Annotated in this window: 114 protein-coding genes, 3 tRNA genes and 1 other RNA gene (1 of these 118 running past the window's edge); 21 read left to right on the forward strand and 97 right to left on the reverse strand. The window is 38.5% G+C overall.

What is annotated here, in order from left to right:
- Window positions 1-123 precede the first annotated feature (123 nt).
- The gene (locus BN53_RS07720) at window positions 124-1,281 is read right to left on the reverse strand and encodes a tyrosine-type recombinase/integrase (RefSeq protein ID WP_009560020.1); all 1,158 of its coding nucleotides are present in this window, start codon (window positions 1,279-1,281) and stop codon (window positions 124-126) included.
- Between the two features lie 74 nt (window positions 1,282-1,355).
- Window positions 1,356-2,090, reverse strand: coding sequence for a helix-turn-helix domain-containing protein (locus tag BN53_RS09295; protein ID WP_009560021.1), 735 nt, complete (start codon window positions 2,088-2,090; stop codon window positions 1,356-1,358).
- A gap of 122 nt (window positions 2,091-2,212) precedes the next feature.
- Between BN53_RS09295 and BN53_RS07730 the strand changes: the two genes are divergently transcribed.
- The 5 genes from BN53_RS07730 (at window position 2,213) to BN53_RS07750 (ending at window position 4,610) form a co-directional block, all read left to right on the forward strand.
- On the forward strand, window positions 2,213-2,431 hold the full coding sequence (locus BN53_RS07730) for a GntR family transcriptional regulator (protein WP_009560022.1): 219 nt from the start codon (window positions 2,213-2,215) through the stop codon (window positions 2,429-2,431).
- Window positions 2,432-2,872: a hypothetical protein gene (locus BN53_RS07735; protein ID WP_009560023.1), complete on the forward strand. Its 441-nt coding sequence runs from the start codon at window positions 2,432-2,434 to the stop codon at window positions 2,870-2,872.
- Window positions 2,873-3,008: 136 nt separating this feature from the next.
- Complete coding sequence (locus tag BN53_RS07740; protein ID WP_009560024.1) at window positions 3,009-3,326, forward strand: hypothetical protein; 318 nt, start codon at window positions 3,009-3,011, stop codon at window positions 3,324-3,326.
- Entirely contained in the window at window positions 3,326-3,595 is a 270-nt protein-coding gene (locus BN53_RS07745) for a helix-turn-helix transcriptional regulator (protein WP_009560025.1), read from the forward strand. The genes BN53_RS07740 and BN53_RS07745 overlap by 1 nt, the downstream gene beginning before the upstream one ends.
- Before the next feature lie 85 nt (window positions 3,596-3,680).
- A complete protein-coding gene (locus BN53_RS07750; RefSeq protein ID WP_009560026.1) occupies window positions 3,681-4,610 on the forward strand; it encodes a replication initiation protein in 930 nt (309 codons plus the stop codon).
- 609 nt (window positions 4,611-5,219) lie between these two features.
- On the opposite strand, the gene BN53_RS07755 is transcribed toward BN53_RS07750, so the two are convergent.
- From BN53_RS07755 to BN53_RS07765, 3 genes are all read right to left on the reverse strand, one after another.
- Window positions 5,220-5,672, reverse strand: a complete 453-nt coding sequence (locus BN53_RS07755; RefSeq protein WP_009560027.1) for a hypothetical protein — start codon at window positions 5,670-5,672, stop codon at window positions 5,220-5,222.
- 318 nt (window positions 5,673-5,990) lie between these two features.
- Window positions 5,991-6,063, reverse strand: a tRNA-Gln gene (locus BN53_RS07760).
- A gap of 5 nt (window positions 6,064-6,068) precedes the next feature.
- Window positions 6,069-6,140 (reverse strand) — tRNA-Glu (locus tag BN53_RS07765).
- Between the two features lie 87 nt (window positions 6,141-6,227).
- Here BN53_RS07765 and BN53_RS07770 point away from each other — a divergent pair.
- Window positions 6,228-7,244, forward strand: coding sequence for a serine hydrolase domain-containing protein (locus tag BN53_RS07770; RefSeq protein ID WP_009560405.1), 1,017 nt, complete (start codon window positions 6,228-6,230; stop codon window positions 7,242-7,244).
- Between the two features lie 67 nt (window positions 7,245-7,311).
- On the opposite strand, the gene BN53_RS07775 is transcribed toward BN53_RS07770, so the two are convergent.
- The 4 genes from BN53_RS07775 to BN53_RS07790 all read right to left on the reverse strand — a co-directional run bounded on the left by BN53_RS07775 (window position 7,312) and on the right by BN53_RS07790 (window position 11,260).
- The gene (locus BN53_RS07775; protein WP_009560406.1) at window positions 7,312-7,506 is read right to left on the reverse strand and encodes a hypothetical protein; all 195 of its coding nucleotides are present in this window, start codon (window positions 7,504-7,506) and stop codon (window positions 7,312-7,314) included.
- Window positions 7,507-7,671: 165 nt separating this feature from the next.
- Window positions 7,672-9,063 carry a DHA2 family efflux MFS transporter permease subunit gene (locus tag BN53_RS07780; protein ID WP_009560407.1) on the reverse strand — a complete coding sequence of 464 codons (1,392 nt, stop codon included), beginning with the start codon at window positions 9,061-9,063 and terminating at the stop codon, window positions 7,672-7,674.
- 132 nt (window positions 9,064-9,195) lie between these two features.
- On the reverse strand, window positions 9,196-10,533 hold the full coding sequence (locus BN53_RS07785) for a glucose-6-phosphate isomerase (protein ID WP_009560408.1): 1,338 nt from the start codon (window positions 10,531-10,533) through the stop codon (window positions 9,196-9,198).
- 112 nt (window positions 10,534-10,645) lie between these two features.
- Complete coding sequence (locus BN53_RS07790; protein WP_009560409.1) at window positions 10,646-11,260, reverse strand: VanZ family protein; 615 nt, start codon at window positions 11,258-11,260, stop codon at window positions 10,646-10,648.
- A 146-nt stretch (window positions 11,261-11,406) separates the two neighbouring features.
- On the opposite strand from BN53_RS07790, the gene BN53_RS07795 reads away from it, so the two are divergent.
- Window positions 11,407-13,587 (forward strand): LTA synthase family protein, encoded by a 2,181-nt coding sequence (locus BN53_RS07795; RefSeq protein WP_009560410.1) that lies wholly within the window; start codon window positions 11,407-11,409, stop codon window positions 13,585-13,587.
- Between the two features lie 51 nt (window positions 13,588-13,638).
- On the opposite strand, the gene BN53_RS07800 is transcribed toward BN53_RS07795, so the two are convergent.
- From BN53_RS07800 to BN53_RS07875, 17 genes are all read right to left on the reverse strand, one after another.
- A complete protein-coding gene (locus BN53_RS07800; protein ID WP_009560411.1) occupies window positions 13,639-15,090 on the reverse strand; it encodes a sensor histidine kinase in 1,452 nt (483 codons plus the stop codon).
- Window positions 15,090-15,821 (reverse strand): response regulator transcription factor, encoded by a 732-nt coding sequence (locus BN53_RS07805; protein WP_009560412.1) that lies wholly within the window; start codon window positions 15,819-15,821, stop codon window positions 15,090-15,092. The genes BN53_RS07800 and BN53_RS07805 overlap by 1 nt, the downstream gene beginning before the upstream one ends.
- Window positions 15,821-16,213 carry an SdpI family protein gene (locus BN53_RS07810; RefSeq protein WP_009560413.1) on the reverse strand — a complete coding sequence of 131 codons (393 nt, stop codon included), beginning with the start codon at window positions 16,211-16,213 and terminating at the stop codon, window positions 15,821-15,823. The genes BN53_RS07805 and BN53_RS07810 overlap by 1 nt, the downstream gene beginning before the upstream one ends.
- A gap of 30 nt (window positions 16,214-16,243) precedes the next feature.
- Complete coding sequence (manA, locus tag BN53_RS07815) at window positions 16,244-17,209, reverse strand: mannose-6-phosphate isomerase, class I (protein ID WP_009560414.1); 966 nt, start codon at window positions 17,207-17,209, stop codon at window positions 16,244-16,246.
- Between the two features lie 56 nt (window positions 17,210-17,265).
- On the reverse strand, window positions 17,266-18,426 hold the full coding sequence (locus tag BN53_RS07820) for a MalY/PatB family protein (protein WP_009560415.1): 1,161 nt from the start codon (window positions 18,424-18,426) through the stop codon (window positions 17,266-17,268).
- The gene (locus BN53_RS07825) at window positions 18,416-19,318 is read right to left on the reverse strand and encodes a DUF3737 family protein (RefSeq protein ID WP_009560416.1); all 903 of its coding nucleotides are present in this window, start codon (window positions 19,316-19,318) and stop codon (window positions 18,416-18,418) included. The genes BN53_RS07820 and BN53_RS07825 overlap by 11 nt, the downstream gene beginning before the upstream one ends.
- 218 nt (window positions 19,319-19,536) lie before the next feature.
- Window positions 19,537-19,901, reverse strand: a transfer-messenger RNA (tmRNA) gene (gene ssrA, locus BN53_RS09510).
- Window positions 19,902-19,952: 51 nt separating this feature from the next.
- Window positions 19,953-21,140 carry an acetate/propionate family kinase gene (locus BN53_RS07830; RefSeq protein ID WP_009560417.1) on the reverse strand — a complete coding sequence of 396 codons (1,188 nt, stop codon included), beginning with the start codon at window positions 21,138-21,140 and terminating at the stop codon, window positions 19,953-19,955.
- A 37-nt stretch (window positions 21,141-21,177) separates the two neighbouring features.
- Window positions 21,178-22,179, reverse strand: a complete 1,002-nt coding sequence (locus tag BN53_RS07835; RefSeq protein ID WP_009560418.1) for a class I SAM-dependent methyltransferase — start codon at window positions 22,177-22,179, stop codon at window positions 21,178-21,180.
- 173 nt (window positions 22,180-22,352) lie between these two features.
- The gene (locus tag BN53_RS09300; protein ID WP_009560419.1) at window positions 22,353-22,892 is read right to left on the reverse strand and encodes a ComGF family competence protein; all 540 of its coding nucleotides are present in this window, start codon (window positions 22,890-22,892) and stop codon (window positions 22,353-22,355) included.
- Window positions 22,870-23,085 carry a hypothetical protein gene (locus BN53_RS07845; protein ID WP_009560420.1) on the reverse strand — a complete coding sequence of 72 codons (216 nt, stop codon included), beginning with the start codon at window positions 23,083-23,085 and terminating at the stop codon, window positions 22,870-22,872. Before BN53_RS07845 ends, BN53_RS09300 begins: the two co-directional genes overlap by 23 nt.
- Window positions 23,072-23,500, reverse strand: coding sequence for a prepilin-type cleavage/methylation protein (locus BN53_RS07850; protein ID WP_009560421.1), 429 nt, complete (start codon window positions 23,498-23,500; stop codon window positions 23,072-23,074). Before BN53_RS07850 ends, BN53_RS07845 begins: the two co-directional genes overlap by 14 nt.
- Window positions 23,487-23,849 (reverse strand): competence type IV pilus major pilin ComGC, encoded by a 363-nt coding sequence (gene comGC / locus BN53_RS07855; protein ID WP_009560422.1) that lies wholly within the window; start codon window positions 23,847-23,849, stop codon window positions 23,487-23,489. Before comGC ends, BN53_RS07850 begins: the two co-directional genes overlap by 14 nt.
- A 13-nt stretch (window positions 23,850-23,862) precedes the next feature.
- Window positions 23,863-24,867, reverse strand: a complete 1,005-nt coding sequence (locus tag BN53_RS07860; RefSeq protein WP_009560423.1) for a type II secretion system F family protein — start codon at window positions 24,865-24,867, stop codon at window positions 23,863-23,865.
- Complete coding sequence (gene comGA, locus BN53_RS07865; RefSeq protein WP_009560424.1) at window positions 24,833-25,810, reverse strand: competence type IV pilus ATPase ComGA; 978 nt, start codon at window positions 25,808-25,810, stop codon at window positions 24,833-24,835. The genes BN53_RS07860 and comGA overlap by 35 nt, the downstream gene beginning before the upstream one ends.
- Before the next feature lie 146 nt (window positions 25,811-25,956).
- Window positions 25,957-26,685, reverse strand: a complete 729-nt coding sequence (locus BN53_RS07870; RefSeq protein WP_009560425.1) for a YebC/PmpR family DNA-binding transcriptional regulator — start codon at window positions 26,683-26,685, stop codon at window positions 25,957-25,959.
- Between the two features lie 85 nt (window positions 26,686-26,770).
- A complete protein-coding gene (locus tag BN53_RS07875; RefSeq protein ID WP_009560426.1) occupies window positions 26,771-27,289 on the reverse strand; it encodes a VanZ family protein in 519 nt (172 codons plus the stop codon).
- Between the two features lie 377 nt (window positions 27,290-27,666).
- Between BN53_RS07875 and BN53_RS07880 the strand changes: the two genes are divergently transcribed.
- On the forward strand, window positions 27,667-29,292 hold the full coding sequence (locus BN53_RS07880) for an APC family permease (protein WP_009560428.1): 1,626 nt from the start codon (window positions 27,667-27,669) through the stop codon (window positions 29,290-29,292).
- Window positions 29,293-29,337: 45 nt separating this feature from the next.
- Here BN53_RS07880 and BN53_RS07885 read toward each other — a convergent pair whose 3' ends face one another.
- The 19 genes from BN53_RS07885 to murB form a co-directional block, all read right to left on the reverse strand.
- On the reverse strand, window positions 29,338-29,793 hold the full coding sequence (locus tag BN53_RS07885; RefSeq protein WP_009560429.1) for a DUF441 domain-containing protein: 456 nt from the start codon (window positions 29,791-29,793) through the stop codon (window positions 29,338-29,340).
- Between the two features lie 18 nt (window positions 29,794-29,811).
- Complete coding sequence (locus BN53_RS07890) at window positions 29,812-30,795, reverse strand: asparaginase (protein WP_009560430.1); 984 nt, start codon at window positions 30,793-30,795, stop codon at window positions 29,812-29,814.
- A gap of 12 nt (window positions 30,796-30,807) precedes the next feature.
- Complete coding sequence (locus BN53_RS07895) at window positions 30,808-31,260, reverse strand: low molecular weight protein-tyrosine-phosphatase (RefSeq protein ID WP_040537393.1); 453 nt, start codon at window positions 31,258-31,260, stop codon at window positions 30,808-30,810.
- An 80-nt stretch (window positions 31,261-31,340) separates the two neighbouring features.
- Entirely contained in the window at window positions 31,341-31,706 is a 366-nt protein-coding gene (gene crcB, locus BN53_RS07900; RefSeq protein ID WP_009560432.1) for a fluoride efflux transporter CrcB, read from the reverse strand.
- Window positions 31,706-32,086 carry a fluoride efflux transporter FluC gene (locus BN53_RS07905; protein WP_009560433.1) on the reverse strand — a complete coding sequence of 127 codons (381 nt, stop codon included), beginning with the start codon at window positions 32,084-32,086 and terminating at the stop codon, window positions 31,706-31,708. The genes crcB and BN53_RS07905 overlap by 1 nt, the downstream gene beginning before the upstream one ends.
- A 25-nt stretch (window positions 32,087-32,111) precedes the next feature.
- Window positions 32,112-32,927 (reverse strand): Cof-type HAD-IIB family hydrolase, encoded by an 816-nt coding sequence (locus BN53_RS07910; RefSeq protein ID WP_009560434.1) that lies wholly within the window; start codon window positions 32,925-32,927, stop codon window positions 32,112-32,114.
- Window positions 32,928-33,063: 136 nt separating this feature from the next.
- A complete protein-coding gene (locus tag BN53_RS07915; protein WP_009560435.1) occupies window positions 33,064-34,218 on the reverse strand; it encodes a mannitol-1-phosphate 5-dehydrogenase in 1,155 nt (384 codons plus the stop codon).
- Window position 34,219: 1 nt separating this feature from the next.
- Window positions 34,220-34,666 carry a PTS mannitol transporter subunit IIA gene (locus BN53_RS07920; protein ID WP_009560436.1) on the reverse strand — a complete coding sequence of 149 codons (447 nt, stop codon included), beginning with the start codon at window positions 34,664-34,666 and terminating at the stop codon, window positions 34,220-34,222.
- Between the two features lie 13 nt (window positions 34,667-34,679).
- Window positions 34,680-36,461 (reverse strand): PTS mannitol transporter subunit IIBC, encoded by a 1,782-nt coding sequence (locus BN53_RS07925; RefSeq protein WP_009560437.1) that lies wholly within the window; start codon window positions 36,459-36,461, stop codon window positions 34,680-34,682.
- A 127-nt stretch (window positions 36,462-36,588) separates the two neighbouring features.
- Window positions 36,589-38,640, reverse strand: coding sequence for a BglG family transcription antiterminator (locus BN53_RS07930; protein ID WP_009560438.1), 2,052 nt, complete (start codon window positions 38,638-38,640; stop codon window positions 36,589-36,591).
- Between the two features lie 85 nt (window positions 38,641-38,725).
- On the reverse strand, window positions 38,726-40,537 hold the full coding sequence (glmS, locus tag BN53_RS07935; RefSeq protein WP_009560439.1) for a glutamine--fructose-6-phosphate transaminase (isomerizing): 1,812 nt from the start codon (window positions 40,535-40,537) through the stop codon (window positions 38,726-38,728).
- A 199-nt stretch (window positions 40,538-40,736) separates the two neighbouring features.
- Complete coding sequence (glmM, locus tag BN53_RS07940; protein ID WP_009560440.1) at window positions 40,737-42,089, reverse strand: phosphoglucosamine mutase; 1,353 nt, start codon at window positions 42,087-42,089, stop codon at window positions 40,737-40,739.
- 29 nt (window positions 42,090-42,118) lie between these two features.
- On the reverse strand, window positions 42,119-43,102 hold the full coding sequence (locus BN53_RS07945; protein ID WP_009560441.1) for a CdaR family protein: 984 nt from the start codon (window positions 43,100-43,102) through the stop codon (window positions 42,119-42,121).
- Window positions 43,099-43,941, reverse strand: a complete 843-nt coding sequence (cdaA, locus tag BN53_RS07950) for a diadenylate cyclase CdaA (RefSeq protein WP_009560442.1) — start codon at window positions 43,939-43,941, stop codon at window positions 43,099-43,101. The genes BN53_RS07945 and cdaA overlap by 4 nt, the downstream gene beginning before the upstream one ends.
- Window positions 43,942-43,977: 36 nt before the next feature.
- A complete protein-coding gene (locus BN53_RS07955; RefSeq protein ID WP_009560443.1) occupies window positions 43,978-45,051 on the reverse strand; it encodes an ABC transporter substrate-binding protein in 1,074 nt (357 codons plus the stop codon).
- Entirely contained in the window at window positions 45,048-45,860 is an 813-nt protein-coding gene (locus BN53_RS07960; RefSeq protein ID WP_040537394.1) for an ABC transporter permease, read from the reverse strand. The genes BN53_RS07955 and BN53_RS07960 overlap by 4 nt, the downstream gene beginning before the upstream one ends.
- Complete coding sequence (locus BN53_RS07965) at window positions 45,857-46,672, reverse strand: ABC transporter permease (RefSeq protein WP_009560445.1); 816 nt, start codon at window positions 46,670-46,672, stop codon at window positions 45,857-45,859. The genes BN53_RS07960 and BN53_RS07965 overlap by 4 nt, the downstream gene beginning before the upstream one ends.
- A complete protein-coding gene (locus BN53_RS07970) occupies window positions 46,665-47,759 on the reverse strand; it encodes an ABC transporter ATP-binding protein (RefSeq protein WP_009560446.1) in 1,095 nt (364 codons plus the stop codon). The genes BN53_RS07965 and BN53_RS07970 overlap by 8 nt, the downstream gene beginning before the upstream one ends.
- Window positions 47,760-47,812: 53 nt before the next feature.
- A complete protein-coding gene (gene murB / locus BN53_RS07975; protein ID WP_009560447.1) occupies window positions 47,813-48,706 on the reverse strand; it encodes a UDP-N-acetylmuramate dehydrogenase in 894 nt (297 codons plus the stop codon).
- 146 nt (window positions 48,707-48,852) lie between these two features.
- Between murB and BN53_RS07980 the strand changes: the two genes are divergently transcribed.
- On the forward strand, window positions 48,853-49,386 hold the full coding sequence (locus BN53_RS07980; protein ID WP_009560448.1) for a 3'-5' exonuclease: 534 nt from the start codon (window positions 48,853-48,855) through the stop codon (window positions 49,384-49,386).
- Window positions 49,387-49,415: 29 nt separating this feature from the next.
- On the opposite strand, the gene tsaE is transcribed toward BN53_RS07980, so the two are convergent.
- From tsaE to BN53_RS07995, 3 genes are read right to left on the reverse strand one after another with little or no spacing between them, the layout of a single operon-like run.
- Window positions 49,416-49,889 (reverse strand): tRNA (adenosine(37)-N6)-threonylcarbamoyltransferase complex ATPase subunit type 1 TsaE, encoded by a 474-nt coding sequence (gene tsaE / locus BN53_RS07985; protein WP_009560449.1) that lies wholly within the window; start codon window positions 49,887-49,889, stop codon window positions 49,416-49,418.
- Window position 49,890: 1 nt separating this feature from the next.
- The gene (gene pta, locus BN53_RS07990; RefSeq protein WP_009560450.1) at window positions 49,891-50,868 is read right to left on the reverse strand and encodes a phosphate acetyltransferase; all 978 of its coding nucleotides are present in this window, start codon (window positions 50,866-50,868) and stop codon (window positions 49,891-49,893) included.
- 16 nt (window positions 50,869-50,884) lie between these two features.
- Window positions 50,885-51,571, reverse strand: coding sequence for a uracil-DNA glycosylase (locus BN53_RS07995; protein WP_009560451.1), 687 nt, complete (start codon window positions 51,569-51,571; stop codon window positions 50,885-50,887).
- An 85-nt stretch (window positions 51,572-51,656) separates the two neighbouring features.
- On the opposite strand from BN53_RS07995, the gene BN53_RS08000 reads away from it, so the two are divergent.
- Together BN53_RS08000 and BN53_RS08005 are read left to right on the forward strand one after the other, a co-directional pair.
- Window positions 51,657-52,535 carry a Cof-type HAD-IIB family hydrolase gene (locus BN53_RS08000; RefSeq protein WP_009560452.1) on the forward strand — a complete coding sequence of 293 codons (879 nt, stop codon included), beginning with the start codon at window positions 51,657-51,659 and terminating at the stop codon, window positions 52,533-52,535.
- A 4-nt stretch (window positions 52,536-52,539) separates the two neighbouring features.
- Complete coding sequence (locus tag BN53_RS08005; RefSeq protein WP_009560454.1) at window positions 52,540-53,061, forward strand: LURP-one-related/scramblase family protein; 522 nt, start codon at window positions 52,540-52,542, stop codon at window positions 53,059-53,061.
- Here the strand turns inward: BN53_RS08005 and BN53_RS08010 are convergent.
- The 5 genes from BN53_RS08010 to BN53_RS08030 all read right to left on the reverse strand — a co-directional run bounded on the left by BN53_RS08010 (window position 53,058) and on the right by BN53_RS08030 (window position 57,913).
- On the reverse strand, window positions 53,058-53,624 hold the full coding sequence (locus tag BN53_RS08010; protein WP_009560455.1) for a GNAT family N-acetyltransferase: 567 nt from the start codon (window positions 53,622-53,624) through the stop codon (window positions 53,058-53,060). The genes BN53_RS08005 and BN53_RS08010 overlap by 4 nt on opposite strands.
- Before the next feature lie 94 nt (window positions 53,625-53,718).
- On the reverse strand, window positions 53,719-54,474 hold the full coding sequence (gene tpiA, locus BN53_RS08015) for a triose-phosphate isomerase (protein ID WP_009560456.1): 756 nt from the start codon (window positions 54,472-54,474) through the stop codon (window positions 53,719-53,721).
- A gap of 18 nt (window positions 54,475-54,492) precedes the next feature.
- Window positions 54,493-55,704 carry a phosphoglycerate kinase gene (locus BN53_RS08020; protein ID WP_009560457.1) on the reverse strand — a complete coding sequence of 404 codons (1,212 nt, stop codon included), beginning with the start codon at window positions 55,702-55,704 and terminating at the stop codon, window positions 54,493-54,495.
- Between the two features lie 107 nt (window positions 55,705-55,811).
- Entirely contained in the window at window positions 55,812-56,828 is a 1,017-nt protein-coding gene (gap, locus tag BN53_RS08025; RefSeq protein ID WP_009560458.1) for a type I glyceraldehyde-3-phosphate dehydrogenase, read from the reverse strand.
- Between the two features lie 53 nt (window positions 56,829-56,881).
- On the reverse strand, window positions 56,882-57,913 hold the full coding sequence (locus BN53_RS08030) for a sugar-binding transcriptional regulator (RefSeq protein WP_009560459.1): 1,032 nt from the start codon (window positions 57,911-57,913) through the stop codon (window positions 56,882-56,884).
- 237 nt (window positions 57,914-58,150) lie between these two features.
- On the opposite strand from BN53_RS08030, the gene BN53_RS08035 reads away from it, so the two are divergent.
- Window positions 58,151-58,222, forward strand: a tRNA-Arg gene (locus tag BN53_RS08035).
- 43 nt (window positions 58,223-58,265) lie between these two features.
- Here the strand turns inward: BN53_RS08035 and BN53_RS08040 are convergent.
- From BN53_RS08040 to BN53_RS08050, 3 genes are all read right to left on the reverse strand, one after another.
- A complete protein-coding gene (locus BN53_RS08040) occupies window positions 58,266-59,195 on the reverse strand; it encodes a glycosyltransferase family 2 protein (protein ID WP_009560460.1) in 930 nt (309 codons plus the stop codon).
- A gap of 21 nt (window positions 59,196-59,216) precedes the next feature.
- Window positions 59,217-59,633 carry a GtrA family protein gene (locus tag BN53_RS08045; protein ID WP_040537395.1) on the reverse strand — a complete coding sequence of 139 codons (417 nt, stop codon included), beginning with the start codon at window positions 59,631-59,633 and terminating at the stop codon, window positions 59,217-59,219.
- Window positions 59,634-59,753: 120 nt separating this feature from the next.
- Window positions 59,754-61,250, reverse strand: a complete 1,497-nt coding sequence (locus tag BN53_RS08050; RefSeq protein WP_009560462.1) for an LBA0864 family S-layer associated protein — start codon at window positions 61,248-61,250, stop codon at window positions 59,754-59,756.
- A 175-nt stretch (window positions 61,251-61,425) separates the two neighbouring features.
- On the opposite strand from BN53_RS08050, the gene BN53_RS08055 reads away from it, so the two are divergent.
- Both BN53_RS08055 and BN53_RS08060 read left to right on the forward strand, forming a co-directional pair.
- A complete protein-coding gene (locus BN53_RS08055; RefSeq protein WP_009560463.1) occupies window positions 61,426-62,856 on the forward strand; it encodes an APC family permease in 1,431 nt (476 codons plus the stop codon).
- An 87-nt stretch (window positions 62,857-62,943) separates the two neighbouring features.
- Entirely contained in the window at window positions 62,944-63,387 is a 444-nt protein-coding gene (locus tag BN53_RS08060; RefSeq protein ID WP_009560464.1) for a Fur family transcriptional regulator, read from the forward strand.
- Window positions 63,388-63,414: 27 nt separating this feature from the next.
- On the opposite strand, the gene BN53_RS08065 is transcribed toward BN53_RS08060, so the two are convergent.
- The gene (locus BN53_RS08065; RefSeq protein WP_009560465.1) at window positions 63,415-65,025 is read right to left on the reverse strand and encodes an SH3-like domain-containing protein; all 1,611 of its coding nucleotides are present in this window, start codon (window positions 65,023-65,025) and stop codon (window positions 63,415-63,417) included.
- A gap of 163 nt (window positions 65,026-65,188) precedes the next feature.
- On the opposite strand from BN53_RS08065, the gene clpP reads away from it, so the two are divergent.
- Both clpP and gndA read left to right on the forward strand, forming a co-directional pair.
- Window positions 65,189-65,773 (forward strand): ATP-dependent Clp endopeptidase proteolytic subunit ClpP, encoded by a 585-nt coding sequence (gene clpP / locus BN53_RS08070; RefSeq protein WP_009560466.1) that lies wholly within the window; start codon window positions 65,189-65,191, stop codon window positions 65,771-65,773.
- Window positions 65,774-65,925: 152 nt separating this feature from the next.
- Window positions 65,926-67,359 carry an NADP-dependent phosphogluconate dehydrogenase gene (gene gndA / locus BN53_RS08075; protein ID WP_009560467.1) on the forward strand — a complete coding sequence of 478 codons (1,434 nt, stop codon included), beginning with the start codon at window positions 65,926-65,928 and terminating at the stop codon, window positions 67,357-67,359.
- A gap of 100 nt (window positions 67,360-67,459) precedes the next feature.
- Here the strand turns inward: gndA and BN53_RS08080 are convergent, their stop codons facing one another.
- The 18 genes from BN53_RS08080 to BN53_RS08165 all read right to left on the reverse strand — a co-directional run bounded on the left by BN53_RS08080 (window position 67,460) and on the right by BN53_RS08165 (window position 88,890).
- Window positions 67,460-67,822 (reverse strand): hypothetical protein, encoded by a 363-nt coding sequence (locus BN53_RS08080; RefSeq protein WP_009560468.1) that lies wholly within the window; start codon window positions 67,820-67,822, stop codon window positions 67,460-67,462.
- 167 nt (window positions 67,823-67,989) lie between these two features.
- Window positions 67,990-68,931 carry a DNA-binding protein WhiA gene (gene whiA / locus BN53_RS08085; RefSeq protein ID WP_009560469.1) on the reverse strand — a complete coding sequence of 314 codons (942 nt, stop codon included), beginning with the start codon at window positions 68,929-68,931 and terminating at the stop codon, window positions 67,990-67,992.
- The gene (locus BN53_RS08090) at window positions 68,931-69,968 is read right to left on the reverse strand and encodes a gluconeogenesis factor YvcK family protein (RefSeq protein WP_009560470.1); all 1,038 of its coding nucleotides are present in this window, start codon (window positions 69,966-69,968) and stop codon (window positions 68,931-68,933) included. The genes whiA and BN53_RS08090 overlap by 1 nt, the downstream gene beginning before the upstream one ends.
- 10 nt (window positions 69,969-69,978) lie before the next feature.
- Window positions 69,979-70,854: an RNase adapter RapZ gene (rapZ, locus tag BN53_RS08095; protein WP_009560471.1), complete on the reverse strand. Its 876-nt coding sequence runs from the start codon at window positions 70,852-70,854 to the stop codon at window positions 69,979-69,981.
- A gap of 115 nt (window positions 70,855-70,969) precedes the next feature.
- Window positions 70,970-71,512 (reverse strand): HdeD family acid-resistance protein, encoded by a 543-nt coding sequence (locus BN53_RS08100; protein WP_009560472.1) that lies wholly within the window; start codon window positions 71,510-71,512, stop codon window positions 70,970-70,972.
- Between the two features lie 18 nt (window positions 71,513-71,530).
- Window positions 71,531-74,380 (reverse strand): excinuclease ABC subunit UvrA, encoded by a 2,850-nt coding sequence (gene uvrA, locus BN53_RS08105; RefSeq protein WP_009560473.1) that lies wholly within the window; start codon window positions 74,378-74,380, stop codon window positions 71,531-71,533.
- Window positions 74,380-76,419: an excinuclease ABC subunit UvrB gene (uvrB, locus tag BN53_RS08110; protein ID WP_009560474.1), complete on the reverse strand. Its 2,040-nt coding sequence runs from the start codon at window positions 76,417-76,419 to the stop codon at window positions 74,380-74,382. The genes uvrA and uvrB overlap by 1 nt, the downstream gene beginning before the upstream one ends.
- 113 nt (window positions 76,420-76,532) lie before the next feature.
- Window positions 76,533-78,254, reverse strand: coding sequence for a phospho-sugar mutase (locus BN53_RS08115; protein WP_009560475.1), 1,722 nt, complete (start codon window positions 78,252-78,254; stop codon window positions 76,533-76,535).
- 131 nt (window positions 78,255-78,385) lie between these two features.
- Window positions 78,386-79,318 carry a thioredoxin-disulfide reductase gene (trxB, locus tag BN53_RS08120; RefSeq protein WP_009560476.1) on the reverse strand — a complete coding sequence of 311 codons (933 nt, stop codon included), beginning with the start codon at window positions 79,316-79,318 and terminating at the stop codon, window positions 78,386-78,388.
- Window positions 79,319-79,396: 78 nt separating this feature from the next.
- Window positions 79,397-80,416 carry an NAD(P)H-dependent glycerol-3-phosphate dehydrogenase gene (locus BN53_RS08125; protein ID WP_009560477.1) on the reverse strand — a complete coding sequence of 340 codons (1,020 nt, stop codon included), beginning with the start codon at window positions 80,414-80,416 and terminating at the stop codon, window positions 79,397-79,399.
- Between the two features lie 33 nt (window positions 80,417-80,449).
- A complete protein-coding gene (lgt, locus tag BN53_RS08130) occupies window positions 80,450-81,286 on the reverse strand; it encodes a prolipoprotein diacylglyceryl transferase (protein WP_009560478.1) in 837 nt (278 codons plus the stop codon).
- Between the two features lie 4 nt (window positions 81,287-81,290).
- The gene (gene hprK, locus BN53_RS08135; protein ID WP_009560479.1) at window positions 81,291-82,250 is read right to left on the reverse strand and encodes an HPr(Ser) kinase/phosphatase; all 960 of its coding nucleotides are present in this window, start codon (window positions 82,248-82,250) and stop codon (window positions 81,291-81,293) included.
- A gap of 17 nt (window positions 82,251-82,267) precedes the next feature.
- Window positions 82,268-82,552, reverse strand: coding sequence for a hypothetical protein (locus BN53_RS08140; protein WP_009560480.1), 285 nt, complete (start codon window positions 82,550-82,552; stop codon window positions 82,268-82,270).
- Between the two features lie 9 nt (window positions 82,553-82,561).
- Window positions 82,562-83,678 (reverse strand): peptide chain release factor 2 gene (gene prfB, locus BN53_RS08145; RefSeq protein WP_133286420.1). Its coding sequence is split into 2 segments (ribosomal slippage): window positions 82,562-83,605 and window positions 83,607-83,678, totalling 1,116 coding nucleotides; the frame shifts between segments, so codons are not numbered across the junction.
- Between the two features lie 68 nt (window positions 83,679-83,746).
- On the reverse strand, window positions 83,747-86,146 hold the full coding sequence (gene secA, locus BN53_RS08150; RefSeq protein WP_009560482.1) for a preprotein translocase subunit SecA: 2,400 nt from the start codon (window positions 86,144-86,146) through the stop codon (window positions 83,747-83,749).
- 133 nt (window positions 86,147-86,279) lie between these two features.
- Complete coding sequence (gene hpf / locus BN53_RS08155; RefSeq protein WP_009560483.1) at window positions 86,280-86,825, reverse strand: ribosome hibernation-promoting factor, HPF/YfiA family; 546 nt, start codon at window positions 86,823-86,825, stop codon at window positions 86,280-86,282.
- An 80-nt stretch (window positions 86,826-86,905) separates the two neighbouring features.
- Window positions 86,906-87,610, reverse strand: coding sequence for a ComF family protein (locus BN53_RS08160; RefSeq protein ID WP_009560484.1), 705 nt, complete (start codon window positions 87,608-87,610; stop codon window positions 86,906-86,908).
- Entirely contained in the window at window positions 87,607-88,890 is a 1,284-nt protein-coding gene (locus tag BN53_RS08165; RefSeq protein WP_009560485.1) for a DEAD/DEAH box helicase family protein, read from the reverse strand. Before BN53_RS08165 ends, BN53_RS08160 begins: the two co-directional genes overlap by 4 nt.
- Before the next feature lie 46 nt (window positions 88,891-88,936).
- On the opposite strand from BN53_RS08165, the gene BN53_RS08170 reads away from it, so the two are divergent.
- Window positions 88,937-89,599 carry a YigZ family protein gene (locus BN53_RS08170; RefSeq protein ID WP_009560486.1) on the forward strand — a complete coding sequence of 221 codons (663 nt, stop codon included), beginning with the start codon at window positions 88,937-88,939 and terminating at the stop codon, window positions 89,597-89,599.
- 24 nt (window positions 89,600-89,623) lie between these two features.
- Here the strand turns inward: BN53_RS08170 and BN53_RS08175 are convergent, their stop codons facing one another.
- From BN53_RS08175 to BN53_RS08235, 13 genes are all read right to left on the reverse strand, one after another.
- Window positions 89,624-90,781 (reverse strand): glycosyltransferase family 4 protein, encoded by a 1,158-nt coding sequence (locus BN53_RS08175; protein ID WP_009560487.1) that lies wholly within the window; start codon window positions 90,779-90,781, stop codon window positions 89,624-89,626.
- A 106-nt stretch (window positions 90,782-90,887) separates the two neighbouring features.
- Window positions 90,888-92,519 carry a ribonuclease Y gene (gene rny, locus BN53_RS08180; protein ID WP_040537396.1) on the reverse strand — a complete coding sequence of 544 codons (1,632 nt, stop codon included), beginning with the start codon at window positions 92,517-92,519 and terminating at the stop codon, window positions 90,888-90,890.
- 129 nt (window positions 92,520-92,648) lie between these two features.
- The gene (gene recA, locus BN53_RS08185) at window positions 92,649-93,725 is read right to left on the reverse strand and encodes a recombinase RecA (protein WP_040537401.1); all 1,077 of its coding nucleotides are present in this window, start codon (window positions 93,723-93,725) and stop codon (window positions 92,649-92,651) included.
- 175 nt (window positions 93,726-93,900) lie between these two features.
- Window positions 93,901-94,464: a CDP-diacylglycerol--glycerol-3-phosphate 3-phosphatidyltransferase gene (gene pgsA / locus BN53_RS08190; protein ID WP_009560490.1), complete on the reverse strand. Its 564-nt coding sequence runs from the start codon at window positions 94,462-94,464 to the stop codon at window positions 93,901-93,903.
- Window positions 94,465-94,498: 34 nt separating this feature from the next.
- Window positions 94,499-95,521, reverse strand: a complete 1,023-nt coding sequence (locus BN53_RS08195) for a helix-turn-helix domain-containing protein (protein WP_009560491.1) — start codon at window positions 95,519-95,521, stop codon at window positions 94,499-94,501.
- Window positions 95,522-95,589: 68 nt separating this feature from the next.
- Window positions 95,590-96,318, reverse strand: a complete 729-nt coding sequence (gene ymfI / locus BN53_RS08200) for an elongation factor P 5-aminopentanone reductase (protein ID WP_009560492.1) — start codon at window positions 96,316-96,318, stop codon at window positions 95,590-95,592.
- 3 nt (window positions 96,319-96,321) lie between these two features.
- Complete coding sequence (locus BN53_RS08205; protein WP_009560494.1) at window positions 96,322-97,563, reverse strand: M16 family metallopeptidase; 1,242 nt, start codon at window positions 97,561-97,563, stop codon at window positions 96,322-96,324.
- The gene (locus BN53_RS08210; RefSeq protein WP_009560495.1) at window positions 97,560-98,774 is read right to left on the reverse strand and encodes a M16 family metallopeptidase; all 1,215 of its coding nucleotides are present in this window, start codon (window positions 98,772-98,774) and stop codon (window positions 97,560-97,562) included. Before BN53_RS08210 ends, BN53_RS08205 begins: the two co-directional genes overlap by 4 nt.
- Entirely contained in the window at window positions 98,761-101,226 is a 2,466-nt protein-coding gene (locus BN53_RS08215) for an FtsK/SpoIIIE family DNA translocase (protein ID WP_009560496.1), read from the reverse strand. The genes BN53_RS08210 and BN53_RS08215 overlap by 14 nt, the downstream gene beginning before the upstream one ends.
- A 19-nt stretch (window positions 101,227-101,245) precedes the next feature.
- A complete protein-coding gene (locus BN53_RS08220) occupies window positions 101,246-101,638 on the reverse strand; it encodes a DUF1149 family protein (protein ID WP_009560497.1) in 393 nt (130 codons plus the stop codon).
- Complete coding sequence (gene trmL / locus BN53_RS08225) at window positions 101,638-102,195, reverse strand: tRNA (uridine(34)/cytosine(34)/5-carboxymethylaminomethyluridine(34)-2'-O)-methyltransferase TrmL (protein WP_009560498.1); 558 nt, start codon at window positions 102,193-102,195, stop codon at window positions 101,638-101,640. Before trmL ends, BN53_RS08220 begins: the two co-directional genes overlap by 1 nt.
- 51 nt (window positions 102,196-102,246) lie before the next feature.
- Window positions 102,247-103,446, reverse strand: a complete 1,200-nt coding sequence (locus tag BN53_RS08230; RefSeq protein ID WP_009560499.1) for an AI-2E family transporter — start codon at window positions 103,444-103,446, stop codon at window positions 102,247-102,249.
- A gap of 13 nt (window positions 103,447-103,459) precedes the next feature.
- Window positions 103,460-103,837, reverse strand: a complete 378-nt coding sequence (locus tag BN53_RS08235; protein WP_009560500.1) for a PTS glucitol/sorbitol transporter subunit IIA — start codon at window positions 103,835-103,837, stop codon at window positions 103,460-103,462.
- Between the two features lie 144 nt (window positions 103,838-103,981).
- Between BN53_RS08235 and BN53_RS08240 the strand changes: the two genes are divergently transcribed.
- Window positions 103,982-105,010: a lactonase family protein gene (locus BN53_RS08240; protein WP_009560501.1), complete on the forward strand. Its 1,029-nt coding sequence runs from the start codon at window positions 103,982-103,984 to the stop codon at window positions 105,008-105,010.
- 67 nt (window positions 105,011-105,077) lie between these two features.
- On the opposite strand, the gene BN53_RS08245 is transcribed toward BN53_RS08240, so the two are convergent.
- On the reverse strand, window positions 105,078-105,467 hold the full coding sequence (locus BN53_RS08245) for a hypothetical protein (protein WP_009560503.1): 390 nt from the start codon (window positions 105,465-105,467) through the stop codon (window positions 105,078-105,080).
- 298 nt (window positions 105,468-105,765) lie between these two features.
- On the opposite strand from BN53_RS08245, the gene BN53_RS08250 reads away from it, so the two are divergent.
- Window positions 105,766-106,410: a phosphatase PAP2 family protein gene (locus BN53_RS08250; RefSeq protein WP_009560504.1), complete on the forward strand. Its 645-nt coding sequence runs from the start codon at window positions 105,766-105,768 to the stop codon at window positions 106,408-106,410.
- 80 nt (window positions 106,411-106,490) lie between these two features.
- Here BN53_RS08250 and BN53_RS08255 read toward each other — a convergent pair whose 3' ends face one another.
- The 4 genes from BN53_RS08255 to yjbM form a co-directional block, all read right to left on the reverse strand.
- Complete coding sequence (locus BN53_RS08255; RefSeq protein WP_009560505.1) at window positions 106,491-108,266, reverse strand: oleate hydratase; 1,776 nt, start codon at window positions 108,264-108,266, stop codon at window positions 106,491-106,493.
- Between the two features lie 99 nt (window positions 108,267-108,365).
- Entirely contained in the window at window positions 108,366-109,262 is an 897-nt protein-coding gene (locus BN53_RS08260; RefSeq protein WP_009560506.1) for an RluA family pseudouridine synthase, read from the reverse strand.
- The gene (locus BN53_RS08265) at window positions 109,249-110,052 is read right to left on the reverse strand and encodes an NAD kinase (RefSeq protein WP_009560507.1); all 804 of its coding nucleotides are present in this window, start codon (window positions 110,050-110,052) and stop codon (window positions 109,249-109,251) included. Before BN53_RS08265 ends, BN53_RS08260 begins: the two co-directional genes overlap by 14 nt.
- Window positions 110,049-110,681, reverse strand: a complete 633-nt coding sequence (yjbM, locus tag BN53_RS08270) for a GTP diphosphokinase (protein WP_009560509.1) — start codon at window positions 110,679-110,681, stop codon at window positions 110,049-110,051. Before yjbM ends, BN53_RS08265 begins: the two co-directional genes overlap by 4 nt.
- Before the next feature lie 86 nt (window positions 110,682-110,767).
- On the opposite strand from yjbM, the gene BN53_RS08275 reads away from it, so the two are divergent.
- Window positions 110,768-111,391: a CYTH domain-containing protein gene (locus tag BN53_RS08275; RefSeq protein ID WP_009560510.1), complete on the forward strand. Its 624-nt coding sequence runs from the start codon at window positions 110,768-110,770 to the stop codon at window positions 111,389-111,391.
- A gap of 73 nt (window positions 111,392-111,464) precedes the next feature.
- Complete coding sequence (locus BN53_RS08280) at window positions 111,465-112,091, forward strand: DsbA family protein (RefSeq protein WP_009560511.1); 627 nt, start codon at window positions 111,465-111,467, stop codon at window positions 112,089-112,091.
- On the opposite strand, the gene BN53_RS08285 is transcribed toward BN53_RS08280, so the two are convergent.
- The 4 genes from BN53_RS08285 to ptsP all read right to left on the reverse strand — a co-directional run.
- The gene (locus tag BN53_RS08285) at window positions 112,088-112,957 is read right to left on the reverse strand and encodes a competence protein CoiA (protein WP_009560512.1); all 870 of its coding nucleotides are present in this window, start codon (window positions 112,955-112,957) and stop codon (window positions 112,088-112,090) included. The two genes, BN53_RS08280 and BN53_RS08285, sit on opposite strands and share 4 nt — an antisense overlap.
- A 76-nt stretch (window positions 112,958-113,033) precedes the next feature.
- Window positions 113,034-113,711 (reverse strand): adaptor protein MecA, encoded by a 678-nt coding sequence (locus tag BN53_RS08290; protein WP_009560513.1) that lies wholly within the window; start codon window positions 113,709-113,711, stop codon window positions 113,034-113,036.
- Window positions 113,712-113,802: 91 nt separating this feature from the next.
- Window positions 113,803-114,207: a transcriptional regulator Spx gene (gene spx, locus BN53_RS08295; protein WP_009560514.1), complete on the reverse strand. Its 405-nt coding sequence runs from the start codon at window positions 114,205-114,207 to the stop codon at window positions 113,803-113,805.
- A 221-nt stretch (window positions 114,208-114,428) separates the two neighbouring features.
- Window positions 114,429-115,343: the 3' portion of a phosphoenolpyruvate--protein phosphotransferase gene (gene ptsP / locus BN53_RS08300; protein ID WP_009560515.1), read on the reverse strand. Its footprint extends 819 nt past the window's final position; the window shows 915 of its 1,734 coding nt (coding positions 820-1,734); its start codon lies beyond the right edge, outside the window — the gene reads right to left on this strand; it ends in the stop codon at window positions 114,429-114,431.

The following is a 115,343-nucleotide window of genomic DNA, read 5'->3' on the forward strand; positions in this document are numbered from 1 at the left end:
CATTACGGCAAATTACTATAATTGGGATATTGGGAATCATACCAAGCCCCCTTAAATCGTTGTTATATCAAGGTTTAAAGAGTTAAATTAAAAATTTGGTCCCCGAATTTGGACCCCTTGACCCTAAAAACCCACATATTCAGCAAACTTTTCAGCTGTTTCACCCTTTTTGTCTTTTGTAACGTGGGTATAAATATTTAAAGTTGTTGCGGTGTCTGCGTGTCCTAGCCGTTCGCTAACTTCTTTTATTGTCCTACCAGCTTCAAAAAGTAATGAAGCGTGCGTATGCCTGAACCCGTGTATTTTAATTCTTCTAAGATTGTAAGCCTTACATATTGCACGGTTCCATTGGTCGGGCTTTGAAACTTGTGTAATACCATTGTTAGTATTAGCAAAAATAAAATTATTCTTGCTTAAAAAATTATATCCCAGCTGTAACATTTGTTTTTGCTGAATAGTCCGCCACTCTTTCAAGTAGTTCATTGTCTGCGTGTCCATGTCTATTAGTCTAATACTGCTTGCTGTTTTACCGTCTGATAAGTAAAGTCGGTTCTTTTCGCCAGTAGTAACCGACTTAGTAATATTGATAGTATTACTTTTAAAACTAATATCTGACCATTTGAGGGCTAGGCACTCACCTTTTCGCATCCCAGAAAATGCCAAAAGCCTAAAAAATACAAAGTATTTAAAATTATAGCTCTTAGCACATTCTAGAAACTTCTTTAATTCATCCTTTGAGTAAAAGTCATGAAAAGAATTTATGTTTTTAGGCGTTTTAGGTCTAACAACTTTACTCATTGGATTTTTTTCGATTACTTCTATATCTATTCCATAATTTAGCACATTGGATGCATACCGCAAAAAACGCTTATAAGTTCTAGGAGCTTCAATAAACCATTCATTAACTGCTTGTTGACACTTTAAAACGGTTAACTTATCAAGAAACACATTGCCCAGCTGTTTTAAAATGTGATCGTTGAAATATCTAACAGTTGTTACGTATGTGCTCTCTTTTACCGTGTTCTTATAGTTTTTAAGCCACATTGCGTAAAGGTCTTTGAATTGCATATTTTTGCTTCTTACTGGTTCATATTCACCCTTTACCACTTGCAATTTTAAGGCTAATAAACTTTCAAGCGCTTCTTGCTCTGTCAAAAAGCCAGTTTTTTTAATTCTAATAGACTCCCCCGTCTTATCATCTTTACCAACGTAAAGACGAAACATAAAACGTTGTTTTCCTTTACCTGTCTTATAAGGAACTATTTTTGTTTCATCTTTCATAATTAAAAGCCCTTCTAATAGCCCACACACCTTAAAATGGCTAGAAAAAACTTTTTACTATGAGGGATGCATTACTAATCTAAATACTTTTCAACCTTTTCAGCGTCAATATTTGGGTTATCTGGTAGCCCTTCAAGTGATTTAGAAAAGCTATTAATGGTATCAACTAACTTATTATTGAACTCCAAAACCTGCTTCTTAGTTCCATAAGTTGTAATTAAATCTGCTACATTCAAACATTGCTTAATATCTGGTTTAACTTCTGTGTTAAATCGCATATTAATTAGGGATGCATTACTATTTTTTTCAATTTCCTTACTAATCTTAATCATGAATTCAAATGTAAGCTTATAACGGCTAATAGTATCAAAATCAATTGTAAAATTTTCAGGGTGTTCGACCCCGAAAGCCTTTTTATAATTAGCATCAAAGATAAAACCAAAATATTTAAGCCAGTAATCTTTTACGCTGTCTGTTAATTCTTCTAATTGCTCAGCTGTAAATAATTGTTCTGGTTTAATTGCATTGATAAAGTCTAAATAATAAATGATTTTAGGTCTTAGCATTGAATTCTTATCCAAGTAGGAATTATTAAACACAGTTAGTAATTCTTTTTTGCTGTATGTGTTACCTTTTAAATAATCTATACTAGAATCAAGTATTTTAGATAATTTGGAATAAGAATTTTCATTTGGTTCCCGTTTGTCGTTCTCATATAAGCTTATAGCTTGTTGAGTTGTCCCTATTAACTCAGCGAGCTTTTTTTGGCTTATTTTTTTTGCTTTTCTAGCTTCTTTTATTCTATTCATGTTTTCACCACCTTTATTAAAAATATCGTATCATAGTTTCTAGCAAAAAGTTACACCTTTGCTGTTGTTTTTGCTGAAAATGTGTTCTATAATGTAAAAAACATCTAACGGAGGTGTAAAAAATGAAACTTAGCAATAAACAAGCAATTGCATTAAGACGTTTACGAGGTGAAAAGAATTTAACTATAACCGAATTAGCAAAAGAACTAGGCGTTAATGTCTATACTGCTAAAAAGGCGCTTGTAACTGATAATGCTAACTTTAACCCGACAACGGTTAATAAAATTACTAATTGGATTATTGACCAATACACACCAATTACAGTAAGCGAGGTGAAATAAATGAAGGCAGAACACAAGGAACAAAAAGAAAAAATTCAAATGGAATTTGATTTTCTAGCTCCTACCCCTATCAGTTTTAGGGATGAAATAACAAAGCTCACTAAATCAGAAAAGGCGCTTTATAAAATCATCCCTACGGGAAAAAAGAACGCTGTAAATACTAAGCAATTAGCAAAAACAATAGGCGTTGAATATAGGCGCATAACTGCGCTAATTCAACAAATAAGGCGCAAAAATATTGCTATTTGTTCAAGTCAAGAACCTAATTACAGTGGTATTTATAAGCCGGCTAATATTGTAGAGTTTGCGGAGTTCTTTAATCGTTACCAACGGGCAAACCGTGAGAGAAACAAAACGGAGACCGCTCTTAAATATTCCGAATATGGAATTAAACTTTTAACGTGTGGAACGACAAAAAAGCCACCTGATAAAAGCAATTGAATTGCTACAAGCACTAAAAAAGCCCGTTACACGGCTAATGTAACGAGCTTTAAACAATAATATTTATAAATTTTTTACAGTTACGATTATAGCCCACACACCTTAAAATGGCTATCAGAAAAAAGGACTTTTAACAATGGTAGAAAAGACAGAAAAGGAATTTATTATTTTCGATAAGTACGGAAATGTGCATTATACAAGCAATTTAAAAATTAAGAAAAGCGTTTCAAAGCCTTTAAACTCTTATATTTTGAAGTGTGATGCATCCCTATTCTTGGATTTAACGGAGGTGTTTTGTCTCTTTGTTCATGATTTAGATTTACATAAGTTTTATTCATGGTATGAGATAGATAATTCATTTGTCGAATCAGAGGACGGAACAAGTTTTTATAGAATGGCAAACATAGCTGTTAAACGCTATATAAAACATGAAGGATTGAAGGAGCTTAAATAATGCTATTTCAACTAGACAAAAACGAAGAAACAGAATTAAAAAAGTACGTTCTAACAATTGTAAAAGATGCTATTAAAAGCGGTATTGAAAACAATAAACCTTATCTAACTAGAAAAGAGGTAGCAAAGTTTTTGGGCGTTGCTGAATCAACTGTTACAAATTGGGTATCATTAGGGATGCCAGTTGCAATTATTGACGGGCGCAAACTTTACGGCAAACAAAGCATTTTAGAATGGCTTAAAAGTCATGAAGTAAGTTCTAAGCAATAGAAAAGCATCCCTAAAAGGGATGCTTATTTGTTTACGAACATGTGCAAGTTTATTAAAAGTATTCAAGTATAGGATAGTTCAAAAAATGGAAAAAAACAAGTTTATTATTTCCAGCTGGAATAGTAACAACCCAGTTAAAGGGTCAAAATTTGACCCCCACCAAAAAAGCCTTGAAGAAATTTGCTATATTTCCATTGATTGGATCACAATAACAGGGCTATTTTTAAAAAGCTCAGCAAAACAGGAATTAACTTCTATTGGTTGGGTTATTGCTAAGTCAGTAAATAGAGAGGTATTTAATTTAGAGTTGCAAGAAAAGAAAATCAATCATATTACTAACAAAGTCGATATAAATGTAAAAGCACGCATACAACCTAATGAGTATAGAGACACTTGGAGTCTAAGAACGTCTAATCATATCACTAAATCAGATAAAGAAAAGATTTTAAAAGCTGTCTCCTACTTCATAAAGCCTAAAATTACTAGAATCGATTTAGCATTTGACTTCATTAATTTCAATGATGCAGGGATGCATTATAGATTTTATAAGACAGGCACGAAGACAACAACAATAACTAATACCAGTGGTAAGGTTGAAACTATTTATTGCGGGTCGTCTAAATCTAATAGACAATACAGGTATTACAACAAATTGAGAGAACGCACGAACAATAAAGCGGAGGACATACCAAAAAGCTATTACAGTTGGGAACGGCTAGAATTAACCACCAAAAACAGGGATTTAGACCATGAAGTAAAAAGAATGTTAACATGTTTCAAGCGTCCTAAATATGCTAGCAATAATTTAAAAGGTACTGCGAAAATAGCATTTATAGGATTGTCGGAGCATCCCGAACTAATAAGCGTGCTATCTAAGAACACAAAGAAAAAATACAAGGAATATTTAGAAAAGTATCAAGGATATGATGCCAATTATTCCGAACTAGCTTTAAAGGTATTCAATGCAAACAAAACAGAGATAGTAAAAGAGATTGAATCATTTATCAAGGAATAGAAATGTTTTTTAAGTAGGGTCAAATATTTGAGCGTTTAACTGTCCCCACCAAAAGTATTTATTATGATAATAATAAATACAGAGATATAAACGGTCGGGCAAAAATAAAAAGCGTTTTTTCGCATCATGGCTGTAATTTATTGTTGGAGGGTCGGGCACTGGTTAACCCTATCAACTAATACAAATGGCTTTATATCAAGCTTTATTTAAAGCGACTAGGAATTATAATTCACTACCCACACGAAATACAGTTCATGGGATGCAATAATATTAGGGATATGAGGGCTAAAAGCCCTTTTTGTTTTACTTCAAGTTAAAAAACCAATCGAAGAAAATCGAATATAGGCGAAAATGCTATAATACAGGCGTTTTTTAAAGCTTGTAATAGTTATGTGCTTACAAATTGAACACATTAAAAAAGAAAATGTTTGCTTTATCCGGACAAATTGGACACATTAAAAAGAAAATACTTGCTTTATCCGGACAAATTGGACACCCTAAAAAAGAAAATGTTTGCTTTATCCGGACAAATTGGACACATTAAAAAGAAAATACTTGCTTTATCCGGACAAATTGGACACCCTAAAAAAGAAAATGTAAAGATATATGCTAATTTTCTTCTAAAAGGTCTGGTAACTCTGACACATTCCGTTTAATCCGCCAGTAATTCAAACGTTCAGCAAATTCAATGCATCCCTGATTTAATTGTTGTCTTAGCTTGTAATTTGAAAAGCTTAATTTAATTGCTGTTTGTTCCTGCGTCAATTGCTGAATGTACAAACTATATAAAATAGTCTTTCTTTTCTGATATTCAAAGTCGGAACAATCGTACAAGGCTAAAAGAATTGTAATTGCTATATATTGGGCTCTGTCTGCCTTATCGAGCGTGTTTATTACGTTTTCTTCTAACCCGTTTACATTGCTTGTATTGGTAGCTATTGCATCAAAATTAGCGCTTTTAAGCGTTGTCGGACGTATTCCGCCTAATTGGATATAATGCCAAAAGTCCCCCGTTAAAAATGATTTTACATTTGAAATAGTATTCTTTTCGTTTACTGTCATGATAATTATTCCCCCCTGCTAACATTATACAGGACGCAAAAAAGCACCCCTGTTAGGGATGCTTTAAGGTAGTACAATAAAATGTACTAAGTAAAGTAAAATGCTTTATCTAACCATTTTAAGGCGCTTTAAGGCTATAATAAATAATACAGTATACCAATTTTATAAAATTATTGATAACTAACAAATTTAAAAATTTGGTCCCCGAATTTGGACCCCTAAAAACAAATTTTCAGCTAATTCCACGTAATCGCAAAAAACAAAAATGCCGTAATGTCGGGCTTTTAAGCTATCCCACATTACGGCAAATTACTATAATTGGGATATTGGGGCTCGAACCCAAACATCCAGGAACCAGAATCCTGTGCCTTACCAATTTGGCTATATCCCAATAAATCACCCGTACGAGAATCGAACTCGCAATTCCACCTTGAGAGGGTAGCGTCTTAACCATTTGACCAACGGGCAAATTCAACATTAATTATTATGATAGTATTTCATAGCCTTGTCAAGTGTTTTCGACTATAATGAGTATCATTGAAAGGATTGGAAAATATGATTGATTATCTTGAGACACAACATCTAATAGACTCTCTGGTTACTGAAAGAGTAGTACCTGGTGTGAACTACGCTTTCATTCATGGCGACCAAATTTTCTCTTCAACTGTCGGCTTTGCCAGCATCTATCCTGAAATCACTCAACTAAGTCCTTTTGCACAATATGATTTAGCCAGCTTGACCAAGGTAATTGCAACTGAAAATGTCTTATTGAAGCTCTATGATCAAGGAAAACTCAATTTCACCGAAAAGCTTTCAGACTTTATTCCTAGTTTTGCCAATACGCCTATTCGTCTATCCCACCTTCTCACCCACTCCAGTGGTATTCGTGGCTGGATTCCTCACAGAAACGAATTAAATCACGATGAGCTAATCGATGCAATCGTGCATCTTCCAGTTACTGATGAGTTCGAGCACAAAATGCGCTATGCAGATACGAATTTTATTCTGCTAGGACTAGTTATCAAAAAAATATTTGGTCAGCCTGTACAAGATGTAGCGATGCGAGAAGTTATCAAGCCAATGAACTTGGCTAATACTACTTTTCATCCCCAACCAGAAAAATGCATTCCAACTGCCTTATTAAATGATCAAGTCTTACAAGGCCTAGCCCATGATCCAAAGGCCAGACAATTAGGTAGCGACTGCGGTTCAGCTGGTCTGTTTTCAACACTTGAAGATCTCATCAAAGTCAGCCGCGGATTTTTAGGCCTAGACAAAGATATTCTCCCCTTTAGCCAAGAAACCGTTAGTCTATTGTTTGATAACAAGCTAGGCCAAGATCTCAAGCCACGCTCTTGGGGATGGGATTTAAGATTCGATCCTAATCTGCACTATCCAATCATTCTACATACTGGCTTTACTGGAACTTTAATTATTCTAGACCGACATCGCCAATCTGGTTTAATTTTATTGACTAACCGAGTACATCCTACAGGTATCAATACAATTTTCCTAACAATGCGCGAAAAAATCATTCAATCATTTCTTAAAGAAAACTCCTATAAATGGTAAAAAGACGATTGGTGTTCAATCGTCTTTTTTCTCACATTCATTCATCCAATGACTATTATAATCTACCTTACATCCGATTTTCCATAGATTTTTTTGATCCTGATGAAATTAAGCTTACTACCAAGTCAATAACAGATTGCAAGAACATGCCACCTGCCATCCAGTACATCGCTAACATCATCTGTCCAGTAAAAGTATAGTAGGCAGTAAAGCTATAAATTACTACCCACAAGAACTTCAAGAACAAATTATCTACCATCATAATAAAATACCCCCGCTTCTTTATCTAAAGCTATTATAACGCTTTTTATTAATCGTGAAAGCGTTTTCCTGAAGTTATTTATTGACACGATGTCAAGAATTGAATCAAGCTTTATTTATCAGTTTTCGTTATTTTTATAAATAAGCAAAAAATTTTTCCAAACTACTATTTAGTATGATTTTTTTCTTTCTTGTAATTAAACAATTTGAAGTAGCAGAAAATTATGATCACAACCAAAATAGCTGTCATTATGAAAGCCATTTGACTTCCCTTAGCCGTTGCAAGTTGGTAATTATTAGCACCTGCTTGATGGATACTGATAATCGCTGCCAAAATTGCAGTACCTAATGATCCTGCTAATTGCTGGGCTGTTTGGCCAACAGCAGTTGCATCTGATTTGAGCGAATTGCTTTGTCTTTTCAGCATTTCTGCCATGGTATTGCTGAAAGCCATCTTATGCCCAAATGACACAAAAGTATAATAGATGACAATTATCACAACAGTTAATTTTGAACCAAGTACTGAAAAACATGCTGTCCCTATCAGCATCAATGTAGCACCGCCAAACAGTGGCAACTTGCCGCCAAACCTGTCATATAACATACCAAAGACTGGATTTAAAAGAGCTGATGCAATGCTTCCAGGCAATAATGCTAGTCCACTAACTAGTGAAGTTTGCTTGTCGACAATTTGAATATAGTTAGGCAAAACAAAACTAATCCCGATGTTGATAAACTGCAACAAGAAGTAGGCCATCAGTCCATAGTTAAAAGCTTTATTTGAAAAAACACTCAAATTAATCAAAGGAGAGTCAATTTTTGCTTCGTATTTGACAAAAGTAATGAAAGAAGCGATGGAAATAATAACAAAAAGCCACAATTGCCAGTCTTCAAATCCATTGCTAATTTGATTTGCCGCTAAAGTTAAGGTAATGAATGCTAGACTCAAAACAACAAATCCGAGCCAATCGAATCTTACTTTTTCTGCTGGTCGGTAATTTTCCAGAACTAACAGGCCGCAGACCAAAACAATTATTGCAAAAAGCGATGCAATCAGAAAAATAGATCTCCAGTTAAGATAATAACTAACAAAACCACCAAAGGTTGGTCCTAAAGTTGGCGCTAGTGCAATTACCAAACCTGCAATCCCCATGTAGCTTCCCCACTTATTCTGAGGCATAATCTCTACAATCAAGTTAAACATCAATGGCGTCGAAATACCTGCACCAGTTGCCGATAGAATTCTACCTAAAAGAACTAGGCTAAAGCTTGGGGCAAATGCACTAATCAACGATCCAATCAGAAATCCCAAAGCAGAAATTATGAATAGCTTTCTTGTCTCAATTCTTCGATTCAAAAATGATGACGTAACCATTACTATCGCAATAGTCAATAAATAGCCAGTGGTCGTCCATTGCACGGTATTTAGATCTATCTTGAATTGTTTCATCAAAGCTGGATAAGTTACATTCAAGCTAGTTTCCGTCAAGATTCCAACAAATGACATCATCGAAGCAGAAATTATTGCCAGAGTATGTTTTGCATTTTCTTTTTGCATCAAATTCCTCCATTTATTTTGAAATAAAAAAGTAGAAGCGGTAAAAATGCCGTTTCTACTCTTTCTTTAGTTATTGCTAACTATATTAGGATGTATAAGAGTCATTCCTTATACTGAGTATGATTTGTTTTATTATAAACGACTTACTAAGTCATCGTGTAAGTCTTCGTAACCTGGCTTGTTCAAAAGACCAAACATGTTACGCTTGTATGCTTCAACACCTGGTTGGTTGAATGGGTTAATACCGTTAAGGTAGCCTGAAATAGCAATTGCTAATTCGAAGAAGTAAATCATGTAACCCAAAGTGTGTTCAGTTTGATCTGGAATGTTAACAGTCATAACTGGTACGCCACCATCAGTGTGGGCCAAAACTACACCTTCGTATGCACGGTCGTTTACGTAGTTCAAGCTCTTGCCTTCCAAAAAGTTCAATTGATCCAAGTTCTTTTCATCACCTGGGATAGTTACATCGTGACGTGGGTTTTCAACGCGGATAACTGTTTCGAACAAGTTACGCAAACCTTCTTGGATGTATTGACCCAATGAGTGCAAGTCAGTAGTGAAGTTTGCACTTGATGGGTAGATACCCTTTTGGTCCTTACCTTCTGATTCACCCATCAATTGCTTGCACCATTCGCTAAACATTCTAAGGCTTGGTTCGTAGTTTTCAACAATTTCAGTAGTGTAACCCTTACGGTATAAGATATTTCTCAAAGCAGCGTATTGGAATGGTGATTGCTTAGACAAGTCAGTGTCTTGGTAATCTGCGCGAGCGTCAGCAGCACCCTTCATCAAAGCGTCGATATCTGCACCTGAAGCAGCGATTGGCAACAAACCAACAGCTGAAAGAACGCTGAAACGACCACCAACATCATCAGGAACAACGAATTCTTCGTAACCTTCAGCATCAGCTTCAGTCTTCAAAGCACCCTTTTGACGGTCAGTAGTTGCGTAAATTCTCTTAGCAGCTTCTTCCTTACCGTACTTCTTGATCAACTTGTCCTTGAAGATACGGAATGCTACTGATGGTTCAGTAGTAGTACCTGACTTAGAAATAACGTTGATACTGAAGTCGCGGTCGCCTACCCATTCGATCAAGTCGTACAAGTATGAACCTGAAAGTGAGTTACCACAGAAAACAACAAATGGCATGTCAGTCTTTTCCTTGCCGTAGAAGTTGCTGTTTAAGAATTCAATAGCTGCTTGTGCACCAAGGTACGAACCACCAATACCAATACAAATCAAAACTTCTGAATCGCTTTGAATCTTCTTGGCAGCTGCCTTAATTCTTGCAAATTCTTCTTTGTCGTAATCAACTGGCAAATTCAACCAACCACGGAAATCGCTACCTGCACCAGTGCCATCTTGCAATTCGGCGTTAGCAGCGTTAACCATAGCTTGCATTTCGCTTAATTCATTTTCGTGAACAAATGCGTCTAATTTACTACTATCAAAATTAATTAAACTCATATATCTGCTTCCTAACTAGATAAAAATTATTAATTTCACAAGACTATTTTAGCAATCTTACCTGATAAATTCTAGTGCACATAAATAAAAAAACAAAGAAACTGTAATTTGTTTAGCTTCTTTGCTTCTTTCTTGTAAAAATCCAAAAAATAAAATATCCCAGCAACATCCCACAGGTATTGAAGAAAACATCATCTATATCTGTGACCCCTGTTAGCAAAACAAATTGAAAGGCTTCAATCGTGATTGAGATTAACATCCCTGCCAAAACGACTCTCAATAAAGTCTGCTGCTTTGAAAAAACTATCGGCGTCAATATTCCCAGCGGAATAAAGCATAAGATATTGCCAAACAAATTGTAAATAAAATCGACGCTGCTTTGAGCATAGATCATTTTCCAAGTTTCCTTGAAGAAAATCAGATTAATATCGCTCAGTGGCCGATCCCAATAAAAAGTTAGCTGCCAAGGGAAGTATGATTTTCTAAAAGTCGTAAACATAAAGAGAAAGATCAAATAAAATGTCCATAGCCATACGCTGGCTTCGGATTTTACCGTTCTACGATGTCTAATGCATAACAGCCAAATCAGCCTAATAACTGCAAAAATCAAAAAATAAAATATTGTCTTGTCTAAAGCTAACATCCCCAGCTTGATCAAGGCGAAGTGGTTAATACTGGTGGCATATTTCCTAGCGAGGATGGTGTAAATTGGACCTAAAAATAGCATTGAAGCAGTTTCCTTTACTACATGATAATTACTATTATACCCATTTTGTATGCTACAAATTTATAAGAAATTGCTAACTCTCCAAATTTAATTGTTTTACTTGATCATAACCTTTAAAATTATCTTATCAAAGGAGAAAAACAATCTTGAAAAGACAAAAACTAATTGCCTTTATCCAAACTAGACCGGGCTTTTTCACCCTTTTAGTTTTGCTATATTGGCTCAAATATTTGATGGTGGCTTATTTTGACTTCAATCTTGGACTTAGCGATCCATATCAGCACATCATCATGTGGACCAGTCCATTTGGAGCATCCATCATTTTATTAAGCATTGGCTATTATTTCCCTAAGCCTGTGGTTTCTTATATTGTTACCCTTGTGCTAGATTTTGCCAATACTGCCTTGTTATTTGCTAATGTACTCTATTATCGCCAATTTTCTGATTTTTTGACGATTAAGACTATGACTAATGTAAGCAAGGTAGCGCCAGGCCTTGGAAAAAGTTCCGTTGCCTTGCTTCATCCAACAGATTTATTCATTTGGCTGGATCTAATTGTCATAGTAGCTTTACTGCTGGCTAAAAAAATCAAAATCGATCAAAAATCTTACGGAATCTCTAACTCTTTTGCCGTAACTTCGATTGGGGCATTTTTGCTAGGATTAAATATGTTTTTGACAGAATCATCCCGTCCGCGGCTATTGAGAAATACTTTTGATCGATCTTACGTGGTCAAATATCTCGGGCTTAACACCTATACCGTCTACGATGGCATCAAGAGTGCGCAGACAGTTGAAGTTAGTCGCAACGCCAATTCTTCTGACTTAAACAAGATATTGACCTACGTCAAAGAAAATCACGCTCCAGCTAATCCTCGCTACTTTGGCATTGAAAAGAACAAAAATGTGATCATTATCCACCTGGAAAGTTTTCAACAATTCTTGATCAATCTAAAGGTTAACGGCAAAGAAGTTACCCCATTTTTGAATTCAATCTATAAGAACAAACACACTCTAGCCCTTTCTAACTTCTATCATCAAGTTGGTTTAGGTCGAACTAGTGATGCAGAAAACATGTTAGAAACCAGTACTTATGGTATTTTTGACGGTTCTTTATTCACTTCTTTGGGATCTGAAAATACCTTCCAAGCGGCTCCGCAAATTCTAAAACAGGATGGCTACACATCAGCAGTCTTTCACGGCAATGTTGGTACTTTTTGGAATCGAAATGAAGTCTACAAGAATATGGGCTACAACTATTTCTTTGATAAGAATTACTTCTCTAATCAGAATAAAGATGCAATTGGCTATGGCCTAAAAGATAAGCTGCTATTTTCAGAAAGTATTAAATATTTGGAGCAAATGCAGCAGCCATTTTATGCAAAATACATCACGGTTACCAACCATATTCCATTTGACATGGATAAAGAAGATCTTGATCCAAGTTTTAAGACGACCAATACTAGCGATCAGACCATCAATAATTATTTCCAAACCGCCCATTATCTCGATCAAGCTATCAAAGAATTCTTCACTTATCTAAAGAAATCTGGCCTATATAAAAACAGTATGATAGTGATCTATGGTGACCACTACGGCTTAAGCAATTCCGAATACCAGGCTTTAGCACCCGTTATTGGCGAACGAGCTGATACTTGGGACAACTACAACAATATCCAAATGCAGCGCGTTCCATTTATGATCCACTCAGCCAATTTAAAGGGTGGCATCAAGCAGGAAGTTGCTGGCGAAATCGATGTCTTGCCTACCCTTTTGCACCTACTTGGCATTCACAATAAGAACTATGTTCAATTCGGCAATGACTTATTATCGCCAAAATATAAAAAATGGGTCGTCTTTAGAAATGGAACTATTGTCAGCCAAAAATACGTAATCGTTGGTAATAAGGGCATTAAAGGAACTGTCTATAACCGTGAAAATGGTCGACAAATCGTCAATTATACTCAAGAAGAAAAAGTCGAGATAGCTCAACTAACTAAATTAGCCCAACTATCTTTGAAGTACTCTGATTTGCTCAATAATCATAATTTGCTTCGCTTCTACACTCCGGCAGGATTCATCCCTGTTGATCCAACTCAGTATGATTACATGTCAAACTACCAACAAATGGTTGAACTGCGCAAGCAATTAGGCAAGGCTTCAAGCTCCTTATATAGCCATAATCACAACCGAACTACTACTAATTTGTACAAGACGGATGCACCTGAATTAATTAATCACCAAGATGAAATAACTCAGATTCCGTCATCTGTTTTAGAAAATAAATTAAATACCAAGTCATCTACTGATAAAAGCAGTAGTAAGTAATTAACATAAAAAGGGATCTGGCCCAAATCGGCCAGGTCCTCTTTTTATGTTTTATTTAGTCTTTTTTTCGTGTCCTTCATCATAAAGGATAATTGTAAAAGTAGATCCCTTCTGCGGAATCGAATCAACATAAATTTCGCCGCCATGCTGCGTAACAAGTGAAGATACAATTGCTAACCCTAAACCTGATTCACCTGTACCAGATTTGGTTCTTGATGGATCGGCCTTGAAGAAGCGTTCAAAAATGTACTTTGACTCTTCCTCAGTCATTCCAATTCCAGTATCCTCAACTTGGAACTTAGCACCGTGAGATACTCGTTTAGCTCGAATGGTAATTTCGCCATCATGGGTGAATTGAATCGCATTTTGGATCAAATTTACCATCATTTGCGTGAAGCGATCTGGATCAGCATAAACGAAAATGCTCTTAGGAATCTCTAGCTTCAACTGATCATTGGCCTTGCTGGCATTTTGTTGCATTTGATCTTTAACATTGATCAATAGATCTCTAGCATCAAACTTAGTCTTGATCAATTTTACGCTATTGCTACGAATTCGCTCGTAATCCAGATTTTCATTAACTAAGCGAATAAGTCTCTTAGTCTCTTTATTCATCAACTCAATCGACTTAGGCTTAGAATCTTCAGGAATTGCATCATATTGCAATCCCTCTAAGATTCCATTAATTGTAGTCAGTGGAGTACGCATTTCATGTGCAACGTCAGCCATAAACTTATCGCGGCGTTTTTCCTGCGCCTTGATCTCTTCGCTTGATTGCTTAAGCTTTTGAACCATATAGTTGAAGTTGCTGGCTAATTGATCAATTTCATCATGATTCTTGTGATCAATCTGAACATCAAAATCGCCTCGAGCAACCTTTTGCGTAGCTCGTGACAATTTTTTGATCTTGGTTGTTGAGTAATATGCCAAAATCAAACTCAAAATAACCCCAACAATCAAGCTGACTAACAAGGCATTGATCAAGTTCTTCTTGGCCATTTGAATTGGCTTTTCAACATTTCTAACAGTCGAACCAATCCAAACAACGCCAACTAGCTTTTTGCCATGGAACCAAGGAAAGAGTACACCTGTATAAGCATTTTTGGTTGTACCAATATAGGAAGTCTCTGTATTGTTGTTCTTAATTCTAATTTCCTTGCCTTTTTTCAGAATTTTGAATACTGATGGTGCGAGTTTAATTTTCTCACCATTGGTATTGGGATAAATCTGAACTGAGTTTGCATCAAAAATTTGAATATGAACTTCATCGTCTCGCAAAACATATTGCAATTGATTCAAAAATTGATTGTTTAGCAGTGCTGTCCCATCTTGAGAATTGCTAGCTGCTAGTGACCCTAGCGATTGAGCATAGCCTTCCATTCGATGGAAATTCTGCATGTAAGCTTGATTGCGGGCATAATCCAGTTCGGCATAGCCGATGATTGATACCGTTGAAACAATAATTAAAAATAGCCCTAAAAGATGTTGATATATTAGTTTCATTATTTTCCTACTTGTGAATCATCAAATTTATATCCAACACCCCAAACAGTCTGAATAACTTGTGGCCCAACTTTTTCAAGTTTTTGGCGCAATTTTTTGATGTGAGCATCTACGGTTCTTTCTTCACCATAATACTCATAACCCCAAATAAGTTCAAGCAATTGTTCTCTAGAAAAAACTTGCTTCGGCTTTTGACTCATTGTATATAACAATTCAAATTCCTTTGGTGTCAATGTATTAACATTATGACCATCGAATAAGACTTCTCTTCTTGATTTAGAAATCTTAATATGTGCTGTTACGACATCATAATCTTCATTTTGACTTTCTTGATCAGTCTTAAAGCTGCTCTCCTCCATCATAACGCGACGGTGGAGTGCTTTAATCCGCGCAATCAAGGCAATCGGACTAAATGGCTTTGATACATAGTCATCAGCACCTACTTCTAATCCTAAAACCTGATCAGATTCACTACCGCGCGCCGTTAACATGATAATTGGAACAGTTGGCGTTATTTGTCTAATTTCTTTGGCAACCTGAATCCCATCTTTTTTGGGTAAATTCAAGTCTAAAGTAATGATGTCATATTTGGTTGGGTTTTGTCTAAAAATTTCAACAGCTTGCTCACCATCAGTGGCAATATCTTGTTCCCAATTTTCTTTTCTGAAAAACATCCCCATCATTTCAGCAACAGAAGTGTCATCTTCTACCATTAAAATCTTTAGTGTCATTATTTATCCCTAAATCCCTTTGTTCTAGTTTTCTTTACTTTATCCGGTTCAACATAGTCGGGTGGCAAATTGCCACGCTTTTCCAAAAATACCTTGAGTTTCTTTTCGGTTGCAATTATGGGAAAAATAATAAAAAGATAGAACGTCAACAGCCAAACTAAGAAGTAGCGATCCCAGTTCAAAAAATGAATTATTAATCCTAAAACAAACTGAATCCCGCCAAACAATATGTTGTAATACGATGCCCACTTCTGAGCAAACTTAAAACTATCTTGATTGACTTGAGCTAGATAAGATAAATATCCATATATTCTATTAGGGGTTTTGGCTGGAGAAATCAGCCATAGCAAACCCACTACCATTAACAATCCACCGCAAGCAACGAAGATCACTAAATTCCACTTCTCTCTAAAATAAATTAATTATTCTTCACCAGGTGCAGAAATAACTAATCTCATTTTACCAGTGAAAGTAAAATTCTTCATCTCATTTGGAATAATCAAATTGCTGCCTAACTTAAGATCCCATTCTTGGCCTTCAGACTTCAACTTTCCTTCCCCCTTGATTACCGAAACCAAAAGATAAGGATGTCCATTTAAACTACTATCCCATTGTCCATCTAGATCAATTTGCCATAGATAAAAATGTGGCGATACAGGTGGCTCAACCAAGGTTTTGATTTGTGCATCTTGATCGCGGTGAATTTGAACATTCAACTTTGGATCAACATGCGGAACTGTCGTTACATCGATTGACTTTTGCGTATGAAGTTCACGCTTTTGGCCGGTCTTTGAATCAACGCGGTCATAATCATATAAACGATAAGTAACGTCACTTGATTGCTGAGTTTCAATAACTAAACTACCCTTGGTCAAGGCATGGATTGTTCCTGCTGGAACGTAGAAGAAGTCACCTTCCTTGATTGGAACTTTGCGCAATAACTTATCCCAATCTCCTTCTTCAATCATCTTAGCTAATTCTTCGCGGCTATGAGCGTTGTGACCATAGATCAAGTAAGCACCCGGATCAGCTTGTAAAACATACCAGCTTTCAGTCTTGCCTGAATCATGTTCAACCTTAGCAGCATAGTCGTCATCTGGATGCACTTGAACTGACAAGTTATCATTGGCATCCAAGAACTTCACCAAAAGTGGAAATTCCTTGGCCTTAGGATTGCCAAACAATTCTGGCTGTTGATGATACAAGTCTCTTAATGACAAGCCGGCAAATTCGCCATTTGTCACTACAGATGCATCGTCTTTATAGCCTGAAATAATCCAAGCTTCGCCTACCTTACCTCCAGGTATATCATAATTAAAAATTGTATTTAATTTTCTACCACCCCAAATTTTGGGTCTAAAATATGGCTTTAAAAAAATTGGTTCCATTAAAATCACCTCATTTAAACTATATACTTTTTTAGTGATCAAATGAAACCCCTTTTTTATTTGTTAACAAATTTATTTACACCTTTTGCTAAACGGTTCATCCCATCTTTAACCAAAGATAGTGGACAAGCTAAATTGATACGAATAAATTCAGGTCCATTGCCACGATAAACCTCTCCAGCTGAAACTATCAAGCCGGTTTCTTTACGCAAAAATTCTGCCAAAGTAGCCGAATCGGTATTTAACTTACTAATATCAATCCACATCAGATAAGTAGCTGTGCCAGGGACAACTTTTAAGATCGGCAATTCATCAGCAATAAATGAACTAGCGTAATCAAAATTGATATTCAGCTGTTCTATCAACTCATCTCTCCAAGTCTTGCCCTGAGTGTAAGCGGCAATTGTTCCAGGAATTGCCAACAAGTTAGGTTCAGCTAACTCATCGCTATTAAGTCCGCGGCTAACGGATTGACGCAAATTCTTATCAGGAATAATCACCGTAGCAGCATGCAAAGCGGCAACGTTGAAAGTTTTGCTTGGCGATACTAAAGAAATTGTCTGCTTATGATGCTTTAGCGCAAAAGCTGGCGTGTAGTCGACCCCATGGCGAATTAAGTCACCATGAATTTCATCAGATACCAAAATTACATGATGCTTTTCGCAAAGAGCGCTGATTTTTTCAAGCTCATCTTTTGTCCAGACCTTGCCAACAGGATTATGCGGATTGCACAAAATCATCATTGTAGTCAGTGGCAAGGACAACTTTTCTTCTAAATCATTCCAATCAATTGAATAGCTGTGGCCATCATAGTGCAAATCGCTAGAAATGACATGACGGCCAGCATTTTCGATTGAATTATAGAAAATGTTGTAAACAGGTGCTTGAACCAAAACGTTATCAGCTACATGCGAAACTCTTCGCACAATTGATGATAAAGCAGGGATAACTCCTGTCGCAAAAATCATCCAGTCCGCTTCTAGATGGGCATTATGCACTTGCTCATACCACTGGATAACTGCATCGAAATATTCTCGATCAGCTTCTTCATAGCCAAAAGCTTGCAGAGCCAATTTTTCCTTCATAGCTTGAATGATCTCTGGGCAAACTTTGAAATCCATGTCTGCTATCCACATTGGCAACTCACTTGCTTCAACATCCCATTTAATTGAATTAGTGTTGCGCCGATCGACTATTGTTTCAAAATCATATTTCATATTCTTTCACCTTAGGAGTTTGATTTAAATCTGAACTATCCATTCTCTTCAAAATGTTATTGCAGATAACTTGCGTCTTATCTGGATCAACTTTCGTCTGATCCAAAATTAGCGTTCCAATTTCAGGAGCAACAATTCTACCTGAAATTGGATTTTTCACACTAACTAGAGCATTATCTACTTCTATGTCAATCCTACTACAATATTCAAATAGCAACTCAGAATTTAAAATTTTACTATGCTTGATAGTCAAATTGTCGATATAGTTCAATCCTTGACTGCTAGTAATTTGACAATTGATCAAAGTAATATTCTTGGTATTCCAAGCCAGGTATTCGCCATCGATAACTGAGTCATAGATTTTGACATTTTCGCAATTCCAGAAGGCATCCTTAGAAATAAAGGTCGAATTATGGACCTCAATATTTTTTGCTCCATCAAAAACATAGTTGCCAATCACTGACACATGATCTAGGAAAATGTCTTGACTATCCTTGCCAAAGTAATCTCCATTGATAGTCGAATCTGTTATCCTAATTTGCTTGCAGGACCACATAGTCTCTTCAGCATTGGCAAAATGAACATGCTCTAAGTCAATTTGGCTGCAACGGCGGAACAATTTAGGCGCTTGCAGGGCTGAACTACTGATTTTAATATCATCAGTATACCAAATGCCACTTCTAGCCATAGTTTCAAACGTAGTATTGTCGACTTTAATATGTTGGTCGTACCAAAGAGGATATTTCCAAGTAAAAAAAGAGTCCTTGATTTCTAAATTGCGAGCTTCTTTAAGTGGCGACTCCCCTTTGCCAAAAGTAACTCCCTCAAGTTTTGCATCTTTTAAACCGTATAAAATTCTTTCCCCAGTAAAATATTTGTTTGTAATTTGCACAATAATCACCTCACGTTACTATTTATTTTAATTCTTTGATGTAGATAGTCTAATAGTTATTGCTATCGATTATCTATAACTAAAAGTTATTTTTAAATTGTTGAAGGCAAAATATGAAGCCTAAAAGGGCAAATTTGGGAAAATTTTAAAACGAGGAAAATAAAAAAATGCCTTAATATCAACGTTTATAACGTATTGATATTAAGACATTTACCCTGTGATGGAGATGAGGGGAATTGAACCCCTGTCCAAACGCATCCCGTCACTGACCTCTACAATCATAGTTATATTATTTGAGCTTCACTAGTCCAAAACGCCATATAACAGGGCTAGAATGAACTAGCTAACCTGTTAGACTCTTTTTAACTATTCAGGTGAGGTAGTTAAACGTAACTCGCTAATGTTGATACTTATAACTGGCCACGAGTAAGCTAATTATAAGCAACACATGCGCTAATTAAGCAGCTAATGCGTAAGAATTACTGTTTTTTGCAGTTAAATTTTAAGTAACGTTTTTACGTAGACGTAACCTACGAATCGCAGTCAATGCGGATCTACGCCTGTCGAATCCCAAAACATCCCCTTGAGACTCTACTATTTTAACATAATCCGCATCAAAATGCGACTAAGAGACTTACTTGTCTAACTTAGCCAATCTAACTACGTCGCGTTCAATCATTAATTCTTCATCAGTTGGCACAATCAAGGCTTGAATCTTTGATTCTGGCTTAGAAATTATCTTTTCGCCATTAGTTTTGTTAGCTTCGTAGTCTCCTACTAAGCCCATGAATTCTAAGTCCTTCATCACGCCTTCACGAATACCTGAGTCATGTTCACCAATACCAGCAGTAAAGGTAATTGCATCAACACCGTGCATTTCTGCAATGTAGCTACCTACATAAGAAATTACTCGACTGATAAAAATCTTTCTAGCAAGATCAGCAGTTGGCTTGTCACTCTTGATCAAGTCTCTCATGTCTGGTGAAACGCCAGATATACCTAGCAAACCAGACTTCTTGTTCAAGATTTCAATCATTTCATCCATTGAGTAGTGTTCTTTTTCCATAATAAATTGCAAGGCTGAAGCATCAACATCACCAGATCTAGTTGCCATTGTAATACCAGCAAGTGGTGAAAAGCCCATCGAAGTATCAAATGACTTGCCATCTTTTACTGCTGTGATTGAAGCACCTGAACCTAGGTGCAAAACGATCAACTTCAAATCCTTAACGTCTTTGTCCAACAATTCTGCAGTACGGTTAGCAACATAACGAACTGAAGTACCATGAGCGCCGTACTTACGAACCTTATACTTGTCGTAGTATTCATATGGCAATGAGTACAAGTAATGAACAGGATCCAGAGTTTGGTGGAATGATGTATCAAATACACCAACTTGTGGTACACCTGGAAGTAACTTCATGAACGCTTCAATACCACGACCTTCTGCTGGGTTATGCAATGGAGCATATTCCTTCAAGTCGTAGATCTTCTTTAATTGTTCTTCATCAATTAAGGCAGAATCCTTAAAGTATTCTCCACCAGCCACAATTCTGTGACCAACACCAGCTATTTCTGCGAAATCTTCAACAACGTGGTACTTCTTTAAACTATCAAGCAAAAGCTTAACTGCAACTTCTTGATCTGGAACTGCAACTTCTTCAAAATGTTTTGTACCATCAGGTAACTTGATCTCAAATGTAGAATCAGCTAATCCAACACGATCAGCAATACCTTCTGCCAAAACTGATTCATCTTCTAAAGAGAACAATTTATATTTAAAAGTTGAACTTCCTGAGTTAATTGCTAAAACTTTCTTCATGAAAAAACCTCCAAAATCACCAATAGTAATTCACAAACTAATCATTAGTTTCAGTATACCACTCATTTAGCTTAACATTAAGCTTAAACAATGCCTCTTCTTGCTTGAGAGAGTCCAACTTTGTGAGCAAAACCCTACTAGAATAAGCGCTTTCACCATGATTTTGGAAAATTAAAATTGTTTTTTGATTTGAATTATTTTGAAACATTTTATCTGGCAAATCTATAATTGCCTTCAAATATACTTTATTGGAAAGCCAAGGCATGAAATCTGCTCCTGTTTTTCCAGATAAAATTGACTTAGGTACAACTAACATTGCGTAGCCAGATTCTTTCAAGTTTTTGATAATTTGTTCAATGTACAATAAATGTGCAAATGAATGGCCTTTATCGCTCTTTGTCGCGAAGTTTTCGGCATTTTCGTCAATTGGGTAATAACCTACTGGCAAGTCGCTGACAATTAAATCTGGATCCTTAATCATCCAAGGAAGCAAAGCGTCTTGGTGATATAGCTCAATTGGCAATTTATTCAAGTGGGCTGCAATATCAGCTAGATCCAACATCTCCTCATCATTATCTATCCCATAAAGCTCAAAGTTGTCCTTAGAGTGGTTCTCAGCTTTCAATTGCTTTGCCACGGTATATAATAAATTGCCTGAACCAATAGCTGGATCAACAATTTTCAACTTTTGATTTGGCAATAGCTTTTGAATAAACAAAGCAAGCACTGTTGCAATAATTGGTGGAGTTGGCATTTGATTAAAGTCTCGACCATCTTCATTAACAGCCTTTAAAGTAAGAAAAGTAAATAATTGTGATTTAATTTTGGGGCTGAGATTGTCATAATCGAGTTCTTGATAAAGTTGACCAAGCTTAGCAACCGTCTCTTGGTCTGGTGCTCCCATTTCAACCTTAATTCGGTCATTTTCCAAATTATCAAAAGTTTCAGTCAACGCTTCACCGAAGGAAACATTTAAGGCTTCCTGCAATGTGACTACGCTTTGAACGAATTGATTGAATAAATTTTCAAGATTTTCCATAAACTACCTACTTTCTATTCCTTTACATTTTAAATAAAGGGAAAAATAGGTGCAAGTAAAGTCAATTGGATTCCAAAAATTCGATAATCAATTGACTACTTTTCATACTGTCTAGGTAAAGTTCGCTATAAAATTGCAAAAACAATAAGCAAGTAGTTAAAACCAGTATGCTACTAAGTAGGGCGCTGGCTTTTACCTTTTTTGTCTTCTTTGTCATGATCTTTTTCTTTGTCCTTATCTTTGTCATCTTCTTGGTCTAGCTTGAAGTATAAGTAGGATACGCGACCATCTTTTTCTGTCAATATGATTCGAATTCTATCTTTATTGGTTGAAAAACTTGTACTAGTACCCTTAATATTAAGCAACAATGGCATATGCCCACCTTTTGAGCCTCTAACTCTGATCATATTGCCATATTGTTCAATGTAATAAATCTTTTCGTCTGTAGCTTTTTTAATTTTAAAAGAAGCTATTTTAAAGCTTGAACCTTGAAGATTAGCCACAACCTTCTCGACATCATCATCATGAATAAAACGGTAAAATTGCGTATATGCATAAGCAACATCTGTCTGATGAACAGATTGCCTATGAGCATCACGCAAGCTCTGCAGAAGCATTTGCAAAGTAATTATAACAACTGTAGTAATTAAGATCGCTAGCATTGCTTCTCCAAGCAAGAAGCCTTTAGCTTTAACGGGTGTATTCTCTGTCATGAATTATCACCCGATCTAGATCTTTATTTTCTTTTAGCATGTGTTTAGCTAGAGCTTGATCCTCTCGTTTTTCCATTTTAAGTTCGTTTTTCTTGAAGTTAACAATTGTCATAGAAAAAATCGAAACGCCAATCACTGTAATCAAAAGTGCTACGATTGCTTCAAGCAGTAAAAAGCCTTTAACCTTTTGCATCGATTACCCGCCCCCACGTCATTTGAAAATTGAGTTTTATACTTTTTCCGTTTTCAGCTTGCAATGAAATAGAGGTTGGCGGAGTATTGCCATTTTTAGAGATTTTAACCCCACCTCTTGTCAGTAGTTTAACTGAATCTGGTAAAAATAGCTGTTTATCATAGCCACCAGTAAATGTTATTTTCCTAGAAGCTGGATAATATACAACTGAGCTGCCTTCTTCCTGAAGCAAGCTATATTTAGCCGCCTGAGCCATCGTAACCTTAACTTCTCTAACCGCACTTTCAAAAACTAGCTGCTGTTGATATTTCTGCAAATTCAGCGTTCCAATCGTTGTCAACATCACTACTATCAGCAAGACAATAATCGTCTCCACCAACGAAAAAGCTGCTAGATAAGGCCTACGATTTTCCATTCTTATCGACTATCTTTCCAGAGTCCTGATATTCATAGCCATATTTGCCAAACTTCTCAACTTGATCCTTAGTGAGCATCCCTTCATTAACCAATTCCGACAAGCCCTTTGGCGTTTCATTGTGCTCTACTCGATACAATTCGACTTGAGTTTCAACAGTTTGCTTAAGTGCAACCTTGCTCTTGTTTTCAGCTGTTTCGCGCTGCTTAGCTAAATTAGGCGCAACAATAATCAATAAGATTACAATGATCGCAATCACAACCACCATTTCAATCAAAGTAAAGCCTTTTTTCTTGCTTTGCTTCATTTGCTTCAAACGGTTAAACAATTTCTTTTGTAGTTTTTTCATTTTTTACCTCACGTTAAATTCCTTGCATCATCGAGTACATCGGCAATAATAGCTTCAAGTACACACCAATTACGCATATTCCAATCAAGATAAAGCACAGTGGTTGAACGTTAACCACCAGTTTTTCAATTCTACAAGTCAGATCAATAAATAGTCCCTTACCAAGTACTAAAAATTGCTGACTAAGAGTCTGCCTCTGTGATCCTGTCTTAAGGAGCAAAATCAAATTATCTGGCAAAAATGGCTCATCTTTAATCACTTCAGTCAGTGCCTTACCGGAATTGAGCTGCTGACTGATTTTTTGGCCAATTGCTTGTTGCAAAGATCCAGGCTCTTGGCTAGAAGCGTAAGAACACATTTTCTGCAGCGAAAAGCCACTTGATAAAAGCAAGCCGATATCATACACCAACAGATAATTGACATAGATTTTGATAACTTCACCAATCAATGGATACTTAATCAAAGTTAGCATCGACTTATAATCCTGCCTTTTTAATAAACTAAGGATATGCACTAACATAGCTACTAAGGCCCCAATGAGACCAAATAGGCCAATAATCAAGACATCTCCGCTATTATCTGAGCCTCCGTTTAATTTATCCATAACAAAATTTTGCATAAAAGCTAGCAAAAATAGCATCATCCCTGCTAAAACAAACGGATATGATAACTCTGCCTTTAGCATTTTGAACTGCTCATTTTTTAGTCTTTCTAAAATTGTCACCTGCTCCAAACACTCGACTAGGTTTCCTTGTTGCATCGCCATATTGATTTGGGTTGCAATAGTCTTAGAAAAGCCTAGGCGTAGTAACTCGCTAGAAAGCCTCGCTCCCTGTTTCATTGCCTGATCAAGTCTTTTCATCATTTGGGCTTTCTGAGGCCAAAAGACGATCATCAATTCAATGCTGCTATTTAGCGAAAAGCCATTTTTCAAACTGTTTTGCAAATAGTCCAAAAAGACCAACTGCTCTTCTTGATTCAGCTTAACCCTTCTTAAATTGGTCAAAGATATGGTCATCAATTCTTCCCTCCTCTCTGAGCTGTTTCAAGTTCTCCTGCCAATTGACAAAGTCTGCCCTCTGACTGCAGAGAATCTGTTCTTTGAGATAGTCACCGCTAGCAATGTCCATCAAGCAAGAAAAATTGCCGGCCAAATCTGGCAAAAGCCGTTGATAGCTAACTGCGGTCAAACAATTTAGTAGCTCTGAGCGACTGATATTCAGCCCCTCCAATCTAGAGATTGTCTGCAGCGTGCTTTTGGCATGCAATGTGGCTAGCACCAAGTGACCACTTAAAGCAGCATCGACTGCTAGTCTAGCTGTTCCAGGATCGCGAATTTCCCCGATAATTAAAATATCAGGACGGTGCCTTAGGGCTGCTTTTAACAATGAAAAATAATCAATTCCGGCTTCATTGTTAACCTGCGTTTGCAAAAAGCTCCCTTCATGCACTTCAACTGGATCTTCGATGGTCATGACAACACTATCTCTGCCGACATTTTTGGCTAATTCATACATGGTTGTCGTCTTGCCTGATCCTGTTGGTCCACTAGTTAAGATCAAACCTCGGCTAAATGACAGTTCTGCAAGCTCAGTCAACTGCTTTGGAAAGAAGTAGCTACTGTGATCAATCTGATAAATGATCCGGATAACTAACGACTCAGCATCATTAAAATCGCCCAAACTAGATAAACGCAGATAGTAGCTATCATTTTGATAAAGATAGGTCATCGCACCAACTTGCGGTCTTCGGTGTTCCGAAATATCCATCTGGGCAATATACTTAAAATAATTTATTGCCTCCATTCCCTCACTCAAGGAAAACTTGCGCAAGTTAGACAAACTATCTCCTGATCGAATATCGATGTGATAGCAGTCATCTTTAGGCAAAATAAAGATGTCGCTGGCATGTGCATCGATTGACTCTTGAATTATCTGATCGATAATTTCTCTGATTTCCAAAAAATCACCTCCATATATTAAATACGCAAAAAATCGCAAAAAATTTTTTTAAATTTTATTTTTTTGCATTTTTTACAAAAAAGAAGAAAAAAGGGCACAAAAAAACACTTAGTCGTCTGACTAAGTGTCTTATTGATTAAATATGATTAATCTTCATCTGCTGCAGCAGTGTAAACATTTTGAACATCGTCGTCGTCTTCTAAGGCGTCAACCAAATGTTGGAATTGTTCCTTCTTGTCTTCTGGAACTGGAGTAGTGTTTTGTGGAATCATAGTCAATTCAGCAGCTGCTAACTTATAACCAGTCTTAATCAAAGCGTCACGAACTTGTGCGAATTGCTTTGGATCAGTATAAATTTCGTATGCTTCATCGCTAGTTTGCAAGTCGTCACCACCAGCATCCATAACATCAAGTAAAACTTGATCTTCGTCAGCATCAGTAGTTGAACGATCAATTACAATGTAGCCCTTGCGATCAAACATGTAAGCAACTGAACCAGTAGCTCCCATAGTACCACCGTTACGAGTAAAGGCTACACGCACAGCTGAAGCAGTTCTATTCTTGTTATCTGTCAAAGCTTCAACGAAAACAGCTACACCACCTGGTGCATAACCTTCGTAAGTAATTTCGTCGTAATGTTCTTCTGAGTTACCTTCAGCCTTCTTGATAGCACGTTCGATATTGTCCTTAGGCATGTTGTTTGAACGAGCCTTATCAATAACTAAACGCAATGCAGGATTCCCTGAAGGGTCAGGACCACCACTCTTTGCAGCCATGTAAATTTCACGAGATAACTTTTGGAAAATCTTACCTCTCTTAGCGTCTTGCGCATTCTTGCGGCCTTGAATATTGTGCCATTTTGAATGTCCTGACATAAAGGATCCTTCTTTCTGTATTATAAAATCATTAACGATAATAATCTTAACTCACTGGCTGTTAAAATTCAATAAAGATCGGCAGTTAAGCTTGTTTTTTAGCAAATTTTTTTATTAGCCAAATAATTATTATCGCTATAACTATTGCACACAGTCCCCCAAAGCCATCTAACATTACATCGTGAATGCTAGGCGTGCGATCTCCAGTCAAATATTGATGATATTCGTCTAGAGCCGCAAAAGCCAGCACGATCATCCATGAAATAATTGGTGCTACAGCTTTGATTTTAAAAATTCGCCTGATTCCCAAAAAGCCAAATAAGCCTAAGCAAAAATAGCTGCTAAAATGAGCAAGCTTACGCAAAACAAATTGCGTCATCCCAGCCTGTCCGCCATCTAAAGCGGCATTATGCCAGCGACCACCATAATAGATATTCCAATTTCCTACAATATTTTCGAGCAGACCAAACTTTTGATTGATAAATCCCGGACTCATCTTCTGCTGATGATAAGTCATTGAACTTGAAATAAATAGCGTTAAAAGCACAAAAAAAGCCAACAAGAGATAGACTTTTTCTTTGCGAGTAAATGTAAATTTTTCCATTTAAAACCCTCAATAAAAATAATTAAGTCTATCTTACCATTGTTGGCTAAAAATTATTAACGATGTCTTCTAACTTCTTGTGGAACCGGCGTTTGTTTTCCAGCAGTTAAAGAAAATAAAGTGATCACGATAATACCGATTGCGAATAATTGTGCTGTCATAATTTACCTCCATTTAAAATTCATATCTAGCTATCTGCTTACTTTTTGTAACCATTATACGCTCTTATTTTTTGTAAGTAAAGCCAAAAATCAAAAAATAACCCTCGAAAGCGTTTACTACTCGCGATTTTTGAAAAAAATTGTAGAATAAACTTATTAACTATTTTTAAAGAATTTGGTTAATAAGTTATAAATAGAAAAGGATGCATACAAAAAGTGGATGAGTTAAATGAATTAAATCCTGCCAAAAAGTATATTTCTTGGCAGACTCTCTTCTTGATGGCGCTATGTACTGTTATCGGTTTAGATGACATTATGTACAACTTCCAAAACCAAGGAATGTCCGTCATCTTTTCATGGATCGTCATGGTTATCTTCTATGTCTTCCCTTATTCATTAATGGTTGGACAATTAGGATCAGTCTTCAACAAAGAAGGCGGCGGTCTTTCTTCTTGGGTTAGAGGTACTGACGGTGAATTCTTAGGATACTTCACCGCTTGGACTTACTGGGCTGCTTCAATTCCTTACGCAGTTGACTCAGCTAACGAAATTATTGTTGATATTGGTTGGGCCTTAACTGGATCTGAAAAGTTCCAAGATAAGATTCCTAACTCTTTATTTGCAATTTTGACTTTTGTAACATTTATCGTCTTCATCATCGTTGAACACCATTTCTCAAATTCAATGGAATTCCTGTCAACTATCGGTGGTGGATTGATGGTGTTAATGACCATCCTATTCGTAGTCTTGGCCTTTTGTGGTTTGGCTAAAAGTGGTGGTCACATGGCAACTACAAACTTTACTTGGAAATCTATCTTCCCTAAGTTTGACTGGCACTACTTCTCAACAATAGCAATGCTGATCTATGCCATGAACGGATGTGAGCTGGTCGGTCCTTACGTAACCAAGATGAAGAAGCCTAAGGATGACTTCCCTAAGGCTATGGTTACTTTGGCAATTATGACCGCCTTCTTAACAATCTTCGGTTCATTTGCTTTGGGTATTTACTTCAATGCAAACCACATGCCTAACGACTTGAAGATGAACGGTGCTTACTACGCCTTCAAGATGATTGGTCACCAATACGGCATCGGCGACTTCTTACTTTACTTCTGGGCTTGGACTTCTGTCTTCTTCAACTGTGCGCTTTTAGCTGTTTTACTTGATGCGATGACTAGAATGTTGATCTCTGATACTGGTGACCGCTACATGCCAGAATTCTTGCGTAAGAAGGACAAGAACGGCTTGCCAATCAATGGTTACGTTTTGACTGTTTCATTAGCTGCCTTCATCATGATCTTGGGTATCTTCTTGCCTGACATGAACGACATCTTTAACTGGCTATTGAACTTAAACGGTATTGTTTCTCCAGGTGTTACTTGCTGGATCTTCTACTCATTTATGAGAATTAGAAAGAACTCCAAGAAGTACCCTTCAGAATATGTCTTCATCAAGAATGACAAAGTTGCTTACGGCGTTGGATTTGCCTTATTAATCGTGACTGCAGCTGCTACAATCATGGGTGTTACTCCTCAAGACGTAGCACAAGGTAGTTCGATTTGGTGGTACGAATTGATTATCAACATCGTATCTGTTGTAGTATTGATCGGTCTTGGTGCTATCTTGCCAGGTATCCGTAAGCGTGAATTGGAATACGGTATTGCCTTTACCAAGAATCAATGGATCTGGATGGGTATCTTGATCATTGGTTCTATCATCTTAGACATCTACATTGGTGGCTTGAAGCACTTGCCATTAAGAGGAGCTTACATTGCAGTTGAAGCAACAATTGCTCTAATCATTACTTGGCTAATTGGTAGACGCAAACCTGTTCAAAACTAAAATAATCAAAAAAACTATCGCGATTATGCGATAGTCTTTTTTTGCTTAAAAATGTATATTAAACAAACTTATCACTATGTAAGTCATTCCACTAGCAATTACCGGTCCAGCTGCTACACCTTTAAAAGCAACAACGCCAATGATTGTGCCTAATACCAGCATGACGGTAACTTGTGGAACGCTGGCAAGCTGATCTACGCCATATTTTGATAGAATCGCTACAGCAATACCAGCTGAGATAGCAACCCAACCTGCAGGAGTTTTGAAGGCATTGAATAAATCATCAAAGCCAATCTGACCTCGAGCGATCGGTACCAAAATTGCAATTGAAATAATCGTTACTCCCCAATTGATTCCTTTGGCTTGAATAATTGGAAACCATTTTGACGCAACTGGTAGCAGCTTGATAATCATAACAACGATCGAGGCAATAATCAACGAAGTGTTTTTAGCTAAAACTGCCACTAGTAATATTAATCCTAAAAAAAGCCAACTCTGCATATCCCACCTCTTGATCGATTAGATAGTAATTTCACCGACAATATCTTGTTCAAAAAAGCCCTTTACTTCTTCTAAATTCATCCCTTGACCTAATGCCCACATCAACTTCGTAATTGCACTCTCTGTCGTCATATCGCGGGCACTGATAGCCCCTTCAAGCAAGGCCAGTCTTCCTACTTCATAGCGTGTCAAGTCGCTTCTTTCGTATAAGCATTGGCTGCTGGCAATTACCGGAATGCCCCGACGAATCAATTCTCCAATTGCCGCTACCATATTTCTGCGGATATAGTTCATTCCGCCAAGACCGTAGCCTTCAATGACAATCCCCTTACAGCCACTATCTGCCATGGCAAAAAGTAATTTAGGATCAAAGCCAGGAAAAAGCTTAACCACTGCAACATGCGGATCAATCTTAGTATTTAATTGGCACTTTCCTTGCTTAAGTTCAGGATCGTGGATATATTCAATTCCATCAGAAGTTACTTCTGCAATCGGTGGAACATTGACGCTTTCAAAGGCATCAAAGTTAGTCGTTCTAACCTTAACTGTTCGACAGCCTAGCATCACTTTTCGATTGAAGGCCAAATAAATTCCCGGCTTACAAGTAGCAGCGGCAGCAAAAGCCAAGCGCAAATTATCTGGTGCGTCACTCAAAACCACATCCATTGGCACCTGACTTCCAGTTAGAACTACCGGAATTTCAATTTTTTGCAACATAAAAGACAACATTGAAGCCGTATAAGCCATCGTATCTGTCCCATGCGACAAAACTATGCCATCGTAATCCGTCCGATATTTATATATCTTTTCTGCAATAAACTTCCATTCTTCAGGCTGAATATTTGAAGAATCTAATTGCAAAATGTCATCTGTATCAATCTCATAAGGCAATTTTCCAATCATAGCGATCAAATCCTTGCCTTTATCTTGCGGAATCAACCCATTATTTGAAGCTCTAGAAGCAATTGTTCCACCAGTTGATAATAATAGTAATTTTTTCATTTAAGTCCTACCTTACTTGGTCAATTCCTTCAATAAGCCTTCACATCCTCTTTTGATATCTGCAAAAGCAGCATCAAAATCATGAGTGTACCAAGGATCATCGATATCATTATAGCTTCCGGCAAAATGCAATAACTTATATTCTTTGCGGTCTGGATCGCCCGAAGTAATTCGGTTCATATCCATAAAGTTTTCCTCATCCATGCAGATTAAGTAATCATAAGTCTGATAGTCTTCTGCCGTCATCTGACTAGCAACATGGCCTGAATATCTTATCCCCTGCTTATCAAGTTCGCGCTTAGTTCGCGGATCCATCCCATAGCCGACTGCATCCTGAGTTGCAGCTTTAGAGTCAATTTGAAATTCATCTTCTAAGCCGGCTTTTTTAACTAGATCTTTCATCACAAATTCTGCCATTGGGGACCGACAAATATTTCCGTGACATACAAATAAAATTTTCTTCAATGTTTTCTCCCTTCCCAACCAATATGCTTAATTTTATAACAAATTTTGCTCAAGAAAAAAGCTAAATGCCTTAATCGCATCTAGCCCAAAATATTTCCAAGACAAACTCCTAGATATAGCAAGATAAAGCCAGCAACATAAGTCAAAGCCAAGTACCATATCAAGGTTAAATTTTGTTTATTTTTTACTAAAGCATAAAGCTCCGTATTTAAAGTTGAAAAAGTAGTATAGCCGCCCATCATCCCTGTTCCAAGGAACAAATACGCAAAAGTATTTAATTTCAATGCATAAAAAAGGCCCAATAAAAAGGCGCCTGTCAAGTTGATAATTAAGGTTGCAATTGGAAGAGCAAATTTATTTTGCCAGTGCTTTTTACCATAGTTAGTAAGAAAGTAGCGCGAAATTGCCCCAAGCGAAGCTCCAAATCCTGTCAGCAAAATCTCCATTAAACTCTCCCCCATTCTTTTCTACCTAGCTTAATTCCCAAATTAGCGCCAATTGCAGCACAGAGAAAACCAATTAAGATGGTTCCTATAAAATATAATCCTGCTGCCGGCGCACTAGTTTGTAAGAGCTTAAAGCTATCCAAATTAAAGGTCGAGAAAGTGGTAAATGCGCCAACAAAACCCGTTCCTAAGCCAGTTACTAGCCAAGAAGGCAAACTCTTGAATTCTAGAGAAAAGTAGGTCAAAAAGGCTAGCAAAAAGCAACCTAACACATTTCCTAAAAAAGTACCTAAAAAACTAAACTGACTATTCAGCAACATGCGCGCTATTCCACCAAAAAAAGCGAAAAAAGCGACGCTTAGATATTTCCAAAATTTCAACCTGCCATTACTCCCATTCTAATTTTTAAAGCACAAGTTTCTTCAATGCTTTAGCAATTCCGTTATGATCATTGTCATCAGTCACATAGTCTGCTCGATCTTTAATATCTTCGATTGCGTTACCCATTGCGACTTTATAAAAGCCTGGATTTTCAAACATGGACAAGTCATTGCCTTGATCGCCAAAGATCATTACTTCGTTTGCCCGAAGATTCAACCGACTAGCTAAATTCATCAAAGCATTGCCCTTAGATGCACCAATAGCATTTAATTCGATGCAATTATCAAGGGACCTTACTATGTCATAAGATTGAAAGGCCCAATCAGGAATAGTTTGCCACAACTTTTCAATTTGATCGCTAGATCTGTCACAAGTAAAGCCTACTTTGTTGAAAGTAAAGTCTTGTGGTATTTCTTTGCGATCGCGCACGCGTAATTCGTTGTTGGTTAAGGCCGCATTGATTTGCATTTGCACAGATAGATCTCGGTCCAAAGTCCAAAAACATTCAGTTGTCTCAAAGTGCAAGTTAACGTGACTCAATCTTTGCAAACGGAGCATCAAATTAAAGTCGCGGTAATCCATTTCTTGACTCATCAAAACATCGCCGTTAATGGCCTGAATAACTGCTCCATTGAAAACAACAGCATATTGGTCTGCTCCATCTAAACCTAATTGCTTTGCATAGTCTACTACTCCAGATAAGGGTCTGCCTGAAGCTAAGACGATTTTTATCCCTTTATTGCTAGCTTCTTGTAAAGTCTTTTGTGTTTCTGAAGAAATATAGTTGCCTGAGGTCAATAATGTACCGTCTAGGTCAACTGCCACCATTTTTATAGCCATAATTTTCCCTCCTGTAAATCTTACAATGTTAATTATAAAGTAAAAATAAAACACCTGAAAGATTTATCTATCCTTCAGGTGTTTTCACTATCCGAGTATTTTATCTAGAATTGGATTTAACTATGTTTGAATAAAATTATTTTTCTGCTGCCTCGTAAGACGATTCGATCTCCTTGATTAAAGATTCATCCTTTAAGCCGGTCGTCTCCACAATAACTTGCTTCAAAGGTTCGCTCTTTAACATTTCTTGTAATTTGACGCTTTCGCTATCATTTGGTTCATCAAAGTGATAGATCTTGCCAACAGTTTCCATTAAAGCTTGGTAGCCTAAGTTTCTTTCCTTCAATTCACGAATTGGACGAATGAATCTTTCGTCATAACCCAACTTACGAATTGGGGTTCTACCTACACGAGCAATATCATCTGAGATATATGGGTTTTGGAATCTGTTAACGATCTTTTCATGGTAAGCTTCAAGTTCTGCCTCATCGAATTCCTTACCCCACTTGTTAAGGATCAATGATCTAGTTTCACTTAATACACGCTTAACTTGCTTTAAGACTGCCTCGTCTTTAATAGCATCTCCAATAGTTGAGTAGCCTAAGCTCTTGCCAGTATAAGCTACTGTTGCGTGACCGGTGTTAACTGAGAATAATTTTCTTTCAATGTAAGGCTCTAGATCTGGAGCATAGTGTACGCCCTTCAAATGAATATCCGTATTCTTCATTTGACTTTCGTCAATTACCCATTCCTTGAAGTCTTCAACTGAAACAAACAATGGATCTTCGTTGTGTTGAATTGGGACAATTCTGTCTACAGCTGCGTTAGGGAAGCCAATGTATTGATCAACTTCTGGCTTAACGTCATCTGCTAAGTGCTTGTAAACTTCTTCTTTAAGATGTTCTGATCCACCAATCATGTTTTCACAAGCAATAACATCTAATGGTTGGTGGTTGCCAGCAGCTAGTCTTGCAGTTAAGCCTTCAGCGATTAAAGGTGCGATTAGAGCTAAAATCTTTGGACCAATTGCAGTAGTTACAATGTCAGTGTTCTTAATTGCTTCAACTACCTTTTCAGGATTCTTAGCATTGTTAATACCATCAACATTTGTGACATGAATTTGCTTCTTGCCTGGTGCTGCTAGTTCAATATCATATTCTCCACGCTTGTTCAATTCATCAATAATTGTTTCGTTAACATCAACAAAATCGATGCCAAAGCCGTTGTCAGCTAAAGTTTCACCAATAAATCCACGACCAATGTTTCCTGCGCCAAAATGTACTGCTCTCATTTTACTTTCCGACCTCTTTTAATAAATCTATGACTTCTTGTTCTGTTTGGGCATCTGCTAGTTTAGCCACATTTGAAACATCACTACAGAAGATAGCGATTTGTGACAAAAGATTAAGGTGCTCATTGTTCAAACCAGCAATACCAAAGACAACTGTTACTAGCTGTTCAGTATCGTCATCTGGGTTACTAAAATCTACACCCATAGGAATTTGTACAACAGAAATACCTGTTTTCTTAATATGCTTCTTGCCTTCATCAGTGCCGTGAGGAATGGCAATGAAGTTACCCATATAGGTTGAAACATCATTGTTTCTAGCGATCATTGACTCGATATATTCTGGTTCAACACATCCACCATCAACCAGCAATTGTCCAGCCATTCTGATTGCTTGATCACGCGTTGGCACGTCTTGATTAAGCTTGATCATATTCTTTTGTAGTTCCATATCCTCATCCCCTTTACTGCAACTTAGCAATTACATCCTGTAACTTCTTATCTTGAAGCAAGTCATCTACTACTACGACTTGAACATCACTGTAGCGGACAACTAGGTTCTTCTTAGCTTGAGGAGTTACAATAACCAAATTAGTAGCTTCATCTGGCAATTCATTAATCTTGACTGCTGAAACACCGACATGCTTATCTGCTTTCTTGACTGCATTAGCGAACAAGTTAGTTGCCATTGTTGCTGTACCAACATGTTGATCGTGTCTGATGAAGTAAACATTCTTGATCTTGCTAAAGTCAATGTCATCGACTACGCCTTTTGACTTAGGTTTTTCAGTTTCTTTTGGCTTTTCTTGGACTTGGGATAAAGCCTTAAGGTTAGCAACAATACTGTCGTATTTTGGACTGTTCAAGAAGTTGCCTACTGCAACTCTCATCGCACTTGGAGCCTTTTCAGCAGCTCTATCTGCTAATTCTTCTTGAGTAACTACCAATAAGCCATCTTCGTCTTTTAAGTTTCTAACTGCAATGTTAGTTACAGGAATATCAATTTTTGCTTTCTTAAATTTATCACGTAGAAGTGATGCACCCATTGCTGATGATCCCATTCCGGCATCACAAGCAAAGATAACTTTCTTAACATCTGCGTATGAATTTACTGAATCGCTAGCAAGTTGTTCTGAAGGCATTGCTTGACCCTTTGATTCAGCCTTCATAGCTTGCATTTGCTTAGTCTTTTCTTCTAAGTCATCATCAGTTGACTTGTCGCGCTTCAAAATTACTGCAGCAACCAAGAATGAAACGATTGCTGAACCAAGAATACCGATGATGTTGCCAAAATATGCATCCTTTGCTGAAACTAACAAAACAGCAATAATTGAACCTGGTGAAGCAGCAGCCTTAAGACCACCACCAAGCATACTGAACAACGCTGTACCTGTAACACCACCAGCCATAGCTGCGATAATCAAAGCAGGCTTCATCAATACGTATGGGAAGTAAATTTCGTGAACACCACCCAAGAATTGGACGATAATTGCACCAGGTGCTGAACTCTTTGAGCTACCTTTGCCAAAGAATACAAAGGCAAGCAAGATACCAAGACCAGGACCAGGATTTGATTCCATCAAGAACAAGACTGACTTACCCACTTGAGCAGCTTGTTGAATACCTAATGGAACCAAAATACCATTACCGATCGCATTGTTTAAGAACAAAACCTTAGCTGGTTCAATAATGATGTTGGCAAGTGGCAACAAGTGAACCTTGATAATTGCATCTACTCCTGCACTAGCCCAGTTGCTACCAGTAACCATAACTGGGTTAATTACGAAGTAAGCAAAGATTGCCAAGATCATTCCTAAGATACCAAGTGAGAAGTTGTTGTAGATCATTTCGAAACCAGTCTTGATCTTACTTTGGAACTTGTCATCAAGTTTCTTAAGCAACCAACCACTCAAAGGTCCCATAATCATTGCTCCTAGGAACATTGGTTGTTTTGAACCTACGATAACACCAATTGTACCTACAGCACCAATTACGGCTCCTCTATCATCGTGGACCATCTTACCACCAGTGTAACCAATCAAAAGTGGCAATAGATAAGTCAACATAGGACTAACTAAATTATTGATTTGTTTGTTAGGGATCCAGCCGTTAGGACTCATAAAGATGGCTGTTAAAAGTCCCCACGCAATTACGGCACCAATGTTTGGCATGATCATACCAGACAAAGCTGTACCGAATTTTTGAATCTTTACTTTAAGTGAAGATTTATTATTTTCCTGTGCCATGAGAATTTTCCTTTCCGCTTTTCAACTTACATCTTTATCCTAAGATATATGGTAAGCGTTTACAAGAAAAGGAAAATAGAACTGTGTCACAGATAATCGTGCCAAACTTTATTAAATATTTCACAAGTCACAAACTAGCCTTTAAATCGCTTAAATACTGGTTTGCGATCGCATCCTTGATCATATCTTGTGATCCTAAATTGAAGAGTTTTAGATTGTTGTCATTCATTACAATCATGCTAGAGACCATACTCATTACAGCTTGTTCATCTTCAGATAATCTTTCAGGCCCAAGCATTAGCAGCATCCGAGTTACCGTTATTTGATTATGATCCATAGCCTCCATTTCTATCCCCTGCTCCAAATCAAATGCCAAAAACATGCAACGTTTGATTTGACTACCACTTGTGTGCAAGAGCGCCATATTAGAATTAGGCAAGCCAATTGGAGCTAATTTAATTCTAGAGATAATCTTCTGCGCAATCTGTTCCTTATCCTTAACCAAACTGCTATCGATGCGGTCTAAGATTACTCTGATTAACACTTCGAGGTCTGTCGAATTCTTCAAAATTTGTTTTACTTTGATGCCATTGACTAATTCTAGGCAGAAAAGATTGGCAATAGAAATTTTTGAAAGTTTTTCTGCGTCATACTTCTTTTCAACATTATGCGTATCTGCTGCTTGAACATACTTGTGCTCATATGAGCGCAAATCCAACTTAATACGGTCGATCTCATCTTGCAATAATAAGGGACTGACTAATTCGTAGTCGCGTGAAAAGCCGTTCAATTCTAAAGTTGAAACAATCAATTCGTATTGATCAATATCAATATTTGGTAGATCAGAAACTTTCGAAAGTTTAATTTGTTTGATCTCAGGAAATTCCTGCTTCAAGCGATTGCTTAAAATTGCGGAAGTACCAATTCCATTTTCGCAAATAACTAAAACATTGAGCTTTTGCACATTTTGTCTGCTGGTGTATTCGTTAGCAAAATAAAGCAAGAGCAGCTGAAGCTCTGAGGTAGTCAGATTTTCCTCAGGGAATTTAACCTGCCAAATCTCTTTGATCACTTCAAACAATTGATTGAACCTCTTGCTTAATTCATCAAGACTCTCAATTTTCGTATTTGGCAAAGGACTGACATGATGACTTAATAAAGCTAAAACATGCTGAGTTAGGCGATTGACAAAGCTAGGATTTTTCTGAAAATCCCAATTCATCTGATCCGAAACTTGACGGATAAAGTTTTTGACCTTGAGCGAAATATTAAGTTCATAATCGTTATCATAATAAAGCTGCTGTTCAGGTTTATCACTGGCAAGCAGTTTACTAGCCAAATAAGAAACATCTCCCGGCAAAACTTTAACCGCTTCTTTTTTGGTGTAGACAGATAAAAAGCTATAGATCAAGCCTTGATACTTAAGCAGACTTGAGGCCTTATTTTCATTTTTGATATTTTGATTTTTCTTAATTCGCATTAAGCTAATAGCAAATGTCAAAATCAATTCTGTTATTCGCCGATCTGAATCGGGCTGGATTTTTTCGAAAATAGTTTGATCAAGACAAGTTTTGATCCAATTTAATTCAGCTAAATCAAAAATATTCAAGAAGAAGTCGTTTATTTCTTCTTTTCCATGCAAGTATCTAAAAAATGTATATTCATTGGTTTGGCTTAAGATTGTGCCAATTAACATTTGACGCCGTTTGATTTCATCGCATTCAACATAAATGCCAACTCCTTTATGGCGAACTAGTTGAATATTGTAGTCTTTTAAAGTGCGTTCAATTGTATCTAGATCATTTTTGATAGTTGCTTCTGATACATTCAAATCTAAGGCAAATTGCAGTATTTTCTGTGGTTCATCTCTTAAGAGCAATAAAACCGTCAGCGCACTTTCTCTTTGAGAAATAGTCATTACTTCTTGTTGCTGATTTTGGTTGACTATCTCCTTAATTTTATCCAAATCTTGATTATTTCCCTGCAGACTGTATTTGCGCTTATCGCTGGCTAACTCTATACCTAGTCTCGCCAATAGCCCTCTAAGGTCTTCAAATTCGCGATAAATAGTCCGTCTACTGACGCCAATTCGTTTTTCTAATTGGCCAATTGTAATTCCTTCGGGACTAGTGTATAAATTGCTAATAATTTGCTTTTGCCGATCTGTCATATATAACATAAATCTCACCACTTTCTTACCACAAAAATTATACCTAATCTCAAAAGAAAAAACAGATCTCGAATTGAGATCTGTCTTTCGTAAATTATTCTACAGTAACACTCTTAGCCAAGTTACGTGGCTTATCAACATCTAAGCCCTTATCCTTAGATGCATAGTAAGCCAATAATTGAGCTGGAACTACTGTCAATAATGGTGATAAGTAGTAGTTCAATGATGGCAAAACAATGTCGTCGCCTTCTTTAGCAAATTCCTTGCCAACGATTGTAATTACGCTTGCACCTCTTGAAGCTACTTCTTGAATATTTCCTCTAGTAAGTTCAGCAGTAACTGGATCGTTGATCAAAGCAATAACTGGCGTACCATTTTCAATCAAGGAAATTGTACCGTGCTTCAATTCAGCAGCAGCAAAGCCTTCAGTTTGAATGTAAGATACTTCCTTCAACTTCAAAGCACCTTCCAAAGCTACTGCATGGTCAACCCCGCGGCCGATGTAAAAGGCGTTGCGTGAATCAATTAAGTATTTCTTAGCTAATTCGTCAAACTTTTCTTTGCCGTCGACGATTTCTTGAATGCCTTCAGCAGCTAAAGCTAATTGATGCTTTAAATCGAAGTCCTTAGCTTCTTGCTTGCCTAGCTTTTCACCAACTGCCTTAACTAAAATGGCTTGCAAGGCAATTTGTGCGGTATAAGCCTTAGTTGAAGCTACGGCAATTTCTGGACCAGCTTTTAAAAGCATGGTGAAGTCTGCTTCACGAGATAAAGTTGAACCTTGAACGTTAGTCATAGTCAAACTAGTGATTCCGCGCTTGTTAGCTTCTTTCAAAACAACACGAGAGTCAGCAGTTTCACCTGATTGAGACAAGAAGATAAAGAATGGATTCTTGCTCATGATTGGGAAGTGGTAACCAGCTTCTGAAGCATAGCCAACTTCAGTAGGAATGCCAGTGTACTTTTCAAATAATTCCTTACCAACCAAACCAGCATGGTAACTTGTACCAGCTGCAAAGATATAAATTCGGTCAGCCTTTGATGCTGCTTCGACGATTTCAGGATCAACGATAGGAGTACCATTTTCGTCTAAGTAGTCTTGTGATAAACGACGCATCACGCCAGGTTGTTCATCAATCTCCTTTAACATGTAAAATTCGTAAGTACCCTTTGAAGCGGCATTTGGATCAATATCAAGTACATGTGCTTCGCGTTCAACTTTTTCGCCATCGATATTTTCGATTACGTAAGCATCCTTGGTGATATCACCAACATCACCATCGTGTAAATCAACGAACTTCTTAGTTTGGTCTAAAACAGAGATAGCATCTGAAGCAATAATGTTGAAACCATCGCCCAAGCCAAGCATCATTGGTGACTTGTTCTTAGCAATGAACACATGATCAGGTTCTGTATTGTCAACTAATAAGAAGGCATATGAACCCTTAACTAACTTCAAGGCCTTCTTAAAGGCAGAAAAGCCATCCAAATCTTCGTCATAAGCAATCTTGGCAATTAATTGTACAACTACTTCAGTATCAGTTTCTGACTTGAATTCCACGCCTTCAAGATATTTTTCTTTAAGTTCAAGGTAGTTGTCAATCACACCATTGTGAACCAAGTAAAATCTTCTACTACTGTCAAAATGTGGGTGGGCATTATCTTCAGTTGGCTTGCCGTGAGTTGCCCAACGAGTATGACCAATACCTACTAAGCCTTGTTCATCATCTGTCAACTTATCCTTAAGGTTGCTGATACGACCAACAGCCTTAGTTAAGTATTCATTTCCTTGTAAATCATTTAAGTAGATACCGGCTGAATCGTAGCCACGATATTCAAGATTAGTCAAACCATTAAGGATAATATCCCTTGCAGCTTTACCAACTACACCAACAATTCCACACATATTATTTTCTCCTTTTGGTCTAGTTCAATTTAAGTATTGGACTAACTATGTTTTATTAATACAGTAGCTATATTAGTACTTTATTTTTAATTGGTCAAGAGAAAATACACAAATGGTTTATCCTTTTATCTGTATAGACCAATATCAATTATAATAAAAAAGAGATCAATTCTTTCGAATTGATCCCTAATAATTAATCCTAGTTGCCCATTTCTGCTTTAACAACTTGAACTACACGATCAACATATGTATCGGTAACTTCTTGAGTTGGACCTTCAGCCATTACTCTCAATAATTCTTGAGTTCCTGAAGGACGAACAAAGATACGTCCATTGCCATTCATTTCTTCTTCAACTGACTTAATTGCATCAAGAATTGGTTGGTGCTCTTGCCAAGTTTGCTTATCCTTAACTGGAACATTTACCAAGCATTGTGGATATTCCTTGAAATCTTCCAATAATTCAGATAACAACTTGCCAGTCTTCTTCATTACAAGCAATAAATGCAAACCAGTCAACATACCATCACCAGTGTTGTGATAGTCGCTCATAATAACGTGACCAGATTGTTCTCCACCAAGATTGTAGCCATTAGCACGCATTTCTTCAGAAACATAACGGTCACCAACTTGAGTTCTAACATTCTTAATGCCCTTGCGTTCTAATGCTTTGGTAAAGCCAAGGTTACTCATAACAGTTGTTACGATAGTATCCTTCTTCAAGCGACCATGTTCTGCCAAATATGTTCCAAGAACGTACATAATATGGTCACCGTCTACTTCGTTACCCTTTTCGTCAACTGCAATACAACGGTCTGCATCCCCGTCAAAAGCAAGTCCCAATTGAGCACCTTGCTTAACAACTTCTTCTTGCAATCTCTTAGTATGGGTTGCACCAACATGGTCGTTGATGTTTAGCCCATTTGGATGAGTTGCAATGGTAGTGAAGTCAACGCCGCAGTCAGCAAACAATCTTGAAATCAAGGCACTAGCTGCACCATTGGCACCATCAACAACAACCTTGATGCCACTTAAGTCTTCTGGAATAGTATTTTCAATAAATTGTAAGTATTTTGAACTACCTTCGTGGAAGTCAGTCACAGTTCCTAAGCCTTCAGCTGAAGGACGTGGCAAAGTATCTTCTTCGGCGTCGATCAATTTTTCAATTTCTTCTTCCATTTCGTCAGAAAGCTTCAAACCATCGCTACCAAAAAACTTAATACCGTTGTCTTCTACCGGATTATGTGAAGCAGAAATTTGAACACCTGCATCTGCTCCTTGGGCTCTAACTAAGTATGACAAACCTGGAGTAGTAATTACACCTACTTCCAAAACTTCAATCCCAACTGAAAGCAAACCTGAAATCAAAGCGTATTCTAACAATTGGCCTGAAATACGAGTATCTCTAGAAACAAGTACTCTAGCTTGCTTGTTGTCAGTCTTTTCTTTGGTTAAAACATAACCACCGTCACGACCTAGTTTAAATGCCATTTCTGGTGTCAAAACTTTGTTTGCTTCACCACGAACGCCGTCTGTTCCAAAATATTTCAACATTATTTGTTTCCCCTTTTCACTTACTAATCCTAACCTTGGGTTGAACTTGAACTAGTACTACTTGCTTTCTTTACTTTAATTTGTACTCTAACGGTTGAAGGGTCCGACATTGCTACTCCTTCCGGCAATTTAACCGGTATTTCCCGTACCGTTGAGGACTTAACTCCCTTTAGATCGACCACTAGCTGCAATTTTGAAATTTTAGCTAAGGCATCTTTTGTTCCATAAAGCTTAACTGCATCTTGACTAGCCGTTACTGAATAAACCAACTTGCTATTTTCATTCTTAGCATCAAGTTCTAGTTTTACTTTTTTGCTGGAAACCGTTATCGGAATTGTTACTTTAGCTGTTGCTGGCGAAATAACCACATTGAGCTGTCTGCCCTTTTTATCTTCTGCAATGAGCATAACTTGCCTTTCATAGTTATTTCTAATACCGTTAGGCATTGAAACTTTGGCTACGATCTGGTCAATTTCATTGACCGTCCCTCTTGATCCAGTTACAGAAACCTGACTTGGACTTACAGAAGGCGCGCCTAGTTCATACCCTTTAGCCACAGCATTTTTATTATACTCTATTTGTACCGGCAATGTACGCGATTTTCTCAACTGAATATTAACTGTGACATATTTTGGCTTAATTGAATAAGCTATCTGCTTGCTTAAGCCACTGACTTGCACTTTTACTCTGTGCTCGCCAACTTTTTTCTGGCTTAGATCAATATATGCCCTAAAATTTTGCGTATTAACAACTGAAGTTACTAAAGCATTAGGTCCTTCCAAAGTGACCTTGACTTTTTCTGGATATCCTACCACGTAATATTTATCTGTATCAACTGACACCTGCAAGGGTACGCTGATAGTTTCAGTTTCGCTAGCCGTTTGCTTGGTCTTGGTTATTTCGCTTTGAGTAAGAAAACCAGTCTGGGTATTATCGATGTAGATTACTATTAGAATCGCAATCAGCAAGGAAACAACTCTTAAAAACCATAATTGATTCCAAAACTTTTTCATCGACTAGCACCCCATTTCCAAATCTTATCCAAAAGTTGTTGATACCATTTTCGCTCTTCTTCAGCAGGAACCAAAGCAGCATTCAAATATTTCAGATACTCTTCTTGGGTCAAATCTAATAAAAATCGTCCATTGCGAGTAATCGTTACGCCACCTGTTTCTTCTGAGACAACGATTGTAATGGCATCTGTTACTTCAGAAATACCCACAGCTGCCCTGTGACGAGTACCTAGACGCTTAGGAATAAAAGTACTATCTGACAAAGGCAAATAAGCCGCTGCAACAGAAACGCGATTTTTATTGATGATTACCGCACCGTCGTGCAAAGGCGTATTAGGAATAAAAATATTAATCAATAATTCGCCGGTAATGTCAGCATCAATCTTAATTCCAGTTTCAACATAGTCTTCTAGACCTGTTTCTTGTTGGATTGTAATCAAGGCACCAATTCTTCTTTTTGACATGTATTGAATGGCCTTGTCCAGTTCCTTAACCATCTTAACTGACTGATCGTGCAGACTGGTTCCCCGTCCGCCAAACATCGGCATACGACCAAGGTGTTCCAAGCCACGTCTAATTTCTGGTTGAAAAATTATCAAGATACCGACTACAGACCAAGAGACAACCTGATCAAGAATGTAGGTTACAGCATGCAGCTGGGTAAAGCCGGCAATAATTCTCAATACGAAAATAAAGACTATTCCTTTGGCTAATTGAACGGCTTTTGTTCCTCTTACTAGAATAATCAAGCGATAAACTAGAAACCAAATAATCAAAACATCTAGCGCAATCGAAATATTATTCACAGTAAATAAGCCTGATAAATTGATATTATCCACTTTTTCCTCCTTCTAGATAAGATTTTATACCGAAAATTATCGTGCATACATTTTAAATTCTAAAAATAGATCATTGTAATTTTGGGTAATTTTTGGTCCAAGATCTCTATAAACTTGCAAATGCTTCAAAGTCGACATTGGTGGGTAGAATTGTTTATCCTCGCGGACTTTCTTAGGCAAATATTTCTTGGCTACACCAACTGGCGTTGCATATCCAACGTATTTGGCATTTTGGGCCGCATTTTGCGGTTTAAGCATAAAGTTGATAAAAGCATAGGCTGCTTTTTTATTTTTAGCAGTCCTTGGAATTACCATATTGTCAAACCAAAGATTTGAGCCTTCGCTAGGGACAACATAATGCAAATGCTTATTGCTTTCCATAACTTCGGCTGCCTCTCCTGACCAGGTAACGCCAATTGGAGCCTCGTTTTGGACCAGATACATCTTCATTTCGTCAGAAATTACCGCCTTAATATTAGGTCCAAGTGCATTAAGCTTGGTTAGTGCCAACTTAAGCTTTAAATTTGAAGTAGTATTCATTGAATAGCCTAAAGATACTAGCGACATCCCCATTGCATCCCTAGCTGAATCAACTAATAAAATGCTGTGGCGGTACTTTTTCGACCATAAATCATTCCAATGCTTGATACTACCTGGCTTAACGTATTTGTCGTTATAAATGATTCCTAAAGTTCCCCAGAAATATGGAACTGAATATTCATTGTTGGGATCAAACGACCTATGCAAAAAGCTTGAACTAATATACTTGAAGTTTGACAACTTGCTGGTATCAATCTTATCAAGCAAGTTTGCCCGCTTCATTTTCATGATCATATATTCTGAAGGAATGGCGATATCATAAGCCGTTCCACCTTGCTTAATCTTGGTGTACATGGCTTCATTAGAGTCGAAAGTTTCGTAGATGACATGATAACCTGTTTCTTTTTCGAATTTTTTCAAAAGATCAGGATCAACATAATCGCCCCAATTATAAATTATCAAACTTTTGTTCTTGCCTTGAATGTCTGATTGCTGCAGTCGACTAACTTCATAAGCCATTCCAGCACAAGCAAGCAAAATAGCAACTACTGTCCAAATTAGCTTTTTCATTTGATCAACTCCCGCATTATTCCTCTAGCCTTCTTGCCACGTTTGGTTGAAATAAAGTAATAAATTAGAACCAAAACTAGCACAAAGACAAAGATAACTGTACTTAGGGCATTAATCTCTAAGTCGATTCCTTGACGAGCACGTGAATAGATTTCTACAGATAGCGTAGAAAATCCGTTTCCCGTTACAAAAAATGTAACTGCAAAGTCGTCCAAAGAATAAGTTAAAGCCATAAATAGCCCCGAAGCAATCCCGGGCAAAATCGCTGGAATCATAACATTACTAAAGACTTGGTAGTTATTAGCTCCTAAGTCGCGAGCTGCATCGATTAAAGAGTAATCCATCTCATTTAATCTTGGCAAAACCATCAACACAACAATCGGAACTGAAAAGGCAATGTGACTTAGCAAAACCGACCCAAAATTCAAGCCAATTCCTAAAGCCGTAAAAAAGACCAAAAAACTTGCCCCGATAATAACATCAGGCGAAACCATTAAAACGTTATTTAAGGCTAATAAAGTCTGCTTATGCTTTTTGCTTCTAACCCGAGAAATTGCAATTGCTCCCATCGTACCAATGATCGTTGCAATCAAACTTGATAAAAGAGCTAAGATAACCGTATTTAAAAAAATTGCAATCAAGCGATTATCTTGCAATAAAGTCTGATAATGAGCGAGGGTAAAATGCTGGAACTTGTTCATATTTTTTCCACTTGAAAAAGAGAAATAGATCAAATAGAAAATTGGAACGTATAAAATAATCAAAATGAAGTAAAGGTATAACCGAGCAAAAATCTTTCTATTTTTCAAAGGTCTACCTTCTTTCTCTTAATCTTGCTTCCTGTCAAAAGCATAACTGCAACCATCAAAATAATCAAAACTACACCAATAGTTGCACCCATATTCCAGTTCATCGTGGTCAAGAAGTACTCTTCAATTGCCGTACCCAAAGTAATTACCCTATTTCCGCCGATCAAACGCGTTAGCATAAATAGTGATAAGGATGGAATAAAGATGGCCTGAATGCCACTTTCTACCCCTGACCAAGATAAAGGCCATAAAACATACTTAAAGGTCTGCCATTTGCTTGCACCTAAATCTTCTGAAGCCTGAATAATTACTGGATTGATTTCTTTAATTGCGTTATAAATTGGCAAAATCATAAATGGTATTTCAATATAGGTTGCTACAAAAATAAAGGAAAAGTCTGTAAACAAAATATTTACCGGTCCAATACCAAAGAGTTGCAAGAATTGATTAGCCAAACCACTATTGCTCAAAATTCCAATAAAAGCATAGGCCTTAAGCAATAAGTTAATCCAAGTTGGCAAAATGATCAACAAGAGCCAAATTTGCTGGTTTTTCATTTTGGTTAAGAAATATGCTGCCGGATAAGACACCAGCAAGGTCACAAAGGTAATCAAGAAGGCATACCAAAACGAATTAAGCATCATTTTTAAGAAGGTGCCATTATGGAAAAACAATTCAAAATTAGCCAAAGTAAACTGCTGACTTTGATTGGTTAAGGAATACCAAAGAATCAACAAAATTGGCAAGATTACAAATAAAATGATCCATAAAAGATACGGAATCATAAATAGAATCTTATTTCTATTACTCATCGCGTTCACCTTCATAGCTTTCTAGTCGGGCATCAAAGTCTTCTTGGCTTTCATGTTTTCTCATAACGTGAATATCTTCTGGATCAAAGAAAAGACCAATTGGCTCATTTAGCTCACAACCATTAGTTGAATGAATTAGCCATTCATTTTCATCACTATCTAAAGCCTTAATTTCAAAGTGATCACCCAAAAATAGTTGCGTTTTGGCAATTACGACAAGCTTGCCTTTTTCAGGCTCTGTAATATCAAGGTCTTCAGGTCGAATAACAATTTCTACCCTTTCATTTGGCTTCATTCCGGCGTCTGCACACTGGAATCTCTTATTGGCAAATTCCACCTCAAAATCCTTGATCATTCTTCCTGGCAAAATATTTGAATCCCCAATAAAGCGCGCAACAAAGTTGTTAATTGGTTCATCATAAATATCTACAGGAGTGCCATTTTGCTCGATCTTGCCATCATTCAAAACGAATATTTCATCACTCATTGATAAGGCTTCTTCTTGATCGTGAGTAACAAAAATAAAAGTTATCCCTAATTTTTCTTGAATTGCCCGCAATTCAAATTGCATTTCTTTTCGCAAACGCTTGTCAAGAGCTGACAAGGATTCATCCAAAAGCAAAACCTTAGGCTTATTCACAATAGCTCTAGCAATAGCAACACGTTGTTGCTGCCCACCAGACAGTTCTGAGATTTCGCGATTGGCATATCCATCTAAGCGCACCGTATGCAAAGCTTCTTTAACTAAAGGCTTAATCTCATTTAAAGGCATTTTCTTGATTTTCAAGCCAAATGCCACATTTTCAAAAACATTCAAATGTGGAAACAAGGCATAGTTTTGAAAGACTGTGTTAATTTGTCTTTTAGCTGGATCAAGGTCTGTTATATCCTTGCCATCAAAATAAACTTCACCTTCAGTTGGTCGACTAAATCCAGCAATAATTCTCAAAATAGTTGATTTACCTGATCCACTAGGTCCCAAGAGAGAATAGAATTTACCAGATTCTATTTCTAAGTTTATGTCGTTTAAAGCTACGAAGCCGTCATCGTAGACTTTTTTAACATGCTTTAATTCGATAATCTTCATATTATTTACACCCATAAAAACAGCCGCAAGCCAATGGTTTGCAGCCTTATAATTTATCTATTACCAATGATTCTTACTTCTGTCTTAAGATCAATATCATAGACTTCTTTAATTCGTTTTTGAATTAGGTGGATCAATTCAATATAGTCAGTCGCCGTAGCATTACCGCGATTTACGATAAAACCTGCATGTTTGGTTGAATTTTGCGCTCCACCAATTTGAGTTCCTTGCAAACCTGCTTTAATAATCATTGGACCAACAAAATGTCCGGCTGGACGCTTAAAGACACTTCCACATGATGGATACTCTAGTGGTTGTTTATAGCGTCTTAATGCATTTAAATAGTGCATTTCGTCCAAAATTTCCAACTTGTTGCCCTTCTTCAATTTAAAGGTTGCACTAACAACAATGTCATCATTGGTTTGAATTAAAGAATGACGGTAAGAAAATTGTAATTCTTCGTTAGAATAATCTTTAAGTTCTCCTTCTGGCGTCAAGACAGTTGCCTTTTCGATTACGTCTTGTGTTTCTCCGCCGTAGGCTCCAGCGTTCATAAACACTGCTCCTCCGATGCTTCCAGGTATTCCAGCTGCAAATTCCATACCTGTTAGGCTCTGATTAGCTGCAGCAAAAGCTGTGTCGACAATCTTTGCTCCTGCAGCTGCGGTTACTTCTGTACCAGAAATTTCAATTTTATTCATCTCAGTTGTAATGATAACTAATCCTGAGATTCCACCATCGCGAATTATCAAATTAGAGGCATTTCCGATTACTGTCAATGGCATATTATTTGCTTTAGCAACTTTTACTAATTGCTTTAATTCATCAACATTCTTAGGGAAAGCCAAGTATTCGGCTCGGCCACCTGTCTTGGTAAAGGTATACCTACTTAAAGGTATTTCTTCTTGGATATCAATTCCATTATTTTTCAAATCAAGTAGCTGCAACGAAACAGACCCCCTTGTTAAATCTACTCTCTCCATTTTACCGCATAACCAACCATCGCTCCACTAAAAATAACTTGAGCTATTAATTTTGATAATGGTATGTGATAATTTACTTGTTATTATTTTTCAAAATCGAGGCAGAAAAAATGAATTTTATTGCAATGGATTTCGAAACAGCCAATCGTTATCCTGAAAGTGCCTGTTCACTGGCACTAGTCATGGTTAGAAATAATCAAATCGTCGATCGCTTTTATACTGTGATTAATCCGCAGATGCCCTTTGATGCGCAAAATATCAAAGTCCATGACATCACTGCAGAAGACGTCAAAGATGCCCCTACAATGGCAGAAGTTTGGCCATATATCAAAGAGCTATACCAACCAGGTATGTTAGTTGCAGCCCACAACGCAAGATTTGACACCAATGTCTTAAAACAATCCTTAGCTAGATATGACATTCCTGAACCTCATTATTTAGTGATTGATTCGCTTAAAACTAGCCGAAAGTTTGAACCAGAATTACCAAATCATAAGCTTGACACTGTATCTGAGGCCCTAGAAGTTGAACTTTGGCACCATCACAATGCGCTTAGCGACAGTGAAGCTTGCGCTGGAATTTTATTAGCTCAGCGAAAGCTTTTTGGAGACGAAGCAATTAAACAATTTGTCTATCAAATCTAAAAAAACTCGGATCGCTCCGAGTTTTTTCTTTATTCGAATTCTTTCATGATCTTGCTTAGCCAAGCCTCATTGCGCTCGCCTTTAGCAATAAATTCTACTCTACGAGTAGTTGAATCCCACTCATTGTCGATTCGAGTAATTTTGAGTTCTAAATATTCATCCGGCAAGTCGTTGATAATCAATTCTGGCCATTCGATCACCACAATTCCGCTAGCCGTCAAATATTCTGATAAATCGATTGAAGACAAATCATCATTTTCCAGACGATAAAAGTCCATATGGAATAATGGCAACTTGCCTTCGCGATATTCTCGCACAATCGTAAAGGTTGGACTCTTGACTGGGCGTCTAATTCCTAAAGCTCTACCAAGTCCTTGGGTCAAAGTGGTCTTTCCTGCTCCAAGATCTCCATTCAATAGCAAGAGATCATTTCCCTTAGCAGTATCAGCAATTGCTTGCCCTAACTTTTGCATTTGTTGAGAAGAATTTATTTCTAGTTTCATATTAATCCTTAAATACAGCCTGTGCAGCTGTCAAAATTCCTAAATCATACACATCTTGACTACTTGCACCGCGAGATAGGTCATTGATTGGCTTAGCCAAGCCTTGTAAAATAGGACCTACAGCTGTGAAGTTTCCTAATCTTTGAGCTAATTTATAGCCAATATTTCCAGATTGCAATTCTGGGAAGACAAAGACATTAGCATGTCCTGCAACTTCAGACCCTGGTGCCTTGCGTTGTCCCACACTTGGGACAAAAGCTGCATCAAATTGCAATTCGCCGTCTGCTGGAATATCAGGGTAATTTTCTTTAAAGATCTTAGTTGCTTCTACGACCTTATCAATCATATCGCCTTTAGCAGAACCCTTAGTTGAAAAACTCAAGAACGCAACCTTTGGCTCTAATCCGACCATCTTGGCACTTTGAGCTGATTGATAGCCGATTTCAGCCAAAGTAGCAGCATCAGGATCAATGTTGATGGCAGCGTCTGCAAAAATGTACTTTTCATCCCCGCGTTCCATTACAAATGAACCAGATACCCTGTGCATCCCTGCTGCAGTCTTAACAATCTGCAAGGCAGGACGAACAGTATCAGCAGTTGAATGAACTGCTCCTGAAACCATCCCATCGGCTAAGCCCTTGTAAACAAGCATTGTACCAAAGTAGCTAACATCTTTTAAGGTTTGCTTAACTTCTTCTAAGGTGCTCTTGTTCTTGCGCAATTCATAAAGGTCAGCTGCTAAATTGTCAAAATCGGCATAAGTTGCTGGATCGATAATTTCCACATTATCAAGTTTCAAATTCAACTTTTGAGCTAATGCCTGAATATCATCTTCCTTGCCTAAAACAATCGCATCAATAATTCCATCAGCAGTCAAGCGATCAACTGCAGTCAGCACGCGTTCATCTGTACCTTCTGGAAAAACCAATCTCTTTTTATCTTTCAACGCAATTTGTTTTAAAACATCAAAAACAGCCATAAAAATCCTCCTAGAATTAAGATAACTCAACTACTTTTGGCAATTGCCAATCAATCGGTAACTCACCAAATTTTGCTAAAGCTTGATTGCATCTAGAAAATGGTCTGGACCCAAAAAAGCCTCGATCAGCAGAAAATGGGCTTGGATGGGCAGATTTGATGATTACATTTTTACCTTCATCGATTAGCGGAATCTTATTTTGTGCAAATCTTCCCCATAAGATAAAGACGACCTTGCCTCGATCGCTCAGAGCCTTGATTGCAGCGTCTGTGACCATTTCCCAGCCCTTGCCCTGGTGACCATTAGCATGGCCATAAGGCACTGTCAAAACGGTATTCAACATCAAGACGCCCTGATCGGCCCAAGATTTCAAATAACCGTGGTCAACTGGTTGGGCTCCCACGTCATCGTATAATTCCTTATAGATATTCCGCAAGGATGGTGGCAATTTGGCCCCTGGCAATACGGAAAAACTTAATCCATGCGCCTGACCAGGATTATGATATGGATCTTGTCCCAAAATAACCACCTTTGTCTTGGCAAAAGGTGTCAATTTGAAAGCAGAAAAAATATGGTACATATCTGGATAGATTTGCTTAGTTGCATATTCTTCTTTCAAGAAATCATGCAATTGCTGGTATTTTTCACTCTCAAAGATTGGATCTAATACTTCATCCCAATCGTTGCCAATTAATTTTTTCATGAATATTCTGCACCCTCTTTTCTACTATTCTTATGGTATCATGAATTTGTAAGACTATCCGATTTTTATAGAAAGATTGAAAAAAATGATTAAATTAGTTGCTTGTGACCTAGATGGCACATTATTTAACAGTGATATGATTGTTTCTGAAGAAAATGCTAAAGCAATTCATGAAGCTCAAGCTAACGGAATTGAATTCTTGGTTGCAACCGGTCGTGCTCCGCAAGAATCTCGGTCATTGCTTCAAGATGCTGATGTAAAATCGGGCTTCATCAACTTGAATGGTGCTCTAGTATTTGATCAAGCTGGCAAGTTAAGAGTCAAGCATACAATTTCTTCTGACAAGGCACAAAAAATCTGCCAATTGCTCCATCAATATGGCTTCTACTTCGAAATTGTAACTGCAGATAACAACTATACTGAAAATCTAAATGCCAGAATTTCTAACGTTGCCCACTTGATGGTGGACTTAAACCCTGGCATGAATTTCAAGCTCGCTGTGGCAATTTCTGCTGGTAGCGAATCGATTATGAACATGACTCAGGTGGACTCATTTGAAGAATTATTCAAAAATCCTAAGATCGAAGTAATGAAAATCATTGTCTTTGATCATCGTGGTCACGAGGCCTTTGATGATGTAATTCCAGCCATCGAGCAATTAGGCGATTTAGTAGTTACTTCCAGCTCTTCATCCAACATCGAAATCAACTCAGTCAAAGCCCAAAAAGGCCTGGCTCTTTTAGACTACGCTGAAAGTAAAAATATCAAGCGCGAAGAAATCGCTGCAATCGGTGATAATTTGAATGATGAAAGTATGATTCGTGAAGCTGGAATTGGGGTAGCTATGGGCAACGCCGTCCCAGCAATCAAAAAGCTAGCTCAAGTAGTTACCAAAACCAATAATGAAGATGGCGTAGCCTTTATTTTGAGAAAGTTCATTGAAGATAACAAGCTTTCTAGGTGATTAAATGGAGTTTATTCTAAAATTAACTCAAGAACGTGCCTACGGGCAAATTCTCGTAGTCGACGAAAATGGAAAAATTTCTTATATTGTCAAAGGTAATCTCGATAATCCTAACCACACCCTTTATCTATGTGATTACAACCAAGTTGAGATCGGTCGCCTTTATACTGATGGAAGTGGCGTCATCTCCTCTTTTACAATCGATGTAATCAATCACTCCTTAGTTAAGGTAAAGCGGGTAAATAGTTCTTTGACCAACCTCTTTTACATTACTAAGCTAAATTACATTGTGGCTGGGAGCATAAAAAATGGCACTTACACCTTTAGAAATGGTTTCAAAAAGGTTGCAAGTGTCAAAACAATTATGAATAGCAGTGGTGTTATTCTTAAATGCAATATTAGTTTGCCGGAAGATATCCCATTCATCTTGCTGACGACTGTTTTGCTCACTCAATGGCATGTTACCCCACTAAGGTTGCCTAATTTGCCAAAATTAGACCGAAAACTTTCAACTAATCCAAATTAAAGTTCTTTGATCATGTGATCGTATACTCGATCGCCAATGGTCATCGACTTGGTTGTCTTAAAGCCCTTGTACTCATACAAACGTTGAGCACGAGGGTTTTCTTTGTCTACATTTAAACTTAATTTCTTATAGCCTTTCTTTTTGGCATAGCCTTCCGAAAATTCCATCAACTGGCTAGCATATCCTTTGCCCCAGTGATCTGGATGAACAGCTAACGAATCAAGGTACCATTCATGAGGCCAGGCTTCTTGATCATCAAAAATTATCGTTGAAGTTGGCAAACCTACCTTAGGCATTTCTCGCTTCAAAACGAAATCAATAATTTGTTGGTCTTTGTAAGGATACATAACCAAAATTGCGCATACTTGACCTGCCTTATTTTCATATACCCAAGTTCGACGATATGAATAACGATAATTGTCAGAAATAAAGCCTAGCTTCATCAAGCTATAAAACTGATCTTCAGGCAATCGTTTGATCGATTCCATATCCATTTCTTCAAAAATCTGCTTAACTATTGGATAAACAAATGGAAAATCTGATTTTCTTGCTTTTCTAATCATAATTACCTCTCAACTAACTAGAACAACTATTTTATGTATAAAAAAATAAGACTGACGAAGTCTCATCAGTCTTATTTTAACATTTATTTGCTAATTAGTCTTGGTAGTTAACTAGTGCCAAGTATGATTCAGGATCAAGAGCGGCACCACCGATCAATCCACCGTCAATGTTTGGCTTAGCCATAATTTCCTTAACGTTAGCAGGCTTTACTGAACCACCGTATTGGATACGAACGTTTTCAGCAGTTTCTTCATCGTACAAGTCCTTGATAGTTTCACGGATAGTCTTGCACATTTCTTCTGCTTGGTCAGCAGTAGCAGTCTTACCAGTACCGATTGCCCAGATTGGTTCGTAGGCAATTACTAATGAAGATACTTGTTCAGCAGTCAAGCCTTCAAGATCAGCCTTGATTTGACCAACAACCCATTCTTCTTGCTTGTTAGCTTCACGAGTTTCCAAGCTTTCGCCACAGCAAAGAATTGGAGTTACGTTGTTAGCAAATAAAGCCTTAGCCTTCTTGTTGATGTCTTCATCAGTTTCGTGGAAGTAACCACGACGTTCTGAGTGACCAATGATGCAGTAGTGGATACCCATTTCGTTTAATACCTTAGGTGAAGTTTCACCAGTGAAGGCACCTTCTACTTCGAAGTAAGCATTTTCTGCACCGATGTGCAAGTTTGAACCTTCAGCAGCTTTTCTCAAAGCGTCAAGGTCAACTGCAGGAGCACAAATTGCTGATTCTACCTTACTTGCGTCAGGTAATTTTGACTTAACAGCATTTACAAACTCTACAGTTTGTTCTGGGTTCATATGTAACTTCCAGTTACCAGCAATAATAGGTGTACGCATTAAAAAATCCTCCTAAATCTACTTGTCTGAAATGCAGGCAATACCTGGTAATTCCTTACCTTCAAGGTAGTTAAGTGATGCACCACCACCAGTAGAAATGTGGGTAATCTTAGGTGCGATACCCAATTGCTTAGCAGCAGCAGTTGAGTCACCACCACCGATAACAGTAGTAGCGTCAGTCAATTCAGCCAAAGCACGGCCTACTTCAAGAGTACCTTCAGCGTAGTTTGGCATTTCGAATGCACCCATAGGTCCGTTCCAAACAACAGTCTTAGCGTCCTTAAGGATTTCACGGAACTTTTCAACAGACTTAGGACCAATGTCAAGACCCATTTCGTTGTCAGGAATATCTTGACCAACCACTTCGTGAGCTGCATCGTTTGAGAATTCAGTAGCTGCTACGTTGTCAACTGGAAGAACGATCTTGTCGCCAGCCTTTTCCAAAAGGCTCTTAGCAAGGTCAAGCTTGTCAGCTTCGAACAATGACTTACCGATCTTGTGGCCTTGTGCTGCCAAGAAAGTGTAAGCCATACCACCACCGATTAAGATGTGGTCTGACTTAGGAATCAAGTTTTCGATAACACCGATCTTGTCTGATACCTTAGCACCACCCAAGATAGTTACGAATGGGTGAACTGGGTTTTCAACAGCGTCACCTAAGAACTTGATTTCCTTTTCCATCAAGTAACCTGCTGCAGCTGGCTTGCCTTCTGCCTTCATAGCAGTAGCAATACCAACGTTTGAAGCGTGACTTCTGTGAGCAGTACCAAATGCGTCGTTTACGAACATGTCGCCAAGGCTTGCCCAGTATTCGCCAAGCTTAGGATCGTTCTTTGATTCACGCTTGCCGAAGTCGTTGTCAATATCTTGGAATCTAGTGTTTTCAAGAACTACAACGTCGCCGTCCTTCATAGCAGCAACTGCGTCTTCAACTTCCTTGCCTTCGTTTGAAGCAACAAAAGTTACAGGCTTTTCAAGCAATTCACCTAATCTTGCAGCAACTGGCTTCAATGACAAGTTCTTCTTGTCATCTTCGCTCTTAATTCTACCTAAGTGGCTGAGCAAGATTGCCTTACCACCATTGTCAATGATGTACTTAATAGTTGGCAAAGCAGCTACGATACGGTTATCATCACCGATAACGCCGTCCTTAATTGGAACATTAAAGTCTACACGAACTAAAACTTTTTTGCCTTTAACATCGAGATCTGAAACGATTAACTTAGCCATCAGAAACCTCCGAATAAAAATTTTTCTTCAAAAAAAGGCGGAAGGAAGAATCTCCCTCCGCCTTCTCAATTACCACTTAATGTTAAATCATTTAACTTAATTAATGATTAAAGAGTAGCAAACTTCAATAGAGTACGAACCATTTGGCAAGTGAATGACCATTCGTTGTCGTACCAAGCAACAGTCTTAACTAATTGCTTGTCACCTGCAGTAGTTACCATAGTTTGAGTTGGGTCAAAGATTGAACCAGCAGTCATACCAACAATGTCGCTTGAAACAACGTTGTTTGGTTCGTAAGCAAATGATTCACTTGCGTTCTTCTTCATAGCTTCGTTGATTTCATCAGCAGTTACGCTCTTCTTAAGGATTGAAACCAATTCAGTTACAGAACCATCTGGAACTGGAACACGTTGTGCGTGACCGTTCAACTTACCGTTCAATTCTGGAACAACAAGACCAATAGCCTTAGCAGCACCAGTTGAGTGAGGAATGATGTTAACTGCTGCTGCACGAGCTGCACGCAAGTTACCACCACGAACTGGACCGTCCAAGATCATTTGAGTTGAAGTGTAAGCGTGGATAGTAGTCATAGTACCTACTTCAACACCAAATTCCTTTTGCAATACGTTAACCATTGGTGCCAATGAGTTAGTAGTACATGAACCAGCTGAAACGATAGTGTCTTCTGAAGTCAAAGTGTCTTCGTTTACTGAGTAAACGATAGTCTTCAAGTCGTTACCTGCAGGAGCAGAAATCAATACACGCTTTGCACCAGCATCGATGTGAGCTTGTGACTTAGCCTTGCTAGTGTAGAAACCAGTACATTCAAGAACAAAGTCAACGCCATCGTTCTTAACCCAAGGAATGTTTTGAGCTTGTGGTTCTGCGTATACACGGTATTTCTTGCCGTCAACAACGATTGAGTCTTCAGTAGCTGAAACTTCGTGGTTGAAAGTACCATGAGTTGAGTCGTACTTAAGCAAGTGTGCCAAAAGTGCTGGAGTAGTCAAGTCGTTAATAGCAACAACTTCGATGTCCTTTGACTTTTCGCCCAAGTCCATAATACGACGGAAAGCTAAACGTCCGATACGGCCGAAACCGTTAATACCAATTTTAACTGTCATAACCTAAAGTCCTCCTTAAGAACTATAAACAACAATTTTATTTTAAACGAGAATTATTTCTCCTTTAAAATCGCATTTGAGGCGCCTTCATCAGTAATTAACCAGGTTTGATGAGGTGCATTGTACATATAAGCTTTAATGGCCACAGCCTTAGACTTACCACAAGCAAAAGCAAATATGTGGGGTATTTTGCTTAGATTGTCAAACTGCAATCCAACCTGGGTGATGCGGTCAACAATCTTTCCATCTTCACCGAAGAAACACCCGAAGCATTCGGTGATCGCCTTCTTCTCTCGCAATTCAGATAACTTTATCGAATCATAGCCTCTGCGCTTAGCCATATCCTGTGCTAAACCAATACCATGAATTACCAAATCACTTTGAGAGATATCCTGCAAAAGATCTGCAATTGCAGGCTCGCGAATCAATGAATTATAAGCCTGCTCCGAAACCTGCTCTGGCAAATACAAGGTCTTGTACTTGCCACCTGTCCGAGCTGCCATCTCCTGAACAATCGTATTGCTTTGAGTCTTAACATTTTCGCCCAAAGCACCTCGCCCAGGAACAAATTCAAGTTCGCGATTATTTCCTAAGGTCTTTGAAAGATATCTAGCTGATTTTGCAATCGCCATACCACCAAGCACAGTAATAATTGAATGCCCTAATGGCAAAAGCAAATTAAGTGCTTGATTCAAAGCCTCGCCCATCTCTTGATAAACTCGATCTTGTAAATCAGCATCCCCAGGAACGATAATCGTTCGCTCGATTCCCAATTTACGCGCTAACTTAACTTCCGTTTCGTCAGCATTGAAAAGTCTATCAATCAAAGGAGCACTATCTTGCAAAATCTTCTTGCCCTTTTCTGTCAGAAACATGCCAAAACTCTTAATTTCGATTAAACCAAGCTTGCGCAAAGTTTCCGTTTCGGTCCGAACATTCCGTTCCGATAAACCCAGACGCTGAGCAACCAACCTTCTACCCACTGGAGCATTGATTGATATTTGCTCAAGAACAAGATACCTTTGTCGAAGAGTTGGTAAGACATCAGGCGCAAGAGTTTCGAGCAAGGATAAATCCGAGTTCATAAGCTCCACCTTTCTAGTGGGACACATAATGTCCATACTTGTGTCATTATCTGTCCCAGTTTGTCCAAAAATATAAGAGAAACGTAGATTTTCAGCCTTCGCTTTCTCCCATTTCTCATCGACACTGTTAGTATAACAATCTATTTTTTAGAATTCAAGTAAAAAATTTATAAAGGCAATTTTATTATTAAGCTCTTTCATTTTGGTAATATTTCTGTTATAGTTTGTTATGTCTTTGGACCCTTAGTGTAATGGATCGCACGTAAGATTCCGGTTCTTAAAATCTGGGTTCGACTCCCAGGGGGTCCATATATTTGTTTGACAAGTACCGACTTTTATCGGTACTTGTTTTTTATGCCTTTTCATCAACGATATAAATCGGCCGATCCTTGACTTGCAGATAAATTTTGCCAATATAGCGTCCAATTATGCCAATACATAGTAGTTGCAAGCCACCGATCAGCAAGATAATACATACAACTGAAGCCCAACCCACAATCGCTAGACTGGGGTTGATAATGTGTCTGACTACTACAAAAATTATCCCTAAAACTGCCGAAATAAACGATACACTGCCAATCCACACTGCAATATTAAGTGGCAATAGCGAAAAGTCGGCAATTCCAGCAAAAGCATACTTAAAAAGTTGCCAAGTACTCCAAGAAGTCTCACCGGCTACTCGTTCAACATTGTGATATTCCAAGAATTTCGTCTTAAAGCCGACCCAAGAAAAAATTCCTTTTGAAAAACGACTATACTCTTTCATTGATAAAACTGCATTAACCATTTTTCGCGTCATCATTCTAAAGTCGCGGGCGTTAGGAACAATTTGCGTATCAGAAATCCGATTAATCAATTTGTAGAAGCCTTCGCTTAGCCAGGCACGATACTTTTTCTCGCCAGTTCGATCAACTCGCCTAGTTCCAACGCAATCCCAGTCGCCCGTTTCTAAAAGAGCCACCATTTTAGGCAAAAATGAAGGCGGATCTTGTAAGTCTGCATCCATAATAACTACATAATCGCCCTCAGCCGCCTTTAGGCCCGCATACATAGCTGCTTCTTTGCCAAAGTTTCTTGAAAAAGACAAATAATGAACCTGATCAGGATTTTGCTGGTGCAATTTTTTCAATTTTGCCAAAGTTTGATCACTTGAGCCATCGTTAATGAACCAATATTCTGTCAGCAGCTTTAATTCATCTACTACCTTCTTGACGGCAGGATAAAATAAGCCCAGTGCTTCTTCTTCGTTATAACAAGGAACGACGATCGATAATTTTTTCACGCAAGTTTTCCCTCCATTCTTCTATTTCTTGAAAGTAACAATCTTATTGACGAAAAATTGAATCAAAGTTGCCACGATTGTTGAAATCATCTTAACTACTAGACTATCTTGTTTTAGCAAAGTTACAAAAATAAAAATACTGATTGTGGTCATAACTGTAGTAATCTGACCAACCAAATAATATTCGATGAATCTTCTCCACAAGTGATCGCGTACTTTGAAATTAGCAAAACTATTCCAAAAAAAGTTGTTGATCAACCCACAACTAGAAGAAATTACGTTGGCGACTTCTTTATTTATTCCGAATTCAAAAGTAAAAATGCTATAAACGCCAAAATCAACAATTAATCCTAATACGCCAATCATCCCATATTTGATCAGCTGAATAAGATCTTGATACGAGCGCAATTTATCAATATATTCTTTTATCATTATCATCCCGTAAAAATAATTCGTTATAACCATTTTACGAAATAATCGATTATTTTGCCGAAAAAAAACCGATATTTAACATTACTTATAAATGTTATCTATCGGTATTTTTCTTATTTGTTATTTTTACTTGATCTTGCTAGCAGTCAATTCTGAACGTTGAGCAAATTGAACGTACAAGTTGTCACCATCAACAGCCATACCTTCAATTTCACGACGAGTGTTGAACTTGTATTGCTTTACTGCAGTACCATCTGTTCTAACCTTGAAGATGTGGTCATTAAAGCCAACGAAGAAGTACCCGTTGCCATAAGCAAAGCCTTGAACTGGTGAGTTAGTTATAAAGTCGCCCTTAGTTGCGCCAACTTTTGTACCTACCCAGTTATCGCCTGAACGACTCACTCTCCAGTATTCGTACAAGTGGTTTGCACCATTGTGGAATAAGGCGTACATGGTGCCGTCATCAGTAAAGGTTGCGTTGTGGATGTAGCGGTTGTTAGCAATCTTGAAAGTCCAGATCTTTTCAATTTGCATATCTGACTTGCGGATTTGCAAAATTTCTTCTGATTTTGGACCGTTCTTGTACTTGTTTTCATTAGCCATTACATAAATGTATGAAGCTGATTGGCCAAGAGATTGACCGTGTCCAAGCTTGATGTAAGGACTAACCTTAATGTTCTTAGAGTATGACTTGAAGCTGCCAAATGACATAGTAGTCAAGTTTTGTGCAGCGTACTTACTCTTAATCGCGTTCAAGTTGTATGAAGCTAAGTGACCGCGACTAGCTGAATTGCTTGTGAACAAAGAAGTTACAAATAAGCCGCCACGCATGCTCATACCTTCTGGGATAACCCCAACTTGGCCCATTGCATCGCCAGCTTCATCATAACCTAATGAAAGGAATCTTGGTTCAAATAGCTTGGTCTTCAAAGTCAAATCGCCACTCTTGAAAGTGTTGCTTCTAGTTTCTGAACGGTATCCAGCTGCTGCATTCCAGTTGCGTGAAGAACCCTTTGAGCCACCTGTCCAAGTAGTAGTGTTCTTAAAGCCTGGCTTAGCTGAAGCTGAAGAATAACCTTCTTGCCATGGGTGAACTGTAACAGTGGTAGTTGCCTTAGCCTTGCCATAAGTATAGGTAACAGTTGCGTTTGAACTTACGTTTTCTTGAGAAACTGAAACCTTATCAGGGTTAATAGCAGTACCTTGACTGTTAGTTGCGTAGTTGATTGCATCCCTAGTCGAGAAGCTGTAGCTTGGATTTTGTACTAAAGATACTTCCTTAGCAACGGAAATAGTGTTTCTAGCAAAGAAGTTTTGATCAACCCAACCAACATGACGACCGTTTACATAGATATCCCAGAAAGTACCCTTCTTAGTTGAAAGATATCTCTTTGATTGGATTTGTCCATATTTGAAATACCTGGTAGAAGTAAACTTACCTGAAGGACCGTTGCTAGTTACATTGTGGTAAATAGCATAGTCCTTGTTGCCGGCGATCTTGGTAACAGCCTTGCTAAAACTTGCTGCATCTGCAGTATTAGCCTTAGCTGAACCAAACATACTCATTCCAGCTAAAGTAGCCGCAGCTACTAAAGCTAACTTAAAACTGTTCTTACGCTTCATATGTTTCCTCCTTAATACATACACTTACATACTTTTTATTAATGTTACCATAATAATGCTTACATCGTCACAAAAAATAACCTACAATGTCCCGATTCAAATATTATTAAGAATTTTCAAACTAGTTGTTATATAATTGAACAGTTAAGTAAATTATTAGTTAAAGGAGAACCATATGGTCGAATCTCAAAGTAATCCCAAAAAGATGATGTGGACTACTTTAGCAATGATGGCCTTCTCCACTGTATGGGGATTTGGTAACGTTGTTAACGGGTATGTCTACTTTGATGGAACTAGAGTTGTTTTCAGCTGGATCTTAATGTTCTTGCTATACTTTGTTCCATATGCACTGATGGTTGGTGAACTAGGTGCAACGTTTAAAGATGCTGAAGGTGGCGTTTCTTCATGGGTAAATGCTACTATGGGTCCAAAATGGGCTTATTACGCTGGCTGGACTTACTGGGCTTGTCACATTGTTTATATTTCAAGTAAGGGTACTGGTGGTCTTAGAGCCATGTCCTGGGGAATTTTTGGTAATACTACTTGGTATGACTCAGTTCCAACCGCTTGGACTCAAGCTGCTACCTTGCTAGTCTTCTTGCTCTTTTGCTGGGTGGCTAGTCGCGGTATTCCTGTTCTTAAAAGCTTGACCACAATTGCTGGTACATCAATGTTCATTATGTCAATTTTATTCATTGTGATGATGTTTGCAGCACCTGTGATTAATCCACACGCTAGCTACCTATCACTTAACCTTAACTGGAAGAGCTTGATGCCAACTTTCAATCTTAAGTATTTCAGCTCCTTGTCAATCTTGGTCTTTGCGGTTGGTGGATGTGAAAAAATTTCCCCATACGTAAACAAGGTTGAAGATCCAAGCAAGAATTTCCCTAAAGCAATGATGGCTTTAGCTATCATGGTTATGGTTTCTGCTATTCTTGGTACTTTTGCTATGGCAATGATGTTTGATCCAAAAGTAGTCAATGCTAACTTGAACGAATACATTTCAAACGGTGCTTACATGGCCTTTGATCGTTTGGGTCAATACTACCATGTAGGTGGATTATTCATGTACATCTACTCATGGTGTAACGTGATCGGTCAATTCTCAACTTTGGTATTGAGTATCGACGCACCACTTAGAATTTTGCTTGGTAGTAAAGAAGCTAAGGAATTCATTCCATCTAAGCTTTTGAAATTGAACAAGCATGGCGCTTACATCAATGGTATTTGGATGATCGTTATTTTATCAGGAAGTTTGATTCTTGCTCAAGCCTTATTGCCAAATGCCCAAGCAGTTATGGCACAACTAGTTAAGTTAAATTCAACTACCATGCCAATGCGTTACTTGTGGGTATTTGCTGCATATATTGCCTTAAGAAGACAACAAGAAAAGTTCGAAACTAGCTATCAATTAACTAAGAAGCAATGGTTGGCTTACCTTGCTGGTTTCTGGTGCTTCATCGTTACTGCTCTTTGCTGCTTCAGTGGTATGTACTCACCTGACGGATTTACCCTCTTCTTGAACATTATTACGCCTGTAATTTTGGTTGCTTTAGGATTAATCCTTCCAGCCATCAAGAAGCGCGAAACTGCCAATATTTAATGAAAATTAAAAACACCCAATGGGTGTTTTTTTGTTATCCATGGTAAACTATACTTAGTATAAATTAGTGAGAAAGTTGGCGAAAACATGGTAGACGTAAAAGCAACTGATTTACTGCATCAACACAACTTAAAAGCAACTAAACCACGTTTGCGGATTTTGAATTACTTAATTGAAAATCACAATCACCCTACTGCTGACATGATTTACAAAGATTTAAGCCAAGAAACAGATCCCTTGAATCGAGCAACAGTGTACAACACCTTGAATTCATTAATTGCTGTTGGGATCGTAATCGAAATCAAAAATGGCGACAATTCTAGTCACTACGATTTCTTCGTCGAACCACATTTTCATATTATCTGCAAAAGTTGTGGTCGCATAGCCGATGTTTATTACCCACATTTTGATGAAATAGAAGATACGATGAGATCAAATGCTGAAAAGCAAACAGGCTTCAAGACCTCCAGCAGCCATTTGGAGATTTTTGGTTTATGTCCTGATTGTCAACAAAAAGAAGCTTCCCGCTAAGCTAATAGGAAGCTTCTTTTTTATTAATTAATCAAGCTTGTTACTTTCAAGCAATTCTGCTCTTTGAGCCAAGTTTACGTATAAACGGTTGTTCATAACTGACATACCTTCGATTTCACGACCAGTCGTAAACTTGAAGGACTTTTGGTAATCGCCGCTTCTGTTGATCTTAACAATCAAGTCGTTGAAAGCAAGGTAGAAGTTTTGATTTTCTGGATCATAAGTAAATCCTTGAACTGGTGAACCATCGCCAACAAAAGTTCCAGAGGTTGCACCAACGATAGTTGGGTACCAGTTATCGCCCTTACGGTTTAATTCCCAGTATTCATAACGATTGCTGGTTGGATCGTAGTAAACGCCGTACAATTGGTAATCTGAAGTAATTACGGCATTTTGGAAGTAGCGTGGCTTAGAGTCGTCGCCATCCCAACATTTAATGGTCCAGATCTTGTTGATTTCCAAGTCGCTCTTGCGAATTTGAATCAATTGTTCTGAATCCTTAGAGATCTTTTCGCTGTGGTCATTTACCAAAACATAAATGTACTTGTCAGTTGATCCCATAGCTTGACCATGTCCAATTGGCAAGTATGGACTAACCTTGATGTTCTTGACATACTTGTTGAACTTGCTTTGGCTCATAGTCAATAAGTTCTGTGGTTCAATTGGATCAGTCAATTCATTCAAGTTGTAACCAACAATGTGGCCTTGCAAAAGCTTGGTGCTGCTGAGCAAACTAGTGTATGCCCAACCATTAGAAGTAGTAACACCTTCTGGAATATGGCCAACACGGTTGATGTAGCCATCATCTGTATCTGTTTTAACGCTGAGTAAAACTGGTTGGAACAATCTAGTTGAAAGAGTCATTTCGCCACTAGTGAAAACATGAGTGTTAGTTTCAGGTTGGAATTCCTTTGGACTAATGTAGTTTAATGATGAACCATAGTGAGACTTCCAACTAGTCAAATCACTTACGCCTGGCTTAGCAATTACCTTGCTTGAGTCGCCGATTCCTTCTTTAGTAGACTTTCTAACGGTAATATTTACAGTAGCAGTAGTCTTGCCGATCTTGTACTTAACCTTGTAGCTAGCTGGATCAGTACAGCTAATACTGTCTTTAGAAACAGATACTTCGGAGTTGTCAACAACGGTACCAGTTTCATCAGTTGCATAGCTGATAGCATCCCGGCTATCAAACAATGCATTTTCATTGCGAACCAAAGTTACAGTCTTTGGAACGGAAATTTTATTTCTAGCAAAGTAGTTTTGGTTTACCCAACCAACTGGGCGACCATCAACATAGATGAACCAGTAAGTGTACTTGCCAGTCTTGATACTTTGGGTAGATTGAATGTGGTTGTAGCGGAAATCAATTCCATCCGCCACCTTGCCTTGGGCCTTACCCTTATTAATCGTCTTCCAAACTTTATAATTCTTGTTACCAGCAACCTTAGTCATCAAGCTGTAGCTAGTTAAAACGTCACCTGTTTGCTTTTTAACAGTCTTAGATGCATCCACATCGCTTGAACTTGCCTCAGTTGAACTTGACGAATTATCGTCAGCAAAAACATAGTTGCTACCGAAAATACCTAAACCAATTGCTAAGGCTGAACTAGCAGCCAATAATCCTTTAACCTTCACGTCATCCTCCTAAAATTTTATTTTGTAATATAACTCTATTCTATTATAAAAATGCGTCTAGAAAAAATACATTTTCAATACGATTTGTTTGACAGTTAATTAAAGTAGTGATTTAATTAGCACTGTACTTGTAAGAGTGCTAATTTTTTTAGGAGGTAACACAATGCTTGTACCTACAGTTATTGAACAAACTGCTCGTGGCGAACGTGCCTACGATATTTACTCAAGATTATTAAAAGACCGTATCATCATGCTAAGCGGCGAAATCAACGACCAAATGGCCAACTCAATTATCGCCCAATTGCTATTCCTTGACGCACAAGACAATACTAAAGATATTTCTCTTTACATCAACTCACCTGGTGGTGTAATCACTTCTGGTTTAGCAATTATGGATACTATGAACTTCATTAAGTCAGACGTATCAACTATTGCTATTGGTATGGCTGCTTCAATGGCTTCAATTTTGTTGACTTCAGGGGCCAAGGGTAAGAGATTTGCTTTACCAAACTCAACTGTTTTGATTCACCAACCATTAGGTGGTGCACAAGGTCAACAAACTGACATCCAAATTGCTGCTGAAGAAATCTTGAAGAGCCGCAAGAAGTTGAACCAAATTTTACACGAAACTACTGGTCAACCAATCGAAAAGATCCTTAAGGATACTGAACGCGACAATTACTTGACTGCTGAAGAAGCTAAGGAATACGGCTTGATTGACGAAATCATGGTCAACCAAAAGAAATAATCGTTATATTTAAAAATGATTGATAGCTGCGCTGGAAAAAGCGAGTTATCAATCATTTTTTGTTATCGACAGACATAAGTGCAAAATATTATTTACTTTTTGTAAGTGGTGCTATAATTTAGGCAGATATTTTATAGATTAGGAGTATTGTTATGTCAGATAAAAAAGCACAAATTGGTGTAATCGGTCTTGCAGTCATGGGTAAAAACTTAGCCCTAAATATTGAAAGTCGCGGCTTCACAGTTGGCGTATATAATCGCCACCGCAATCGAACTGATGACATGATGCGCGACCATAGCGACAAGAAGCTAATTCCAAGCTACACGCTTGAAGATTTCGTTAATTCGCTTGAAAAGCCTCGCCGCATTCTGATGATGGTTAAAGCTGGCGCAGGTACTGACGCAGTTATCGATTCTTTGTTGCCACTGCTTGATAAGGGCGATATTTTGATCGACGGTGGCAATACTAACTTCCACGATACAATGGCCCGCAATGCGAAATTGGATCAATCAGGCATCAACTTTATCGGCATGGGTGTTTCTGGCGGCGAACTTGGTGCACTTCATGGCCCTGCCCTTATGCCTGGTGGCCAAAAAGAAGCCTACGATCTAGTGGAACCAATTTTGACGCAAATTGCTGCTAAGGCTAAAGATGGCAAGCCTTGTGTAACTTATATTGGCGAAAATGGGGCCGGACATTATGTCAAGATGATTCACAACGGAATTGAATATGGCGATGAAGAATTGATTGACGAAAGCTACAACATTATGCGCAATGTGCTCGGCTTATCAGTTCCAGAAATGGCCAATATCTTTACCGAGTGGAATAAAGGCGAACTTGACTCTTATTTAATTGAAATTACTGCCGATATTCTTTCTCGTCAAGACGACTTAGGAACTGGCAAGCCAATTGTTGATGTAATTCTCGACCGCGGTGCTAACAAGGGTACTGGTAAGTGGTCATCAGAAACTGCTCTAGATGGCGGTGCACCACAATCAGTAATTACCGAGGCTGTGTATGCACGCTATATTTCTATGATGAAGAAAGAACGTGTAGCTGCAAGCAAGCTTTTGCCTGAAGATGTTGAAAAAGTTTCGCTGACTGCTGAAGAAAAGAAAGAATATATCGAAAAGATTCGCCAAGCCCTATACTTTGGCAAGGTAATGTCATATGCACAAGGCTTTGAACAAATGCGCATCGATGCCAAGCGCTACGGCTGGGATTTGAAGTTTGGTGAATTAGCGCAAATCTGGCGCGAGGGATGCATCATCCGTGCTCAATTCTTGCAAAAGATCACTGATGCTTTTGAAAAGAATCCTGATTTAGACAACCTATTGCTTGATGACTACTTCAAGGACATTGCTGGCAAGTATCAAAAGGCTATTCGCGAGGTTGTAGCCATGTCGATCAAGGCTGGCATCCCTGTCCCTGCTTTTGCTGCAGCGATCAACTACTACGACTCATACCGGGCAGAAGTTTTGCCAGCTAACTTGTTGCAAGCTCAACGCGATTACTTTGGTGCTCATACTTATGAAAGAACTGACCGTGAAGGCAACTTCCACTACAGCTGGTATGAAGAACAATAATTAGCATTTAATTTTAAATTTAAAAAGGATTGATTATCTTCGTTTTGCAAACGTTGATGATCAATCCTTTTACTTTATTTGTTCTCACTTTGCTTTACATCTAATGTGAAGTTAAAGCCAAGAGCCCATAAATGGCTTTTTTAGGGATTTCTTTTTTATTATCGACTAAAAAACTAGATTTATATCTGCTACTTTTGTTAATCCGTTTATAAAGTCTTGCACCCATAAACAATAATAAAAGTAAGCCAATAAGAATCATTATCAGCATCACCCATGCTGCTATGTCTGGTCGATAAATTATAGTGGCTATTCCAACAAGTGCAGTAATACATAGCAGTGAAATTAGACTTAATACTGCTTTAGCATCAAATTCGCGTATGACTCTTAGATCCTTTTCAGATACGCTATCTTTTAAAGACCATAATTTTCTTTCCGATTTTATAGGGCCACCTTGTTCCAACATGGTTGTTGCTCCCTTCTAGTTAAGTATCTTCTACCATTTCTAATTTAAGTATAGTTAGTTGTTTTGTAGTTATATGAATTTTTCGTAACTGGTATATTTTTATTCTAATTTGGAAATTTTCTCCAAAACAAAAGAACTCAAAGCCCGTGCTTTGAGTTCTAATCATGTTATTCATCAGTTTTCAAACCAGCAGCAATTTCCTTCAATTTCTTAAGTCGATGGTTAACTCCTGACTTAGAAATAGGACCATCTGGAACTTGAGCAGCTAATTCTTTTAATGATAATTCTGGATGCTTCAATCTAAATCTAGCCAAAATCGCCAACTTCTCTGGCAAACTATCCAAACCTAGATTCTGATCAATCAATTCAATATCTTCAATCTGCTTAGCAGCAGCTGAGGCTGTCTTCTTCAAGTTAGCAGTGTCACAGTTAACCAAGCGATTAACTGAGTTCCGCATATCGCGCATAATTCGCAAATCTTCAAAGGCTAACATTGCATTTAATGCACCTACGATATGCAAAAAGTCACCAATCTTCTCTGCTTCCTTGATGTAAACAATGTATCCTCTACGCCTTTGAGTAGTTCTAGCATTTAAATGAAAATACTTATTCATTAATTCTGCTAAGCCCTCGTTGTGGTCTTCATAAGTAGAATATATTTCCAAATGATAGCGACTAGTTTCTGGATTATTCACGCTTCCTCCAGCTAAAAAGGCTCCGCGTAAATATGACATTGCCCCTTGCTGCGAATCCATTATTCGACTAGGTACGCGCGTAATAAAGCCTTCTTCATCATCCCAGATTTGCAACTCTTCTAGAATCTCTTTCACATTCCGTTGCAGTCTTACCAAATATTGATTGTTCTTCTTTAACTTCATCTTTCGCGACACAATCAACAATGGTTCGATTTTAAAGGCCACTTTGATTAATTTAAAGACTCTTCTAGCAATTGCTGGATTTTCAGTCGTGATATCCAAGCTAAATTGACGATTATGCAGATTCAAGACCCCGTTCATTCGCAAAAAAGCCGCCAGTTCCGCCTTAGCGTGCTCTGGATGAAGCTCTAAGGCCGTTAATTCTTTCTTTACATCACTTGCATAACTTGCCATTAATCTTCATCCATCCTTCTGCGGGACATCGCTTCAAAGGCCAGATTGATGATCTCTTTCCCAACTTTCTTGCCATCATGGAAGACTAGGCCGTGTCTTTGATCAATAAAGTCATCTGTAATTACCCGGCACTCTTGCTCTCTTAACCCAGCAAAATCATTTCTAACTGGTTCTAAATAAGCATCATAGTCCTCAGGATGGAACTCAGACATATCGATCTTGGCACCATTGACCAAAGCAGTGTTGATGTAATGGCCACCCAAGTGTTCGTTAATTACTCGAACGTGATCCGCATCGCTGAAGTGATCAGTTTCGCCTTGTTGGGTCATAATGTTGCAGATGTAAATTACTTCTGCCTTGGTTTCTCTAACTGCTTGTCCTAGGTTGCTGATCATCAAGTTAGGCAAGATTGACGTAAACAAACTACCTGGACCTAAAACAACCGCATCAGCCTGCATGATCGCTGCCAAAACTGGCAAAACTGCCTTAGGTTCATCATCAGAATCAGTATCAGTCACCCAAACTCGCTTGATTTGCTTATCCAAAGCAGTAATTTCTGTTTCACCAGCTTGAGTAGTGCCATCAACAAATTCCGCATTCAAGGTCAATGGTTCATTTGAAGCTGGAAAAACATGTCCATCTACATGCATCATCTTTGATAAAATCTGTACTGCTTCAAAGATATTGCCATGCATCTCATTTAACGCAGCAATAATCAAGTTACCGATCGCATGACCTGAAAAGAAGGAATCAGATGAATCAAAACGATATTGGAAAATATCCTTTCCTTCTTTAGATAAATCACTAAGTGAAACCAAAACGTTACGAATATCGCCAGGCGGAACAACGTTAATGAAGTTGCGGATTGAACCAGATGATCCACCATCATCAGAAACTGTTACGATCGCCGTAATTTCCGCGTTTTGATCTTTTAAAGCATTCAAAATTACTGGTAAGCCAGTTCCGCCGCCGATAACGACGACTCTTGGCCTTCTGCCTTTAATTACGCGGATTATTCTATTTTCTCCATAAGCCAAAGCTTAGCACCTACTTTCTAAGATAGCGACTAATCTCTCGGTGAGTTATGTCGACAGGATAATCCTTTGCTAGATCGCGAGCAAGCTGCTGAGCAATTGAGACGCTGCGGTGTTGTCCACCAGTACAGCCAATGGCAATGGTCAATTTTTCCTTGCCTTCATCCACATAGCCTGGAATGGCTGTCTCAAGTAGTTCAAGCAACTTCTTGTAGAAGACTTGCGTTTCATCCTTTTCCATTACGTAATCGAATACTCGCTTATCTAAGCCAGTGAATGGACGTAGCTCAGGAATGTAGAATGGATTTGGCAAGAAGCGGACATCCATTACAATATCAGCATCAATTGGCATCCCATACTTAAAGCCAAAGGACATTACTTCAATTGAAAATGGCTGACGGTCCCGATCGCTGAAGCTGTCGATCAACTTTTGCTTCAATTCCTTAGTTGATAAATTCGAAGTATCGATTAAATAATTTGACCGGTTCTTGATTGGCGTCAAAATTTGGCGTTCTGCTTGAATTCCATCAAGTAAGCGGCCACTACTTGCAAGTGGCGGCAAGCGTCTAGTTTCCTTATAGCGAGCAACCAAAGCATCGTCTGAAGCATCCAAGAAAACGATCATTGCTTGAACTTTACCATTGTCTTCAAGCGAATTGACTTCATCTAACAAGTCTTCATAAAAACTCTTAACCCGTAAGTCAATTACTACGGCCACCTTTTGGAAGTCATTAGAATTAACCATCAAATCCCAAAAGCTTCCAAGCAAAGTTGGTGGCAAGTTATCGACTACAAAGTATCCCATATCTTCCAAAGAATGCGCAGTAACAGTCTTACCTGCACCACTCATTCCAGTTACGATTAATAATTGCTTCTTTTTTTCGTTCATTATTGCACCATCCATTTCATGACAGAAATAGTATATCACATCCGGGTGTTTCATTTTTGATTTTTAAAATAAAAAATGACAAACAAGCGCAAAACTTATTTGTCATTCAAACTTATTATCTGTGCATCCAGGCTAGGATTATTTGGTTAACGCCAAATACAAGTAGCCAAAATGCAACTAGCCAGATCATGCTCAAAGCTGCCAAAATTGGATTGAAAATTAATGAAATCGCAATCAGCAAACTAAGAATATTCATAATCAAGCTAAAAATGAAATATCCTGGTTGAAAGACCTTCAAATGCCATGAAAAGGCAATTCCGACAATTGAGTCTGCCAAGAACCATACGGCAAATAAATATGCCAAGGTTAAGCCACCGACATCATCATAAACTAAGAACAAAATTCCGATGATAATATCTAAGACTCCCGGAATGAAGGCTGTCCAGCTCCAATCGAAAAATTGCTTAAATCTAAAGTAAGCTGCTATCCATGCCACACCTTGAACCAATGAGACAACTCCAAATATCAAAACAAAAGCATGGAGTCCTTTTTCAGGATGCTTCAATAAGAGCAAACCAACAACGACCATTAGAATACCAGAAATAAATTCTCCCCAGTCAAAACCACCCTGGTCTCTTCGATAAGAAAAACTATACATAATACTCACCTCTTAGAACTATTTTACTATTTTTTTACTATTTTGTGTCAAAAGTAAATCACGTTCTAAGACAGGTTTGAGATATTTTCCAGTGTAGCTTTCTTTAACCTTTACAATCTCCTCAGGCGTTCCAGTTGCGACAATGGTGCCGCCTCCTTCTCCACCTTCTGGGCCTAAATCAATGATCCAATCAGCACATTTAATCACATCAAGATTATGTTCAATAATCAAAACCGTGTTACCTTCATCAACTAACCGTTGCAAAACTTCCATCAAGCGCTTGATATCATCAGTATGCAAACCAGTAGTTGGTTCATCGAGAATATAGAAATTTTTGCCAGTAGAAAGCTTTTGCAACTCAGCTGCTAATTTCATTCTTTGCGCTTCTCCACCTGACAAGGTAGTAGCAGATTGTCCTAATTTAACATAACCTAAGCCAACATCAACGATGGTTTGCAATTTCCGTTCAATCTTAGGAATGTTTGAGAAGAACTTAGTTGCTTCGTTGATTGTCATGTCCAAAACTTCAGAGATGTTCTTTTCACGGTAAGTAACTTCCAAAGTTTCAGAGTTGTAGCGCTTGCCATGACAAACTTCACAAGGTACATAAACGTCAGGCAAGAAGTTCATTTCAATCTTAATGATTCCATCGCCGTGGCAGGCCTCACATCGTCCGCCCTTTACATTGAAAGAAAAACGCGCCTTGGTATAGCCACGAAGCTTGGCTTCATTAGTTTGAGCAAATAAAGTTCTAATATCATCAAAAACGCTAGTATAAGTAGCTGGGTTAGATCTTGGCGTCCGGCCAATTGGGCTTTGATCAATGTCAATGATCTTTTCAATATTCTTGTAGCCAGTGATGCCAGCATATTTGCCAGGCTTAGCTGAATTATTGTTCAACTTCTGTGCTAGTGCTCGCTTCAAGATCATGTTGACCAAAGTCGACTTACCTGAACCAGAGACGCCAGTCACTAGCACCAACTTACCAAGTGGGAAATCAACCGTAATGTCCTTTAAGTTGTTGGCAGCAGCTCCCTTAATAGTGATTTTTTTACCATTACCTTTTCGTCTAGTAAGTGGAACTGGGACAAACTTCTTGCCAGAAAGATATTGTCCAGTCAATGAATTAGGATCCTGTTCCACTTCTTCAGGTGTACCAGCAGACATTACTTGACCGCCATAAACTCCTGCCCCTGGCCCCATATCAATGATGTAGTCTGCTTGACGCATTGTTTCATCATCGTGTTCAACTACAACTAATGAATTGCCTAAATCGCGCATCCGCTTCAAAGACGCAATCAAGCGATCATTGTCGCGTTGGTGCAAGCCGATTGAAGGTTCATCCAAAACATACATAACGCCAGACAAGTTAGAACCAATTTGAGTGGCTAATCTAATTCTCTGAGCTTCCCCACCAGACAAGGTATTGGCAGATCTTGAAAGCGTCAAATAATCAAGACCAACACTGTTTAAGAATGACAAGCGGTCTCGAACTTCTTTTAGAATTGGCTTAGCGATAGCAGTCTTTTGCTCATTGAATTTTACATTTTGGAAAAATTCATAAGCCTTATTGATTGGCAATTCGGATGCTTCAGCGATATCCTTGCCATCAACTTTTACAGCTAGGGCCTTTTCATTTAATCGCTTGCCATGACAAGTTGCACAAGTTAATTCTGTCATGTACTTGCCCATGACATCCCTCATAAATTGCGACATTGGACGATCATAGCGACGTTGAATGTTGTTCATAACCCCTTCAAAGGCTTGGGTAGTGTCATTAACGCCGAAATCACCATCAATATGGAATTTGACTTGCTTGTCAGATCCATATAAGATGTCACGCTTTTGACGAGCAGTTAGCTTATTAAAAGGCTTATCCATTGGTATCTTTAAGGCCTGGCAAGCTTGCTCAAGCATCTGAGTGTAGTATTTTGAACCTTGCCATGGAGCTAATGCACCTTCAGCCAAAGTCTTGCTCTTATCTGGAATCACCAAGTCTTCATCAACTGCTAATTTCATCCCTAAGCCATCGCAGTCTGGACAAGCACCAAATGGCGCATTGAATGAAAAGAGTCTTGGTTCCATTTCGCCCACTGTAAAGCCGCACAAAGGACAAGCATAGTATTCTGAGAAGTTGAGCATTTCACCGCCAATAACGTCAACATTCATGTATCCGTCTGACAAACGCAAAGTACTTTCAATTGAGTCAAACAAGCGCGATTTAATGCCTTCTTTGACAACCAAACGGTCAACTACAATATCGATTGAGTGGCGCTTGTTTTTTTCTAATTCAAACTCATCGCTAATGTCATGCATTTCTCCATCGACGATTACGCGCACATAACCAGAACGTTGCACCCGTTTGAAGACTTCTTTATGTTCGCCGCGCTTTTGGCGAATAATTGGTGCTAAAAGCTGAATCTTGCTTCTTTGAGGCAAAGCCAAGATCCGGTCGACCATTTGGTCAACGCTTTGACGTTCAATTATCGTCCCATCATTGGGACAAACTGGTACACCAACTCTCGCCCAAAGCAAACGCAAGTAGTCGTTTATTTCAGTTACAGTACCAACAGTTGACCGAGGGTTGTGCGAGGTAGTCTTTTGATCGATTGAAATAGCTGGATTTAAGCCATCGATTGAATCAACATCTGGCTTATCCATTTGGCCCAAAAATTGTCTAGCATAACTAGATAGAGATTGAACGTATCTTCTTCTACCTTCTGCATATAAAGTATCAAAGGCTAATGAACTTTTACCTGAACCTGATAAACCAGTTACTACGACTAGTTTGTCTTTTGGAATAGTCAGATCAATATCTTTTAGGTTGTGTTCGCGTGCACCACGAACAATAATTTTGTTATTTGCCATTATAGATTCTTTCCTTTTTTCGTCTTGAGTGTTCGACCAGAATTTTCTAATTCCATAATCGCATCACGCAAGGTTGCAGCTTCTTCGAAGTTCAACTTCTTAGCTGCTTCTTGCATTTGCTGACGAAGCGACTTAATCATGGATTGCTTTTGCTTGGCAGTTAATTCGTCAAAGTCCAAGTCAGCAAAGCTATCGGACTTCTCATCCTTTTTATCGCTAACTGACTTAAGCGCTGAAATAGCATCTCTGACTGGCTTAATAATTGTCTTAGGCACAATTCCATGCTCTTCATTGTATTCCATCTGAATGCTTCTTCTACGATTGGTTGCATCAATGGCTGCTCTCATCGAATCGGTTATTCGATCGGCATACATGATGACTTCACCATTAGCATTTCTAGCGGCCCGTCCCATCGTCTGCACTAGTGGCCGATAAGCTCTTAAGAAACCTTCCTTGTCCGCATCCAAAATTGCAACTAGCGATACTTCTGGCACGTCAATTCCTTCTCTAAGCAGGTTGATTCCGATCAAAACATCAAACTTGCCTAAACGCAAATCGCGCAGGATTTGCATTCTTTCTAGCGTCTTGATATCTGAATGGAGATATCTAACCTTAATACTCAAATCCTTCAAGTAGTCGGTCAAGTCTTCGGCCATTTTCTTAGTCAAAGTAGTCACAAAGACGCGCTCATTGCGTTCAATTCGTTTATTAATCTCGCCAACTAGGTCATCGATCTGTCCTTCAATTGGCCGGACTTCGACTTTAGGGTCTAGTAGTCCAGTTGGCCGAATGATCTGTTCAACCTTATGGCTGGTCCGCTCGAGTTCATAATCGCCAGGAGTTGCTGAAACGTACAAAATGTCATCCACATGTTTTTCAAATTCTTGCAATCTCAATGGTCGATTGTCTAAAGCTGATGGCAAACGGAAACCGTAATCAATCAAGGTTTGCTTACGGTTGCGATCCCCGTTATACATTGCTCGAATTTCTGGCATCGTGGCATGTGATTCGTCGATCAGAATTAAGAAGTCATCTGGGAAAAAGTCCAGCAAAGTGTAAGGCGGCTCGCCGGCTTTTCTACCTTCCATATGCCGAGAATAGTTTTCGATTCCGCTGGTAAAGCCTACTTCTCCCATCATTTCCATATCGTAAGTAGTACGCTGCTTAATTCTTTGCGCTTCTAATAACTTGCCTTCTCCTTCGAACTTCTTGACTTGCAAATCCATTTCTTTAGAAATAGCTGCTAAGGCTCTGCGCATCTGTTCATCGTTAGTCATGAAGTGAGTAGCTGGGAAGAGTGAAATAGTTTCTCTTTCTCCCAAGACATCCCCAGTCAAAGAATCAATTTCAACGATGCGGTCAATTTCATCGCCAAAAAATTCTACTCGATAAGCATGGTTGGAATTTCCAGCTGGGAAAATTTCTACCACATCTCCGCGCACTCTAAAGCGTCCACGTTGGAAATCAATATCATTGCGGTCATATTGAATATTGATCAAATCACGCAAAAGATTGTTGCGCTCATATTCATCGCCTTCATGAATAGTCAAAACGCTTCTAGCATATTCTTTTGGGTCACCCAATCCGTAGATGCAGGAAACAGAGGCAACTACAATGACGTCGTTTCTTTCCATCAAGGCACTAGTTGCTGCGTGACGCAATTGGTCGATTTCATCATTGATTGCGGAGTCTTTTTCGATATAAGTATCTGATTGAGGAACATAGGCTTCAGGCTGGTAGTAGTCATAGTATGAAACAAAGTATTCCACGGCATTATTAGGGAAAAAAGTCTTGAATTCACCATAAAGCTGGCCAACCAAGGTCTTATTGTGCGAAATAACCAAAGTTGGCTTATTCAGTTTAGCAATGATATTGGCCATGGTAAAAGTCTTCCCCGTACCAGTTGCACCTTCAAGAATCTGTTCATGATATCCCTTGTTAAACCCATCAACCAATTGGTCGATCGCTTGTTGCTGATCGCCAGCTGGCTTATATTTTGATACAAGTTCAAATTTGCGATTTTCTTTTCTAGTAATCATTTTGCCCCCACTAGTTAAAAATTGCAGCAACCATCAAAAAAGTTGGACTCAGTTGTCCAACTTTATTAGAATTCTATTTTACTACTAACATGTCCCAAACTCATCTATTTTGCTTATTTCAGCAAATCATCGATTGCATCTTGATAAGCTTTGGCAACTTCTTCTGCCTGCTCAATTGTTGGCTGATTTACGCCAACATAAGCCTTAATAACTGGCTCAGTTCCTGATGGTCTTAATGACAGCCAAGTTTCATCATCCAAGAAGTACTTTAAGACGTTAGACTTTGGAAAACCAATTAGTCTAGTAGTTTGCCCATTTTTGCTTTCGATTTGCTCTTGGAAGTCCTGAAATTTTATTACTTGATGTCCGTCAATTTCGGTTAAGTGATCTTGTCTTAATTGCTTCATCAAGGCTTCCATTTTCTTTTGTCCGCTAATACCAGGCATTTCAATTGCGCGCGTAATTTCATAAGCCACGCCGTATTTATGCCAGATTTCTTGCAAACCATCGAAGACCGTCATTGATCTAGAAGCATAGTAAGTGGCAACTTCAGCAAACATCAAGGCTCCTTGCATCGCATCCTTATCGCGGGCAAAAGCCTTGAATAAATAGCCATAGCTTTCTTCAAAGCCCATCAAGAACTTGGCATCCCCGTCCTTGTTCATGCGATCGACTTCTTCGCCAATATACTTAAAGCCAGTCAAAACATACTTGCTCTTAATGCCAAAGTCCTTGGCAATCTTGAAAGGCAAAGCGCTAGAAACAACCGAAGTGATGATTTCATAATCAGGAGAAAGCTGTCCTCTTTCTTTAAGCGAACGCATAACATAGTATGCCATCAAAGTAGCGATCTGATTTCCAGTTAAAACCTTGAATTCGCCAGTTTCAGTTCTAACAGCTGCTCCCATTCGGTCAGCATCTGGATCAGTTGCAATAATGACGTTGGCATTTACTTCATCAGCCAATTTAAATCCAGGTTCAAAGACATCGCGGTATTCTGGGTTAGGCTTTTTGGTTGTTGGAAATTCAGGATCAATAATCGATTGACTAGGCACAGTCACTACTTTGTTAAAGCCGCCTTGTCTAAAAGCACGATCATAGATCATCTTGCCAGTTCCGTGAAGTGGAGTATAAACAATCTTCAACTTATCGGCATTATTTTTGATTAGTTCTGGATCAAGTGTTACTTCTTTCAAAGCATCTAAATAGGCTTGATCAAGGTCTTCGCCAATCAATTGCAAATTGCCCTTTACTCGCAAGTCTTCTAGTGAATCAGGCTGCAATTCAAAGACATTCTCAACTTGCTGAGCATAATTAAACAAGCGATCTGCGCTTTCTGGTGCCATTTGTGCTCCATCTTCGCCATAAGCCTTGTAGCCATTGTATTGCTTGGCATTATGTGAAGCGGTGATATTAATTCCGGCAAAAGTATGCAAATATCTCACTGCAAAAGACAATTCTGGCGTTGGGCGCAAATCATCAAACAAGTAAACCTGAATCTCATGACTAGCCAAAATTCGAGCTGCATATTCCGCAAATTCTCTTGAGTGATAGCGCGAATCAAACGAAATCGCTACTCCACGCTTTTTGGCTTCTGGGCCATTTTCTTCAATCCATCTAGCCATTCCTTCAGTTACCTTGGCAACTGTGAATAAGTTAATCCGGTTGCTTCCTGGTTCAAGTCTTCCTCTCATCCCAGCAGTACCAAAGTTAATCTCTTGGCCAAAAGCATCCTTGATCCATTCTGGATCTTGCCCTAGTTGATCTAGCTGACTTCTTAAGTAGTCCGGCAAGTTGGCCTTTTTCCATTCTAAAAATTTCTCTTCTACGTTCATAGTTTCCTCAAATTCTAAAAAACAATATACAATATACTAAGCTAATTTTACTACAGATAGTCAGCAAGATCTGGCAATTAATTATTTTTATCTAAAACATAAAAAAAGCAGCTTAATAGCTGCTTTTAGAATTAATCATTTAAAGATTGAATGTAGTTGTAAGCTTCTTGACCGGCAATACTACCATCACCAACTGCGTTGGCAATTTGTCTCAAATGTTTAGCACGAACGTCACCCAAAGCAAAGATGCCTGGTACATTAGTATGCATTAAATCATCAGTTGCTACCCAGCCTTGTTCATCCAAAATGCCAAGGTCAGCAAATGGCTTGCTTTGTGGCAAAATACCTACATAAATGAATACTCCAGAAGCCTTAACTTCCTTTTCTTCACCAGTTTCCTTGTCGCGGTAAGTTACCTTTTCAACCTTTTGGCCATCGCCTTCAATGGCTTCAACTTGAGCATTCCAAATGAAGTTCATCTTGTCGTTAGCAAATGCGCGCTTTTGCAAAATTGGTTGTGCACGCAATTGATCACGACGGTGGATCACAGTTACTGACTTAGCAAGTTGAGTCAAGTAAATACCTTCTTCAATGGCAGAATCGCCACCACCAATAACTACTAAATCTTCGTCTCTAAAAAATGGCGCATCGCAGACTGCGCAGTAGGAAACGCCTCGACCTGAATATTCTTCTTCTCCAGGTACGCCAATCTTCTTATGATCTGCACCAGTAGCAATAATCAATGCAGGGGCAGCGAATTCGCCAACATCAGTTACGACGACCTTCTTGCCATCTTCTAACTTAACAGTTTGAACGTCGCCATATTCAAAATCAGGCTCAAACTTCATCATAGTTTGATACATATGTTCGCCTAATTCTGGGCCCTTAACATCCACAAAGCCTGGGTAATTGTCTACTGCATCTGTGTTGTTCATCGCACCACCATAAGGTCCACGATCAAGAACGGCAACCTTTAAGTTAGCTCTAGCAGCATACAATGCAGCAGTCATTCCGCCAGGTCCTGCACCAATTACAATTACGTCATACTCTTTACGTTCGGTCATAAATACACCTCAATATCTTTAACTTACTTTTTATAAGTATGATAATAGCATAGATTTTAAAATTTGCAATTTTTTTGCTTAAAGGCGAATTTCTGGCTTAGGAGCTCTACCCATCATCTTGCTGATTTCTTCATCAACATTGGCATTTTCGTATAAAACATGGTAGATAGCTTCGTTAATTGGCATGTCAATGCCATCTTCTTGGCAAAGTTCATGAACAGCCTTAACCGTGGTTGCACCTTCAACAACTTGGCCCATGTTTTCAAGTACGTAGTCTAAGCTCTTGCCTTCACCAATTTGCTTACCTGCACGCCAGTTACGTGAGTTGACTGAAGTACAAGTAACGATCAAATCGCCGATTCCAGATAAACCACTGAAAGTCATTGGCTTAGCATCAAAGCGACTTACCCCCAGACGAGCAATTTCAGCTAAACCTCTAGTCATCAAGGCAGCCTTAGCATTGTCGCCGTATCCCTTACCATATAAAATTCCGGCAGCAATCGCAATAACATTCTTAACGGCACCGCCAACTTCGACACCGATTAAGTCGTCGTTGGTGTACAAACGCATGTAGCTATTTGAGAACAACTTTTGCACCATTTCAGAGTTTTCCTTGCTAGTTGAAGCGCATGAAATAGCAGTCAAATCCTTTTGAGCAACGTTTTCTGCATGGCTTGGACCTGAAATAGCAACAATCTTATCTGCATCATTAGGATAAACTTCTTCTGTCAAAATTTCAGAAATAAGTTTTTTGCTTCCTGGTTCAATTCCTTTAGTAGCAGTTATCAAAATTGGGCTAGTGCCAAGCTTGTCCAAAACTTGACGAAGATTCTTGGCAACAATTCTAACAGCAGCAGTTGGCAAAACAAACAAAACAACTTCTGCACCCTTAACTGCTTCTTCCAAATCAGCTGTTGCAACTGCATTTGGATTCAATGACCAGTCCTTCATGTAGTGAGTGTTGGTGTGCTTTTCGTTGATTTCTTGGTTAACTTTTTCGTTATTGCCGAAAAAGACAACGTCATTGCCATTATCTGCAAGCAATGATCCTAATACTGAACCCCATGAACCATTTCCTAAAACTGCAATTTTTGTCATTTTCTCTCTCAAACTTTCTATTCTTAATTTTCCCTATCTAGTATATGGATATTTTAACCCACTACCATAAAGATACCACTTTGGCTTAACTTTGACACGTCGATAAATCAATAAGCCCAAGGCAAAAATAAAAATCACCACTGATAAGGCCTGTGAAACTCTGATCACGCCGAACATGTATAGGCTGTCAGTCCGCATTCCTTCAACAAAGAATCGTACAACTGAATACCACAACAAGTAGAAAATAAAAATTTCTCCTTGTTTGAACAAATTCTTTCGATGACGCAAACTTAAAATCAAAATCAATCCGATCAAATTGAAGAATGATTCATACAAAAAGGTCGGTTGATAGTAATGACCACCGATATACATCTGTTCAATGACAAATCCGGGCAAATGCAGGCTTTGCAAAAAGCCTAAGCTAGTTGCTGCACCGTGTGCTTCTTGATTAACGAAATTGCCCCATCTCCCTAGAATTTGTGCTGCTAATACTGCCGGAGTAATTATGTCAAGCATCAAAAACGGTGGCAGCATCCTTCGATAGCAAAATACTAAAAGCACAATTAAACCAGCAATTAGGCCCCCATAAATCGCGATTCCGCCGTTCCAGATTGCAATAATTTGTGAAGGATGTTGAGCATAATAATCCCATTCAAAAATCACATAGTAAATTCTTGCCCCGACATAGCCTAATGGCACGCCCCAAAGCAATAGATCAACAAAATCATCAGAAATAATCTGCCGTTTTTTGCCTTCATTGATTGACATCCAAGTAGCTAAGGTAATAGCAACTGCCATGATTATTCCATACCACTTAACAGACAAACTTCCCAAGTTAAAAGCAACTGGATTTATTATCAAACTCACCATGCCACTACTCTTTTCCTTGAGAAGAATCTTTTTGTGAATTTTCGGCAATCAAGCTGGCCAAATTATCATCGAAGACCTTGCTTGCGTCATAGCCCATCTTCTTTGCTCTAAAGTTCATAACTGCTACTTCGATAATGATTTCAAGGTTTCGACCCACTTTTACTGGGATAGTGATTTGTGGCACGGCAACATTGCAAATTTCACGAGTATTTTCGTCAAAGCCCAAACGATCATAATTGGCATTTTTATCCCAGTTTACCAAATTGATGACCAATTGGATGTCTGCTCTTTGCTTAACTGCACCGGCACCAAAGAGGTTCATCACATCGATAATACCGATCCCCCGGATTTCCATTAAGTGGTTTAAAATCTTTGGTGCTTCACCGACTACAGTTTCGTGATCCTTTTGGAAAACATCTACTCGGTCATCGGCAATCAAACGGTGGCCTCTTTGAACTAAGCCTAGGGCAGTTTCTGATTTACCAACGCCGGATTGACCGGTAATCAAGACACCCATACCCTTAATTTCAACTAAAACTCCGTGAATTGAAGTCCTCTCTGCTAAGCGCAAACGCAAATAGTCAGTCAAAATACTTGATAAATAAGTCGTTGAGTCCCCTGAAACAAGAATTGGAATTCGGGCTTTTTCGGCTTCAACTTTCAATTCTTCAGGAATTGGCAATCTGCGCGAAATCAAGAAGCATGGGGTATCTGGGGTACACATTTTTTGGAAAACACGCTCGCGACTTTCATGATCCAGTCTAGCCGCATAGGAAATTTCCGTTCTACCTAACAGCTGAATTCGCTTAGTTGGGTAAAAGTCGAAATAACCGGTTAATTCAAGCCCTGGACGATAAATATCGCTAACAGTAACTTCCTTATCTGCAATAAAGTTTTCGCCTTGATATGGGTGAATAACGCTAATATCTTTGATTAATTGGGTTAATTTAACTCCATTTGTCATTTTAAACACCTCTTTCTTTAGTCGTCGACATCCTTAGTCGTTACATCTCTTGCTGGTTTGCGACCTGTTGAATCAAAGTCATCCTCATTGGACATTTTTTGTTTTTTCGCTATTCGCTTATTAATAAAGTTCAGCACATCATCTGAAAAGCTTCGCTTAGAGAAATGATAAAAAAGCCAAATAATGATGCCCGCTATTGCCACTATTGGAATTAAATAGATCAACAAGTTCAATATTGCTAATGCAATTGCCACAATGACTACGAGCACAATTGCCACAATAATCCAATCTAACACTGTCATCTTTTTCACCTATTCTGGATTTTCCTGACTAAGCAACCACTGTAAGTATGCGTAAATGAATGGCTGCAATTTCCCATCCATCACTCCGCTAGTATCTGCTGTTTCATAATTTGTCCGCAAATCCTTAACCATGTTATACGGATGGAAAACGTAGGAGCGAATCTGTGAACCCCACCCGATTTCTTTTTGTTCACCTTTAAGAGCCATTTTTTCTTGTCTTTTCTTTTCTTCCTCTAAGTGGAACAACTTAGCCTTAAGTTCATTCATCGCCGTTTCGCGGTTTTGAAGTTGTGAACGTTGAGCTTGAGAAGTCGTCACAAATCCCGTTGGTAAGTGCGTAATTCTAACTGCACTGGACGTTTTGTTAATGTGCTGACCACCTGCACCACTTGAGCGAAAGACATCAATTCTTAGGTCCTTAGGATCAATCTCAATATCAATGCTGTCATCAACTTCTGGAATTACTTCAACTGAAGCAAAGGAAGTGTGGCGTCTTTTAGCTGAGTCAAATGGCGAAATTCTAACCAAACGATGCACGCCATGTTCTGACTTAAGCATCCCGTAGGCATTTTTGCCAACTATTCTAATGCTTACACTCTTTAGTCCTGCTTCTTCGCCTGGTTCATAGTCATTGACTTCAAATTTAAAGCCCGCACTTTCGCAGTAGCGCTGGTACATTCTAAAGAGCATTTGCCCCCAGTCCATTGCTTCAGTTCCACCAGCACCTGGGTGAATTTCCATCAAAGCATTGTGATCATCATATTCACCAGCCAGCAATAAGTCCAATTCATAGTTATGGAATTTTTCTTGCAAGCTTGCTAATTCAGTTTCGATTTCTTCTTGAAGTTCAGGATCTGGATCGGCCTTTAAAAGTTCAAGCGCAGTCTGCTCATCTTCGTAGCCAGCAACTAAGTTCATCAAAGAATCGCGCTTTTCCTTCAAGCGGTTGTTTTCGCTGATTAATTTTTGCGCAGCTTCTTGATCATTCCAAAAGTCCGGCTGAGCCATCTTTTGTTCATTGATTTCGATGCTTTCGTTAATTGCATCTAAGTCAAAGAGACCCCCTAAAGTGGTTCAAACGAGTATTCAACTCATCCAGGGCGTTTTGAATTTCTGCTAATTCCATTATCTCACCTATATCCTTTTAATAAAAAAGGAGAAAGTCAGCTAGAACTTTCTCCCATATCTAAAATATTAACGACTTAAATTACGTCTAATTTCTGCCATCATGAACAAGCGGGTTACATCAAATTCGATATTTGAAATCATTTCTTCAAACATCCGGTAACCAGATTCTTGATATTCAACAAGTGGGTTCAATTGACCGTAGCCTCTAAGTCCAATTGATTGACGGAGTTGATCCATAGCATCGATATGATCAGTCCAGCGATCATCAACAACACGCAAGATTACGACTTTTTCGAATTCAAGCATTTGTTCATCGCTGCCTAAAGCTTCTTCTTTTTCCTTGAAGTTAGCTTCAACTGCATCATAAAGTCTCTGTTTCAATTGATCTGGCGTAATTGTCTTGTAATCGATCTTATCTGCGAAATCTTCTGAAGTTAAGCTTGAAGAAATGAAGTCACGAAGTGAATCAAGCCTCCAGTCCTTACGATCGCCTTGAGTAAACATTGATACTTGAGCATCGATTGTACGATGAATCATTGGAATCAAGATGTACTTCAATGAACGATCTTCTTCAATTACTTGCATTCTTTCGCCGTAGATGATTTCACGTTGAATTCTCATAACATCGTCGTATTGAAGGGTTTGCTTACGAGTATCGTAGTTGTTACCTTCAACACGCTTTTGTGCAGATTCAACTTGACGAGTAATCAGGCGGCTTTCGATTACCTTATCGTCATCGTTGTCAGACATTCTGTCTAAGAAGTTCTTTACTCGGTCTCCACCAAATCTCTTCATCAAATCATCTTCAAGAGATAAGTAAAAACGTGTGTAACCTGGGTCACCTTGACGACCAGAACGTCCACGAAGCTGGTTATCGATACGACGTGATTCGTGTCTTTCGGTACCAATAACTGCTAAACCGCCCAATTCCTTAACGCCAGGCCCAAGCTTGATGTCAGTACCACGTCCGGCCATGTTAGTAGCGATAGTTACCGCACCTCTTTGACCTGCGTTCATAACAATTTGAGCTTCTTTAGCGTGGTTTTTCGCATTCAAAACAGCATGTGGAATTCCCGCATCGTTTAAAAGACGACTTAAGCGTTCAGAACTTTCAATTGCCACTGTACCAACCAAAACAGGTTGTCCCTTAGCATGACGTGCTTTGATTTCTTCAACTACTGCATGGAACTTAGAATCCAAAGTTGGGTAAAGAATATCAGGCATATCTTTTCTAGCGATTGGACGGTTAGTTGGAATGGTAATTACCTGCATGTTGTAGATTTCACGGAATTCTTCTTCTTCAGTCTTGGCAGTACCGGTCATTCCTGAAAGCTTGTTGTACATTCTGAAGAAATTCTGGTAGGTAATTGTTGCTTGGGTCTTAGATTCTTCTTGAATCTTAACGCCTTCCTTGGCTTCGATAGCTTGGTGCAAACCGTCTGAATAACGACGACCTTCCATTACACGTCCAGTAAATGAGTCAACGATCATTACTTCGCCATCTTGAACCACGTAGTCAATATCCTTAAGCATAATGTAGTTAGCTCTAAGTGATTGATCAATGTGGTGAACTAGCTTTTGGTTTTCAACATCGTAAAGGTTCTTCAAACCAAAGTGCTCAGTTGCCTTCTTGATACCTTGACGAGTCAATGAAATGGTCTTAGTTGGCCAGTCGATCTTGTAATCGCCATAGTCCTTGTCGTCATCTGCATCATCATCGCTCTTATCTTCGACCAAAGTCTTAACAAAGCGATCGGCACGGATGTAGTCGCTATTAGCTTGTTCTGCTTGACCTGAAATGATCAAAGGAGTACGAGCTTCATCGATCAAGATTGAGTCAACCTCATCGATAATTGCGTAGTTCAACGGACGTTGTACCATTTGTTCCTTGTAAACAACCATGTTGTCACGCAAATAGTCAAAGCCTAACTCAGAGTTAGTAGAGTAGGTAACGTCACAATTATATGCTTCGCGTTTTTCGTCTGAAGACATTGAGTTAAGGTTCAAACCAGTAGTCAAACCTAACCAACGATATAATTGCCCCATTTCGCTTTCGTCACGGCTGGACAAGTATTCGTTAACAGTAACAACGTGTACGCCCTTACCTTCTAAGGCATTCAAGTACACTGGCATAGTGGCTGTCAAAGTCTTACCTTCACCAGTCATCATTTCGGAAATGTTACCAAAGTGCAATGAAATACCACCTAGGATTTGAACGTGGAAAGGATACAAACCAAGCACACGCTTAGCTCCTTCACGAGAAACGGCAAAGGCCTCTGGCAAAAGATCGTCAAGAGTTTCGCCGTTTTTCAAACGTTCACGGAATTCAGGTGTTTTTGCTTTCAATTCTTCGTCGGAAAGCTTACTCATCTCATCAGCATGGCTTTCGACTTTTTCTGCTAATTTTTCAAATTTTTTCAGTTCTCGCTTATCAGCGTTATAAAGTTTCTTTAAAATGTTAGCCATTAAATCGGTCCTTAATGTTAAAAGTCTAAAAATACAGAATAATTTTACCATGAAAGAGAGTAAATTAAAAATATTCTATAGAAAAACCTCGCGTTAATACACGAGGCCTTTTCTATTTATCATTAAGCAAGTGCTATTCGTTAGTTTCGATTAAGCCGTAACGACCGTCGTTTCTACGGTAAACAACACTTGTACCATTGGTTTCAGCATCTTGGAAAACAAAGAAGTCGTGACCAAGCATATCCATTTGCAAGATAGCTTCTTCTGGTTCCATAGGCTTCAAACTAACGCGCTTATTACGTACAATATCAAATTCACCAGGCTTCTTTTCTTCTTCTGCAGGAGTTTCTACGAAGAAGTCTTGAATACCCTTTTCACGACTCTTTCTGTTTACGCGAGTCTTGTACTTTCTAATTTGGCGTTCAAGTTTTTCGGAGACGAAATCAATACTACGATACATATCGTCCGTGGTCTCTTCTGCTCTCAAGACCAAGTATGGTAAAGGAATGGTAACTTCTACCTTAGCAGAATGATCGCGATAAACCTTCAAGTTTACGTGAGCAATAACATCTTGACTTAATTCAAAATATTTCTCCAACTTCTTCAAACGTTTATCAACGTAACTTCTTAAAGCATCAGTAACTTCGATATTTTCTCCACGAACATTGTACTTTAACATATAAGATTCTCCTTTCACTGCTATGCAGTTTTCTTTACACCTTTATTATAGCAGATAATGAAAGCGTTTAAAACAATATATTATCTGCAAATTGTAAAACTTTCGATCAAAAAACCGCCAAAAGCCCTACTAATACAGTCTCGGGCGTGATATAAAGTTCTTCCAGTTGTATAAATATCGTCTAATAGAAGTATTTTTTTATCTTTATAGTTGCCAGATTGATCAAATTCGCTAAATTTGGGAGAAATTTTAAAGCTTTGGGGCGATTTCATTCGCTCCTGTTTATTCTTTTCTCCCTGCGCTCCCATGTGATCCTTTTTAATTAATAACTTGGTCAAGGGCAGTAGATCTTCATATATTGCTTCAATCGTGTCAAACTTTCGCCTTTCTTTGTGCTCTGTCGACGTTGGAATTGGAACATAGAAGTCATAATTCTTCTCCTCTAGGGCTTGATAGCACAATTCTTGCAAAAGCTGCCTCATCTGGTAATCTCCATAGCGCTTATATTGGACCATAACATCGTGAAAAGCCGGATTATAGCGATATAAAGCATAATTTTTTAAAGTTTTTCCTTGATACATTTTTTGCCAATTCTGACAATCAAGGCAAATGCCCACTTTTTCCATTGTGCGATCACAAATCTTGCAGCGAAACTCGCCTAGCTTCGTAAATTGCTTACGGCAATGCCGGCAAATCTGACTTAAGTTCTGCTTTTCAAAGCTAAAAATACTCAAATAAGAAATTTCAGGCAAAAATTTCTGCTTGCACAGTAGACAAATATTCATATATTCATCTCCTTAATTTGCTTGATCGCCATTCGAATATTTTTAGTATATTTTCGATAGCAATATAATACTGTTCCATCAGGATCATCCTTATCGCGCCCCACTCGACCAGCAATCTGAACTAAACTTGCCATCGAATAGATCGGATCATCGCTAGCAATGATGATTACCCAGACATTTTTGAAAGTTACCCCGCGTTCTAAAATCGTCGTAGTGACCAGCACCTTTAATTTCTTCTGCCTAAAAGCTTCGACTTTGTCTAATCTCAAAGGATCAGATGCATGGACTCCTTCAACCATTTCAGGTGCAAAAGGCACAATTTGGCGAATTTCTTCTACATAGGCCTGAATTTGGTCAATTCGCGGAACAAATACCAGCAAAGGATGCTGACTTTCAAGTAAATCTTCAATTTGCTTTTTCAAGGCCAAATTAAGCTTTTCCTTATCCATGAACGGCTTTAAAAACAAACGCTCTTTTGGCAGTGGCAAAAGTCCTCCATGAAAGCGGCGATTTAATTTGATCAAATCTAGACTGCCTGCTTCAACTTCTGCTAATAGGTCTTCAGTTGGTGTAGCTGTTAAATACACTCGCCTGCCAGTATCTTTGACGGCTACTTTAGCTGCAAAATGCAGCTGCGGATTATTCACGTAAGGAAAAGAATCCACTTCATCGATCACTAGCAAGTCGAATGCCTGATAGAATTTCATAAGCTGGTGCGTCGTGCAAATCGTCAAGCGATCGTTATTTGCCTCTTGATATTCTTTGCCGTGATATTTTCCAATCTCAATTAAAGAAAAAGCCTCAGCAAAGCGTGGATATAGTTCATTGACGACATCAATTCTAGGCGTCGCAATGCAGGCTCTTTGCCCTTTTGACAGACAACTAGCAATCAATTCAAACAGCATTTCCGTCTTTCCAGCACCAGTTACTGCATGAACTAGGGTATTTTTCCCCGCTTCAAAGTTCTCTATCAATTGATCTGAGACTCTTTTTTGCTTTTTAGTTAATTTCCCCGTCCAAGTCATTCCACCGGCTGTAATCGGCTTAAATTGCTCTTGAGCTGGATTTCTAACCAAAAGGCAATTTGAGCTAACTCGGCCAAGACCGATGCATTCTCTGCAATAGAGCTCGCCGTTTGGAAGCTTAGCTTCAACTTTTGAACCACATCTTTGACATAGCTGATCTTGAATGGCCGGAATCTGAATTAAATCGGCAAATGTGTTAGAATCTTTTTGATCAATAATCCATTGACGACCAATAAGTTTATCTGTATCTTTCATCAAAAAATACCTCCCATATTTATATACGAAAAAGAGGCGAAAAATTTTGTCGGAAAATAAAAATTTTTTAACGATTAAAGAAAATGGTTCAAACGAACTAATTATCAAAAAGAGCAAATTCATTGCCAGCATGGCGAGAACAACAACGATTGAAGAAGCCGAAGACTTCATCAAAACCATCAGCAAAAAATATCATGATGCAACTCACAACACCTACGCCTACACCATCGGTCTCAACGACGATCATGTCAAAGCTAGCGACAACGGCGAACCCTCTGGTACTGCTGGCATCCCCGAACTTAAGGCATTGCAGCTGATGAATTTAAAAAACGTCACAGTAGTCGTCACTCGCTACTTTGGCGGCATCAAGCTTGGTGCAGGCGGATTAATTCGTGCTTATTCAAATAGCGTAACTGAAGCTGCCCAAGCTATCGGCGTTATCAAGCGGGTAATGCAGGATGAAATTATCTTTTCTCTACCTTACAATCGCTTTGATGAAGTTGATCATTATCTAAAAGGCAAAAATATCTTCGTAGACAAGATTGAATACGGCGTAGATATCACGATTCATGTCTTTTTGGATGAAGCTGATGTGCAAGCCTTTATCGATGAAATGATCGAACTGTTAAATGGCAAGTTCGATTATCTTAACGGCGAAAAACGCTATAACGAAATTCCGATCTTGACCCAAAATTATCATGAACAATAAAAAATCCGCCTTAAAGGCGGATTTTTATTTGCGCTTATCGTTTGATTTTAATTGATCTGGCTTCTTATCTCCCAAATGCCAAACTTCAACCTTAGGATCTTCAACACTTCGCTTATTGATTAATTTTTGAATCAGGTGCATCAATGGCTTATATTTTTCACCTAATAAGCCAATCGATTCCACAAATAACTCAAGTGCAACAAAAAGACCAATAATCAGTGGCCAAATTCCCCAAGCTGGAGATGACAAGAAGAGCAAGGAAATAAATGAAAAGATCAAAGAAATAGCATAAATAGTCAAGACAGTTTGTCGGTGCGTTAAGCCCATGTTCATTAACTGGTGATGCAAATGGTGCTTGTCAGCTTGAGAAACAGGGTGCTTATTCAACTTGCGCCGAATCATTGCATAAACCGTATCTGTAATTGGAACACCCAAAATAACGATTGGCACCAATAAAGAAATAAAGGTTACATTCTTAAGGCCTTTCAAGGACAGAACTGCAATCATAAAGCCGATATATAAAGCCCCTGTGTCGCCCAAGAAGATCTTGGCCGGATGGAAATTATAAGGCAAAAATCCTAACAAACAAGCTGCTAGCATGAAGCAGGCAATTGGCACATAGAGTTGATGCGTATGCAAGAAAAAGTATCCAACTATTCCCATTGTAATCAAGGAAATCATTGATACCCCATCTGCTAGGCCATCCAAGCCATCAATCAAGTTGACGGCATTAGTTAAAGCTAGAATCCAAAAGATGGTGACTGGCATACTCCACCAGCCAAGCGAAATTTCATGGTCAATGAATGGCAAGTTCAAGACATTCATTCTAATTTCGGCTAAGAAATAGATTACCAAAGCCGCAATAAAGATTCCGAGCATCTTTTGTTTGGGCTTTAATTCCAAAATATCATCAATTAGCCCAGTCAATACAATGATACTTGAGGCTAATAATAAGGCGAACAATTCATGAGTAGGAAATTGTTCCCTCAGCAAGACAAAAGCACCAATATTGAAAGTAACAAAAATTCCAAGTCCCCCAATTGTGGGCATTGGCTTTTTATTAACTCTTCTGGCATTAGGATTATCCACAGCCCCTAAAACAAAGGCTAACCTTCTAATGAAAGGCGTAATGGCTGCTTGAATGATAACCATGAAAAACAAATCAACAATTATTTTAAACATATCTGACTACTTTCCATTAATACTCCCTCTAATTATACAAGTATAATCAAATAACAATCAAGCAAGCATCAATAAAAAAAGGTTCCAGACCTTACTGTCTGAAACCTTACTTGGCAATTGCGACAACTCGTTTTTCGCGGATTACTGTAATCTTAATGTTGCCAGGATAGTCGAGTTCTTTTTCAACTTGATCTCGAATATCGTGTGCCAAAATAGTGATTCGATCATCTGAAATTTCGCTAGGTTCAACCATAACTCTAACTTCACGACCAGCTTGGATTGCATACGCTTGATCAACTCCTGGGTAACTTGTCGCAATACGTTCAAGTTCAGTGAGTCGACGAATATAGTTTTCCAAACTTTCACTTCTAGCACCTGGTCGAGCAGATGAAATTGTATCAGCTGCTACAACCAATTCTGCAACAAAGGTTAATTTCGGCACATCCCCATGATGGGCCGCAATTGCATTGATAACTTCATCGGATTCATGATACTTTCTGGCTAATTCAACACCTATTTCAACGTGTGAGCCTTCAATATCATGGTCGATTGCCTTACCAATATCGTGTAATAATCCCGCTCTAACAGCTAATTTTTCATCTAAACCAAGCTCTGCTGCCATCGTACCGGCTAATTTACCAACTTCGATTGAGTGTGCCAAAACATTTTGACCATACGAAGTACGATATTTAAGTCGACCAAGCGTCTTGACTAGTTCTGGATTCATTCTGTGAATTCCCAGATCCATCAAGGCACTTTCACCGGCCTCATAAATATCGTCATTGACTTCTTTGCGAGCCTTATCAACCATTTCTTCAATTCGAGCTGGGTGAATTCGGCCATCTTTAATCAAGCGTTCCATTGCGCGTTTAGCAATTTCGCGTCTAATTGGATCAAAGCCGCTTAAAGTAACGACTTTTGGCGTATCATCAATAATCAAATCAACGCCAGTCAAAGCTTCAAACGAACGAATATTGCGTCCTTCACGACCAATGATCCGTCCCTTCATTTCTTCGTTTGGCAAATCTACAACTGAAACTGTCGTTTCGGCAACAGTATCAGCTGCACTACTTTGAATCGCATCAACCAAAATTTGATTGGCAAAATGATCGGCCTTAGCCTGAACTTCTTCATTGCTTGCTCTAATAAGTTCGGCTCTTTCCTTGACTAATTGTTCAGAAAGATTATCCAAAACAAGCTTCTTTGCTTCTTCCTTATCAAGCTCTGCAACTTCAAAAAGTTTTTGACGTCTTTGTTCAACCAATTCATCTGCTTCAGAAATCTTTTGGTCCAATTCAGCCTGTCGATTCTTGAGTTGATTTTCCTTTTGTGAGAGTTTGTTTTCCTGCTCTACCAATAAAGAATTCTTGTGCTCAATCGTGTCTTCATGTTGTTGAAGCAAATTTTGCTTGCGTGAAATTTCATCGCGCTTCTTGTTTAAATCAGCTTCAACTTCCTGCTTGTAGTTATGAATTTCTTCTTGAGCTTCTAAGATTTTTTCTTTCTTAGTATTTTCTGCGCTCTGCTTAATTGCTTCTGCGGCTTGCTTTTGAGCATTCATCTCAGCCTTAGCAGCAGAAACTTGAGCCTGCGCATCTGCAATAATGTGATCTGCATCATTTTGAGCATTCTGAGCCTTGGTTTCCCAAGAGTGCTTGCGAACGCTATATCCAATGCAAGCTCCCACTAAACATGAAATAATAGCAATTACGGCGGGTATCAAAATATTATTTATCATGATCAACTATCGCCTTTTTTTAGAATTATTTACATAGATTTATGATAAATAACATTAGCCGGCATGTCAATTGACAAGAAAAAACCTTGGAATCAAATTCCAAGGTCAAGATCAATTTCTTTGATCGTATTAGCTTTTGCTAGCTTCGCTATCATCGTTTTTTTCTTTGGCCTTTGCAGGCTTTTCTTGGTCTTGAGTCGCTGAATCTTTATCTTCGCCAATGCCATAAGCATCACGAACTTGTGTTTCAATTTCTGCATAAAGATCCTTATGCTCTTCAAGATAAGTTTTAGCATTTTCGCGACCCTGGCCAATTCGATCGCTCTTATATGAATACCATGATCCGGCCTTGTCGATAATGTCCTTTTCAACAGCCATATCAAGCAATTCACCACTTTGAGAAATACCCTTGCCGTACATAATGTCAACTTCTGCTAGCTTGAATGGTGGAGCAACCTTGTTCTTAACTACCTTGATCTTAACGCGGTTACCTAAAGCATCACCTGATTGTTTGATTGTGTCTGAACGTCTTACATCTAGTCTAATAGTTGAATAAAACTTCAAGGCACGTCCACCAGGGGTGGTTTCTGGGCTACCAAACATAACGCCAACTTTTTCACGAATCTGATTGATAAAGATCGCAATTGTCTTAGTTTTGTTGATATTACCAGAAAGCTTACGCAAAGCCTGACTCATCAACCGAGCTTGCAAACCAACGTGGGAATCACCCATTTCGCCATCGATTTCTGCTCGTGGCACCAAAGCAGCAACTGAGTCGACTACCAAAATGTCAACTGCTCCAGAAGAAATCAAGGTATCAGCGATTGACAAACCTTCTTCACCAGTATTTGGTTGTGAAAGAATCAAGTCATCGATATTTACGCCTAAAGCTTTTGCATAGTCTGGATCCATTGCATTTTCAGCATCGATATAAGCTGCAGTACCGCCTCTTTTTTGGACTTCTGCTACAGCGTGGAGTGCAACAGTAGTCTTACCTGAAGATTCTGGTCCATAAATTTCGATAATTCGACCACGTGGATATCCACCAACTCCAAGGGCAGCATCAAGGGCAAGAGAACCAGTTGGAATGGTTGAGATCTTGGTATCTGCCTTTTCGCCCATTCTCATAACGGCTCCCTTACCAAAGTTCTTTTCGATCTTCTTAAGGGCATCTTCTAATGCCTTTTGCTTTTCATCTTTAGCCACCAAAAAAATTCATCTCCTTTAAACATCACTACATAATTATACTTGGTCTAATAAATAGAATGCAAGAAATTGGGAAACTAGTCCCCATATAATATATACGCAAAAAATCGCCAAAAATTTTTTTGAAAATAAAAAAATTCGAAAATAAAAAACTGGGACAAGCCCAGTTTTGAAATTACATAGAACCTTTAAATACGCCCCATGAACCCTTGAAGTAGTCGTATCCTGAGTAAACAGCAAATACTAAAGCTACATAAAGCATAATAGTTCCGATCTTAAATGGATCTCCTACTAACAAAAGAATGATTGCTAACATTTGTGCAGTAGTCTTAATCTTACCTGGCATCTTAGCTGCAATAACTTCGCCATCGTTTTCAACTACGATCAAACGCAAACCAGTTACGGCAAGTTCGCGGCAAACGATAATTGCAACGATCCAAGCTGGAGCTAATTTCAATTCTACTAAAAAGATGAAGGCAGTCATAGTCAACATCTTGTCTGCAAGTGGGTCAGCAAACTTGCCAAAATTAGTTACTAAATGACGCGCACGTGCAATATGTCCATCTAACCAGTCAGTTGCTGAAGCAACTGCAAATACGATCATCGCAATTAATTGAAGCCACGATACTTCATTGCCTCCAACCATATATCCACCGGTTGCGTCCTTAAAGACTAGCAATAACATAAATACTGGAATCATAAAGATTCTCAACATTGTCAATTTATTTGGTAAATTCATACTTCTTCCACACTTCTAATTTTAAATTTCAATTTTATTGATTATTGTCTGAACCGCCATCGTTTTGATCAGAACTGCCAGCTGATGAACTGGTGTTTTGATCAGTAGCACTGCTGCTTTGGCTTGATTGTTGACTTTGAGTAGTAGATGATTGTGAACTACTTTGAGCGCTACTTGAACTAGATGAGCTACTTTGAGTAGTTGAACTAGTAGTGGTGCTTGAGCTAGTAGTTGTTGAAGAATCCTGATTCTTGCCAATCAACAAAGTAATTGTACGGTAGCTTGAAGTAGCAGTGTATGGAATCTTCTTGCCAGCAACCTTAATTGAAGTACCATTGTCATTTCCGAAAGTTACAGTAACTGAAGTAGCATCAGTTGGCAAAGTCAATTCATGACTTTGGTTAGCAGACATAGTTTGTTGCCATTGAACAGTTCCGTTAATTGCGATACTTACGCTAATTGCTTGATCGCCAGACTTAACTTCCAGTTTACGGTTTGACTTTAAGCCAAGAATTCGATATTGATTATCGTCAATCTTTTGTACCTTAACTGCAGCCTTCTTCTTTTTAACTGCTGGCTTTGAGCTCTTCTTTGAAGAACTTTGTGATGAAACAGTCACGTTGCTATCTGCATTGTTGTTTTGATTGCCTGAAGAAAGGTGAGCATATAAAACATATACCACTAAAACAACAACTACCACGCCCAAGCCTACAGCTATTCTAGGCAAGTAATTCTTCCATAAATTCTTCTTGTTATTGGTAGTCTTTTTGACTTCTTCGCTTTTATTATCAATGGAATTTTCAACGTATTCATCAGGTTTTGATTCTGGAACATCTTGATGATATTCGCTCAATAATTCCTTGCCATCTAGCCCAACGATTTGGGCATATTGTCTAATAAACGCTCTTACGTAAAAGTCGCCAGGAAGCTTATCGAATTCATTTTGTTCGATTGCGGTTAAATATCTTCCCTGAATCTTCGTGGTCTTTTCAATATCTGAAATAGTAAGACCCTTTTCCTCTCTGGCACTACGTAATTTTTCTCCAATATCTGCCATAATTACCTCTTAAAAATTTAGATTATCAAATTGAGTATACCATAAATATTCGTATTTATACCGAGTTATTATAAAAGCCACCCACCTGAGACATAAATTGTTTGTCCGGTTAGATATGCACTCTCTTTAGCTAGCAAATTTTTCACCCAAAAAGCAACGTCGCTTCCTTGAGCTAGTCTTCCCATTGGAATCTCCTCTTTGAGCAAATCAAAGGTATCTTCAGAAAAGATTTTGTTCATTTCAGTATCTACTGCACCAGGAGCTAGGGTATTGACAGTCAAATTAGCTGAAGCTACTTCTCTAGCATAAGCCTGACTAAAGCGACTAAGTCCGGCCTTGCTTGCACTATATACAGCTTCTAGTGCACTGCCTTGGCCGCCATAGACTGAACCAAGATAGACAATCCGGCTGTATTCTTGCTTAGTCAACATTTGCTCTAGCAATCTGGTTATTTTGATAGGTACTAGTAAATTCACTTGCATAATTTGATCGATCTTAGATAGCCTTTGATCAGCCAAAAAGCCATAGTCAGTAATTCCTTGAGCAAAGACTAGCGCATTGACTGGAAAAAGCTGACTTGTCCATTGCTCTAAGCTTTGATTATCTGCCAAAAAATCCAGCTTAACCGGCATAAAATCTTGACTTTGATATTGCTCGCTTAGCTGATTCATCAGCTCTATCGCCTTTTGTTCATTATGGCAATAATGCAAATATAAAGACCAGCCATCTTTAGCAAGTTCTTGGCAAATAGCTTCTCCAATACCACCAGTTGCACCAAACACAATTGCTCGTTGCATAAACTACTTTCCTTTCCTTAAACTAACCGAACAGATCTCACAACCTTCTAGCAAGCTTTGACAGAATTTTTGATAATCTTCAAAACTCATCGCTTGAAGATTGCGCAAGTTGGCATAAGAATCCTCATTGTCCAAACTGCCTTCAGCCATTTCGATTGCTAAGAAAGGAATATTATTCAAACTGCGCTCATGCTGAGCGAGCCATTCTTTTTTCTGCATTTCAAAAAACATTTTGGCATAAACTAGATCTTTGCTAGAGATTGGTTTGACTATTTCTTTTTTGATTTGATCGATCAGAATTGGACTTTTTGGACTTAATCCTAAAATCGTCACGAAATTTCCTTGACGGGTATAATTTGCGGAAATTTGCAATGAGTTAGTAACTAAACCGGCTTGCTTCATTTGCTCAAACCATGGGCTCATTACACTCAGTTTCGATTCTAACATTATTTCTAGCAAAATTTGAGCCAATTCCCAACTTGATAATACTTTCTTAAAATTTTGCAGACGCAGGCCTAGACCAAACATGTTGGAGTCAGTTGTCGAATCAATCACTAAATCGCGCATTTTTCCATGCTCTTGCAAATCAGAAAACTTTGCCTTTTTAGAGCTATCTAGGTACTTTTTTTGCAATTTATCAACTAGCGAAGTAATGGATTGAATTTGTCCCTCAGAAAAATCTCCGCAGGCAATAAAATGCATTTTTTCTGGCAAATAATTTTCTTGATATACCTGCGTCAAATCTTCCGCAGTAATAGCTGCAATTGACTCCTTAGTTCCAGCTACATCAATGCCCAAATTTGATTGATCAAACATTTCGATCATCAAATTATTGCCAATTGCCCAAGAAGGGTCATCTTGATACATAGCCAATTCCTGCTGGATAATTGGCGTTTCTTTAGCTACATTTTCTTTAGTAAAATATGGTTCGCCAACTAATCTAAACAGCAATTCGATCAGCTTATTATTCTGATCGATTCCGCTACAATAAAACATCGTTTCATTGAACGAGGTCATGGCATTTACATCAGCGCCCAACTTTTCAAACTGATGCGAAAGGTCTCCCTCAGGCTTAGCAAAAAGCTTGTGTTCAAGAAAATGAGCTGAGCCGGGCTTTTCTTGTGGATCGGCACTACCAAAGTCAACAATTATCCCAAAGAAACGCTGATTAAAATTAGGCCGCAAAACAATCTGGGAAGTAAGGCCAGACTCGTATTTATGAGAATATATTTTAGGTGCTATCATTTTAATACATAACTTTCATTCAAAAATAGTTTCTGAGCAAAAGTAGTCATCTGCTTCATGGTCAAATGACTAATCGCCCAGTCGCGGTTAAACTCTTGATAACCAGAAAATAACTCACCACGCAAAAGTTGGGCCAAATGCCAGCTTTCATGGTCTTGACCGATCAATTGGACGTTCTTCAGGCTCTTTTTGGCCTTTTTAAATAAGGCTTCGTCGATCTCGCCATTAGCGACTTTATTGACTTCTTGAAGAATAATCGCCTTAGCCTCGTCTGCTTTTTCCGGATCAAGTCCTGCATTAATCAAAAAGAGGCTATTATTAGCATAATTATTGGCATCGATTGCATAAGCAGCACCTAATTCTTCGCGGACTTTGACAAACAACTTAGATGACTGATCTCCTGCCAAATATTGTGCCAGCATCATCCCAGCAATCTGTTCTTGATAGGTCATCTTGCCGGCAAAGCCGTAGCCAATGAGCAGCTGAGCTTGATAATTATCTTGCTCATCAAACTCATTAATCTGCAGTTTTGGTGCTGGAATAGTCAAGTTATCGACCATGAAGCGCTTGATTAAGCCTGGCTGCTTGAAATGGTCATGGATCAGCTTTTCAACTTGGCTACTTCCTTTAGCAAAGCCGACAACTGCCACTGGCAACATCTTCATATTGTCAAAGAACTCCCGCAAACTATAATCATCTGCTTCTTCGATCTCTTTAACTGGTCCAACGAAATTTTCGGCATAATCTGGCTCATCTTGATACCAAAGCTTAAAGAAGCGATCCAAGGCATAATTGGCTGGCTCTTGAATCAATTCTTGGTAATCAGCTAAAATCTGCCTTTTGGTATATTCGATTAGTTCATCGTCAAAGCTAGGATGCTGGACAATTTTGGCAAATAAATCCACGATCGCTTGATATGTATATTCTGGATCTAATATCTCTTGAGGCTCGATGAAATTAGCAATATAAGAAACGATTAATTCTTTTCCAAACAATTGGGGACTGGCTTCAAATTGCAAATCATAAAGATTGGACATGGCCGCTTCTTGACTGCTAATAGTTGGATAAAACAAACTGGCATTGCTTTGCAATCTCGTAATCAAGCTAGCATAGGCTAAATTATGACTAGTTAAGGGCAAACGCAAAAAACAGCCAATAGTGGCTGTAGTAAATTTATCATTAGGAACAATTTTCGTATTAATTGTGAGCATCATGATTCTCTTCCTTTTCTGGAGGCAAAAGTACTTGACGAGGTTTGGATCCTTCAGAAGGACCTACGACACCTCTAGCTTCCATTTCTTCAACAATTCTGGCAGCACGATTGTAACCAATTCTAAAGCGGCGTTGGAGCATTGAAACGCTGGCACTTTGCTGATGGCGAACAAGATCTACTGCTTGCTGATAAAATTCATCTTCTGGCTCATCATTATCGCTATCATCGCTTGAAGAACCATGTTGCGGAATCATTTCTTGATCATATTCAGCTTCTTGTTGCTGCTTGACCCATTCAATGACCTTTTCAACTTCATCACTAGCAATATAAGCTCCCTGAATTCTTTCAGGCTTGCTTGCACCAATTGGCATGTATAACATATCCCCTCGGCCTAGCAATTTTTCTGCACCGGTTTGGTCCAAAATTGTCCGCGAATCAGTCCCACTAGAAACTGCAAAAGAAATTCTCGAAGGAACATTGGCCTTGATTAAACCAGTAATAACATCGACACTTGGACGCTGAGTTGCCAAAATCATGTGAATTCCGGCTGCTCTAGCCATCTGTCCCAATCTAACGATTTGATCTTCAACCTCGCGTCCGCCAACCATCATAAGGTCACTTAATTCATCAACAACAACGACAATGAATGGCAATGGCTTCATGGCTGGCTTAGACCTATCCTGATTGTTTTCTTCAACCTTTTGGTTGTATTCGCCAATATTTCTTGCCCCACTGGCTGCAAATAGCTTATAGCGTCGTTCCATTTCTTTAACTGCCTTGTGCAAGGCTTTAGCTGCAAGCTTGGAATCAGTGACAACTGGAATCAATAAATGAGCTACCCCATTATAAACGGAAAGCTCAACCATCTTAGGGTCAATCAAAACCAACTTAACTTCTTCTGGACGAGCCTTCATCAAAATAGAAGTCAAGATCGTGTTGATTGCAACAGACTTACCAGAACCAGTTGAACCGGCAATCAAAAGGTGGGGCATTTTGGTTAAATTAGCCGAAATAATTTGACCGGTAACATCTTTTCCAAGTGGCACAGTCAACGGATCTTGCTTGCCTTTTGCATCTTGATGTTCCATTACGTCTTTAAAAGAAACCGCAGACGTCGTTTTATTCGGAACTTCGATTCCGATAAACGGCTTGCCAGGAATGGGTGCTTCAATTCTGATATCCTTAGCCGCTAATGCCAAAGCCAAGTCATCTGCCAAGTTAACAATTCGGCTAACTTTAACCCCAACAGCTGGCTGAACTTCATAACGAGTGATTGTCGGACCCAGGATGGCCTTTTTGATGATTACATCAACGCCGAAACTCTTGAAAGTTGATTGCAAGGTGGCGGTATTTTGCTGAATCATCTTTTTATCGGATGATTGGTCAATCTTCTTGATTGGATCAAGTAAGCTAAGTGGTGGCTTTTTATAGATTCGATTTGGCTTAGCTGCTGGCTGCTGATCAAGCTCGCCGTGGTTAACGTCGGCTAATTCTGCTACTAACTTTTGATCTTCTTGAGCAAAATTATGCGGACGAGGCAACTCATCTGGCTCTTCGTCTTCTTGCACCTCTTCTGCTTCTTCATGTTGCTGGGCAACTTGAACTTGCACTGGCTCGGAAGGAGTTGCTTCAACTACAGGAATATCTTCTTGATCTTCGTCTTGTTTATCTGATTCATCAACAGAAAAATCAGTCACATCAGGAAAAACCGCATTGCTATCCATAAATGGATCCCGCAAATTAGCTTGGTTTTCTTGCTCTTTTTGCAATCTAGCTTCTTGTTGCTGCTCGCGAAGCTCAGTATATTTATCCTTGATCTTTACGCCGGCTTCTTTATTTTTATCGATAAAAGTTTGGCTAGATTTTTGGAACTTTTCAACAACCGTGCGGTATTTGACATCAAGAAACATCAAAATACCAATTGGAATTAAAACCCAAGCCAAAATCGTGGTCCCCAGCTGTCCTAACAGTGGATAAAGCAACTGATAGGCAATCGCGCCAAACAAGCCCCCGCCAACTGACTGCGTAATATTAATTCGACCGAATTCTTCGCCAATTTCAGTGATGAAGGAATTAACAAAACCAGAATAGACTAGATTCTTGCTAAAAAAGCCAATTGATTGAATCAATAAAATTGGATACAAGATCAAAACAATCCCTAATCCACGCTTTAATCTAAACTTGGGCAATTTTCCATAGATGATCATAATGGTTCCAACAATTGCAATGATCCCTGCAAAAATTAGATATGAATCTCCAACAAAAAAGCGTAGTAAATTAGCGACTGTTTTGCCTAACCAACCTACGCGCATAAAGGATAACAAGGATAAAACCAGCATTGCGATCCCACTTGTTACCCAGTAAAGAGTATCTTCTTGCTTTTTCTTTGCCTTCCGGGCTACAGTATTTTTTCTTTTCTTGACATTTCTGCTAGTTTTTTTCTTAGGCATGAACTCACCCTAATTAAACTTAAAAATTAGCTTGGAAATTCAAGTTGACTGGTTCGTCAAGCGTAATTTGAGTAACTTGATAAGTTAGCGTTTCAATGTATTCGACTAGTGGACGACTCAATAATCTGTAGTCGTTTGGATCAAGATCATCGCCTTCGCCGTAGTAGTCCTTCAACATAACGATTTGGCTAATCTTGCCGCTAACAGTGAAGAAGCCAGGATGTGGAGCTACATCGAAAGTTACAGATACTTCAAAGTAGCTGCCACCTTGCCCTGAATCAGTCGTACCATCTTCGTTATTTTTGGTTGCCTTGCTAAAAGCAACATTTACATCATTAGCTACTCTAGGCTCTTCATTTAAGTCGTAATGAAAAGCTTCAACCATGATTGGGGTTTCTTTTGAAAAGTCCATTATTTGCCTCCTAAATTGCGTTCATAACGTTCTGGACGATTGTAGTCATCCTTAAGTTTGTCATTTTCGTAGTGGTGCTCTTTTTCCATATTTGGGAAACCTTGTTGTCTCAAAGCTTCAAGCAAGACCATTGCTACAGAATTAGATAAATTGTAGCAACGAATATTGTCAGACATTGGAATTCTTAAATTGCGGTCATAGTATTCGCGCATGAAAGTTTCTGGCAAACCAGTAGTTTCCTTACCAAAAACAAAGTAATAATCCTTGTCTTGATCAGTATAATCTACTTCAGCATAGTTTTTGGATGAAAACTTTGAGATTAAGTACATTTCATCTGTTGGCTTTAAAGTCTTCAAAAATGCGTCCAAGTCATCATGCAAGTGAATTTCAACCTTGTCCCAGTAATCTAATCCTGCACGCTTCATTTGCTTGTCGTCAATCTTGAAGCCCAAAGGTTCGATTAAGTCCAATACCGTATTGGTACCAGCACAAGTTCTTGCAATATTTCCAGTGTTAGCTGGCATTACTGGTTCAAATAACACAACGTGATTTGTCATAAAAATATATTCCCCCTAGTTAGTAAAAAACGTGGTTTATAAAGCCACGTTTTACTCTGAATCTTTTGCCTGTAAGCTAGCAGAAGCATCTTCTGCTTGATCTTCTTGTTCGTCTGCAAAAATTTCTGAGACCTTACGGTAGTAATTGTACACACGGGAAACAATAATCTTCAAGACCGCGTAAGTCGGAATTCCGAAAATCACGCCCCAAAGTCCCCAGACTGCACTAGCACCAATCAAAACTAAAATTGTCGTGATGGGATGCATTTCAAGCTTGGTTCCCATTACCATTGGGCTGATTAATCTAGTTTCAATCAATTGTTCTACACCGAAAACAATCAATACCTTAATCAGCATTGGCACAGAAGTCATGGTTCCAACTACAACCGCTGGTACAAAAGCAATCATCGAACCAAAATAAGGAATCAAGTTCAAAAATCCTGCCATGATTGCCAAAGCATAGCCATATGGCAAGCCAATTATACTATATCCAATCGCAAACATCACGCCAACCCAAAAGGCAACTGTAATTTGTCCACGGACATAGGCTGAAATAGCGAAATTGATATCATACAATAATTGGCTAAAACTCTCCTGCCAGCGTTTAGGAGCAAATTTCACCAAGTACGGACGCAATTGATGACCATCTTTCAACATAAAGAATAAAACCACAGGCGCTGTCAGCAAGGTCATCACAATCATCGTAATCACGCTCACAGCTGAAGAAATATTTCCAAGCGTAGCGTTGATCGTTGATTGTCCAGATTTAAATAAGATCTTCTGGGCGTTGTCAATCGTATCTTTCAAGTTTTGTCTAACTGTATATAGTCTTGGATCCTTCAAAGTCTTCTGCGTTGCATTGACTGCCCCATCCCAAATGCTTGGCCAGTTCTTGATCAAAGCATGAACTTGCTGTTGAACGATTGGGATGATGGTGTTGATAATCCAAATTAAGGCAACAACCACTAATACAAATAACAAGAGCGTGGTAACTAATCTTGGGACTTTGTATTTTCGCTCAAGCAAGTCAACCAGCGGATTCATAATGTAGTATTGAATCAGTGCTAGTAGAATCGGTGGCATAATTGCACTTACAAAAACCCAAGCAGGGTTAAGGATAAAGGATACCTTATTAAAAACCCAAATTATCAGCAAAAATAGTAATGCATTAAGCAATACAACGCTGAATCGATTGTTCAGCACCCAACGCTCAAATAGATTTTGGCGCCTTGAGTCATTCTTTTGTGTCATTCAATCAATCCTTTTAAATATGTTCATAGGTAATGTCATCATTTTCCTTAAAGTTAGGAGTACGTGAGTCAGTTGGGTCAAAATAAACTGCATTGGCAAGTGGAGCCTTAGGAACTTTGCGACCAAAGAACAAGGTTGCGTGTCCTAAAGCCTTCATGTTGCTTTCGACTAGCGGTCCAACATAAGCAGCTACGAAAGTATCTCCGTCAACAGTAATGGTGTCGCCTTTTTTCATCACAAAGGTGTTAACTGGAGTTGCTGAGTCAAACTTTTGCATCACAGAAACTTCAGCTAAATCCTTATTAGCACCTTGACCAAATAAGATAAACATTCCATCCTTGGAATCTAAAGCCTTTTTACCGATTGCTTCAATTGTTGCAGTCCATTTCATAATTAAAACTCCTTCTCTATTCTAACATAAGCCATCTTTCACGAAATAGAGCTAATCGAGCTAAGATAGCTAATTTTTTGAAATTTTCCTATACTTTAATTATATAATTAAAGTAGTCGTATTTTTAAGTAAAGGAGAAAAAAATTGAAAGTTTTAATCGGTGGATATACTAAACAGACTTCCAAGGGAATCTATCAGCTTGATTTAACTGGTAAAGATAGCGAAGCTAGACTTTTAGAAGCCAAAAATATTATTGAAGTTGGTGGCCCAACCTACTTCCAAAAAGACAAGAATCTTATTTTTGCAATCAATAATGCTGGAAAAGAAGGCGGCATTAGCGTTTTTGATGCTAATAAAGACTATCAAGAAGTTGATCAAGCTCTTGCCAAAGGATCTTCCCCTGCTTATGTCGGAATCAATCCTGAAAAGAAGCTAATCTACACTGCCAACTACCATACTGCAGTTTTATCAGTCTTTAGCTACAATGAGGAAGGCAAGTTAACTTTGCTTGACAGCGTTACTCATACAGCTGATACTTTGGGACCTCGTCCTGAACAAGTTGACGGTCCTCACCCTCACTATTTCGATGAAACTCCTAAAGGCAACTTAGTATCTTGTGATTTAGGAAATGACCGCGTTGACTTTTACCGTTTAGAAAATGACAAGTTAGTTCACTTAGCAAACTATCAAAGCGAAGCTGGCTTTGGTGATCGTCACCTTGTCTTTTCAAAAGATGGTGGTTACTTCTACGTAGTCGGTGAATTGTCCAGCAAGATTAGTGTAGTTAAATTTAACGAAGAAACTTGGGAATTTGAAACTGTAGCAACTTATTCAACTATTCCAGAATCATGGGATAGCCACAATGGTGCTGCAGCAGTGAAGATTTCTAGCGATGGCAAGTTTATCTACGTTTCAAATCGTGGTAATGACTCATTAGCAGTCTTTGAAGTTTTAGCTGATCACACTTTGAAATTAGTGCAAAGAATCTCTGTCTTTGGAGAATTTCCTCGCGACTTCAACTGGGATCAATCAGAGCGCTATGTAGTTGCTGCTAACCAAAACACTAACAATGCTAGTCTCTATTTAAGAAACAGCCAAGATGGTACATTGACTCCAATTCAAAAAGATATCCAAGTTCCTGAAGGTACTAGAGTACTTTTTGTGGAAGACTAGTTACTAAAAGTAAAACCCCGGACTGTTAATTTTGATAGTCTGGGGTTGTTTTTATTCTTAAGAATTCTTATTTAAATAGGTTCACAAAACCTGTGAAAAATAAAACCGATGCAATTACATACACCTGGACAACATTTAAATTGCTCTCGCCTTGCTTTAGCTTTTTGGACATTTGACGGCCACGTTTGAAGATAAAAAGTGAGACTAGCATAATACAAACACCAATAATCCAATAAAAGCTATGCCCTAATTGCAAATTTGTTGTTTCTGTCATAAAAATAAGCGGCAATGCCACCAAAATTAGGCCAAAGTATCCACCATAATAAATAACAGCTGGAGCCAGGGCATTTTGTTTATTTTCTTTGTCCCATTTGTAAAATTTATAAGTTCGATATAACTGAAATGAACCTAGAGCAATCATAGCGAAATAAGCTATTGTTGATATTATATTTTCCATAATTTACACACTTTCTACGCAAAATTGCTTTATCTGCAATACCTTTTCCGTTCAATAAATAGTGACTAATCCCATTATTCCTTTCAGTATATCATATCATTATATCAAAAACACAATATACACAATTATATTATGTTCAGATCAACTGCACAAACTATCTACAAAGACATAGAAAGACATAGTTAGTATCAAGAAATAGTCTTTTTTACTTGCCAATTCTTTAATTTTTTATAATTCTACTGACAAACATGCCCCAATCTGCTAACCTAGCTAATAGCAAATTGAAAGAAGAGATACAATGCATAAAGAACATAATACATCGCTGTATCTTGGCCTAATTGGCTTTCTGATTTTCTGCAGTTCGCTTGTGCTACATGCTGGCTGGATTGGCAGTTTCGACCAAATGGGACAAGATTTTGCTCAAAACTTTGATCGCTTTGAGCAAATATTGACTACAGCAACTTTAATAGCTGAGCCAAAATTTGATCTAGTTTACATGGCAATCATTGTCGCGGGGCTATTTTTCCTCAAAAAGAAATTCCGACTACCTGCTCTGTCGCTTGCTTTTGCCTTAATCTTAGGTGATGGAATTGGAACAATCGTCAAGAAAGTTGTCCACCGGGCAAGACCAATTGGCCACTTAAGCGAAGACACCGGCTTTAGTTTTCCAAGTGGACACGTACTAGGAATGGCCATTATTATATTCTGGCTGATCCTAATCTTCTTGCCAATCATCGTTAAAAAGATGGCATTTAGATTGATCATCGATTTATTATTGCTCTTTGCTTTGGCAATCGTCATGATCTCCAGAGTTTACTTATTAGCTCACTATCCAAGCGATGTATTTGGTTCATTTTTCCTAGCGCTGGCCGTTATCGGCTTAGCTAAATTAATTTTGCACTTAGTCCCTCATGGCAATCGAACTAACCGCATAAACTACTAACAAAATAAGGGTTGAAATCTCCGTCTGATGGCGTTGATTTCAACCCTTATTATTTTTGCAAAATTTATTTCAAATCTAAACTAGATCAAATTTGCTTCTGCTAAAAGCTCTTCAATCCAAGTCTTCTTGATCTTCTTCATCCCTGACTTAAGTGCTAACTTAGCAGGCATTGGCAATTCTTGATCTTCAAGCTTGCTCTTGTCTGACATGTAGTACATTGCCCGAAGCAATTGACGAATATCGTAAATTGAGTCAAATACTTCTGGAACGCCGCGGTCAACATCTAATAAGCTGTAGACAGCTTCCATGGCTGTTCTAACTGAGTATTCAGTTGTGAAGACTGTGTCTCTAGTTGGGCTTTCTGCGAAGTTACCGATAAATGCTAAGTTGACTGATCCTTCTGGAACGACATCTGGACGGTCGCCAGCCTTTCTTGGCATGAAGTAGCTAGTAACATATGGCATGTAAACAGGTACAGTGGTCATGTTTTCTTCACTTGCATACTTAGAAATTTCAGCTTCTGGAACACCTAAGTGGTAAAGCAATTCTTCTGCAATTTCCTTACCAGTACATTCAGTAATCTTCTTGTGGATGTAGTTTCCTTCTGTATCTGAGTACAAAGTGTAAATCCAAACTACAATTTCATCTGGGTTTTGGCTCTTGAAGTGTGGTTGACGGTGAATAGTAAAACTCAAGCACCAGTTAGAGTCGGTAACTGTAATAATACCACCAGTATTGACTCTACCATCATACAAGTCGCGGCGAGTCAAGCGTTCAAAGTATGGTGCAAGCTTTCTATTCTTCAAAGTAGTAGTTGCTGAAACGAACCAGCTGCGTTCAGGAAGGTTTTCGCAGAAGACATCTGGGTTACCAAAGGCAGAGTCTTGTTCAGCCAATTTTTCCCAAAGCTTCCAAGAGTCGCCCTTTTCATGAGTAACTGGAGCTGGGGTGTTTTGATCACCGTAAGTTGAAGATTCAGTAATTGAACCGTTAGTTACAAATACCAGATCATCTTCAGTCAAGTCAATTTCTTGACGTTCATCATCCTGTTCAAAAATGATCTTCTTGGCAATCTTCTTGTCGCCCTTGTGATCAACAATAACATTCTTAACGTGAACATCATATTGCATATCAACATTGTGATCTTCTAAGTAGGCAAGAACTGGCTTTACCATTGATTCATATTGGTTGTAGCGGTTGAACTTCAAAGCAGTGAAGTCTGGCAAACCATCAATATGGTGAATAAAGCGCATGCAGTAGCGACGCATTTCTGCAACTGAGTGCCACTTTTCAAAAGCAAACATAGTTGCCCAGTACATCCAGAAGTTAGTTTCAAAGAATTCATCGCTGAAGAAGTCTTCAATGGTTTCATCCTTAAGTTCGCTTTCAGGAGTCATAACTAATTTTACGATTTCATTAGCGCACTTGCCTAAGCCATATTTACCATCATCTGGCAAGCGATTGCCACGATTATGAATCAAACGGCAATTCGATGAGTTAGGATCTTCTTTATCTAGCCAGTAGTATTCATCAAGATAGCTAGCTCCAGGAATTTCCAAACTAGGAATTGAGCGATACATATCCCAAAGGCATTCGAAGTGGTTTTCCATTTCACGACCACCACGAACAACAAAACCTGCATTAGGGCGATCTGCACCATCAAGCGAACCACCAGCTACTGGCAATTCTTCCAATAAGTGAATGTGCTCGCCAGGCATTTGACCATCGCGAACTAAAAATACAGCAGCTGCCAATCCAGCCAAACCGCTACCAATAATGTAAGCTGATTTTTTGTCAACGCCCGCAGGCTTTTTAGCGTGAGCGAATGCTTCATAATTACCATTTGAATAATACATAAAATCTCCTCCTAACCTATATAGGAATAGTTATTACTCTTTTATGAATATTGTAGTAAAAACGGTTACATTTTTCAAGAAGCTCATTGAAAAAAATGTCTAATTTTTTGCATTCAAATTTGACCAAAGTTCATTCATATCAACGGGTTCAGGGATTTCAAATTTTATCTGCTTTTCTGTAAAGGGATCAATAAACTCTAGCTTGCAACAATTCAAAGCCTGACGAGGAAAGTTGTCCTTTGCCCCATATAAACTATCTCCATATAGAATATGTCCCAAATAAGCCATGTGTACTCTAATCTGATGAGTTCTTCCTGTTAACAGTCTAAGTTCAACTAAACTTGCACCTTCAACTTGGTCAAGTACCTGGTATTGTGTAATCGCCATTTGGCCGTCCTGTTTAACAGCTCTTTTGACTCCGTCATCAATTTTTCCAATTGGCTGCTCGATTAGGCCAGTTAATTCATCTGCTTTGAAATTTCCATGAACGACGGCATGGTACTTCTTAATGAAGCGATGCTTGTCTAGCTGGCTAAAGCGAGCATGAGCAATCGAATTCTTGCCCACGATCATCAAGCCGCTTGTATCTCGATCTAATCTTGTAACAACATGTGGCTTTAAATCAGTGCGTTTTTGGCGCTCAAAATAGCCTAAGACGCGATTAACGATGGCATCGCTATCTTCATACCTAGATGGAATTGACAGTACTCCTGCCGGCTTATTAATCACCAGATAGGTGTCTGTTTCTTGAACAAGACTAAGCGGCTGATAAGAAGGCTTGAGCCATGGATTTTTCTTTTCTTCTCCAGTTACAAAAATAACCTCATCCCCAGTCTTAACATGATAATTCGTGTAGCGACGACGATGATTGACTAAGATCATGCCATTTTTCTTTTTCGCAGTGACAACCGCCTGCTTAGAGATGCCCTTTTTTAATAAAAAAGATCCTAATTGCTTAGGATCATCTTGCTTAACTTCAAACTTAAAAAGCGTCATGTGTTTCACCTATAAATGCGTCTTTGACTCTTGACCAGAAGTGGTGGTGGCCAAAGCGATCAAATTGAATTGATTTTTTGGAAATTTGATAAACAATCTTCTTGGCGTTGCGAACATTTAATCTTTCGCCATCGATTGTCAAAACAAAGTGATCAGAATTAGGGACAATCATGACCTGTTGGTCTGGCGCAATAACCATTGGAGATGACAATGTTCTAAACACCTGATTATTGATGGAGGCAATTTCTGTCATCTGCAAGGCCTTTAAGCCAGGCGCAATAACTGCCCCGCCTAAAGATTTGCCGTAGGCCGTTGAACCAGTTGGAGTGGAAATACACAGTCCATCGCCCCGGAAATTTTCAAACAATTCATCATCAATGTAAACATTGGCTTCCAAAGTATGAGACACCCGTTTAACGGCTGATTCATTCAAGGCTAAGTAATGTTCTTTTTCGCCTGACTCAGTAATCAAAATAATATCTAGCAGCGGATACTTGACTGATTCAGCCTGACTGCTAGCCAGTGCATCGATCATCTTCTCCACATCGCAGCTGCGCCAGTCTGTGTAAAAGCCCAAATGCCCTGTGTGAACACCGATAAAACGAATTGAATCAATTTGATTGATATAGCGATGAAAGGCATTGATCAAAGTTCCATCGCCACCAACAGTAATTACAATATCCGGATATTTCTCATCGTAAACAAAGTCGCGCTCTTCAAGCAGCTGCTTAATATGTGCGACTACCTTGAGAGTTTCTGGATAATTGTTATGTGCTATTGCAATTTTCATGCTTTTTCCTTGCCTTTATTCTTGGTAAAAATTCTCTGTGCCTCTTGAACTTCATCCTTAATGGCCGACATTTCTTCATCAAGCTGGTAAGCCGCTTCAGCTGTCCGCTTAAGTCTTTCAGAAATATCGTCTGGATATTCTCCTTGATATTTGTAATTCAAGGTATGTTCAACTGTTGCCCAGAAATTCATCGCTAAGGTTCTAATTTGAATTTCTGCAATTAAATTCTTTGGACCTTCAGGCAAATAAACCGTGTAAGAAATAACCATATGATATGAGCGATATCCTGAAGGCTTAGCATTTTGAATGTAGTCGCGCTCTTCGACTACTTCCATGTCGTCGCGAGCATGAATGAGGTCGACTACTTTATAGATGTCATCAACAAATTGCGTCACAATTCTAATTCCCGCGATATCCTGCATATCTGTTTCAATCACGGCCGGATCAATGACTCTTCTAGTCATTTTTTCCTCAATTGAGTCGACTGTTTTAACTCGTCCAATCACAAACTCGATTGGCGAGTGTTCGCCCTTGGTCAAAAAACTCTGCCTAAGGGCTCTAAATTTTACCTTTAATTCACGTACAGCCTCGTTATAAGGCCATAGAAAATCATCCCAATCAAAATTCATGAATTTTTCCTTTCTACTTAAACACAATAATTTTACCATATATAATGGAATTAAAACGATTCCAAATTTTCAAATGGGAGGAAACTATGAAAAATCGCGAAATTGAAGCAAAAATAATCTTACCTAAAGATGCTTATCAAGCTATGATCTCTAGCTTTGACAAAAAAGCTGACTTCACTCAAGCAAATTATTATTTTGATACTGAAAGTGGAATTTTAAAGGACAATAATATCAGTTTGCGGATTAGAACTTATCAAGACCACGCCGAACAAACTATGAAAGTCCCAGATGACAATCCCGTTCAAACTGAATTTCATGAAGTCATTGAAATTACTGACCCTTTATCATTAGCTAAGGCTAATAAGCTAATTGATCAAAGCACAAAAGATGGTAAAATAGATTTTTATGGAAATATTGGGCATTATCTTGAAAAAAACTATGCTCCTTATACTCATGAGCTTCAACTTCTTTCTTGGAGCAAGACAAGAAGAATTCTTGCCACTGGTCCTCATGATTGCGAATTAACGCTAGATCAAACTTCATATCCAGATGGCTATAGTGATTATGAACTCGAAATCGAAAATACCGATCCAGAACTTATCCAGCTCGCTTTAGCAAAGCTCAAGGAGCAATTCAAGCTCTCTAATGACTCCAAAATGCTCAACCAAAACAAAATAGCAAGAGCTATGATGCACAGGAAACAATCCTAGGCATATTTTTTGTATATGTATCTATTTCTTGCTAAAGTAACTATGAAGTATTTAACAAGAGGAGTTTATCATCATGTTCGAAATTTTTCTTTTTATAAATCCTATCGGGATTTATTGCTACGAAATCGAAAAAAGAATTCAAAAAGCGATCAAAGATTTAGATCTTGATGTTTGCTACCATTTTGTGCCAGTAGCAACTGTTGGCACTGTGCAAGAAGACTTAATTCGGCGCCGGAGAAATTCTCAACAATTGTGTGATTTATCTTACTTTACTCTAGCAACCAACCATGCTTTGGAAGATTATCATGCAATCAAACTAGCTTATGGCAATAAGCGTGCTAGAAAGTTTCTTTTTGCCTTGCAACAATATCTCAATGAAGATGGCACAACTTTTTCCTGCCAGCTAGTGGAGAAGATTTACCAAGAAATCGGCTTAAATAAAGCAACTATTCAAGAATTTAAATCTAGCGAGTACATTCGTGATTCAATCGATCAGGATCAAAAATTGGCCAACCAATGGCAAATCAAAAAAACACCAACTATCATCATTTTCAACGAAGAAAAAGAAAGTGACAGTGGTATCTTATTAGAAGGCCTAGTAAGCCAAAACGATCTATATAAACTTTTGACTCCAGACAATGAGCATGATGATGAATACAGCAATAATTTAGTTACAGCTAACCATTTGCGTTTAGTCTAATCGCAATGATTAGCTTTTTCTTTTGCCTTCAAAAAACTCAGCACCTTGTCTTCCTCCCCTGGCCTTCTGCCAGTAGCTAATATTTCTAGTGGCAAATCCGTCAATTGCAATCTTTGCACATATAAGGCCTCGGCAACTTTTAAACCGTATTTGCTCTTTTGGCTTATCTGCTTTTTAAGATGCAATAATTGCTGATGCGGATCAAACTTTACCGATCTAAGCTTAGGTCGAAACTTCCACAAGTCTATGACTCCTTGTTCATCTAAAGAAAAGGTTCGAACTTGATAGACTAACTGCCTTCCAGCTGGCGCCTGAACGATATTATATTTGAGGCGCAGATGTCCCTTGACTGGATCTACTTCTAGATAATACTCGCCCCAATGTTGGTTATTTCGGAAAAAGATCAACTGCGTCTGCTTCAACTTCTTGCCCAAATAGTGCCTTTTGCCAACAATCCATAAGTCAAAAACGCCAAGTTCTTGATATAAATGGTGGCGATGGGCAAATTCCTGCTTGCTTAGTGGCGCGCATTGAACCTCAATTGCCAGTTTATTAGAAACCAATACATCGCTTCGTAACCTCCCTTGGGCTAGTTGGACTTCAACTTGCGCATCAAATCCGACAGCTGTAAAAGCAGATTTCAGTAGCATCTTTGATAAATGATGCTCATCCTTTTCTCCTAAACCCTCATAATGGGCAAGATGCTTGAAAAAGGCAATCTTTGATTCAGAAATTACCAAAATTACCCTTTTTCTACATTGCGGACAACGGTATTTTTCGCAATTTAAGGCTTTTTGCCTGCTTAAGACTTGGTCAGCTTCTTCGACTGCAAGAACCAATTTTTTATTTAACATGGCAGCATACATTTTTACACCCCATATTTAAATACGCAAAAAAGGCAGAAAAATTTCTGCCTTTACCAAATCTTAAGAATTTATTTTATTAGCGATCAAAATAATAGCGCAAATTGCCCAATGCATCCTGACGCATTATGCACTTGCCTAGTCGCTTAGCTGTGCTAAATTCGCTATCATTTACCTTTAGCCCATATTCATTCATAATTGCCCAAGTATCTTCAGGTTTAATCTCGGCATAAATATCATTCAAAAAAGCTGCTTCAAGGTAATATTTCCCCTTAAAAAAGTACAGACTAGTAGCTAGATCGCTGACTTTTAAACTATCGGCAAGTTCAACTACCATACCTAAATCAGTGAAGCTATAAGCTTGTCGGTCATTAGTAGAATCATCTGCTTCGCTATCTGCTTCAGTTTGAGATTCAGCTTTAGCAGGGGGGCTTTCAGCTAAATCCGCAAATTCCATATCAACATCGCTATCAGCAGTTTGATCTAAGCCAAAGGCTTTAAGCACATTAGGATTATCTGCATCGACTTTGCTAATAAGTAAGTCTAAGCCATCGCGATTAGGCATCACTTGGAAACTTACCGGAGAGTCGTCTGCAAAGCTATGGTCTTCATCGATTTCGGATAAAATTGAATAGAAAAAGTCTTGGATCTTTAAACGATCCTTCAACATATCTAAAACGCTGACCCCACGTTCGGCCAATTCTTCTCTACTAATCTTTACTCGAATGGTTTTATCATCAATTCGATTAACTTTCACAATTTTCACCTCGTCATAGTTTGCCACCTATAAAGTATCACATATTTAGGAAAAATAAAAAAGCGTTATTAACTAACGCTCCCTTTGTTTTCTATGCTTCTAAATCTGCAATCTTTTGTGCTTCTGCTAGTTCTAAGCGACGAACCTTGCGTGGTAAGAAACGACGAATCTCGTCTTCATTGTAGCCAACTTGCAGACGGCGATCATCCATGATAATTGGACGCTTCAAAAGACTTGGATCCTCTTTGATCAAATCAATTAATTGGTCAATCGACAAATCATCTAAATCAACCTTAAGTTGCTTAAATACCCGTGAACGAGTAGAAATAATTTCTTCGGTACCATTTTCAGTCATTCGCAAAATTTGTAAGATTTCGCTCTTGCTTAGTGGATCAGAGAAGATATTTCTTTCTTTGAACGGAATTTCATGTTGTTCTAGCCAAGCTTTAGCCTTACGACATGAAGTACAACTAGGAGATACATACAAATTTACCATACAATTCACACCCCTTAAAATTATCGTTTACATATCTTATCTTACATATAGTATACCACTTCCACTGACTTTTTGTAAGTTATTTTTTGATAAACTTTTTTACAACCTTAAAAGTAGCGATATTACAATGTTTAGTATCTTAAAAAAATTCAATTTATTTAATTTTTGGCAAACAAAAAGAATATGTTGGACTAGTCCAGCATATTCTTTTTAAAATGGTGTTATTTAATGAGCTTGTCCATTAAATCCTTAACTAACTTCTCGTTTTCTTCAGAAGTTTCTGAAACGAAGCAAGCTTGGTTAGCTAATTCCTTAAGGTCTTCAGTATTCAACTTGCTCATCAAGCTTCTAATTCTCAAGATTGAAGTTGCGCTCATTGAATATTCATCAAGTCCCATTGACAATAAGATTGGGAACATTACGCTATCGCCGGCAGCTTCACCACACATACCTACCCAGATACCGTTCTTGTGGGCACCATCGATAGTTTGCTTGATCAAACGCAAAACTGATGGGTTGTATGGTTGGTAAAGGTAAGAAACGTTTTCGTTTCCACGGTCTGCAGCCATAGTGTATTGGATCAAGTCGTTGGTACCAATTGAGAAGAAGTCAACTTCCTTAGCAAATTGGTCAGCCAAAACTGCTGCTGCAGGTACTTCGATCATCATACCTACTTGAAGGTCGTCGCCTACCTTAATGCCGCTGGCAATCAACTTGTCCTTTTCGTCGTTTAAGATAGCCTTAGCCTTACGCAATTCACCCAAAGTACCAATCATTGGGAACATAATTCCCAATTTACCATAAGCTGATGCACGCAATAAAGCTCTTAATTGGGTACGGAAAATTTCTTCATTCATCAATGAAAGACGAACTGCACGTACACCTAAGAATGGGTTCATTTCTTCTGGCAAGTCCCAGTAATCAAGGTGCTTATCACCACCAATATCCATGGTTCTGATAACAACTTGCTTACCATTCATGCCTTCGATAACTTTCTTGTAAGCTTCGAATTGGTCATCTTCTGATGGGAAAGTACTTGAATCCATGTATAAGAATTCAGTTCTGTACAAACCGATTGCTTCAGCACCATTTTCATGAACACCAGGCATATCATTTGGAGTACCAATGTTAGCAGC

Source organism: Lactobacillus pasteurii DSM 23907 = CRBIP 24.76 (assembly GCF_000297025.1).
Lineage (GTDB): Bacteria > Bacillota > Bacilli > Lactobacillales > Lactobacillaceae > Lactobacillus > Lactobacillus pasteurii.

What these genes read in the sequence shown, in the direction of transcription:
- BN53_RS08215 (WP_009560496.1), bottom strand. Translation starts at nt 101,226, where the DNA reads ATGCCTAAGAAAAAAACTAGCAGAAATGTCAAGAAAAGAAAAAATACT.
- BN53_RS07720 (WP_009560020.1), bottom strand. Translation starts at nt 1,281, where the DNA reads ATGAAAGATGAAACAAAAATAGTTCCTTATAAGACAGGTAAAGGAAAA.
- BN53_RS07845 (WP_009560420.1), bottom strand. Translation starts at nt 23,085, where the DNA reads ATGCAAAAGGTTAAAGGCTTTTTACTGCTTGAAGCAATCGTAGCACTT.
- BN53_RS08220 (WP_009560497.1), bottom strand. Translation starts at nt 101,638, where the DNA reads ATGGACTTTTCAAAAGAAACCCCAATCATGGTTGAAGCTTTTCATTAC.
- BN53_RS08285 (WP_009560512.1), bottom strand. Translation starts at nt 112,957, where the DNA reads ATGTATGCTGCCATGTTAAATAAAAAATTGGTTCTTGCAGTCGAAGAA.
- BN53_RS07980 (WP_009560448.1), top strand. Translation starts at nt 48,853, where the DNA reads ATGAATTTTATTGCAATGGATTTCGAAACAGCCAATCGTTATCCTGAA.
- pgsA (WP_009560490.1), bottom strand. Translation starts at nt 94,464, where the DNA reads ATGAATTTACCAAATAAATTGACAATGTTGAGAATCTTTATGATTCCA.
- gndA (WP_009560467.1), top strand. Translation starts at nt 65,926, where the DNA reads ATGTCAGATAAAAAAGCACAAATTGGTGTAATCGGTCTTGCAGTCATG.
- BN53_RS07745 (WP_009560025.1), top strand. Translation starts at nt 3,326, where the DNA reads ATGCTATTTCAACTAGACAAAAACGAAGAAACAGAATTAAAAAAGTAC.
- BN53_RS08125 (WP_009560477.1), bottom strand. Translation starts at nt 80,416, where the DNA reads ATGACAAAAATTGCAGTTTTAGGAAATGGTTCATGGGGTTCAGTATTA.
- trmL (WP_009560498.1), bottom strand. Translation starts at nt 102,195, where the DNA reads ATGACAAATCACGTTGTGTTATTTGAACCAGTAATGCCAGCTAACACT.
- BN53_RS07955 (WP_009560443.1), bottom strand. Translation starts at nt 45,051, where the DNA reads ATGAAAAAGCTAATTTGGACAGTAGTTGCTATTTTGCTTGCTTGTGCT.
- BN53_RS08280 (WP_009560511.1), top strand. Translation starts at nt 111,465, where the DNA reads ATGTTCGAAATTTTTCTTTTTATAAATCCTATCGGGATTTATTGCTAC.
- BN53_RS08235 (WP_009560500.1), bottom strand. Translation starts at nt 103,837, where the DNA reads ATGAAATGGACTGCAACAATTGAAGCAATCGGTAAAAAGGCTTTAGAT.
- BN53_RS08060 (WP_009560464.1), top strand. Translation starts at nt 62,944, where the DNA reads ATGGTAGACGTAAAAGCAACTGATTTACTGCATCAACACAACTTAAAA.
- BN53_RS07970 (WP_009560446.1), bottom strand. Translation starts at nt 47,759, where the DNA reads ATGAAGATTATCGAATTAAAGCATGTTAAAAAAGTCTACGATGACGGC.
- BN53_RS07755 (WP_009560027.1), bottom strand. Translation starts at nt 5,672, where the DNA reads ATGACAGTAAACGAAAAGAATACTATTTCAAATGTAAAATCATTTTTA.
- BN53_RS08140 (WP_009560480.1), bottom strand. Translation starts at nt 82,552, where the DNA reads ATGACAGTGTTAGATTGGATTATTGTGGCAATTGTGCTCGTAGTCATT.
- BN53_RS07735 (WP_009560023.1), top strand. Translation starts at nt 2,432, where the DNA reads ATGAAGGCAGAACACAAGGAACAAAAAGAAAAAATTCAAATGGAATTT.
- uvrB (WP_009560474.1), bottom strand. Translation starts at nt 76,419, where the DNA reads ATGATTACTAGAAAAGAAAATCGCAAATTTGAACTTGTATCAAAATAT.
- glmM (WP_009560440.1), bottom strand. Translation starts at nt 42,089, where the DNA reads ATGTTGAAATATTTTGGAACAGACGGCGTTCGTGGTGAAGCAAACAAA.
- BN53_RS07875 (WP_009560426.1), bottom strand. Translation starts at nt 27,289, where the DNA reads ATGGAAAAATTTACATTTACTCGCAAAGAAAAAGTCTATCTCTTGTTG.
- BN53_RS08030 (WP_009560459.1), bottom strand. Translation starts at nt 57,913, where the DNA reads ATGAACTCGGATTTATCCTTGCTCGAAACTCTTGCGCCTGATGTCTTA.
- BN53_RS08080 (WP_009560468.1), bottom strand. Translation starts at nt 67,822, where the DNA reads ATGTTGGAACAAGGTGGCCCTATAAAATCGGAAAGAAAATTATGGTCT.
- hpf (WP_009560483.1), bottom strand. Translation starts at nt 86,825, where the DNA reads ATGTTAAAGTACAATGTTCGTGGAGAAAATATCGAAGTTACTGATGCT.
- BN53_RS07915 (WP_009560435.1), bottom strand. Translation starts at nt 34,218, where the DNA reads ATGAGAGCAGTACATTTTGGCGCAGGAAACATTGGTCGTGGATTTATT.
- glmS (WP_009560439.1), bottom strand. Translation starts at nt 40,537, where the DNA reads ATGTGTGGAATTGTTGGTGTAGTTGGTAAAGCTGCAAGGGATATTATC.
- clpP (WP_009560466.1), top strand. Translation starts at nt 65,189, where the DNA reads ATGCTTGTACCTACAGTTATTGAACAAACTGCTCGTGGCGAACGTGCC.
- BN53_RS08230 (WP_009560499.1), bottom strand. Translation starts at nt 103,446, where the DNA reads ATGACACAAAAGAATGACTCAAGGCGCCAAAATCTATTTGAGCGTTGG.
- BN53_RS08175 (WP_009560487.1), bottom strand. Translation starts at nt 90,781, where the DNA reads ATGTTTAAAATAATTGTTGATTTGTTTTTCATGGTTATCATTCAAGCA.
- rny (WP_040537396.1), bottom strand. Translation starts at nt 92,519, where the DNA reads ATGATAAATAATATTTTGATACCCGCCGTAATTGCTATTATTTCATGT.
- spx (WP_009560514.1), bottom strand. Translation starts at nt 114,207, where the DNA reads ATGGTAAATTTGTATGTATCTCCTAGTTGTACTTCATGTCGTAAGGCT.
- lgt (WP_009560478.1), bottom strand. Translation starts at nt 81,286, where the DNA reads ATGGTGAGTTTGATAATAAATCCAGTTGCTTTTAACTTGGGAAGTTTG.
- BN53_RS08100 (WP_009560472.1), bottom strand. Translation starts at nt 71,512, where the DNA reads ATGTATAGTTTTTCTTATCGAAGAGACCAGGGTGGTTTTGACTGGGGA.
- BN53_RS07775 (WP_009560406.1), bottom strand. Translation starts at nt 7,506, where the DNA reads ATGATGGTAGATAATTTGTTCTTGAAGTTCTTGTGGGTAGTAATTTAT.
- BN53_RS07820 (WP_009560415.1), bottom strand. Translation starts at nt 18,426, where the DNA reads ATGAAATATGATTTTGAAACAATAGTCGATCGGCGCAACACTAATTCA.
- BN53_RS07830 (WP_009560417.1), bottom strand. Translation starts at nt 21,140, where the DNA reads ATGAAGAAAGTTTTAGCAATTAACTCAGGAAGTTCAACTTTTAAATAT.
- BN53_RS08210 (WP_009560495.1), bottom strand. Translation starts at nt 98,774, where the DNA reads ATGCTCACAATTAATACGAAAATTGTTCCTAATGATAAATTTACTACA.
- BN53_RS08115 (WP_009560475.1), bottom strand. Translation starts at nt 78,254, where the DNA reads ATGAACGTAGAAGAGAAATTTTTAGAATGGAAAAAGGCCAACTTGCCG.
- BN53_RS07750 (WP_009560026.1), top strand. Translation starts at nt 3,681, where the DNA reads ATGGAAAAAAACAAGTTTATTATTTCCAGCTGGAATAGTAACAACCCA.
- BN53_RS07835 (WP_009560418.1), bottom strand. Translation starts at nt 22,179, where the DNA reads ATGGAAAATCTTGAAAATTTATTCAATCAATTCGTTCAAAGCGTAGTC.
- BN53_RS08245 (WP_009560503.1), bottom strand. Translation starts at nt 105,467, where the DNA reads ATGGAAAATATAATATCAACAATAGCTTATTTCGCTATGATTGCTCTA.
- BN53_RS08160 (WP_009560484.1), bottom strand. Translation starts at nt 87,610, where the DNA reads ATGAATATTTGTCTACTGTGCAAGCAGAAATTTTTGCCTGAAATTTCT.
- BN53_RS07740 (WP_009560024.1), top strand. Translation starts at nt 3,009, where the DNA reads ATGGTAGAAAAGACAGAAAAGGAATTTATTATTTTCGATAAGTACGGA.
- tpiA (WP_009560456.1), bottom strand. Translation starts at nt 54,474, where the DNA reads ATGCGTACACCTATTATTGCTGGTAACTGGAAGTTACATATGAACCCA.
- secA (WP_009560482.1), bottom strand. Translation starts at nt 86,146, where the DNA reads ATGGCTAACATTTTAAAGAAACTTTATAACGCTGATAAGCGAGAACTG.
- BN53_RS07910 (WP_009560434.1), bottom strand. Translation starts at nt 32,927, where the DNA reads ATGGCTATAAAAATGGTGGCAGTTGACCTAGACGGTACATTATTGACC.
- BN53_RS07850 (WP_009560421.1), bottom strand. Translation starts at nt 23,500, where the DNA reads ATGGAAAATCGTAGGCCTTATCTAGCAGCTTTTTCGTTGGTGGAGACG.
- comGC (WP_009560422.1), bottom strand. Translation starts at nt 23,849, where the DNA reads ATGAAAAAACTACAAAAGAAATTGTTTAACCGTTTGAAGCAAATGAAG.
- pta (WP_009560450.1), bottom strand. Translation starts at nt 50,868, where the DNA reads ATGGCTGTTTTTGATGTTTTAAAACAAATTGCGTTGAAAGATAAAAAG.
- BN53_RS07805 (WP_009560412.1), bottom strand. Translation starts at nt 15,821, where the DNA reads ATGACACTAAAGATTTTAATGGTAGAAGATGACACTTCTGTTGCTGAA.
- BN53_RS08205 (WP_009560494.1), bottom strand. Translation starts at nt 97,563, where the DNA reads ATGATAGCACCTAAAATATATTCTCATAAATACGAGTCTGGCCTTACT.
- BN53_RS08020 (WP_009560457.1), bottom strand. Translation starts at nt 55,704, where the DNA reads ATGGCTAAGTTAATCGTTTCAGATCTCGATGTTAAAGGCAAAAAAGTT.
- ymfI (WP_009560492.1), bottom strand. Translation starts at nt 96,318, where the DNA reads ATGCAACGAGCAATTGTGTTTGGTGCAACTGGTGGTATTGGAGAAGCT.
- whiA (WP_009560469.1), bottom strand. Translation starts at nt 68,931, where the DNA reads ATGGCAAGTTATGCAAGTGATGTAAAGAAAGAATTAACGGCCTTAGAG.
- yjbM (WP_009560509.1), bottom strand. Translation starts at nt 110,681, where the DNA reads ATGAATTTTGATTGGGATGATTTTCTATGGCCTTATAACGAGGCTGTA.
- BN53_RS08045 (WP_040537395.1), bottom strand. Translation starts at nt 59,633, where the DNA reads ATGATAATGATAAAAGAATATATTGATAAATTGCGCTCGTATCAAGAT.
- BN53_RS08275 (WP_009560510.1), top strand. Translation starts at nt 110,768, where the DNA reads ATGAAAAATCGCGAAATTGAAGCAAAAATAATCTTACCTAAAGATGCT.
- BN53_RS09300 (WP_009560419.1), bottom strand. Translation starts at nt 22,892, where the DNA reads ATGACAGAGAATACACCCGTTAAAGCTAAAGGCTTCTTGCTTGGAGAA.
- tsaE (WP_009560449.1), bottom strand. Translation starts at nt 49,889, where the DNA reads ATGAAACTAGAAATAAATTCTTCTCAACAAATGCAAAAGTTAGGGCAA.
- BN53_RS08000 (WP_009560452.1), top strand. Translation starts at nt 51,657, where the DNA reads ATGATTAAATTAGTTGCTTGTGACCTAGATGGCACATTATTTAACAGT.
- rapZ (WP_009560471.1), bottom strand. Translation starts at nt 70,854, where the DNA reads ATGAACGAAAAAAAGAAGCAATTATTAATCGTAACTGGAATGAGTGGT.
- BN53_RS07780 (WP_009560407.1), bottom strand. Translation starts at nt 9,063, where the DNA reads ATGCAAAAAGAAAATGCAAAACATACTCTGGCAATAATTTCTGCTTCG.
- BN53_RS08265 (WP_009560507.1), bottom strand. Translation starts at nt 110,052, where the DNA reads ATGAAAATTGCAATAGCACATAACAATTATCCAGAAACTCTCAAGGTA.
- BN53_RS08055 (WP_009560463.1), top strand. Translation starts at nt 61,426, where the DNA reads ATGGTCGAATCTCAAAGTAATCCCAAAAAGATGATGTGGACTACTTTA.
- BN53_RS07785 (WP_009560408.1), bottom strand. Translation starts at nt 10,533, where the DNA reads ATGAGTTTAATTAATTTTGATAGTAGTAAATTAGACGCATTTGTTCAC.
- BN53_RS07800 (WP_009560411.1), bottom strand. Translation starts at nt 15,090, where the DNA reads ATGAAACTAATATATCAACATCTTTTAGGGCTATTTTTAATTATTGTT.
- BN53_RS08250 (WP_009560504.1), top strand. Translation starts at nt 105,766, where the DNA reads ATGCATAAAGAACATAATACATCGCTGTATCTTGGCCTAATTGGCTTT.
- trxB (WP_009560476.1), bottom strand. Translation starts at nt 79,318, where the DNA reads ATGACCGAACGTAAAGAGTATGACGTAATTGTAATTGGTGCAGGACCT.
- BN53_RS08010 (WP_009560455.1), bottom strand. Translation starts at nt 53,624, where the DNA reads ATGATTAGAAAAGCAAGAAAATCAGATTTTCCATTTGTTTATCCAATA.
- BN53_RS08005 (WP_009560454.1), top strand. Translation starts at nt 52,540, where the DNA reads ATGGAGTTTATTCTAAAATTAACTCAAGAACGTGCCTACGGGCAAATT.
- BN53_RS07730 (WP_009560022.1), top strand. Translation starts at nt 2,213, where the DNA reads ATGAAACTTAGCAATAAACAAGCAATTGCATTAAGACGTTTACGAGGT.
- gap (WP_009560458.1), bottom strand. Translation starts at nt 56,828, where the DNA reads ATGACAGTTAAAATTGGTATTAACGGTTTCGGCCGTATCGGACGTTTA.
- BN53_RS07925 (WP_009560437.1), bottom strand. Translation starts at nt 36,461, where the DNA reads ATGGCACAGGAAAATAATAAATCTTCACTTAAAGTAAAGATTCAAAAA.
- hprK (WP_009560479.1), bottom strand. Translation starts at nt 82,250, where the DNA reads ATGACAAATGGAGTTAAATTAACCCAATTAATCAAAGATATTAGCGTT.
- uvrA (WP_009560473.1), bottom strand. Translation starts at nt 74,380, where the DNA reads ATGGCAAATAACAAAATTATTGTTCGTGGTGCACGCGAACACAACCTA.
- BN53_RS08165 (WP_009560485.1), bottom strand. Translation starts at nt 88,890, where the DNA reads ATGAAAGATACAGATAAACTTATTGGTCGTCAATGGATTATTGATCAA.
- BN53_RS07770 (WP_009560405.1), top strand. Translation starts at nt 6,228, where the DNA reads ATGATTGATTATCTTGAGACACAACATCTAATAGACTCTCTGGTTACT.
- BN53_RS08260 (WP_009560506.1), bottom strand. Translation starts at nt 109,262, where the DNA reads ATGACGCTTTTTAAGTTTGAAGTTAAGCAAGATGATCCTAAGCAATTA.
- BN53_RS07945 (WP_009560441.1), bottom strand. Translation starts at nt 43,102, where the DNA reads ATGAAAAAGTTTTGGAATCAATTATGGTTTTTAAGAGTTGTTTCCTTG.
- BN53_RS09295 (WP_009560021.1), bottom strand. Translation starts at nt 2,090, where the DNA reads ATGAATAGAATAAAAGAAGCTAGAAAAGCAAAAAAAATAAGCCAAAAA.
- BN53_RS08255 (WP_009560505.1), bottom strand. Translation starts at nt 108,266, where the DNA reads ATGTATTATTCAAATGGTAATTATGAAGCATTCGCTCACGCTAAAAAG.
- BN53_RS07860 (WP_009560423.1), bottom strand. Translation starts at nt 24,867, where the DNA reads ATGACCATATCTTTGACCAATTTAAGAAGGGTTAAGCTGAATCAAGAA.
- BN53_RS07790 (WP_009560409.1), bottom strand. Translation starts at nt 11,260, where the DNA reads ATGCTATTTTTAGGTCCAATTTACACCATCCTCGCTAGGAAATATGCC.
- BN53_RS07995 (WP_009560451.1), bottom strand. Translation starts at nt 51,571, where the DNA reads ATGAAAAAATTAATTGGCAACGATTGGGATGAAGTATTAGATCCAATC.
- BN53_RS07870 (WP_009560425.1), bottom strand. Translation starts at nt 26,685, where the DNA reads ATGTCAGGACATTCAAAATGGCACAATATTCAAGGCCGCAAGAATGCG.
- crcB (WP_009560432.1), bottom strand. Translation starts at nt 31,706, where the DNA reads ATGGAGATTTTGCTGACAGGATTTGGAGCTTCGCTTGGGGCAATTTCG.
- BN53_RS07965 (WP_009560445.1), bottom strand. Translation starts at nt 46,672, where the DNA reads ATGAGTAATAGAAATAAGATTCTATTTATGATTCCGTATCTTTTATGG.
- BN53_RS07885 (WP_009560429.1), bottom strand. Translation starts at nt 29,793, where the DNA reads ATGCAGAGTTGGCTTTTTTTAGGATTAATATTACTAGTGGCAGTTTTA.
- BN53_RS08050 (WP_009560462.1), bottom strand. Translation starts at nt 61,250, where the DNA reads ATGAAGCGTAAGAACAGTTTTAAGTTAGCTTTAGTAGCTGCGGCTACT.
- BN53_RS07920 (WP_009560436.1), bottom strand. Translation starts at nt 34,666, where the DNA reads ATGGAACTACAAAAGAATATGATCAAGCTTAATCAAGACGTGCCAACG.
- BN53_RS07890 (WP_009560430.1), bottom strand. Translation starts at nt 30,795, where the DNA reads ATGAAAAAATTACTATTATTATCAACTGGTGGAACAATTGCTTCTAGA.
- BN53_RS08195 (WP_009560491.1), bottom strand. Translation starts at nt 95,521, where the DNA reads ATGGCAGATATTGGAGAAAAATTACGTAGTGCCAGAGAGGAAAAGGGT.
- manA (WP_009560414.1), bottom strand. Translation starts at nt 17,209, where the DNA reads ATGGAACCAATTTTTTTAAAGCCATATTTTAGACCCAAAATTTGGGGT.
- BN53_RS07930 (WP_009560438.1), bottom strand. Translation starts at nt 38,640, where the DNA reads ATGTTATATATGACAGATCGGCAAAAGCAAATTATTAGCAATTTATAC.